The 93,020-nt window shown below is 62.3% G+C and carries 89 protein-coding genes; 35 read left to right on the top strand and 54 right to left on the bottom strand.

The annotated features are described in order from the left end of the window. Nucleotides 1-4,335, top strand: a 4,335-nt coding sequence (locus ACP7D4_RS21600; protein ID WP_426211236.1) for a beta strand repeat-containing protein, incomplete at its 5' end; no start/stop codon positions are given. A 125-nt stretch (nucleotides 4,336-4,460) separates the two neighbouring features. Here ACP7D4_RS21600 and ACP7D4_RS21595 read toward each other — a convergent pair. After that, a complete protein-coding gene (locus tag ACP7D4_RS21595) occupies nucleotides 4,461-6,374 on the bottom strand; it encodes a bifunctional diguanylate cyclase/phosphodiesterase (RefSeq protein ID WP_426211234.1) in 1,914 nt (637 codons plus the stop codon). A gap of 32 nt (nucleotides 6,375-6,406) precedes the next feature. Beyond that, on the bottom strand, nucleotides 6,407-7,060 hold the full coding sequence (locus tag ACP7D4_RS21590; RefSeq protein WP_426211232.1) for a transglutaminase-like cysteine peptidase: 654 nt from the start codon (nucleotides 7,058-7,060) through the stop codon (nucleotides 6,407-6,409). A gap of 334 nt (nucleotides 7,061-7,394) precedes the next feature. On the opposite strand from ACP7D4_RS21590, the gene ACP7D4_RS21585 reads away from it, so the two are divergent. Continuing rightward, the gene (locus ACP7D4_RS21585; protein WP_426211231.1) at nucleotides 7,395-9,068 is read left to right on the top strand and encodes a TolC family outer membrane protein; all 1,674 of its coding nucleotides are present in this window, start codon (nucleotides 7,395-7,397) and stop codon (nucleotides 9,066-9,068) included. Between the two features lie 153 nt (nucleotides 9,069-9,221). Here ACP7D4_RS21585 and ACP7D4_RS21580 read toward each other — a convergent pair whose 3' ends face one another. The 6 genes from ACP7D4_RS21580 to ACP7D4_RS21555 all read right to left on the bottom strand — a co-directional run bounded on the left by ACP7D4_RS21580 (nucleotide 9,222) and on the right by ACP7D4_RS21555 (nucleotide 15,289). Next, a complete protein-coding gene (locus ACP7D4_RS21580; RefSeq protein WP_426211229.1) occupies nucleotides 9,222-10,055 on the bottom strand; it encodes a metallophosphoesterase in 834 nt (277 codons plus the stop codon). Between the two features lie 1,222 nt (nucleotides 10,056-11,277). Continuing rightward, complete coding sequence (locus ACP7D4_RS21575) at nucleotides 11,278-11,817, bottom strand: TIGR00730 family Rossman fold protein (protein ID WP_426107864.1); 540 nt, start codon at nucleotides 11,815-11,817, stop codon at nucleotides 11,278-11,280. Further along, nucleotides 11,814-12,590, bottom strand: coding sequence for a hypothetical protein (locus tag ACP7D4_RS21570; RefSeq protein WP_426107863.1), 777 nt, complete (start codon nucleotides 12,588-12,590; stop codon nucleotides 11,814-11,816). The genes ACP7D4_RS21575 and ACP7D4_RS21570 overlap by 4 nt, the downstream gene beginning before the upstream one ends. 10 nt (nucleotides 12,591-12,600) lie before the next feature. Continuing rightward, nucleotides 12,601-13,266 (bottom strand): TetR/AcrR family transcriptional regulator, encoded by a 666-nt coding sequence (locus ACP7D4_RS21565; RefSeq protein ID WP_426107862.1) that lies wholly within the window; start codon nucleotides 13,264-13,266, stop codon nucleotides 12,601-12,603. Between the two features lie 64 nt (nucleotides 13,267-13,330). Then, nucleotides 13,331-14,539, bottom strand: coding sequence for a patatin-like phospholipase family protein (locus ACP7D4_RS21560; RefSeq protein ID WP_426107861.1), 1,209 nt, complete (start codon nucleotides 14,537-14,539; stop codon nucleotides 13,331-13,333). A 75-nt stretch (nucleotides 14,540-14,614) separates the two neighbouring features. Next, entirely contained in the window at nucleotides 14,615-15,289 is a 675-nt protein-coding gene (locus ACP7D4_RS21555; RefSeq protein ID WP_426107860.1) for a phasin family protein, read from the bottom strand. Between the two features lie 229 nt (nucleotides 15,290-15,518). Here ACP7D4_RS21555 and ACP7D4_RS21550 point away from each other — a divergent pair, with 229 nt between their 5' ends. Next, nucleotides 15,519-17,504, top strand: a complete 1,986-nt coding sequence (locus ACP7D4_RS21550; protein WP_426107859.1) for an SDR family oxidoreductase — start codon at nucleotides 15,519-15,521, stop codon at nucleotides 17,502-17,504. 319 nt (nucleotides 17,505-17,823) lie between these two features. On the opposite strand, the gene ACP7D4_RS21545 is transcribed toward ACP7D4_RS21550, so the two are convergent. From ACP7D4_RS21545 to ACP7D4_RS21515, 7 genes are all read right to left on the bottom strand, one after another. Beyond that, nucleotides 17,824-18,258: a hypothetical protein gene (locus ACP7D4_RS21545; RefSeq protein ID WP_426107858.1), complete on the bottom strand. Its 435-nt coding sequence runs from the start codon at nucleotides 18,256-18,258 to the stop codon at nucleotides 17,824-17,826. Between the two features lie 162 nt (nucleotides 18,259-18,420). Next, on the bottom strand, nucleotides 18,421-18,669 hold the full coding sequence (locus ACP7D4_RS21540; RefSeq protein ID WP_426211228.1) for a hypothetical protein: 249 nt from the start codon (nucleotides 18,667-18,669) through the stop codon (nucleotides 18,421-18,423). Between the two features lie 127 nt (nucleotides 18,670-18,796). Continuing rightward, the gene (locus ACP7D4_RS21535; protein WP_426107655.1) at nucleotides 18,797-19,495 is read right to left on the bottom strand and encodes a hypothetical protein; all 699 of its coding nucleotides are present in this window, start codon (nucleotides 19,493-19,495) and stop codon (nucleotides 18,797-18,799) included. A 20-nt stretch (nucleotides 19,496-19,515) separates the two neighbouring features. Next, nucleotides 19,516-23,172 carry an EAL domain-containing protein gene (locus ACP7D4_RS21530; RefSeq protein WP_426211226.1) on the bottom strand — a complete coding sequence of 1,219 codons (3,657 nt, stop codon included), beginning with the start codon at nucleotides 23,170-23,172 and terminating at the stop codon, nucleotides 19,516-19,518. A 132-nt stretch (nucleotides 23,173-23,304) separates the two neighbouring features. After that, on the bottom strand, nucleotides 23,305-24,246 hold the full coding sequence (locus ACP7D4_RS21525) for an esterase/lipase family protein (protein WP_426211224.1): 942 nt from the start codon (nucleotides 24,244-24,246) through the stop codon (nucleotides 23,305-23,307). A gap of 14 nt (nucleotides 24,247-24,260) precedes the next feature. Then, nucleotides 24,261-25,889, bottom strand: coding sequence for a GMC family oxidoreductase N-terminal domain-containing protein (locus ACP7D4_RS21520; RefSeq protein ID WP_426107658.1), 1,629 nt, complete (start codon nucleotides 25,887-25,889; stop codon nucleotides 24,261-24,263). Next, complete coding sequence (locus ACP7D4_RS21515; protein ID WP_426107659.1) at nucleotides 25,886-26,410, bottom strand: hypothetical protein; 525 nt, start codon at nucleotides 26,408-26,410, stop codon at nucleotides 25,886-25,888. The genes ACP7D4_RS21520 and ACP7D4_RS21515 overlap by 4 nt, the downstream gene beginning before the upstream one ends. Nucleotides 26,411-26,514: 104 nt before the next feature. On the opposite strand from ACP7D4_RS21515, the gene ACP7D4_RS21510 reads away from it, so the two are divergent. After that, the gene (locus ACP7D4_RS21510; RefSeq protein WP_426211223.1) at nucleotides 26,515-27,213 is read left to right on the top strand and encodes an FFLEELY motif protein; all 699 of its coding nucleotides are present in this window, start codon (nucleotides 26,515-26,517) and stop codon (nucleotides 27,211-27,213) included. Nucleotides 27,214-27,227: 14 nt separating this feature from the next. Here ACP7D4_RS21510 and ACP7D4_RS21505 read toward each other — a convergent pair whose 3' ends face one another. After that, on the bottom strand, nucleotides 27,228-27,977 hold the full coding sequence (locus ACP7D4_RS21505; protein ID WP_426107661.1) for an RNA methyltransferase: 750 nt from the start codon (nucleotides 27,975-27,977) through the stop codon (nucleotides 27,228-27,230). Nucleotides 27,978-28,178: 201 nt separating this feature from the next. On the opposite strand from ACP7D4_RS21505, the gene ACP7D4_RS21500 reads away from it, so the two are divergent. The 7 genes from ACP7D4_RS21500 (at nucleotide 28,179) to ACP7D4_RS21470 (ending at nucleotide 33,885) form a co-directional block, all read left to right on the top strand. After that, complete coding sequence (locus tag ACP7D4_RS21500; RefSeq protein WP_426107683.1) at nucleotides 28,179-28,958, top strand: inositol monophosphatase family protein; 780 nt, start codon at nucleotides 28,179-28,181, stop codon at nucleotides 28,956-28,958. Nucleotides 28,959-29,182: 224 nt separating this feature from the next. Continuing rightward, nucleotides 29,183-30,565, top strand: coding sequence for a DEAD/DEAH box helicase (locus tag ACP7D4_RS21495; protein WP_426107662.1), 1,383 nt, complete (start codon nucleotides 29,183-29,185; stop codon nucleotides 30,563-30,565). Nucleotides 30,566-30,698: 133 nt separating this feature from the next. Then, entirely contained in the window at nucleotides 30,699-31,148 is a 450-nt protein-coding gene (locus tag ACP7D4_RS21490) for a MarR family winged helix-turn-helix transcriptional regulator (RefSeq protein WP_426107663.1), read from the top strand. Between the two features lie 41 nt (nucleotides 31,149-31,189). Next, nucleotides 31,190-31,978, top strand: a complete 789-nt coding sequence (gene hyi, locus ACP7D4_RS21485) for a hydroxypyruvate isomerase (protein WP_426211221.1) — start codon at nucleotides 31,190-31,192, stop codon at nucleotides 31,976-31,978. Between the two features lie 82 nt (nucleotides 31,979-32,060). After that, the gene (locus tag ACP7D4_RS21480) at nucleotides 32,061-32,918 is read left to right on the top strand and encodes a hypothetical protein (RefSeq protein WP_426107665.1); all 858 of its coding nucleotides are present in this window, start codon (nucleotides 32,061-32,063) and stop codon (nucleotides 32,916-32,918) included. Between the two features lie 19 nt (nucleotides 32,919-32,937). Then, nucleotides 32,938-33,399, top strand: coding sequence for a hypothetical protein (locus tag ACP7D4_RS21475; protein ID WP_426211219.1), 462 nt, complete (start codon nucleotides 32,938-32,940; stop codon nucleotides 33,397-33,399). A gap of 123 nt (nucleotides 33,400-33,522) precedes the next feature. After that, complete coding sequence (locus ACP7D4_RS21470) at nucleotides 33,523-33,885, top strand: TraR/DksA family transcriptional regulator (protein ID WP_426211217.1); 363 nt, start codon at nucleotides 33,523-33,525, stop codon at nucleotides 33,883-33,885. 118 nt (nucleotides 33,886-34,003) lie between these two features. Here ACP7D4_RS21470 and phbB read toward each other — a convergent pair whose 3' ends face one another. Then, a complete protein-coding gene (phbB, locus tag ACP7D4_RS21465; RefSeq protein ID WP_426107668.1) occupies nucleotides 34,004-34,750 on the bottom strand; it encodes an acetoacetyl-CoA reductase in 747 nt (248 codons plus the stop codon). Nucleotides 34,751-34,883: 133 nt separating this feature from the next. On the opposite strand from phbB, the gene ACP7D4_RS21460 reads away from it, so the two are divergent. Then, entirely contained in the window at nucleotides 34,884-35,741 is an 858-nt protein-coding gene (locus ACP7D4_RS21460) for a universal stress protein (protein ID WP_426107669.1), read from the top strand. A 66-nt stretch (nucleotides 35,742-35,807) separates the two neighbouring features. On the opposite strand, the gene ACP7D4_RS21455 is transcribed toward ACP7D4_RS21460, so the two are convergent. The 6 genes from ACP7D4_RS21455 to ACP7D4_RS21430 form a co-directional block, all read right to left on the bottom strand. Then, on the bottom strand, nucleotides 35,808-36,167 hold the full coding sequence (locus ACP7D4_RS21455) for a hypothetical protein (RefSeq protein ID WP_426211216.1): 360 nt from the start codon (nucleotides 36,165-36,167) through the stop codon (nucleotides 35,808-35,810). A 142-nt stretch (nucleotides 36,168-36,309) separates the two neighbouring features. Then, a complete protein-coding gene (locus tag ACP7D4_RS21450; protein ID WP_426107671.1) occupies nucleotides 36,310-36,870 on the bottom strand; it encodes a hypothetical protein in 561 nt (186 codons plus the stop codon). An 86-nt stretch (nucleotides 36,871-36,956) separates the two neighbouring features. Next, nucleotides 36,957-37,820, bottom strand: coding sequence for a zinc-dependent peptidase (locus tag ACP7D4_RS21445; protein ID WP_426211214.1), 864 nt, complete (start codon nucleotides 37,818-37,820; stop codon nucleotides 36,957-36,959). Continuing rightward, nucleotides 37,820-38,833 (bottom strand): LLM class flavin-dependent oxidoreductase, encoded by a 1,014-nt coding sequence (locus ACP7D4_RS21440; protein WP_426107673.1) that lies wholly within the window; start codon nucleotides 38,831-38,833, stop codon nucleotides 37,820-37,822. The genes ACP7D4_RS21445 and ACP7D4_RS21440 overlap by 1 nt, the downstream gene beginning before the upstream one ends. Before the next feature lie 17 nt (nucleotides 38,834-38,850). Then, nucleotides 38,851-39,603 (bottom strand): glutathione peroxidase, encoded by a 753-nt coding sequence (locus ACP7D4_RS21435; RefSeq protein ID WP_426107674.1) that lies wholly within the window; start codon nucleotides 39,601-39,603, stop codon nucleotides 38,851-38,853. Nucleotides 39,604-39,889: 286 nt separating this feature from the next. Beyond that, nucleotides 39,890-40,504, bottom strand: coding sequence for a winged helix-turn-helix domain-containing protein (locus ACP7D4_RS21430; RefSeq protein WP_426107675.1), 615 nt, complete (start codon nucleotides 40,502-40,504; stop codon nucleotides 39,890-39,892). Nucleotides 40,505-40,832: 328 nt separating this feature from the next. Here ACP7D4_RS21430 and ACP7D4_RS21425 point away from each other — a divergent pair, with 328 nt between their 5' ends. The 3 genes from ACP7D4_RS21425 to ACP7D4_RS21415 all read left to right on the top strand — a co-directional run bounded on the left by ACP7D4_RS21425 (nucleotide 40,833) and on the right by ACP7D4_RS21415 (nucleotide 43,308). Beyond that, nucleotides 40,833-41,105 carry a collagen-like protein gene (locus ACP7D4_RS21425; protein ID WP_426211212.1) on the top strand — a complete coding sequence of 91 codons (273 nt, stop codon included), beginning with the start codon at nucleotides 40,833-40,835 and terminating at the stop codon, nucleotides 41,103-41,105. Nucleotides 41,106-41,293: 188 nt separating this feature from the next. Further along, a complete protein-coding gene (locus ACP7D4_RS21420) occupies nucleotides 41,294-42,331 on the top strand; it encodes an OmpA family protein (RefSeq protein ID WP_426107677.1) in 1,038 nt (345 codons plus the stop codon). A gap of 62 nt (nucleotides 42,332-42,393) precedes the next feature. After that, on the top strand, nucleotides 42,394-43,308 hold the full coding sequence (locus ACP7D4_RS21415) for a YihY/virulence factor BrkB family protein (RefSeq protein ID WP_426107684.1): 915 nt from the start codon (nucleotides 42,394-42,396) through the stop codon (nucleotides 43,306-43,308). A gap of 289 nt (nucleotides 43,309-43,597) precedes the next feature. On the opposite strand, the gene ACP7D4_RS21410 is transcribed toward ACP7D4_RS21415, so the two are convergent. The 3 genes from ACP7D4_RS21410 to ACP7D4_RS21400 all read right to left on the bottom strand — a co-directional run bounded on the left by ACP7D4_RS21410 (nucleotide 43,598) and on the right by ACP7D4_RS21400 (nucleotide 45,845). Beyond that, entirely contained in the window at nucleotides 43,598-44,848 is a 1,251-nt protein-coding gene (locus tag ACP7D4_RS21410) for an AI-2E family transporter (protein WP_426211210.1), read from the bottom strand. A gap of 88 nt (nucleotides 44,849-44,936) precedes the next feature. After that, on the bottom strand, nucleotides 44,937-45,248 hold the full coding sequence (locus ACP7D4_RS21405) for a BON domain-containing protein (RefSeq protein ID WP_426107679.1): 312 nt from the start codon (nucleotides 45,246-45,248) through the stop codon (nucleotides 44,937-44,939). Nucleotides 45,249-45,296: 48 nt separating this feature from the next. Continuing rightward, nucleotides 45,297-45,845, bottom strand: coding sequence for a hypothetical protein (locus tag ACP7D4_RS21400; protein WP_426107680.1), 549 nt, complete (start codon nucleotides 45,843-45,845; stop codon nucleotides 45,297-45,299). Nucleotides 45,846-46,062: 217 nt separating this feature from the next. Between ACP7D4_RS21400 and ACP7D4_RS21395 the strand changes: the two genes are divergently transcribed. Both ACP7D4_RS21395 and ACP7D4_RS21390 read left to right on the top strand, forming a co-directional pair. Then, nucleotides 46,063-46,542, top strand: a complete 480-nt coding sequence (locus ACP7D4_RS21395) for a glycine zipper 2TM domain-containing protein (protein WP_426107681.1) — start codon at nucleotides 46,063-46,065, stop codon at nucleotides 46,540-46,542. 91 nt (nucleotides 46,543-46,633) lie between these two features. Beyond that, nucleotides 46,634-46,786, top strand: coding sequence for a DUF3309 family protein (locus ACP7D4_RS21390; RefSeq protein ID WP_426107682.1), 153 nt, complete (start codon nucleotides 46,634-46,636; stop codon nucleotides 46,784-46,786). 446 nt (nucleotides 46,787-47,232) lie between these two features. On the opposite strand, the gene ACP7D4_RS21385 is transcribed toward ACP7D4_RS21390, so the two are convergent. From ACP7D4_RS21385 to ACP7D4_RS21355, 7 genes are all read right to left on the bottom strand, one after another. Continuing rightward, nucleotides 47,233-48,360, bottom strand: coding sequence for a patatin-like phospholipase family protein (locus tag ACP7D4_RS21385; RefSeq protein WP_426211208.1), 1,128 nt, complete (start codon nucleotides 48,358-48,360; stop codon nucleotides 47,233-47,235). A 158-nt stretch (nucleotides 48,361-48,518) separates the two neighbouring features. Beyond that, complete coding sequence (locus ACP7D4_RS21380) at nucleotides 48,519-48,905, bottom strand: hypothetical protein (RefSeq protein ID WP_426107372.1); 387 nt, start codon at nucleotides 48,903-48,905, stop codon at nucleotides 48,519-48,521. Nucleotides 48,906-48,925: 20 nt separating this feature from the next. Beyond that, nucleotides 48,926-49,312 carry a phage holin family protein gene (locus ACP7D4_RS21375; RefSeq protein WP_426211206.1) on the bottom strand — a complete coding sequence of 129 codons (387 nt, stop codon included), beginning with the start codon at nucleotides 49,310-49,312 and terminating at the stop codon, nucleotides 48,926-48,928. A gap of 18 nt (nucleotides 49,313-49,330) precedes the next feature. Beyond that, nucleotides 49,331-49,669 (bottom strand): DUF883 family protein, encoded by a 339-nt coding sequence (locus ACP7D4_RS21370; protein WP_426107375.1) that lies wholly within the window; start codon nucleotides 49,667-49,669, stop codon nucleotides 49,331-49,333. 56 nt (nucleotides 49,670-49,725) lie between these two features. Further along, nucleotides 49,726-50,262 (bottom strand): ferritin-like domain-containing protein, encoded by a 537-nt coding sequence (locus ACP7D4_RS21365; RefSeq protein ID WP_426107377.1) that lies wholly within the window; start codon nucleotides 50,260-50,262, stop codon nucleotides 49,726-49,728. A gap of 33 nt (nucleotides 50,263-50,295) precedes the next feature. Next, nucleotides 50,296-51,216 carry an OmpA family protein gene (locus ACP7D4_RS21360; protein WP_426107379.1) on the bottom strand — a complete coding sequence of 307 codons (921 nt, stop codon included), beginning with the start codon at nucleotides 51,214-51,216 and terminating at the stop codon, nucleotides 50,296-50,298. 77 nt (nucleotides 51,217-51,293) lie between these two features. After that, nucleotides 51,294-51,674 (bottom strand): DUF4398 domain-containing protein, encoded by a 381-nt coding sequence (locus ACP7D4_RS21355; RefSeq protein WP_426107381.1) that lies wholly within the window; start codon nucleotides 51,672-51,674, stop codon nucleotides 51,294-51,296. Between the two features lie 184 nt (nucleotides 51,675-51,858). Here ACP7D4_RS21355 and ACP7D4_RS21350 point away from each other — a divergent pair, with 184 nt between their 5' ends. The 3 genes from ACP7D4_RS21350 (at nucleotide 51,859) to ACP7D4_RS21340 (ending at nucleotide 54,698) form a co-directional block, all read left to right on the top strand. After that, nucleotides 51,859-53,946 carry an AsmA family protein gene (locus ACP7D4_RS21350; RefSeq protein ID WP_426107382.1) on the top strand — a complete coding sequence of 696 codons (2,088 nt, stop codon included), beginning with the start codon at nucleotides 51,859-51,861 and terminating at the stop codon, nucleotides 53,944-53,946. A gap of 173 nt (nucleotides 53,947-54,119) precedes the next feature. Then, entirely contained in the window at nucleotides 54,120-54,431 is a 312-nt protein-coding gene (locus ACP7D4_RS21345; RefSeq protein WP_426107383.1) for a BON domain-containing protein, read from the top strand. Between the two features lie 45 nt (nucleotides 54,432-54,476). Further along, entirely contained in the window at nucleotides 54,477-54,698 is a 222-nt protein-coding gene (locus ACP7D4_RS21340; protein ID WP_426107385.1) for a glycine zipper 2TM domain-containing protein, read from the top strand. A 293-nt stretch (nucleotides 54,699-54,991) separates the two neighbouring features. On the opposite strand, the gene ACP7D4_RS21335 is transcribed toward ACP7D4_RS21340, so the two are convergent. Continuing rightward, nucleotides 54,992-55,723 (bottom strand): Crp/Fnr family transcriptional regulator, encoded by a 732-nt coding sequence (locus tag ACP7D4_RS21335; protein ID WP_426107386.1) that lies wholly within the window; start codon nucleotides 55,721-55,723, stop codon nucleotides 54,992-54,994. 250 nt (nucleotides 55,724-55,973) lie between these two features. Here ACP7D4_RS21335 and ACP7D4_RS21330 point away from each other — a divergent pair, with 250 nt between their 5' ends. The 3 genes from ACP7D4_RS21330 (at nucleotide 55,974) to ACP7D4_RS21320 (ending at nucleotide 57,838) form a co-directional block, all read left to right on the top strand. Continuing rightward, the gene (locus ACP7D4_RS21330) at nucleotides 55,974-56,720 is read left to right on the top strand and encodes a glycine zipper 2TM domain-containing protein (RefSeq protein ID WP_426211204.1); all 747 of its coding nucleotides are present in this window, start codon (nucleotides 55,974-55,976) and stop codon (nucleotides 56,718-56,720) included. Between the two features lie 204 nt (nucleotides 56,721-56,924). Further along, the gene (locus ACP7D4_RS21325) at nucleotides 56,925-57,071 is read left to right on the top strand and encodes a lmo0937 family membrane protein (RefSeq protein ID WP_426107389.1); all 147 of its coding nucleotides are present in this window, start codon (nucleotides 56,925-56,927) and stop codon (nucleotides 57,069-57,071) included. Between the two features lie 104 nt (nucleotides 57,072-57,175). Next, a complete protein-coding gene (locus ACP7D4_RS21320; RefSeq protein ID WP_426107390.1) occupies nucleotides 57,176-57,838 on the top strand; it encodes an OmpA family protein in 663 nt (220 codons plus the stop codon). Nucleotides 57,839-58,038: 200 nt separating this feature from the next. Here the strand turns inward: ACP7D4_RS21320 and ACP7D4_RS21315 are convergent, their stop codons facing one another. Further along, a complete protein-coding gene (locus ACP7D4_RS21315; RefSeq protein ID WP_426107392.1) occupies nucleotides 58,039-58,875 on the bottom strand; it encodes a branched-chain amino acid aminotransferase in 837 nt (278 codons plus the stop codon). Between the two features lie 316 nt (nucleotides 58,876-59,191). On the opposite strand from ACP7D4_RS21315, the gene ACP7D4_RS21310 reads away from it, so the two are divergent. Continuing rightward, nucleotides 59,192-61,300, top strand: coding sequence for a site-specific recombinase (locus tag ACP7D4_RS21310; protein ID WP_426211202.1), 2,109 nt, complete (start codon nucleotides 59,192-59,194; stop codon nucleotides 61,298-61,300). Further along, the gene (gene cls / locus ACP7D4_RS21305) at nucleotides 61,297-62,688 is read left to right on the top strand and encodes a cardiolipin synthase (RefSeq protein WP_426107394.1); all 1,392 of its coding nucleotides are present in this window, start codon (nucleotides 61,297-61,299) and stop codon (nucleotides 62,686-62,688) included. The genes ACP7D4_RS21310 and cls overlap by 4 nt, the downstream gene beginning before the upstream one ends. A 143-nt stretch (nucleotides 62,689-62,831) precedes the next feature. Here cls and ACP7D4_RS21300 read toward each other — a convergent pair whose 3' ends face one another. From ACP7D4_RS21300 to ACP7D4_RS21290, 3 genes are all read right to left on the bottom strand, one after another. Continuing rightward, nucleotides 62,832-63,668 (bottom strand): metallophosphoesterase family protein, encoded by an 837-nt coding sequence (locus tag ACP7D4_RS21300; RefSeq protein WP_426107395.1) that lies wholly within the window; start codon nucleotides 63,666-63,668, stop codon nucleotides 62,832-62,834. Between the two features lie 10 nt (nucleotides 63,669-63,678). Beyond that, complete coding sequence (locus ACP7D4_RS21295) at nucleotides 63,679-64,503, bottom strand: diacylglycerol/lipid kinase family protein (protein ID WP_426211237.1); 825 nt, start codon at nucleotides 64,501-64,503, stop codon at nucleotides 63,679-63,681. Nucleotides 64,504-64,573: 70 nt separating this feature from the next. After that, complete coding sequence (locus ACP7D4_RS21290; protein ID WP_426107396.1) at nucleotides 64,574-65,296, bottom strand: phosphatase PAP2 family protein; 723 nt, start codon at nucleotides 65,294-65,296, stop codon at nucleotides 64,574-64,576. 224 nt (nucleotides 65,297-65,520) lie between these two features. Here ACP7D4_RS21290 and ACP7D4_RS21285 point away from each other — a divergent pair, with 224 nt between their 5' ends. The 3 genes from ACP7D4_RS21285 (at nucleotide 65,521) to ACP7D4_RS21275 (ending at nucleotide 68,057) form a co-directional block, all read left to right on the top strand. Beyond that, a complete protein-coding gene (locus ACP7D4_RS21285) occupies nucleotides 65,521-65,733 on the top strand; it encodes a hypothetical protein (protein WP_426107397.1) in 213 nt (70 codons plus the stop codon). Between the two features lie 93 nt (nucleotides 65,734-65,826). Then, nucleotides 65,827-66,831, top strand: coding sequence for a sulfate ABC transporter substrate-binding protein (locus ACP7D4_RS21280; protein ID WP_426107398.1), 1,005 nt, complete (start codon nucleotides 65,827-65,829; stop codon nucleotides 66,829-66,831). A gap of 338 nt (nucleotides 66,832-67,169) precedes the next feature. Continuing rightward, a complete protein-coding gene (locus ACP7D4_RS21275; protein WP_426211199.1) occupies nucleotides 67,170-68,057 on the top strand; it encodes a dienelactone hydrolase family protein in 888 nt (295 codons plus the stop codon). Nucleotides 68,058-68,178: 121 nt separating this feature from the next. Here ACP7D4_RS21275 and ACP7D4_RS21270 read toward each other — a convergent pair whose 3' ends face one another. From ACP7D4_RS21270 to ACP7D4_RS21255, 4 genes are read right to left on the bottom strand one after another with little or no spacing between them, the layout of a single operon-like run. Next, on the bottom strand, nucleotides 68,179-68,601 hold the full coding sequence (locus ACP7D4_RS21270; protein ID WP_426107400.1) for a hypothetical protein: 423 nt from the start codon (nucleotides 68,599-68,601) through the stop codon (nucleotides 68,179-68,181). A 60-nt stretch (nucleotides 68,602-68,661) separates the two neighbouring features. Beyond that, nucleotides 68,662-69,498 carry a response regulator gene (locus ACP7D4_RS21265; protein ID WP_426211197.1) on the bottom strand — a complete coding sequence of 279 codons (837 nt, stop codon included), beginning with the start codon at nucleotides 69,496-69,498 and terminating at the stop codon, nucleotides 68,662-68,664. Between the two features lie 22 nt (nucleotides 69,499-69,520). Beyond that, nucleotides 69,521-71,785, bottom strand: coding sequence for a PAS domain-containing hybrid sensor histidine kinase/response regulator (locus ACP7D4_RS21260; RefSeq protein ID WP_426107403.1), 2,265 nt, complete (start codon nucleotides 71,783-71,785; stop codon nucleotides 69,521-69,523). Continuing rightward, nucleotides 71,785-72,519 carry a Crp/Fnr family transcriptional regulator gene (locus ACP7D4_RS21255; protein ID WP_426211195.1) on the bottom strand — a complete coding sequence of 245 codons (735 nt, stop codon included), beginning with the start codon at nucleotides 72,517-72,519 and terminating at the stop codon, nucleotides 71,785-71,787. The genes ACP7D4_RS21260 and ACP7D4_RS21255 overlap by 1 nt, the downstream gene beginning before the upstream one ends. 197 nt (nucleotides 72,520-72,716) lie before the next feature. Here ACP7D4_RS21255 and ACP7D4_RS21250 point away from each other — a divergent pair, with 197 nt between their 5' ends. Then, entirely contained in the window at nucleotides 72,717-75,590 is a 2,874-nt protein-coding gene (locus tag ACP7D4_RS21250; RefSeq protein ID WP_426211194.1) for a bifunctional diguanylate cyclase/phosphodiesterase, read from the top strand. Here the strand turns inward: ACP7D4_RS21250 and ACP7D4_RS21245 are convergent. The 4 genes from ACP7D4_RS21245 to ACP7D4_RS21230 all read right to left on the bottom strand — a co-directional run bounded on the left by ACP7D4_RS21245 (nucleotide 75,567) and on the right by ACP7D4_RS21230 (nucleotide 79,235). Next, entirely contained in the window at nucleotides 75,567-76,403 is an 837-nt protein-coding gene (locus tag ACP7D4_RS21245; protein WP_426211192.1) for a porin, read from the bottom strand. The two genes, ACP7D4_RS21250 and ACP7D4_RS21245, sit on opposite strands and share 24 nt — an antisense overlap. A 131-nt stretch (nucleotides 76,404-76,534) precedes the next feature. Next, nucleotides 76,535-78,367 carry a M2 family metallopeptidase gene (locus ACP7D4_RS21240; RefSeq protein WP_426211190.1) on the bottom strand — a complete coding sequence of 611 codons (1,833 nt, stop codon included), beginning with the start codon at nucleotides 78,365-78,367 and terminating at the stop codon, nucleotides 76,535-76,537. Between the two features lie 24 nt (nucleotides 78,368-78,391). After that, on the bottom strand, nucleotides 78,392-78,784 hold the full coding sequence (locus ACP7D4_RS21235; RefSeq protein ID WP_426107410.1) for a diacylglycerol kinase family protein: 393 nt from the start codon (nucleotides 78,782-78,784) through the stop codon (nucleotides 78,392-78,394). An 88-nt stretch (nucleotides 78,785-78,872) separates the two neighbouring features. Beyond that, nucleotides 78,873-79,235 (bottom strand): translation initiation factor Sui1, encoded by a 363-nt coding sequence (locus ACP7D4_RS21230; RefSeq protein WP_426211188.1) that lies wholly within the window; start codon nucleotides 79,233-79,235, stop codon nucleotides 78,873-78,875. Nucleotides 79,236-79,356: 121 nt separating this feature from the next. Between ACP7D4_RS21230 and ACP7D4_RS21225 the strand changes: the two genes are divergently transcribed. Beyond that, complete coding sequence (locus ACP7D4_RS21225) at nucleotides 79,357-81,003, top strand: DUF4394 domain-containing protein (protein WP_426211187.1); 1,647 nt, start codon at nucleotides 79,357-79,359, stop codon at nucleotides 81,001-81,003. Between the two features lie 88 nt (nucleotides 81,004-81,091). On the opposite strand, the gene ACP7D4_RS21220 is transcribed toward ACP7D4_RS21225, so the two are convergent. Beyond that, nucleotides 81,092-81,499: a GFA family protein gene (locus ACP7D4_RS21220; protein WP_426211185.1), complete on the bottom strand. Its 408-nt coding sequence runs from the start codon at nucleotides 81,497-81,499 to the stop codon at nucleotides 81,092-81,094. Nucleotides 81,500-81,645: 146 nt separating this feature from the next. On the opposite strand from ACP7D4_RS21220, the gene ACP7D4_RS21215 reads away from it, so the two are divergent. After that, nucleotides 81,646-82,656 (top strand): DUF4349 domain-containing protein, encoded by a 1,011-nt coding sequence (locus ACP7D4_RS21215; protein ID WP_426211184.1) that lies wholly within the window; start codon nucleotides 81,646-81,648, stop codon nucleotides 82,654-82,656. A gap of 47 nt (nucleotides 82,657-82,703) precedes the next feature. Here ACP7D4_RS21215 and ACP7D4_RS21210 read toward each other — a convergent pair whose 3' ends face one another. From ACP7D4_RS21210 to ACP7D4_RS21195, 4 genes are all read right to left on the bottom strand, one after another. Further along, complete coding sequence (locus ACP7D4_RS21210) at nucleotides 82,704-83,627, bottom strand: hypothetical protein (protein ID WP_426211182.1); 924 nt, start codon at nucleotides 83,625-83,627, stop codon at nucleotides 82,704-82,706. Nucleotides 83,628-83,641: 14 nt separating this feature from the next. Further along, a complete protein-coding gene (locus ACP7D4_RS21205) occupies nucleotides 83,642-84,136 on the bottom strand; it encodes a hypothetical protein (RefSeq protein ID WP_426211180.1) in 495 nt (164 codons plus the stop codon). Between the two features lie 27 nt (nucleotides 84,137-84,163). Continuing rightward, the gene (locus ACP7D4_RS21200) at nucleotides 84,164-84,493 is read right to left on the bottom strand and encodes a hypothetical protein (protein WP_426107417.1); all 330 of its coding nucleotides are present in this window, start codon (nucleotides 84,491-84,493) and stop codon (nucleotides 84,164-84,166) included. A gap of 78 nt (nucleotides 84,494-84,571) precedes the next feature. After that, nucleotides 84,572-85,600 carry an AI-2E family transporter gene (locus ACP7D4_RS21195; RefSeq protein ID WP_426107418.1) on the bottom strand — a complete coding sequence of 343 codons (1,029 nt, stop codon included), beginning with the start codon at nucleotides 85,598-85,600 and terminating at the stop codon, nucleotides 84,572-84,574. A 328-nt stretch (nucleotides 85,601-85,928) separates the two neighbouring features. Between ACP7D4_RS21195 and ACP7D4_RS21190 the strand changes: the two genes are divergently transcribed. Genes ACP7D4_RS21190 through lpdA form a run of 4 tightly spaced genes read left to right on the top strand, consistent with a single transcriptional unit; the run spans nucleotide 85,929 to nucleotide 90,915 of the window. Next, nucleotides 85,929-87,161, top strand: a complete 1,233-nt coding sequence (locus tag ACP7D4_RS21190; RefSeq protein ID WP_426211178.1) for a 3-methyl-2-oxobutanoate dehydrogenase (2-methylpropanoyl-transferring) subunit alpha — start codon at nucleotides 85,929-85,931, stop codon at nucleotides 87,159-87,161. A 2-nt stretch (nucleotides 87,162-87,163) separates the two neighbouring features. Further along, nucleotides 87,164-88,198, top strand: coding sequence for an alpha-ketoacid dehydrogenase subunit beta (locus ACP7D4_RS21185; protein ID WP_426211176.1), 1,035 nt, complete (start codon nucleotides 87,164-87,166; stop codon nucleotides 88,196-88,198). A gap of 2 nt (nucleotides 88,199-88,200) precedes the next feature. Next, nucleotides 88,201-89,514 carry a dihydrolipoamide acetyltransferase family protein gene (locus ACP7D4_RS21180; protein WP_426211174.1) on the top strand — a complete coding sequence of 438 codons (1,314 nt, stop codon included), beginning with the start codon at nucleotides 88,201-88,203 and terminating at the stop codon, nucleotides 89,512-89,514. Nucleotides 89,515-89,517: 3 nt separating this feature from the next. Further along, complete coding sequence (gene lpdA, locus ACP7D4_RS21175) at nucleotides 89,518-90,915, top strand: dihydrolipoyl dehydrogenase (RefSeq protein ID WP_426211173.1); 1,398 nt, start codon at nucleotides 89,518-89,520, stop codon at nucleotides 90,913-90,915. A gap of 180 nt (nucleotides 90,916-91,095) precedes the next feature. Here lpdA and ACP7D4_RS21170 read toward each other — a convergent pair whose 3' ends face one another. The 3 genes from ACP7D4_RS21170 to ACP7D4_RS21160 all read right to left on the bottom strand — a co-directional run bounded on the left by ACP7D4_RS21170 (nucleotide 91,096) and on the right by ACP7D4_RS21160 (nucleotide 92,837). After that, a complete protein-coding gene (locus ACP7D4_RS21170) occupies nucleotides 91,096-91,779 on the bottom strand; it encodes a prolyl oligopeptidase family serine peptidase (RefSeq protein WP_426107426.1) in 684 nt (227 codons plus the stop codon). A gap of 187 nt (nucleotides 91,780-91,966) precedes the next feature. Beyond that, nucleotides 91,967-92,419 carry an acyl-CoA thioesterase gene (locus tag ACP7D4_RS21165; protein ID WP_426211171.1) on the bottom strand — a complete coding sequence of 151 codons (453 nt, stop codon included), beginning with the start codon at nucleotides 92,417-92,419 and terminating at the stop codon, nucleotides 91,967-91,969. Nucleotides 92,420-92,429: 10 nt separating this feature from the next. After that, nucleotides 92,430-92,837 (bottom strand): SGNH/GDSL hydrolase family protein, encoded by a 408-nt coding sequence (locus ACP7D4_RS21160; protein WP_426107429.1) that lies wholly within the window; start codon nucleotides 92,835-92,837, stop codon nucleotides 92,430-92,432. Nucleotides 92,838-93,020: the final 183 nt, after the last annotated feature.

The raw sequence follows: 93,020 nt of genomic DNA, 5'->3' as shown, positions 1-93,020 counted from the left end.
AATGTCAAGAGCGCTGACGGCACGGCTACCACGATCACCGTCAACATCTTGGGCACGAATGACGCAGCAGTACTTAGCGCCGCAACAGTCCCGCTGACCGAATCCGACGTCGTCCTGACCGCGTCCGGCACCCTGACCGTTACCGATATCGACAGCGCCGCAAGCTATGTCGGGGGCACCTTTACCGGTGCACACGGCACTGTAGTACTGCAGGCGAACGGCCAGTGGACTTACAACGCCAGTTCGGCGCACAACGAGTTTGTGGGTGGTACGACCTATACCGATGTCTTTAATGTCAAGAGCGCGGACGGCACGGCGACCACGATTACCGTCAACATCCTTGGCACCAACGATGCTGCGATGCTCAGCACGGCCGTTGTACCGTTGACTGAATCGGACGCCATCCTGACCGCATCGGGCACCCTGACCGCCAGCGATATCGACAGTTCCGCAAGCTATGTCGGGGGCACCTTTACCGGCACCCACGGCACTGTGATACTGCAGACGAACGGCCAGTGGACTTACAACGCCAGTTCGGCGCACAACGAGTTTGTCGGTGGTACAACCTATACCGATGTCTTTAATGTCAAGAGTGCGGACGGCACGGCGACCACGATTACCGTCAACATCCTTGGCACCAACGATGCTGCGATGCTCAGCACGGCCGTCGTACCGCTGACCGAATCGGACGCCATCCTGACCGCATCGGGCACCTTGACCGTCAGCGATATCGACAGCGCCGCAAGCTATGTCGGGGGCACCTTTACCGGCATCCACGGCACGGTAGTACTGCAGACGAACGGCCAGTGGACTTACTCCGCCAGTTCGGCGCACAACGAGTTTGTCGGTGGTACGACCTATACCGATGTCTTCAATGTCAAGAGCGCGGACGGCACGGCGACCACGATTACCGTCAACATCCTTGGCACCAACGATGCTGCGGTGCTCAGCACGGCCGTGGTACCGCTGACCGAATCGGATACCATCCTGACCGCATCGGGCACTCTGACCATCAGCGATATCGACAGCGCCGCAACCTACGTGGGGGGCACCTTTACCGGTACCCACGGCAAGGTGGTGCTTCAGTCTAACGGCCAGTGGACCTATACCGCCAGTTCGCCACACAACGAGTTCGTCGGAGGGGCCACTTACACCGATGTCTTCAACGTCAAGAGCGCCGATGGCACGGCAACAACAATCACCGTCAATATCCTCGGAACGAATGATGCAGCAGTTCTCAGCACTGCCGTAGTGCCGCTGACCGAATCGGACGCCATCCTGACCGCATCAGGCACCCTGACCATCAGCGATATCGACAGCGCCGCAACTTATGTCGCTGGCACCTTCACCGGCACCCACGGCAAGGTGGTGCTGCAGACTAACGGCCAGTGGACCTATACCGCCAGTTCGGCGCACAACGAATTTGTCGGCGGTACCACCTACACCGATGTCTTCAACGTCACGAGCGCGGACGGCACGGCCACATCGATCACCGTCAACATCCTGGGCACGAATGACGCAGCAGTACTGAGCACCGCAACAGTTCCGCTGACCGAGTCCGACGCCATCCTGACCGCCTCGGGCACCTTGACGGTCAGCGACATCGACAGCTCCGCCACCTATGCGGCGCTCACTTATACGGGCCAGTACGGTAGCGTCGCGCTGCAAACCAACGGCCAGTGGGTCTACACCGCCACGACCGCTCACAATGAATTTGTCGCAAACACCACCTACAGCGACGTGTTCATCGTAAAAAGCGCCGACGGCACCGCCACCACGATCAGCGTCAACATCCTGGGCACCAACGACGCGGCCATCATTACCCCGACCACGGTCAACCTCATCGAGAGCAACGTCGCGCTCGTGCAATCGGGCACAATCAGCATCACCGATGCCGACAGCGCTGCGACCTTCGTCGCCGGCACTCTGCCCGGCACCTACGGCAGCCTGGCCATCAGCGCCGCCGGCAGCTGGACCTACACCGCCAGCACGGCGCACAACGAATTCCAGGTCAACAAGACCTACACCGACACCTTCACCGTCACCTCGGCCGACGGCACCAAGGGCACAGTGGTGGTCAATATCGCCGGCACCAACGACGCACCCATCGCCGCCAACGATACCAATTCCATCACCGAGGATGGCGCATCGAGCACGCTTACCGTTGTGGCCGCAAATGGCCTGATCCTGAGCACGGCGACTCCGGCCGGCAAAGACACGGACCCGGAAAGCGACGCGCTGAGCATCAGCGCCCTGCGCACCGGCACTAACGGCGCCGGCGCCACCGGCACCGCCGGCGCGATCGGCGCGCCGCTAAGCGGCGCGTACGGCGCACTGACCGTCAATGCCGACGGCAGCTACTCGTACCAGCTGCGCAACAACAGCGCCGAGGTACAGAATCTGATGGCCGGCGAAACAGCCTACGACACGTTCACCTATACCGTCAGTGACGGCAACGGCGGCTTTAGCAGCGCCATGCTGACCATCGCGGTCAATGGCTCGATGGATCTGACTTCCGCCCCTGCCACGCTAACCGCACTGCCCAACGCGGCCAACGGCCTGACCGGCGCCTACTATGGCTACAACGAGACGGTCACGACCACCGGGCGCACCCACAGCGACGACGGCAAGGCCTTCTTCGGCAATCACCAGGCAGCGGGCAACCTCAATTCGGTGGAAGACATGGCCTTTATCATGGACGGGCGCAACGCGCTCGCCGGCGGGGGCAGCGTGGTGGGCACCGCCAATTCGGCCATCTACAGCAGTGCCGACGTGACGTTCCAGGCGCGTATGCTCAGCTATGGCGTCGGCCAGACCGTCACCACCGCGCTCGGCTCGAACGGGAACCTGGCCGCCGGCAGCACCCTGCCCGCCGTCAACGGCGGCTCGAGCACGCTGGGTCTGACCAACTTCCTGTACCAGGACAAGTCGACCGGTCTGGTGCAAACCGGCGCGGGCAACACCAACGGTACCTCCGGGCTGGGCAGCACCACCGACGCGGCAGTACGCCTGAGCGGACAGTTTTACGTGCAGCCGGGCTTTTACGACTTCCGCGTGTATGCCGACGATGGCTTCCGCCTGAACGTGGCCGGCCAGACGCTGATTGAATTCGACGGCAACCAGGCGCCGACCACGCGCGTGTTTTCCAACGTCCAGCTGAGCAATATCGAAGGCGGCCTGCAGGATATCGAACTGCTGTACTGGGAACAGGGCGGCAATGCCGTGCTGCGCATCGAGTACAAGGCCAGCAACGACGCGACGAACACCTATCAGACGCTGTCGCTGCAAAACACGGCCATGTTCTCGGCTGAAGCTGCGCCGACGCTGAGCGACCCGCAGATCCAGGACCTGGTCTACGACGGCACCAGCGCCACCTGGCAGATGCGCACCGGCAGCCGGCTTGACGGCGACGCCAGCGGCAATACCCTGACCGGCGGCGCCGGACGAGATCTGCTCTCAGGCAATGGCGGCGCCGACATCCTCAACGGCGGCGGCGGCGCCGACCGCCTTGACGGCGGGGCCGGTGACGACAAGTTGTACGGCGAAGCCGGCAACGACGTACTGATCGGCGGCGCCGGTGCCGACCGCCTCGAAGGCGGCGCGGGCGACGATATCTATGTCCTGTCCGATACGTTCGACACACTCGTCGAGGCCGCCAGCGGGGGCGTTGACACGGTCCAGCTCGACTCCACGTATTCCGCTGCATCGTACGCGCTGCTCGCCAATTTCGAGAACGCGACGGCCTTGGGTTCGAGCAACATCAACCTGACCGGCAACGCGGCCGATAATCGGCTTGAAGGCAACAGCGGTAACAATACGCTGGTGGGCAATGCCGGCAACGACTACCTCGTGGGCGGTGCGGGCAATGACATCCTGAGCGGTGGCGCCGGCGCCGACGTGTTTGCATGGGGTCTGGCCGACAAGGGCGTGGCTGGCGCGCCGGCGCTTGACACGATCACCGACTTTAGCTACGGCACCGGGTTTAGCACGGTGGAGTCGAGCACCGCCGGCGTGGCGGTGGGCGGCGGCGACGTGCTCGACCTGCGCGACCTGCTGGTGGGTGAACACACCAGTTCGGGCGTGACCGCGCAGACGACGTCGCTGGTTGAAATTTCGAACCTGAGAAATTACATTCACGTGGAGATCAGCGGCACCACCACCATTTTGCACATCAACAGCACGGGCGGTTTTACAGGAGCCGTCACCAACAATGTGGGCGAAAACCAGACTATCACGCTCAACCAGAACCTGTACACCGCCACCGGGATCGCCGCCGGCGACGACACGAACCTGCTCAAGATGCTGATCAAGATGGGAACGCTGCGGGTGGATTGACGCAAGGGTCGGAAAATCGGGGAAATTGTAGGTCGGAAAAGCGCGAGCGCATTCCGACATTGCATGCGTCACCGTGACGCGTGCGATGTCGGAATGCGCTCGCGCTTTTCTGACCTACGAGGTAACTATTGGGCCAAATCCTGCACCGCCGGCCCGGTGGCGCCGTCGAACCCGAGAGCGTCGAGCGCATTTAACTCGGCCACGTCGCTCACGCCTTCGGCATACACCTGCAGCCCCAATTTGTGCGCAATGCTGTTCAAGCCGCGCAGAAAATTCTGGTTGCCGCCATTGATATTGATATCGCGGATAAAGCTGCCGTCGACCTTCACGTAATCGAGCGCCATGTCATGCAGCAGGGCGATCTGCTTGAAATGCCGGCCAAAATGTTCAATCCCCAGCCGGCAGCCACTCGCGCGCAGCGCTTCGCAAAACACCCGGAACGCGTCGAGCTGCGCGAACACGCCGCTCTCGGGCACTTCCAGCCACAAGCGCCTGGCCACGGCCGCTCGCGCGCCAATCAGCTCGAGCACCTGCTGGCGAAACTGCGGATCCTGCACCGAACGCGCCGACAAGTTGACCGCCAGGCCAGGCAGCGTAGCGTCGCCCGCCAGCTCGTCCAGGCCAAGCGTGACGGCCACCAGATCGAGCCGCGTGGTCAACCCCAAGCGCTCGGCAATCGGCAAAAAGCGCGCCGCCGGAAACCATTCGCCACCGAACATCAGGCGCAGCGCCGATTCGCGGTGCACCACGTTGCCGGCCATGTCGACTACGGGAAACGAGGCCATGCGCACCCAGCGCTGTTCGAGGCTGCGTTCGATCAGTCTGGCCCATTCGCCGGCGCTGCGCGGCGCTTCGGCGATATTAAGCGGCAGCTCTTCGCGCACGGCGCTCACGCCCTGCGCTTCGGCCGCCGCCAGCGCGGTATCGACCTGCGAGAGCAGCGCACCGAGATTGAGCCCGTACTGGATCTTGCCGATGCCAACATACACGGGCGCCTCGCTGCCGCCGCGATTGACCACTTCGCCGGCCACGCCAGCCAGCAGCGCCTGCGCCACCGCGTGCGGCTCGGCGCCGCGCAGCACCAGCGCAAAGTCGCTGCCGTTCAGGCGCGCGGCAAAGCCGTCCGCGTGCAGCTGGGCCTGGGCATCGAAGCGCTCGCCGATCGCGGCCAGCATGGCGTCGGTGGCCTTGTGGCCCAGTTGCCGGTTCAAGTCGGCCAGGTGCGACAGGCGCAGCAAAATCAGGCTGCCGTGCGCGCCATCCTCGACCGCCAGCACTTCGCCCATTTGCTGCATGAAATGGTGGCGGTTGGCCAGCCCGGTCAGCGCGTCGGTATTGGCTTCGCGCCGGATCGCCTCGAGCCGCTCGGCTTCATCGGCGAACAATGACTTGAGCAGCACCACGGTCGAATTCATCGCCACGCTGAGCTGGCGCAGTTCCGGCACGTTCGATACCGGCGTGGTGACGAAGCGGCGCTCGGCGATCGCGCGCGCCTGTTCGACCACGGCGTCCAGGGGGCGCTTCAAGCGGCGCAAAATCAGCGTGGCCAGGTAGCCTGCCACCAGGCCCGAAAAGGCCAGCACCGCAATCATCTGCAGCGTCGAATTCCACAGCGTGTGATAGGCGAACTGGCTGCGGCTGACGATGGTCAGCGTGCCGACCTGCTTCCAGCCGCTGGCGATATGGGCCACGCCGGGGGCCGGGCGAATCGGCAGCAGGGCCATGAACCACCCTGGCACGCCGCTGTGCCCGGGCGCGCCGCGCCGCTCGACCAGCATCTTGCCGCGCGGATCGACCAGCGTGATGGCGTCATAGTGGCCGCTGTCGAACAGCGCCGCGATCGACAATTCGAGTTCCACCGGTTCGACCGCCCGCAGCGACAGCGCCTGCGCCAACACGGTGGCGTTGTCGATGTTCTTCAGTTCGAGCTGGGTTTGCAGGTAGGAGCGCGCGCTGAGCGTCGTGGCCAGCAGGCCGCCGGCCAGCGCAAGCAGGGTTCCGATGATCAGGGCGATCCAGAGTTGGCGGTACATCGACATGGGACGTCCTCAGAAAGATAAAAAAAATAACATCAGTCAAAACCTTCGCGCCGCGCCCGCAACAGCAGGTCCTGCCACGCCGACAGGCGTTCCGTGCCGCCCGCGGCCGGCGCGCCCGCGGCCGCGCCGGCGAACACGCCCAGCCGGTTGAAACTGAACACAGGCGTCAGGTCGGCGCGGCGCGCGGCCGGGCGAATGTCGGTGATCAGGTTATCCAGGATCATCGGGTCCGCGTCCGGCGTCGGGTAATACGCCAGCACCATGTGCGCCTGCTGCAGCGAACTGGACGGGCCGCCAAGGCGCGCGCGCACGTAAATTAGGCGCAATTGAACATCCGGCACATTCATGTCCAGCAAAGAAAAGTATTTTGCGATAACAAAGTCTTCGCAATCTCCTTTTCCTTTCGTCATCGTTTCAAAAGGCGTGGCCCAAAAGTCCGACTTGCCCCACACGGCCAGGTCATCGGCAAAGGCAATGCGGCGATTGAAGAATTCATTGACCTTGATCAATTTTATGTCAGTTGTCTGTTGACGATTGTCGTCCAACATTTTTGCCCAGTCACGCAAGGCGTTGCTGCCCGCCGCTGCCGCCTGCACCCGCGCCGGCAAGCGCGCCCCATCGATCGCCGCCGCGAGCAGCATGGTAAAGCACAGCAGCGCGCACAGCAGCGAGCGGGCCGGCGTCAAGCCGGACCGGCGCTGCTTTGCACTAGGCGAAAGAGAGGGAAATTGCACGGTCCGGGATCAGGCGCAGGACCCGACTTTGTTATCAAATATCAAAATATCCTTACATCCAAGCAAATACTTGAAAACAAGATTACACTAAGGGCTATCGGAGGCGTGGCAAAACATGCGTTTAACATAGTTGCGTGAGAACATCCAATTACCGCTGTGAAACGTATAATATTTGCAGCAGTACTGTAGAGGCGTTAGTCACGCTCTATTTTATTGCCATTATGCATTAATTTAACGCGAAAAATACACTTTACAGTCTTCTGGACTGCCAAGGAAAACATTCCAAATGAAGTTGAAAAATACCTGCGCCCTTGCCACCCTTGTCGCCCTTGCCGTTGGCTCGCTGGCCAGCCACGCGCAAACCCAGACGCTCAAGGAAGTCACCCAGCAAGCCGTGCTGTCGAACCCGGAAGTGCAGGCGCGCTGGCATGCGTTCGAAGCGGCCGGCCATGAGCGCGCCGCCGGCGCCGGCGCCTATCTGCCGCGCCTGGACCTGGCCGCCGGTATTGGCCGCGACAACCAGGACGACCCGCTCAGGACCAGCAAGCTGTCGCGCAGCTCCACCTCGCTCACCCTGACCCAGATGCTGTTCGACGGCTTTCTGACCAAAAACGACGTGGCCCGGCTGGATCACGCCCGCCTGGCGCGACTGTATGAATTGCGCGACACGACCGAGACGGTGGTGCTGGACGTGGTGCGCAGTTACGCCGACGTGCTGCGCTATCGGCGCCTGGTGGAACTGGCCGAAGACAATTACGTGCGCCACCAGGCGGTGTTCATCCAGATCCAGAAAAAGACTCAGGCTGGCGTGAGCCGCCGGGTCGACCTCGAGCAGATTGCGGGCCGCCTGGCGCTGGCCGAATCGAACCTGCTGCAGGAAACGGCCAACCTGCACGATGTCAGCGCGCGCTTTCAGCGCCTGGTGGGCGTCGTCCCCGCCGCGACGCTCGAACCGATGAAGCCGCTGACGGGCGGCCTGCCGCTCACCATCGGCGCCGCCCTCGGCACCGCCCTCAAAACGCACCCGGCGCTGCAGGCGGCCGTTGAAAACGTGCGGGCCAACGACAAGGCCGGCGCCGCGCGCCGCGCCGCCTACGCGCCGCGCCTGGATTTGGTGATGCGCAATGACCGCGGCAACAACTTGAACGGCATCAGCGGGCGCACCAACAACGGCGCCGTGGAATTGCAGATGTCGTGGAACCTGTTCAACGGCTTGTCGGACCTGTCGCGCGTGCGCCAGCAGGCGGACCTGATCAATGTGGCGCGCGACCAGCGCGACAAGGCCTGCCGCGACGTGCGCCAGACGCTGCTCATCGCCTACAACGACACGGTCAAGCTGACCGAGCAGCTGAGCTACCTCGACCAGCACCAGCTGTCGATTGAAAAGGCGCGCGACGCCTACCGCAACCAGTTCGACATTGGCCAGCGCTCGCTGCTGGACCTGCTCGATTCCGAAAACGAACTGTTCCAGTCGAAGCGCTCGTACGCCAACGCGCAGTACGACCAGTTTTATGCCTACGCGCGCACCCACGCCGGCATGGGCCTGCTGCACCAGGCGCTGGGACTGTCGCGCCAGGAGCCGGGCGCGCTGCCCGAGTCGGGCCGCCAGGACGACCGCGCCGACGCAGTGCAGAACTGCCCGAACGAGCTGCCGCAAACCTACGTGATCGACAAGGCCAAACTCAACGAGCGGGCCAGGGAGTATGTGTTCAATACGCCGACCGGGCCTTTGCCTGCCGCGCCGGCGATTACCGCACCTGCGGCGCCGGCCCCGGTCGCGCCACCGGTGCTGGCCCCGATCGTCAAGCCTGCGCCGCCGGTTCCGGCGTGCGTGGCACCGGCCATGCCTGCCTCCGACGCCCTGGCGCCGGTCACGCGTCCATCCGCGCGCAAGTACAAGCGCAAGGCACCCGCCCGGCGCAAGGCGGCCGACCCGACCTTTGGCTGCAAGCCGGTGTAATGGCCTAGTGTCCTGAGTTGGAAGTTCGTTGCTTATAAATGTTCCGAAATCGCCGAGAGACAAGGAACAAAAGCGGAGCAAGGCCGAGGCCTTGCGAGCATTTTTGACGCAGTATCGCGGGGATTCTCGGGATATTTATTCCAACTCGAGACACTAGACTTCGATGACCAGATCTTCCCGAAAGGCCGCCTGCTCGCCCTTGTTCAGGTACCCGAGGGGATTGGCGAGAACGCGGCAGGCCCACGCGCGCGCACCGTCGCTGCCGCGCACGATGTAGTCATTGGCGCAGTGCAGGTGGCCGTGCAGCCACACATCGACCAGCGGAAACAGGTCGTCCATCGCATTGCAAAAGCCGGCCGTGCCGGGTGTGAGGCCGTAGCGCGGGTCGGCGCTTTGCAGGCTTGGCGCGAAATGCGTCACCGCGACTGTCTTTCCGCCCCAGGGGACGGCCAGCGCGGCGCGCAGCCAGCTCTGGCACGCCAGCGACATGGTGCAGATGCCTTCTGCCAGCACCGGCTCGCCGGCCTTCAAGGTGGTGTTTTTGCTCAGATAGTAATTGGCGGCGCGGTGCGCCTTGGTGCGCTGCTGGATCTGGCGCGCCAGCGTCGACTCGCGCGCGGCCAGCGCCTCGAAATCGCTCCACAAGGTAGTGCCGACAAACCTGACGTCCCCAATGGTGACGACTTCGCGTTCGAGCCAGGTGATGCCGAGCCGTTCGCAGGTGCGGCGCAACCGCGCATAGGTGTCGTCGAAGTCAAGCGCGTCGAATTCATGGTTGCCCGGCACGTACAGCACGCGCGCGCACCCAAAACCGCTCTGCAGCGGCGAAAACCGGCCCAGGCCGAAGTCGTCGTCCTCGAGGCGCGAGCCGGTTTGATACGAGCCCACGTCGCCCGCCACGATGACGACGTCGGTGGCCGGATGGATGAGGGGACGAAAGTGCGGGGCACGCTCGAGATGCAGGTCGGAGAAAAGCTGTAGGCGCATAGTTAGCGCAGTATAGCCGCCTCTGGCAGGGCGCGCTTTGCGCCCTCAATCAATGGACCTATCCGGTCAGCAAGCTCGTCGAATAGGTCCACCGTGCTGTCGGACATGCGGTTCCATCTAGGCGTCGCATGCTCTACACCCTTCTCTATAATCACCGTAACCTGGCTCGCCAAGGGACATCGTACCGAGCAATCGCAAATCAAGCAGATGCCTTGCGGTCTGCCAGCCAGCCACATTGGCTTGACTTGCAGACCAACCGAGAGGCGTCGTTCGCACGTGTCCCGTAGCAATATCGATTGCGTACCCATGACTGTTCATTATCCTTTGCACCGCACCTAAATGCGCAGCAAGGCTCGCTTCTACAAGGTCGCCAATTGCTGGAGCGTCGCCAGTGATGACATGGCAGGTGACGATGGCTCCGTAAAAGCGTGCGAATCTGTCGGCAGCCCATCTCGCCCAATTGCCGGGGGTGCGTGCACCGGCGCCGATGTGACAGGTGAATGTGGCCTGTGCATTTCTAAATATGACTTGGGCGCAGCCGATTAGCGAGTCGGTGAATAGAGTGGCAACGTGCGCTTGCGCATTCCGAACGCCTAAGCCCTCGTTAATCCCGCACCGGATGCGGTAAGGAGGGGCGCTTCCGTGAGTGTGGCCGTGAGTACGCGGTCTTGAATACTCCCAGGAGGGCGGCCCCGAAACAGAAGTATGAGCAAATTCGCCCATGCCGTGCTGGCTGCAGCTCGCGCAGGGTTTGGGTGTGCCGTGGTACGGACAGGTAGCCATGATCGTGCCCTCATCGTCGGAATTTTTCGATAGGTCGTGCTTCTTCGCTTGTCTGGATTAATTACTATTTTTATAATGTTACTACGAAGACGCGCAGCGTTGTAGATTTTTGTCGGGATGTCGCCCGGGGCCTTGAAAGAGGAGAGTGGGCGAGCGCCCAGCGCTGACGGCGAGGCGCCGCCGAGTGGAATCACATGCAAGGATGGCGTGCGCACGCGTTGCCATGGCTTGCCACAACGTCGCGCTGGATCGGTAGCGAATGCAAGCGAGAGCGCTTCAAGCGCGAGCCGCTACCCACCCTGGCAAAAAAGCGCAGAGCTGCGTCAGCTTGAGAACGCAACACGATAGCTGCGAGTTGTCGCGGCCCCGGAAGCGCATGGAACGAAAAAAAACGGCCATCCAGCCGCCTTTTCGTGGAAAACGTGCTGCCCTCTGGCGGTCAGAAACGCATCAGCCGCTCGATCAACGCTTCCGGGTCGGATTCGACCATCATCAACCCCGCATGCTGCGGCTTGATGAACGCTTCGCCGCGCGCGTGGTCCAGGAAACCGACCAGCTGGTCGTAAAAGCCGCTGACATTGAGCACGCCCACCGGTTTGGCATGGATGCCAAGCTGCGACCAGGTGAGCATCTCGAACAGCTCTTCGAGCGTGCCCATCCCGCCCGGCATGGCAATGAAGCCGTCGGACAGCTGCGCCATCATGGCTTTGCGCTCGTGCATGTCCTTGACGACGAACAGGCGCGTCAGGCCCGAATGGGCCAGCTCGCGGTCCACCAGCTGCTGAGGAATGACGCCGCTCACTTCGCCCCCGAGGCGCAGCACTTCGTCGGCGATGATGCCCATCAGGCCCACGTGGCCGCCGCCATACACCAGCGCCACGTTGCGCCCGACCAGCGCGCGCGCCAGGGCCCGCGCGCCATCCGCATACACGCTCGAGGCGCCCGGGTTGGCGCCGCAATAGACGGCAATCGACTTCATTCGTCTTCCAGCTCTTCTTTCGCCGCCTCGACATCGAGGCGCTCCATCGCATCTTGCGGATCAATCGCCGCCGCTTCTTCGTACAGCGCGACGGCCTCCTTCATTTTCTTCTCGCCATCGAGGGAAACGAGCGCGTTGGCGTATTCGATGCGCCCGATGGCCGTGTCGGGATTGAGTTCGATCGCCTTCTTGAACGCCTTGTAGCCCTCTTCCTTCTTGACCTTGTAGGTCAGCGCGCCGATCATCGCGCCCACGCTGCCGATGATCTCGGCGTGAAAAGCGCCCAGCGCGATGTGCGCATCGGCGTGCTTGGGCGCGAGCGCAATGGTTTTGTCGAGGCTGGCGCGCACCTTGGGGGCGATGCCCTGGGCCAGCGCCTTGACGATCGAGATGCCTTGCGCGTAGCGGCCCAGCGCGTATGCGTGCCAGTAGTAGCCGGCGGCGTTGGACGGTTGCTCGAGCTGCTGGCGCTCGCAGCGCTCGGCCACTTCCTCGAACAAGGCGATTTTTTTCTTGTCGTTCTTTTCCAGGTAAGTGGCGTACATGCAGGACGCCTTGTGCGCCACGGCGTAGCCTTCGACACCCGCATCCAGGCCGATCCTGGTGGCCTTTTCAAACTCGCCCGCATGAAAGGCAATCCACGCATCGACCAGCGCCGCTTTTTTCGGAAACGCTTCGGCGTCGCCCGCGTGCAGCCGAGGCCAGGCTTTTTTCAGCGTGGCGGCGGTGTAGACGTAAGCGTCGTCGGGGTGCGGGAATGTGGTCCATGCCATGGGTGGCTCCTTACTTGAGTTGTTTGAGATATTCTTCGGACAGTTTCTGGAACAGCAGGTGGGTGTCGCCGCGCAGGTAGGGTCCGATCAGCGAGAGCACCTGGTAGCAGCCGCGCGCGAGCGCGTCCGACATGGCTTGCTGCTCGGTGTATTTGCGCGGATTGCGCACGTATTCGTAGGACAGCCAGTAGGTGGCGACCACCACCATATTGGTGGCCATGGCGCTGATTTCGGCGTCCGACGCTTCCAGCGACTTTTCGGTGCGCAGGTCTTCGCACAGCTGCTTGGCGACCTTGATCTTGTGCGCCAGGATTTGCTTGAAATGCAGTTCGAGCTTGCGGTTGCGCGACAAAAGGTCATTCAGGTCGCGGTAAAAAAACCGGTAGCGCCAGACCAGCTCGAACATCAGGTGCAAGTACAGCCACACGTCTTCGATGTTGGAGCGGCGCCCTTCGGGCACGGTGAGGATGCGCTCGATCTCGGCTTCAAACTGCACGAAGATCGAGTTGACGATGTCATCCTTGTTGCGGAAGTGGTAGTACAGGTTGCCCGGCGAGATATTCATCTCTTCGGCGATCACCGTGGTGGTGATGTTCGGCTCGCCGAACTCGTTGAACAGCCGCAGGGACAACTCGAGGATGCGTTCGCGGGTACGGCGTGGAGCTTTCTGTAGCATGGCGGGAGGTCACTGTTTTTCTTACACAAGCATAACACTGAAACCGGCCGCAAGAACAGGGCAGTTACTGCGAATCGGCCACCTTCAGGTAGCGTTCAAGGTCGTCGAGCGCCTGGCGCAAGCGCGCCAGCGCCTGACGCGAAGGCGCCTGCTGCACCAGCGACAGACTGGTATCGCGCAGCACGTTCAGTTTGAGCTTGAGGCCATGCCGTTCCAGCTTGGGCCCGATCTCGGCGCGCCGCTCGAGCAGCTCGAGGCGCGTGTTCTGGTACGCCTTTTCGCACATCTCGCGCCGGTTCGAATAGCTGAAGATATTGGTAAAGAAGAGCTGGGCGTCGTCCTGGCTGGGCTGGAACAGCAAGATGTCCACGTCAGGATGGCTTTTTTCGTAACTGGCCATGCCGGAGGCGATGCGCGAATGCAGGATCGAACGCAGCGTCTGCGAGAGCACGTCGAGCAGCCCGCCCGAGGACAGCTTGCCAGGCGCGTTGCGCAGCTCGCGCCCGCGCGCATTGTAGGGGACGATGGCATTCACGCAAAACAGCATGTCGACCCCTGCTTCGAGCGCGATCGAGGCGTGCATGCTCTTGCGTACGGCGCCGTCGACAAAATGGTGGCCGTGGATTTCCACCGGCGGGAACAGCCCCGGCACGGCGGCGCTGGCCTGGACCGCTTTCGAGATCGGGATCGCGTCCCAGCCCTTCTGGCCAAAGCGCACCGCGTCGCCGGTATCGAGGTCGGTGGCCACGATCACCAGCTTGTTGCGCAGCTTGCGAAAGTCATTGGTGCGGCCCGCGCGCGCAAACGTCGCCTTCATGTAGCGATGAATGCCCTCGCCCGACAAGATCCCGGCAGGCAGCGCTTCTTTCAGGCGTTCGAAGGAGGCGAACACGCTCCTGCGGTTGCGCGCGTAATGGAACAGGCTGGACGCCAGCAGGCCCGGCAGCAGCGCCAGGCGCTTGCTGATTTCGGCTGTGGCCGGGCGCAGCAGCAGCTCCGGCTTGAACAGCGCCGCGCCGTCGGCGGCGTCGACGTCGCTCTCGATGAACAGGCGGCACATCTGATGCGGCGTGATGCCGTTGGCCAGCGCGGCGGCGATGATGCCGCCGGCGCTGATGCCCACGTAGATGTCGGCGTCGTTTACGTCCAAGCCTTCGATCGACTCTTCGAGCGCGGCCAGCACGCCGATCTCGTAGACCGCGGCCAGCGGTCCGCCGCCGGCCAGTGCCAGGCCGATTTTGCGCTGCGGGGGATTTTCTGTGCTCGAAGTCATGGTGTATTTGCTCTTTTTAAAACGTAAAAAGGGCCTGCGCAAAGCACAGGCCCTTTGTCAGGCTGGCGCGCGCAATTACGCTGCGCTGGTGCTCTCTACCGGCGTGTCGTTGACTTTTTCGGCGGCGGCTTTCTTAGGTGCTGTCTTTTTTGGGACGGCTGCATTTTTAGGCGCGGCTGGCTTGACGGCGATCTTCTTTGCGGCGGCTGGCTTGGCGGCTGGCTTCGCAACTGCCTTAACTGCTGGCTTCGCAACGGCCTTGACTGCGGCCTTTTTAGCGACCGGCTTCTTGGCAGCTGCCTTTGGCGCGGCCTTGGCCGCTGGCTTGGCGGCCGGGATCTTTTTGCCGGTAGCGGCAGCCACTGCGCGGCTGAGCTGCTCGACGCGGCGGGTCAATTCCTGGATGTCTTTCTGGGTCGGCACGCCAATGGTCGACAGGGCGCGAGCGACGCGGTCTTCGAAGACCTGCTCAAGCTTGTCCCACGAACCGGAAGCTTGCTTCGACACGCCATCGGCAACCTTGGTGACGGTGTCGGTCACGCCGGAGACTTTATCTTCGGCCATTGAACGGGTACGGCGCTGCAGGTTGGTGCCTTCTTCGACCAGCTTGCTAAATACACGGCCGCCTTCTTCCTGGGCCTTGGCGAAAGCGCCCAGGCCTGCCTGCCAGATCTGGTGAGCGGAGGTACGAACGGCGCTAGCCAATTGTTTGTCTTCGGCTTTTGCCAGTGTCTTCAGTTTCTTTACCATTGTGAGCTCCCGGTTTGTGTGTGATTCCGTCAGTGATTCGAAGTCGAACCCTTCTTTGATGAGAGCATTTTAGTGAGCAATTCTAGAGATCGGATACTAAACGCATAGAGAGCAGCTTCTAAAAGGGAGAACAGCGCAACAAGATCGACCAAGACTCCTTGCCAACCGGGCATTCCCCTGTAATGATTAGTGTATCTATTCAAATAACCAGCACAAGGGAGACACCACGATGCAGTATTTTGTCACAGGAGCGACCGGGTTTATCGGCAAGCGTTTGGTCAAGAAGTTATTGGCACGAAAAGGCAGCGTGGTGTACTTCCTGATGCGCGAAGCGAGCAAGGACAAGCTGGGCGAACTGCTCGAATTCTGGGGCACCACCAAGGCGCGCGCGATTCCGGTTTTTGGCGACCTGCGCGAAGCGAAGCTGGGCGTCTCCAAGGACGATACCAAAAAGCTGTCCAAGAACATCGACCATTTCTTCCACCTGGCCGCTATCTATGACATGACCGCCGACGCCGACGACCAGGCCGCGGTCAATGTCGACGGCACCCGCAATACGGTGGACTTTGCCAACGTCATCCACGCCGGCTGCCTGCATCATGTATCGTCGATTGCCGCCGCCGGCATGTACGAAGGGATCTTCCGCGAAGACATGTTCGACGAAGCTGAAGGACTCGACCACCCCTACTTCGCCACCAAGCACGACTCCGAAAAAATCGTCCGCAACGAGACCAAAGGTGCGTTTCGCGTCTACCGTCCGGGCATGGTCGTGGGCGACTCGGTCACCGGGGAAATGGACAAGATCGACGGTCCCTACTATTTCTTCAAACTGATTCAGCGCATCCGCCAGTTGCTGCCGCCTTGGATGCCGACCATCGGCCTTGAAGGTGGGCGCATCAACATCGTGCCGGTCGACTTTGTGGTCGACGCCATGGACAATATCGCCCACCAGAGCAAGCTCGACGGCCAGTGCTTCCACCTGACCGATCCGGAACCGATGCGGGTGGGCGAAGTGCTCAACGTGTTCTGCCGCGCCGCGCATGCGCCGACCATGAGCATCCGCATCAACGCCGCGCTGCTCGGCTTCATTCCGAAGTCGGTCAAGAAGGGCATCATGGCGCTCTCGCCGGTGCGCCGCGTGCGCGACGCGCTGATGAAGGACCTGGGCCTGCCGTCCGACCTGATGGGCTTTATCAACTACCCTACCCGCTTCGACAGCCGCGAGACGCAGCGCGCGCTTAAGGGCACGGGCATCGCCTGCCCGCCGCTCGAGTCCTACGCCGCCCCGATCTGGGATTACTGGGAGCGCAAACTCGACCCGTCGCTGTTCATCGACCACACGCTGCGCGGCACCGTGGCCGGCAAGGTGGTGCTGATCACCGGCGGCTCGTCGGGCATCGGCCTGGCGGCGGCCCACAAGATGGCTGAGGCGGGCGCCATTACCATCATTTGCGGGCGCGACGAAGACAAGCTGGCCGAAGCGCGCAAGGAAATTACAGATCGCGGTTTCGACTGCGTGACCTATTCTGCCGACGTGGCCGACATGGCCGACTGCGACCGCTTCGTGCAGGTGCTGCTGGAGAACCATGGCGGCGTCGACGTGCTGGTCAATAACGCGGGCCGCTCGATCCGGCGCGCGATCGAAGGCAGCTTTGACCGCTTCCACGATTTCGAGCGCACCATGCAGCTCAACTATTTTGGCTGCCTGCGCCTGACCATGGGACTGCTGCCCAAGATGATCGCGCAAAAGAAGGGGCACATCATCAATATCTCGTCGATCGGCGTATTGACAAATGCGCCGCGCTTTTCGGCGTATGTGGCCTCCAAGGCGGCGCTGGAAGCGTGGACGCGCTGCGCGTCGTCGGAGTTGTCGGACGTGGGCATTAAGTTCACGACGATTAACATGCCGCTGGTGAGAACGCCGATGATCGCGCCGACAAAAATCTACCAGAACGTGCCGACGCTGGCACCTGAAGAAGCGGCCGACATGATCGCCGAGGCGATCGTCTACAAGCCGGTGCGCATTGCGACCCGCGTGGGCGTGTTCGGACAGGTGCTGCATGCCTTGATGCCGCGCGTGGCGCAGATCGTGCTCAACACGACGTTCCGCATGTTCCCCGATTCGGATGCGGCCAAGGGCGGCGACAAGAAGGCGCCGCAGATGAGCTCGGAACAGATCGCGATGCAGCAGTTGCTGCGCGGGGTGCACTTCTGATGCTGGTCTGTGCGTAAAAAAAAGGAGCTTCGGCTCCTTTTTTTTGCTATTGATCAGAGCGGATGAAGTTGGTGAGGCGGGCGATTTGCGCCGCGCGCCGTACGTTCGACGCGCCAGGGATCACAATCCACTTGTCATGCTGGTAGATGCCGAATATCAATATGAAACTCTATTAACCATGCCCTCTTTTCAGCAAACCCTGACCGATGTTCGGCATAATCCCTGGCACGTTTCTCGAGGAATTCAGCCAGGGTTCGAGAGCGATTTCATTCATCCGAACTTCCGATCATGTATTAGAGTGCGAAACTGAGAGGCTGCTTCAGCCCGGCCTGATTGAATCGATCGTTATCCCATAGTCGTTCTCAAGCGTCGCAGCAATCTGAGGTCCGCTCAAACCGCCCCGAAACCAGAAAGCCAGGAATATTGCGACCCTGTCGTGCATCTCAGATGGATTGGGTGGATATAGAACGCAGATTGTCGCTCTTATGCGCAACACGTCGTCATCGTCAGAACAGTCACGACCGGCGATCAATTCCCACAGCTTGACTCGCTCAGCTTCCACCTCCCTCAGACCAATTACACCAGTCGAGTATCGATTGGCAATCGCTGCCGCCTCACGGGCCGGAAGTGGCAAGCTATCAGTTGCTCGATACAAGGCGTCGATCATGAACTTCTGCGCCAGGCAAGTCTCACGAGGATCATCCAGATCCACCTGACTTGTTAATGCTCTAAAAAATTCGTCGGCACTGTTCATGGAGGCTAATAAATATCTGGCGTGGCTGAGTGAATCCCTCCCGACTACAAAGATGGCGCGTCCGAGGCCGTCATATTCTTCGACATTTGAATGTTAAGGCCCCTCAGCGACATCAACCGTCAATTCGCATCTATTACGGCATAGTCGCCGGGACAATGCTCCTCAGACGGGAAATGAGGAAGGTAAAAAGAAAAGCACTGAGCCAAAAAAGCCTATGCTGATACCGATCCACAGAGCGCGCACCTTCGTGCCGGCATCGCCTGGCGGGAGGAACACCCCTCCTAAAAAATACAGTCCCATCAGAAACACCGCATACAGGAATCTGTAGTTCAACAGATAGGTCGCACCAGCAAACGACATAGCTGTTGAACATAAAAGAATCGTTCCAATCAGTGTCAGGTCTTTTCCCATATATTTCTCGGCAACTCGGCGCCGCTACGGGCCGAAATCGATTCGTGCAAAAGCTGCGAAGTTACTGGCGCTGCAAAATTCCATCACCAATCCCCTTGCGCGTTAATTAAAAATTTGAAGACACCCGTTACGGACAGCTGACGTTCCACGGGTCGTAAGCCAGCGCCGTGCGGCGCGCCCATACCCGCGCTGTCGGCCCCCGGTCACTCTGGTAAGTCAGCGTGGCCATCTCTTCACTGCCGTTGACGAAAATACTGACATCGATGGCGCTCAAGCGGTAGTTGTAGGCGCGCTGGGCGGCGCACGCGGTATTCCCGGCAAACAGCAAGCGGGCGCGCGTCAGCAGTATTGCCTGCTGCTCGATGAGCGCCAGGATGTCGGTGTCGGGCATGCGTTGACCCAGGGCGATTCGGTTGGCCGGCGCGCTGCAGCCAGCCGACGCGTGCCACGCGAATTGCTGCACCTGGCCGGGACGCCACGCGCCGTCATAGGCAAAGGTGCTGCGGTCCATGCGGCACAGGGCGCGCAGCGCGCGGCGTGGCGGCGCGTCGACATACGCTTCGATGCGCCAGGCGGCGGTGGCGCTATCGCGGCTGATTTGATAGATGGGCGGCGTGGCGGGCGATGCCTTCGCCTGCTGTCGGTAGTAGGCTTCGAAGGCGGCGCGTTCCTGATCGGTCGGGGAGCGATTTTCGGTGGCGTGCGCCATGACCGACATCAGCATCAAGGCGCACAGCAGTAGCGGTTTGGGCCGCAGGCGGTTCATGGCGGCATGCGCTTCGCTTTTCCGCCCTACCTTCATCATCCAGCGCGCTGTCGTTGTCATGTCGCGTAACGATATCACACTCAATTGAGCATGCTCTGGCCGCTGGCGCCGCTGGCACCGCCGCCGCCACCGTGCAGCTGGCTGTGCAGCCGGAAGCCTTCGCGTATATTCTCGCGCAGCACCGCGCCCTTCCAAGGCTTGGTGTAAAAGCGGTCGATCGCGCCACGGTTGATGGCGGCCATGATCGGGGTCAGGTCGGCATACGCCGAGAGCATGATGCGGAAGGTATCCGGGCACAGGTTCTTGACCCGCTCCATGAATTCCGTCCCGCTCATCAAGGGCATGCACTGGTCGCACAGGATCACGTGCACTTTGTTGCGCGCCAAAATATCAAAGCCTTCGGCCGCCGTCTGCGCCGTCAGGATGCGGTAGCCGTCCTGCGCCAGAAAGTCCGACAGCACGTCGAGCATGAAGGCGTCGTCGTCGACGATGAGCAGCGTTTGCTGCCCGCCCAGCGTATCGTCGACCGGCGCGGCGAGCGACTTGCCTTCGGCGAGCATGGCCTCGAAATCGGCCTCCGACACCGGTTTGCTGAAGTAATACCCCTGCATCTCGTCGCAGCCGTGGCGCCGCAGGTAGGCCAGTTGCGCGTCGCGCTCCACCCCTTCGGCGATCACCTGCAGTTTCAGGCTGTGCGCCATGTTGATGATGGCCAGCACGATGGCCGCGTCGTCCGGATTGCTGGTCACTTCGCGCACGAACGCGATGTCGATTTTCAGCTTGTCGATCGGGAAGCGCTTCAGGTAAGCCAGGCTGGAATACCCGGTACCGAAGTCGTCGATCGATATCTGGATTCCCAGCGCCTTCAGGTTGCGCAGCACCGTGATGGTGTCTTCGGCGTTCGACATCAGCGAGCTTTCCGTCAGCTCGAGCTCAAGCAATTCGGGCGCGATCTCGTGCACCTTGAGCGCATTGAGCACTTCTTCTTCCAGCCCGCCCAGAAAGAACTGCACGCCAGAGACGTTGACCGACAAATGCACCGGCCCGGTCTTGGACTTGCCCCACTTGCTGATCATGCGGCAGGCTTCATTGAGCACCCAGGTCCCGACCGGCACAATCAGGCCGGTTTCTTCGAGCACCGGGATGAACAGCGCGGGCGAGACCATGCCGTGGCCGGGCCGCTTCCAGCGGATCAGCGCTTCGGCCCCGCTGATGCGGCCCGAACCGATGTGCACCTTGGGCTGCAGATAAACCACGAATTCCTGGTTGTCGATGGCGCGCCGCAGCGCGTTTTCCAGGTCCAGGCGCGCCAGCGACTGCGCGTTCATCTCCGCGGTAAAAAAGCGATAGGCATCACGCCCGGCTTCCTTGGCGCGGTACATGGCGGTGTCGGCATACTTGATCAGCGTGTCGGCGTCGAGCCCGTCGTCAGGATAGATGGTGATGCCGATGCTGGCGGTGACGGTCACTTCATGGCCGCCCAGGTCAAACGGACGGCGCAAACCGTCGCGGATCTTGTCGACCACGGCCAGCGCGCCCTGCGGGCCTTCGGGCAGCATCAGGATGGCGGCAAATTCGTCGCCCCCAAAGCGCCCGATAGTGTCGCGCACGCGCAGCGATTCGACCAGGCGCGTGGCAAACTGGCGCAGCAGCTCGTCGCCGCACGGGTGGCCCAGCGTGTCGTTGATGTTCTTGAAGCGGTCGACGTCCAGGAACAGCACCCCCACCGACCAGTGGTGCTCGGCCGCCTGCTCCAGCGCGCGCGTGAGCGCAGAATAAAACTGGCTGCGGTTGGGCAGGCCGGTCAGGGTGTCGAAGTGGGCCAGCTTGAGCAGGAGCAGTTCGGCTTCCTTGCGTTCGGTGATGTCACGCGCGACGGCCACCAGCACCCAGCTCGCGCCCGAGCGCAGCGTGCGCCGCTGCACCTCGACCGCCACCTGGGTGCCGTTCCTGCGGTTCACCTGCAGTTCGGCCATGGCGCCGGACTGGTCGCCGGCGAGCAGCTTGTCGTACAAATCCTGCAGGCTGGCGCGGTCCGAACCCTGCACGTTTTGCGTGCCCAGCGCGAGGAAGTCTTCGCGTTCGTAGCCGAGCATGCGGCAGGCGGTGGCGTTGACGTCCACAAAACAGGCGCCAGAACGGTCAATCAGGAAAATCGCGTCGGCGGTGGCGTCCATCGCCGTGCGAAAGCGGCGCAAGTCTTCGTCGAGCCGAATGCGCGCTGTCATGTCGGCCGTCAGCTGGGCGTGGTGGCGCTTGATTTCCTCGTACAGCAGCAAGTTTTCGTAGGCCACCGCGATCTGCGCGCTGACGGTCACGGCCACCCGTTCGTCAACTTCCGAAAAGCCGTCGGCGCCCAGCTTGTCGACCAGGTACAGCCAGCCGTGGGCGCGCTCGCGCGAGGCGATCGGCACGCCCAGAAACGAGTGCACCGGCGGATGCCCTTGCGGCAGGCCGATCGCGCGCGGGTCGCCGTTGATGCCGTCGATGCGCACCGGCTGGCGCTTTTCGAGCAGCGTATTAAGCACGCCCACGCGCGGCGTGCCGGCCACCACGCGCGCCTGCTTGTCGCCGCATGAAGAAAAATAACTCAGTTCGTCGGCGCCTTCGTCGAGCACGCCGATGCAGGCATATTTGGACACACAAATGTTTTGCGCCACGCGGCAGCCGATTTCAATCAGGGCGGCCGGGTCGCGCTCGGCGCCCAGTTCAATGCCAAGCTCAATGAGCGAGGTCAGGCGCAGGCTCACCGCCTGCAGGCTGGAGAGCGAATTGGACAGGCGGTCCGTCATCAGCGCCAGCTCGTGCGACGGCGACGGCGCCGGCGCATTGGCGTCGCTGGCCAGGCGCGAGAGGACCTGGGTGCTCGACTCGACCTGCTCAAGGTACTCGGCCATCTGGCTGTCGATCAGGTCCATGCGGCCGGCGTCGGTGTCGACGTTGGTAAAGGGGCTTGCCGCTTCCGGTTCGGTCAGGCCGAGCGCTTCGTGCACGGCGCGCAAAATGACGTCGGGGTCGGACGGCTTGGGCAGCACCCAGCGCACGCCGCACGATTCGGCGATCTGGTTAGCCTCGCGCTCGCGGTAGGTGGCTGTGTAAAAAATCACGGGCACGTTGGCGGTGGCCGGGTCGCCGTGCAGGCGCGTGACGAATTCGTAGCCGTCCATCTCGGGCATCAGGATGTCGGAGATGATCAGGTCGGGCAGTTCGCGCTGCACCATGGCCAGGCCATCGACGCCGTTGGCCGCTTCAATCAAACGGTGCCCGTCGTAGCCAAGCAGCGTGCGCAAAAATTCGCGGTTCAGGACATGGTCATCAACGATCAGGATGGTGGCGCGCTTGGCTGGCGGCGCAGGTTCAGCTGCGGCGCGGCTGCGCAGGAAGGTTTCGAGTTCGGCAACAAAGGTATCGGGCTCGATCGGCTTGCCGACGTAGCCGTCAAAGCCGGCGGCGAGCAGGCGCTCGCGGTCGCCCACCATGGCCAGCGCGGTCACGGCCAGCACCGGAATATGGCACATGGCCGGATCGGCCTTGAGCGCGGCAACCACGCCGTAGCCGTCGAGTTTGGGCAGGTGCACGTCGCAGATGATCAGGTCCGGCTTGGTCTCGCGCGCAGTCTCCACGCCACTGGTGCCGTCGATGGCCATGAACGGCGTGTAGCCGAAGGCCGTCAACAGGTACACCATCAACTCCATGTTGGTGGGATTGTCTTCAATGATGAGGATCCGTGCAGACACGCTTTGCGCTCCCGTCCTGTGCTTGCAGCCAGGGCCATATCGCCCATTACCACAAATTAATACGTAAAAACAATGTCCACGACAGTGGTTTCTGACTGTATCACGCCTGCCAGACCCCATGCCATACAATATTTATTGAGCGAACATCTCGGCAATCTCCTGCATCAGGCGCTGCAGGACGCGCACGTTGCGACCCAGCGCCACGTGGCCGATGCCGCCGAAGGCAATGCAGCGCGCACCAGGCAGCACGCTGGACGTTTGCGGCGCGACAATGTTGTCATGGTGCGTATAGAACGACGTGATCAAGGAACGCGTGGCAGCGTCTTCGGAGCGGGCAAGTTCACGCAGCCAAGCGCTTTCCGGGGCGTCGGCAACGCCGGGCGTGCGCCGCATCTGGGCGGCATTGCGCCCGATCCCCATGTTGGCAAGGCTGGTGCCGTGGTGCGGCGTACCCATCGTAAATATATGCGCGATGTTGGCGGCACCGTGTTCGCGTACGTATGCGCGGGCAACCAAGCCGCCCATGCTGTGCGCCACGATGATTACTTTTGCTATGTTGGATTTTGAACACAGGGAGGCGACCGCGCGTTCCACCAGCGGGACGTAATCGTCGATGGCGCCAAGAATCGGCTCCAGGTCGAGCGACGCGTGGCTGATGCGCGACGCGTCCAGCAAGGGGGTCAGCTGCGACCAGTAACCACTGTTGCATCCATAACCATGTATCAATAATACGGGCGGCAGCGTGGCATCATCGTAGATGCGCTCCCCGGCGCAGGCGATCGGCATGAACCAGGACGACTGCAGCAGCGTGGCCATGAACTCTTCGCCGAACAGGCGCAGCTGGGCGCCGCGCCCGAGCAAAAAGTCGTCCGGCGTGATGCTGGAAAAACGCGCCGTCATGGCGAAATTATTCGCCGTGATGAGCACGCGCACCAGCAGCACCAGGCCGGCGCCGGCCGCCAGCGCCAGCGGCCAGTAACTCACGGCGCCCGTGCCCATCAGCGCGTATGCGAACGCAAGAGCGCACGCAGCCTGCACCAGCAGCAGCCACCGCAGCAGCACGCGCGTGCTCATCGCGTACTCCTCATTCAAGCAACCAGGCGCGCCGCAGGTTTGCCGGTCAGCTCCTGCGCCAGCGCGCTGGCCAGGCGCGCGGTAATGCCGTAGATCGACAGTTGCGGATTGGCGCCGATGGAGGTGGGGAACAGCGAGCCGTCGTGCACCGACAGGTTGGCCACGCCGTGATAGCGCCCGTTCGCGCCCACCACCCCGCGTTTGACATCATCGGACAGCGCGCAGCCGCCCATTACGTGGGCCGACACCACGCGCGTGATGTGCGCCTTGTACGGCAGCGCCGCGATGCCTTTTTTGGCCTGCGCCCAGCTGGTGTAGCGTTCGGCCAGTTCGTGCACCGGCTGCACCGTTTTGGCGCCGGCGGCAAACTGGATTTCGGCCATCGTCAAGTGCGCGCGGCGCACGCCGTTCCAGACGAATTCGGTCATCGGGTAATCCAGCACGGGCGAACCGTCGCTGGCCAGGCCCACGCTGCCGCCGGGCGAATCGTCGTGAAAGCCGTCGCGCAGCAGCGCCAGCAAGCCGTGCACGTGCGGGAACATGGCCATGGTGTCGGCATGCGCCTTGCCAAAGCCTGCCATCGTGGTCGACAGCAGCAGCGGATGCAGCGGCGGGGCTTCGAGCTTGTAGCCGATGGCGCCGTCGATCGGCTGGGTGTCCATGAAATGGTCGGAATAAATCGTTTGCGGCGCGCCGGCGTAGCCGTCCACGCGCTGCTCAAAAACGCCGGCCGAGATCACGGTCGGGTGCAAAAAAGTGCGCTTGCCCAGCAAGCCATACGGGTCGGGTGCGTGCGAGCGCAGCAGCAGCGCCGGCGAATTGATCGCGCCGCCGGCCACCACGAAATGCTTTGCGCGCAGCGTCAGCTTGCGCCCGGTGGGCATGACGCCGGTGGCGTCGAGCGCGGTAATTTCAAGCGCCTCGACCCGGTCGCCCTTGAACAGCAGGCGCTCGGCGCGCGCGCGGGTGACGAGCGTGGCGTTGTGGTTGAGCGCCGACGGGATGGTAGTGACCAGCATCGACTGCTTGGCGTTGGTGGGGCAGCCCATGCCGCAGTAACCCAGGTTCCAGCACCCTTTCACATTGCGCATGATGGCGGCGGCGGGAATGCCCAGCTGGGCGGCGCCGCGCTTGAGCAGGTCGTTGTTTTCGTTGGGCGGCGTCATCCAGGTGGAAACGTTGAGGCGCTCTTCCATCATCAGGAACCAGGGCGCGAGCGCCTCGGGCGTATAGCTGGACAGGCCGAAGTGCTTGCCCCAGTACTCGAGCGTGGGCGTGGGCGTGCGAAAGCTCGACGTCCAGTTGACGGTGGTCGAGCCGCCCACGGTGCGGCCCTGCAAAATGTTGATCGCCTTGTCGGCCGTTTTGCGCGCGGCCGATTCCTGGTACAGGGCGGGATAGGCGTCGGCCTCGCGCATCTTGAAGTCTTTTGACGACTTGAGCGCGCCTTCTTCGACGATGATGACGAACAGGCCGGACTTGGCGAGGATTTCGGCCGTGACGCCGCCGCCGGCGCCGCTGCCGATGATCACCACGTCCGCTTCCATGCTGCGGTCGGACGCGATGGTGGAGGCGTCGAGCACTTTCCAGCCGGCGGCCAGGCCCGCCTGGATCGGGTCGGGAATCATTGCGCTGTTGCTCATGCGAGTTCTTTCATGGGGCCGGGGTAACCGATGGCGGCCCAACTGGCCGGGTCGGCATACCAGGAGCCGATGATCAGGTCGTGCAGCGCGTGGTATGCCGTTTGCAGCATGGCCAGGCTGTGGAAGCGCCATTCCTGCAAAAAGCTGCCGACCTGGGCGTCAGTGGCGTGGGCCCAGCCGCCGGACACGCCGGTCAGCGCGCGGCGCGCCGGCGCCAGCGCGAGCAGGCCGAACAAATCCTGGACTTCCTTTTGCGCTGTCAGTGGCAAGCCCAGGATGGCCTGGTGCACGCGGCCCGTGGTGGCCGACACGGCGGCGGCACGCTGCGCGGGGTCGGCGGGCAAGGAGCCGGCCAGCATCGCGGGTACGATGGCGTCAAGCGCCGCTTTGGCCTCGCCGTCCAGCACGAAGCGCTGCAAGGGGCCGGCCGGATGCAGATAGCGCCAGAACCCGCCGCCGGCTGCGAGCGTCAGCGCCCCGAGCGCGCCCACTTTTAGAAACGTCCTTCGAGTTGCAGCCATGTCCCTGATTCCATGTTGTTTTTTCCTAGTGTACGCCAAAGCGCCAGGGGAAAATCAGCGAAGAGTAGAGTGATCCATCTACTCGTTTCTGGTACAACATCGACATGAAGAAAGTAAAACTTGCCCAAAGGCTAGAACAACAGTTGCGCATGGTGGCCGCCGAGCGGCAAGCGGCCAAGCGCGATCCGGCGCTCTTGGCCGCGCGCGTGGCGCTCAAGCGTTACCAGTCGGCGCGCCTGACCGGCACCCACGCCGACTTGCTGGCCAATCCCAACACGCGCGACGCGGCCGCGTTTTTCCTCGACGAGCTGTACGGCTCGCACGACCTGAGCCAGCGCGACATGGACCTGGAGCGCATCATCCCGACGCTGCAAAAAATGCTGTCGTACGAGTCGCTGCATACGATCACCGAGGCGATCGTGCTTGACGCCTTGTCCGAGCGGCTCGACACGGCGATGGCGCGCGTGCTGGGGACCGATTTCACCGAGGGCATGTATGTGGCGGCGTACCGCACCGCGACCACGCGTGAAGAGCGCGAAGAGCAGCTGGTCCTGGTGCAGCAACTGGGCGCCTCGCTGTGCGAACTGGTGACGATACCGCTGCTGGCGGTGACGCTGTCGATCATGAAGGCGCCGGCCAAGCTGGCGGGGCTGGGCCAGTTGCACAAGTTCCTCGATCGCGGCTTCACCACCTTTAAAAAGATGGGGCAGCCGGCGCAGTTCGTCGACACCATTGTCAGTCGCGAACGACAAGTCATGACCAACATCTACAACGGCCGCATGGACCCGTTTGACGTGATCTAGGCAACAGCGCAGCGCTAGTGTTTCTTGAGGATGTGGCGGGCGATGCCGCGCAGGATGTTGACTTCTTCCGTCTCGAGCTGGGTGCGGGAAAACAACCGTTTTAATCTGGGCATCAGCTTTTTGGGATTATCCGCATCCAGGAAATCAATGGCCACCAGCGCTTGCTCGAGGTGCGCGAACATGCCGTCGATCTGCTCCAGGCTGGCCGCGTCGCCATGAAAGCCCACCTCGCTCGCGGGCGCCGCCACCCCGTCGGCCACCCGGCACTCGTACGCCAGCACCTGCAGCGCCTGCGCCAGGTTGAGCGAGGAATAGGCCGGGTTGGCGGGAATGTTGATCAAGACATTGCACTGTTCGACGATGTGATTGGGCAACCCGAAGCGCTCGTTGCCAAAAATGAGCGCCGCATTGAGCTCGCCCTGCCCCGCCACATGCTGGGCAAATGCGCGCGGCATCCACACCGGGGGCGAAAATTCGCGCAGCCTGGCCGACACCGCCGCGGCAAAATTGCATCCTTCCAGCGCCTCGGCCATGCTGCCGACGATGCGCGCACCTTCCAGCACATCCTGCGCGCCGCTGGCAAAGGCCACCGCTTCCGGGTCCTGCAAGGCATCGGCAAAGCGCGGATTGACCAGCACCAGCTGGCCAAAACCCATGGTTTTCATGGCCCGTGCGGCAGCGCCGATATTGCCGGCGCGGCTGGTTTCAACCAGCACAAAACGCAGGCGCGGAAAAACAGAAGTGGGTGTTTCGGGCAGGTTCATTTAAAATAGCGCTATCGCGCGGGTTCGATTCGGTTACAGGCAGCTTTGCAACGTTGTTGCAAGTTCGTTGCTGATGCTGCGATTTTAACCATTTCAACCCCGCACCGCTCTTTAATTCATTCTTGTTCTCGACCGTTCGCTGCGCCTATGGAGGCGCCGTGGGCATTCGCGTTCTTTTACCGGAAGCTCATCATGCACCCAATGCTCAATACGGCGATCAAGGCAGCTCGCCGCGCCGCCACCGTGATCCAACGCGCCTCGTTCGACGTCGATCGCGTTGTTGTTACTGAAAAACAACACAACGACTTCGTCACCGATGTCGACCAGGCGGCCGAACAAGCCATCATCGAGACGCTGCTCAAGGCTTACCCCGAGCACGCCATCCTGGCCGAAGAGTCCGGTGCATCGCGCAACCTGAACGACGAGAGTGAATTCGTGTGGATCATCGACCCGATCGATGGCACCACCAACTTCATGCACGGCTACGCCAACTATTGCGTCTCGATCGCCCTGGCGCACCGCGGCATCATCACCAACGCCGTGGTCTACGATCCGGTGCGCAATGACTTGTTTACCGCCACCAAGGGCGCCGGCGCCTACCTCAACGACAAGCGCATCCGCGTCACCAAGCACGACCGCGTCGCCAATACCCTGCTCGCTTCCGGTCACGGCGCCGGCCCGCGCGCGCTCGACGAGTACATGAAGATGTACCAGGTCATGGCCGAACGCTGCCAGGCCATCCGCACCGCCGGCTCGGCCGCGCTCGATTTGGCCAACGTGGCCGCCGGGCGCTGCGACGGCTTCTACGAAAAAGGCTTGAAGGCTTGGGATATCGCCGCCGGCTCGCTGCTGGTGACGGAAGCGGGCGGCATCGTCGGCGAATTTTCCGGCGAGTCCGACTACCTGTACAAAGGCGACATCATCGCCGCCAGCCCCAAGGTGTTCGGCCAGATGGTCACGCTGTTGTCGCCTTTCGCCTGAACTAGCGTAAAATGCGGCACTAAGCAGTATCGGGAACCACCAAAGGTTCCCGCTCCCCTCTTAAAATTTCCACGGCGTAACTGGTTTCGATTAGACTCCCTGTTGTTATGCTGCAATGTCCGGTGGCCCTGATCCAGTGCCGTGCCACCACGGATTTTCTAATATTGATTGCCTGCGACTGGCGCCTTTACCGGCGACGGGCCGATCTTCACCATAAAGTTAACATGTCATTCTCAAAACTCGGCCTGTCCGATGCCATCGTTCGCGCAGTCACCGAACACGGTTACACCGTCCCTACCCCGATCCAGACCCAGGCGATTCCCGCCGTTCTGGCTGGCGGCGACCTGCTCGCCGGTGCGCAAACAGGTACCGGCAAGACCGCCGGCTTTACGCTGCCCATCTTGAATCGCCTCTCGACCGACGCCGTCGGCGCGGCCTTGACGAGCAAAAATACCCCACGCGCCGTGCGCTGCCTGATCCTGACCCCGACGCGTGAACTGGCCGCCCAGGTCGAGGAAAGCGTGCGTGTCTACGGTAAATATACCAACCTCAATTCGACCGTGATTTTCGGCGGCGTCGGCATCAACCCCCAAATCAAGCAGCTCAAGCATGGCGTCGACATCCTGGTCGCCACGCCCGGCCGTTTGCTCGATCACATGGAACAGCGCACCGTCGACCTGTCCAAGATTGAAATCCTGATCCTGGACGAAGCGGACCGCATGCTGGACATGGGCTTCATCCGCGACATCAAGAAAGTGCTGGCCGTGCTGCCGAAGAAGCGCCAGAACCTGTTGTTCTCGGCCACCTTCTCCGAAGAAATCAAGGCCCTGGCCGATGGCTTGCTCGACAAGCCGGCAATGATCGAAGTGGCGCGCCGCAATTCGACAGTGGAAGTCATTTCCCAGAAAATCCACCCGGTCGACCGCGACAAAAAGCACGCCATGCTGGCGCACCTGATCAAGACCAACAAGTGGACGCAGGTGCTGGTATTCATGCGCACCAAGCACGGCGCCAACAAGCTGGTCGAGCAACTGAATGGCGACGGCATCGGCGCCATGGCCATTCACGGCAACAAGAGCCAGACCGCGCGCACCAAGGCGCTGGCCGAGTTCAAGACCGGCCAGTTGCAAGTGCTGGTGGCGACCGACATCGCCGCGCGCGGTATCGACATCGACCAGTTGCCGCACGTGGTCAACTACGATTTGCCGAACATTCCTGAAGACTATGTGCACCGCATCGGCCGCACGGGCCGCGCCGGCGCGACCGGCGAAGCGGTTTCGCTGGTGTGCGTGGACGAGCATGAAATGTTGAAAGACATTGAAAAGCTGATCAAGCAAACGCTGCCGCGCGAAATTATCGCCGGTTTCGAGCCGGATCCGAATGCACGCGCGCAAGCAATCCAGCTGCGCAGCGGCGCGCCAGGACATGGCGGTCGCGGCGGTCGCTCCGGTGGTGGCGGCGGCGGCCAGGTAGTCAAGGTCGGCGCCACCAACCGCAATACGTCAAAGCCACGCAGCGCCGCCGGCCCTGCCGGTGCCGGCGGTGGTGCAGCGAGCCGTGGCCCGCGTCCGGCCCCGGCGCATCGCTCGGGTGGCCGCGGACGCTAAGTCCCGCTGCTTCCGACACAGGCCGTGCCCTTGCAGAAAAGCAAGCGCACGGTTTTTTTATGTCAGCACGCCTGGAAAAATGGTATATACTTGCTAACTCAAGGACCGATACAACATAACGAAAGGAACTATCATGGATGACATGCTCACCACCAGTACCGACTTTTGCCTGCGCCTTGCCCGCGCCAATGCCGTGCTGGTGCGCCGCTTCGACAACGCCCTGGGCAGCCAGCACGGCATCAGCTTCAGCGACTTTCAACTGCTCAACCACCTGGCGCGCGCGCCAGGCGGCAAGCTGCGCCGGGTCGATCTGGCCGAGCGGGTCGGCCTGACCGCTTCGGGCGTCACGCGTACCTTGCTGCCGCTGGAAAAAATCGGCCTGGTCACACGCGAGTCGGATCCGCGCGACGCGCGCGTCGGCTTTGCCGTTGTCACGCCGGCCGGCCACGAGCTGGTGGTCAACGCCACCGCCGTGGTCGACCTGGTCAGCCGGGAAGCGGCGCGCAGCATTGGTCCCGAACAAACGGCAGCGATGGCAGCGGTGCTGGGCAATATCGCCGGCATGAATTCCACCAACAGCTAAGGTCGGCCTCCGACGTTCCGCAGATCGGCTAACATGGCGGCATGCCCCACTTTGCCGCCAACCTCAGCCTGATGTTTACCGAAGTCGATTTCCTCGACCGTTTCGCCGCCGCGCGCGCGCACGGTTTCGAGGCGGTCGAATGCCTGTTTCCGTACGACTGGCCAGCAGAACAGATCGCCGAACGCTTAGCCGCCAGTAACTTGCAACTGGTGCTGCACAATCTGCCCGCCGGCAACTGGTCTGCCGGCGAGCGCGGCATGGCATGCGACCCGGCCCGATTGGCCGAGTTCCAGGACAGCGTAGGGCGCGCGCTCGACTACGCGCGCGTGCTGGGCGTGCCCCGGCTGCACTGCCTGGCCGGCTTGCTGCCCGCAGGCGTCAGTACGCAGCGCGCGCAAGCGGCTTACATCGACAACTTGCGCTTTGCCGCGAAGCAGCTGCGCGCTCACGGCATCGACTTGATGATCGAGCCGATCAATACCTACGACATGCCCGGCTATTTCCTCACTAGCAGCGCGCAAGCGGCCGACATCATCGCCGCCACGGGGGCCGACAATCTGTTCCTGCAATACGACATCTACCACATGCAGCGCATGCAGCGCATCGAAGGCGCGCTGGCCGACGGCATCGGCAAGTACTTGCCGCTGATTGGCCACATGCAGCTGGCCGATGTCCCGGGCCGCCACGAACCGGGTACCGGCGTCATCGACTTCCGCGCGCTGTTCGCCTTGGTCGATGAACTGGGCTACAAGGGCTGGATCGGCTGCGAATACCATCCCGTGGGCGAAACGGCCGCCGGGCTCGGCTGGCGAAGCGCACTGCAGGCTTGAGTTCGAGCAAACTGCGCTCAGCTTTGTAGGGCAAGAATGGGAACTTCCTGCACGCCACTTGAGCGCGTGCCCGAAAGGACCCATGAAATCCTGCCGCTCCTTTGCCGCCCTCGCCCTGATCGCCTTGTCCATGCTGGTGGGCGGTTGCGCCTCCACCGGCAATGTCAGCCTGGTCGAAGTGCGCGAGTTCGCCGACGCCTCCGCCAAGCTGGGCGCTTACTCGGAACTATCGAAACGCTATCGCGACACCTATGCGCGCGAACAGCCCTATCTGTCGGCAATTGCCGACCGCATGGCCAAGGAAACCGACGCCAAGCGCCGCGCCAGCGCCGACGATTTCCTCGCCGTGCAGCGGGCAATGGTGCTGTACATGCAGACGCTGAGCATGCTGGCCGGCGACGCCCGCTACGACCTCACGCCCCAGCTCGACCAGATGGGTACGGGTCTGCAGGCGCTGGCCGGCAGCGGCCTGGAGCAACGCCACGTGATCGCCTACACGGGCCTCACGCGCCTGCTTACCCGAGTGATTGCTTCCAATTACCAGAACCGCAGCGTGGAAACAATGGTGCGCGATGGCGACGCCCATGTGCGCGTCCTGCTCGACGGCATGATGACGCTCACCCGGCTGTACGCCAAGACCCATGACAACGAAAAGAAAACCGTGCTCGGCATGTTCGATGTTGAAATTCCTTTTTCCGGCAAGCCGCAAGACCGCATGCTGGTAACCATGGCCAAAGTGCATTACCAGGACAAGGCGCACGAATACAAGGCGCTCGACAAGCGCTATGAGCTGGCCCAGCAAGGTCTGTCGAAGGTCGCGCTGGGACACCAGAAAATGCGCGAGCGGCTGGACAACCTGAAAAGCGACGAGGCGCGCCACATACTGGGCGACTACGCCAAAGACTTACGCTTGATCTACAGCGCCCTGGGCGCCAACTAATTACTAAGGAGAGAGCGCCATGGCAAACGAACCGAACGGCTTGAGCACGGTTGCGCAAATCGAGGCGCTGGCCGACCAGCTCTCGGCGATCGCCGACGACATCCACGTGCGTGTGATGAAAGACATTAACGGCCACAAGGGCGCGCCGTTTACCGAGGCCGAACAGGCCATCGCGCGCGGCTTGCTGGAAGACGAGGTCGTCTTGCGCCAGCGCGCCAACGGCTTGTACGCTGACGCTGCCACCTACGTGGTGCAGTCGCTCGGTCAGTCGCAGCAAAAGATCAACCAACTGACCGCAGACGCGGCTGAAAAGATCCGCAAGATTTCCAGGATCGCCGACATTACCGGCCTCGTTGGTGGCTTGCTGGTGCTCGCCGGCGCGGCCGCGACGGGCCAGCCGGCGCCGATCGTGGCAGCCATCGAGCGCGTGAGCAAGCAGGTCAAGCGGGTTGCCGCGAGCACGCCACACAAGGCCGTCTGAAGCAGGTCAACAAGCATGCACGCCAACGCGTGCGTGCGCCCCTGTCACGGCCGCGGAACGCGCTACACTGGCATCAGCCAGCACACGCCGGCGTTTCCCGTATAACAATCCACGGAGCAAGGAATGAACGCACTCGATGCGGCGCAACTTGCGCTGCTCAGCGACCTGTTGGAGCGGCGCCGCGCCGCACTGGCCGGCCCGCCAGGCCTGCGGGCAACAGCGGGCGGACGCGACCGGGCGGTGGAAGAAATCGAAACCTCGCCCGCCGACAAGGCAACCGTGCGCCTGCTCAACGACCTGGCGCTGGAAGCGGCCGGGCACAATGCATCGCAACTGCACATGATCAAGCACGCGCTGGCCAAGTTCAACGATGGCAATTATGGGGAATGTGAAGAGTGCGGCAATCCGATCGGCTTTTCGCGCTTGCAGGCGCGACCGGAGGCCAGGTTGTGCATTACGTGCCAGACGCGCGCCGAGAAGCGCTAGGTCCGGCGGGTAGGGGTAGAGGTAATTCCCGCCCCGAAGAAATCCGTGCCTGCATTGTCCTGGCGCACGCGCGAGGACAATGCAGTATTCGTAGTAGTAGTAGTAGTACTAGAATTGCTTAGCTCATGTGTTGCCCGCCATTGATCGCAATATTTGCCCCCGTCACAAAAGCGGCTTCCTCCGACACCAGATAGGCAATCAGCGCCGCCACTTCGGCCGGCTCGCCCAGCCGCCCCATCGGGATCTGCGGCAAAATCTTGTTCTGCATGATCTCTTCAGGCACTTGCATCACCATCTTGGTCCGCAAATAGCCGGGCGAGACGGTGTTGACGGTGATGCCATGGCGCGCCATTTCCAGCGCTACCGCCTTGGTAAAGCCATGCATGCCCGCCTTGGCGGCGGCGTAATTGGCTTGCCCGAAGGCCCCCTTCTGACCGTTGACCGACGAAATATTAATAATGCGCCCCCACTTTTGCGCCATCATGGGCTCGATCGCCTGCTTGCTCACATTAAACACACTGTCTAGATTGGTGCGCATGACTTCTGCCCATTCCTCCAGCGCCATCTTGGACAGGCTGCGGTCGCGCGTGATGCCGGCGTTATTGACCAGTACATCCAGGCGACCCATATCGGCCAGCAAGCTTTGCATCATCCATTCGGTGGCCGCGTAGTCGCCCACGTCCACCTTGTACGCCTTGAAGCGGTAGCCGTCGTCGCGCTGTGCACCGAGCCAGCCTTCGGGCGACTGGTTGGACGGCGAATACGTGGTTGCCACCTTGAAGCCCGCGTCGTGCAGCCTGCGGCAAATGGCTGTTCCCAGCCCCCCCATGCCGCCGGTAACCAGGGCAACTTTCTGATCATTCATGACACATCCTCGTTTTTGTATTTGTCCCGACGTAAGTCTAGGGGCGCCTACAACACGGAACATTGAGCAATGTCAAAGCCAGCCAAGAACTGGTTTAACATGATGGTGGTCAACTTAGTTCAGAGGTGTCCCCATGGCTTTTCCCACCATTCTCGTTCACGTCGACAACGGCGCCCGCGCTGGCGAAAGGATTCGGCTGGCAAGCGAGCTTGCAGCGCGCGCCGATGGCCATCTGATCGGCGCGGCCGCGACCGGCGTCTCGCGCTTTTTGTATCACAGCATGCCGGCGGAACAGAACGACCCGACGCTGGCCTTGCATCTCGATTTCCTGCGCGAGCAGGCCCGCACTGCGCTGGCGGCGTTCAGCGCGCAATGCGCCGACCTGCGCCACGGCGCGTATGAAGCGCGGGTGATTGACGATGAGGCAGGCGCTGGCATCAGCCTGCTGGCGCGCGCGGCCGACTTGATCGTGCTCGGGCAGGCCGAGCCGCAGGCGAAGGCGAATCTGGCGGACTTGCCGGTACACGTGGTCACCAATTCCGGGCGGCCCGTGTTGATCGTGCCGTTCGCCGGCCACCATGCCACGGTCGGGCGGCGCATTCTAGTGTCGTGGGACGGCGGGCGCGAGGCGGCGCGCGCGCTGCAGCTGGCGCTGCCGCTGTGCAAGGATGCAGATAGCATCACGATCGCCGTGTTTGAAGTGGCTGCGGACGAGCACAAGGCAGCCGATGCGCTGGTCGCCGATCCGCGCCCGTGGCTGGCGCGCCACGGCGTCAAGGCGGCGCTGGCGGTGCACGCGCTCGACCACCAGCGGCGGCTGAACCGGCGCCACGAAGTGGGTGAGCGACTGCTCTCGCTCGCTGCCGACACGGGCGCCGATTTGCTCGTGATGGGCGCGTACGGGCACTCGCGCTTCCGGGAATCGATCCTCGGCGGGGTGACCAAAACGGTGATGGAGGCAATGACATTGCCGGTGCTGATGGCGCACTAATAGGGATCAAGCAGGGGGATCAAGCAGGCGCATCAGGCAGGCGCATCAGGCCGGCGCATCAGCCCATCAATTGCCGCCTTGCCAGTCCAGATCGCGGATCCGGGACACTTGCCGACGCCGCATCATGGACCACAACTCCTGCGCCTGCGCCTCGCTGCCCACCATGCGCCGCGGCGTGGCCAAGGCCAGTTCGCAATCGCTGTCGGACCATTCTTCAAAGCGCAGCTCGCCCGTGCTGCTCACTTCGGCGACGTACATCAAGCCGTCGTCGTATCCAAAGCGCAAGACAGCGCTGGCGGCATCCACCGCGGCGCCGCCCTTCACGCGCTGGTACAGTTCGGCCAATGCGGCGGCCAACTGCTGCTCGGACGGCGAAGCAATGTCGCGCCCATCCGCACGCGTGAGGGTGACCCAGGCTTGTGTCATGTGACGCGTCCTCCTGTCGGTACTCGATTGCCATGCGCGGTTGCGGTCCGCTGGTAGCGGCGACCGCCTATGCTACAAGCATAATACCGAAAAACGCTTCCATGGGAAGCGTTTTTCTGGGGAGGTGGAGGCAGTGAACGGCTTAATGCACCAGCACAGGCAAGCTGAGCGGATCGAAATCGGTCCAGTCGCCGCCTACAATGGTGCCACTGGCGCGTTCGATATGGTCCGAACCCAGGCGGCGCATGACCTCCAGAACGCGCTGCTCGTCGTCGGCCTGCTCGAGCGCCACGGCGACCAGCATGCCGGCCTTGCGCGGCTCGAAACGGTTTTCGCCGGTGCCGCCCTGTTCGCCCTCGCCCGCTTCTTTCATCTTGGTCAGGCTGAACAGGGAGCCGACATGGGCGCCCACCAGACCGCCCACGATGGGTCCGGCCGGGCCCGTCACGACCGAGGTCGCCAAGCCGATGGCCGCACCCACCGCACCGCCCGTCGCGGCGCCCTGGAGTACGCCTTCGGGCGTTTCCGCCGCGCCCGGGGACTGAACGCGGTCGCCACCGATGGCCGTCATGTCATGCTGGCCCGGCTGGTTGACGTAAAAGCTGCTGATGCGATCCTCGGCGAACCCTGCGCGCTGAAGCTCGTTTCTAGCCTGCTCGACGTGGTCCTGAAGTTGAAAATGTCCTGCAACGATGGTCGACATGCTGAAATCCTCCTGCGTAAGTGAGCTGCCAGCATGCGCCTGTTGGGCCGCGGCTTCCGTACGCCAGCACACTGATGCGCCTTGCATCATTGCCAATGCCCGAAGCCGCCCTCCGATTCGCTCTCGCGACGCGGCTGCGGCAGCCAGGCGCGCGGGTCCACGCGGTAATACTTGAACAATTCTGCGAACAGCGCGGCGTGGCGCTCCGACATTTGCCACGGCTTTTCGAAAAAAGTTTCAGTGGCGACGGCGAAAAACTCGGCCGGGCTGGTCGCCCCATAGTGGTCCATCACGCTTTGCTGGCGATACATGGCGTCGGTCTGCAAGCTGGCAAAGTCGCGCGACAGGACGTCGGACCAGTTGCGGTAATTGTCGGCACTGCCGAGGTAAGGGGCGCCATTGTTGCTGCCGGACTCGCTATCGAGCTGGTGCGCGAACTCGTGCAGCACCACGTTCTGGCCGTCGTTCCAGTCGGCCGCGCCGCGCTGCACGTGGTCCCACGACAGGATCACGCGGCCATCGCCCCATGATTCGCCAAGCAAGTCCTGGCGCGCCTCGGTCACCACGCCGGCCGCGTCCACCTGGTTGCGAGGCACCAGGAAAGCGCTGGGATAGACCAGGATGGTATGCAGGTCGGGATAGACGCGGCTGGGACGGTTGAGCAGCAGCAGGCAAGCCTGGCCGGCAATGGTCAGGCGCATCTCGTCGTTCACCTCGAGCCCGGCGCAGCCGACGAACTTTTTCTGATACAAAAATTGCTGCACCAGCTTGTGCAACTGATGCTGCAGGTCGCCGGACATGCGCGCATAGATGGGAATATTGCGCATCAAAATGGCTTGCCACGCGGGCGCGATTTCGCGCGCCAGCACCCGCTTCAGGCGCCAGCCGGGCAAGCCGTAGGCGAGCGCCAAGCCCGCGGCCACAGCGCCAATCAATATCAGCACTTCCATCAGTTTTCCTGTTGCAGAGGCATTGCCTGGGCCAGCAAGGTGTAAGAATCTTGCCGCACCTGGGGATCGAAGGCCCAGGTGTTGACTACGATATGGTCCAGCCCCAGCCGGTCGGCCAAGGCGGCGATGCGCGCGGCCACTTGCGCGCCTGTGCCCACCAGCGCATTGCTGCGCAGGGCAGCGGCGCGCGCCGCTTCAGCCTCCGAGAACGGATAGGCGGCAGCCTCTTCGGGCGACACCAGCGGGCCCAGCAAACCCTGTTCGAAGCGCACGCGCCAGTGCTTGCGCGTGATCAGTTGGCGCTGCGCTTCGGCCTCGGTTGCCGCGGCCAGCGCCCACACGCAAATGGTGGGCTGCGGCGTCGGGAAACGCGCGCTGGGCCGGTAATGTTGGCGGTACAGCGCCAGTGCCTGCTCAACGCCCTGCCCATCGCTGAAAAAATACGCGAAGGCATACGGCAAGCCCAAGTGGGCGGCGAGCTGGGCGCCATATGCCGAACTGCCCAGTATCCACATTTCAGGGCTGGTGGGCCCCGCCGGCTGGGCGCTGATGGCCCGGTACGGATGACCCTCCGGCAAACGCTTGCCTTCGAGCCAGTGCTGCAGGTCGATGATTTGTTCGGGAAAATCGTCAGCACTTTGGCTGGCATGGGGATTGAGCGCGCGCGCCGTCAGGCGGTCCGAACCCGGTGCGCGGCCCAGGCCAAGATCGATCCGGCCCGGCGCAATGGCTTCGAGCACGCGAAACTGCTCAGCGACCTTGAGGGCCGAATAATGCGGCAGCATCACGCCAGCGCTGCCGACCCGGATCGTCCTGGTGGTGGCGGCAATGGCGGCCATCAACACTTCGGGTGCGCTGCCGACAATGCTGCTGCTGTTGTGATGCTCGGAAAGCCAGTAGCGTGCATAGCCAAGCGATTCGCAGTGCCGCGCCAGTGCCAGCGATTCGGTGATCGCATCGGCCGGGACGCGCCCTTTCACGGCAGGCGACTGGTCGAGTACGGACAGTTTCACTGGCGTTCCCCTGCCGCTTAGGCGGCTTTGGCGGTGGCGAAGTACGCGTCCACCGCGTCGGCATTGCCAATGAGCTTGCCTCCGATGAATACTTGCGGCCAGGTCGACTGGCCGGACACGGCGCGCAACACGCTCGAGTTGACCTTCTGGTCTTGCGTGATTTCGGTGAACGTGAGGCCCTGGGCTGTCAAGGTCGCCTTGGCGCGCGCGCAATGGGGGCAGCCCGCCTTGGCGAACACGACCACCGGCTCGGGCACCTGCGCGTTCGGATTGATGTGGCGAAGCATGGTTTCCGCGTCGGACACCTCGAACGGATCGCCTTCCTTGTCCGGCTCGATGAAAGCCTTTTGGATGATGCCATCCTTGACCAGCATCGAATAACGCCACGAACGCATGCCAAAACCAATGTTGCGCTTGTCGACCAGCATGCCCATGCCCTGGCTGAAGTCGCCATTGCCGTCGGGGATGACGGTGATGTTGTCGGCGTCCTGGCCAAGCTTCCACTCGTTCATGACGAAGGCATCGTTGACGGAAATACAGACAATCTCGTCTACGCCATTTTGCTTGAACACGGGCGCCAATTCGTTATAGCGCGGCAAATGGGTCGAGGAACAGGTCGGCGTGTAGGCGCCCGGCAGCGAGAACACGACCACGGTCTTGCCTTTGAAGAGATCATCGCTGCTGATATCTTGCCACTGGTCATTCGGACGGGCTTTGAATACCACCTTCGGTACGGCTTTGCCTTCAAGGGATTCTGGAGTCGGGAGCATGGCGTTTCCTTTCGGTGAGTGGAATTGGCTGTTGCGCGCCACTAAAGACAAGTGGGGCTGTTTGATGACTTTTCAATCAGGAGTTGACACAGAATGATGAAGATAGCACGGTAGCGTAAACGGCACAGGCCCGGACGGTGCCGGGCCTGTAGATTAAAGAAAACACAGCGAGAGTGTCGCAGCGAAGGTGTCGCGACGAAGCCGTCGGAGCGAAGCCGTTACCGGCGCGGCGAGCGCCCGTAACAAGTTGCAGCCAGAGATCAAGCCGCAGGTTGCAGCCCGGGGTTTAAGCCTGCTCCTTGCTCGCCGATGGCGCCGCCCCGAACAATGCCGCCACCAGCGGATCGCGCGCAACCGGGCTGCGGTTGACGCGGATGGCGTAATGGGTGTCGTCCGCGAGGATGTGGAAGTGACGGCCGGTACCTGCCATGCTTTGCTCGCGCAGGCCTGGACGCTCCTTGCGCGGGGCCGCACCTTCGCGTTTTGGCTGAACAATAGCAGCCAAAAATGCCTTGACCCGTTCCGGATCAGGCGAGATTTGGTAGACGGCCTTGCCCAAGTAGGTAGCGGTGCCTTCGATATAGCGCGCCAGTTCGATCACGCCCGCTTCGCGCAGGTCGCGGATATACTTGCGGGCGCCGGAAGGCGAAAACTTGAGGAACCAGGCGATTTCGTCGGCCAGCATTTCATGGGTCGACAGCTCGCCAATCAGCTTTTGCATGTTTTCAATGCGGCGCTGGGTGGCGGACGTCGAACGCACGCGCTCGATCGGCGCCATGGAAATTGGCGGACGCTCGGTCGGCTGCGGCGCGACGCGTTCAATCAGGGATGAATTCGCCGAACTGTGAACTGCGGTCATGTCGCCTTGCGCCGCGTTGCGCTGGTTGGTAGTTGCTTGCATGTTGAGTACTCCATGAGAGAGATAGTCATTTGGACCGGACCCGGCTTGTATCGTTTGACAGCCTGACAACAGTTCGGTTCCGTCCATCTGGGGCACATATTGCCTGCGCTAGATCAACTCTTCTGTGCGCCATCGAACGTTCAGGAATATTTCTGTTCCTTACGCCATCTTTTTTCTGTAAGCATTACTGTGTGCGTTGGCGTACAGATCAAAGGAAATCCTTTGTTTATGCTGGTGTCGTTCGCGCGATTGTGCGTGTGCATCGAACTAAATTGATGTTTAGTCTGCCTGCCCCCGGCACGCGACACTTTATAAAAGGAAACTCACCATGAAAATCACAACCTTGATGGCAGCAATGCTGGCTGTAGCCGCTCTGACCGCTTGCGAAAAAACCACCGTCAACCCTGCACCAACCGTCGTCACCCCGACCGTTGAAGTACCGGTTGCAGTTCCAGGCCCTGCAGTCGCAGTGCCGGTTCCAGGTCCTGCAGGTGCCGCTGGCGCAGACGGTGCCAACGGCATGAATGGCGCCAACGGTGCCAAGGGCGAGCAAGGCAAGACCGGCGACACCGTGATCGTCGTGCCAGAGAAAACAAACTAAGATTACACCGGTAACAAGCTAGTCGCGCCCCGGCGTCCCCCCAAGGACGCCCCGGCGCGATTTTTCATTGCGGCCCGCTTTCCCCCTTCCACCGCTTCTCCCGCTGAACTCATCCCCGTCGCGCCTAGTCGAACAAAGCAGCCTCGCGTTTGCGATGTCACCTACTTTCGACCATCTGGGAGCTTTTTGTGAAAAAAACCAAAAAAATCATCATGGCAACTGCCATCTTGACGTGCACCGGGCCGGCCCTGGCGCAGCAAATCAATCCATCCTGGTACATCCAGCCCAGCATTATTGCGTTCGAACCCGATGACGACTTCGGCCTCGACGAGCGCGACTATGGCGTCGGCCTCAAATTCGGCAAGCCGCTCTCGAAAAACTGGGATGTGCAGCTCGGCGCCACCCATGCGCGCACCGAGAGCGGGCCGGCCAAATACCGCCAAAGCCTGGTTGGCGCCGACGCGCTGCTGATGATCTCGCGCAGCCGGATCCGGCCGTTCCTGCTGTTCGGGCTCGGCGCCCAGCGCGACGACGTCGCCAATACCCAGCGCAGCGTGCGCAAGACCTCGCCCTACGCCAGTGCCGGCCTTGGTTTTCAGATGAGCCTGACCGATCGCCTCTCGCTGCAGGCCGACCTGCGCACCGTGCGCGGCCACTTGCGCGATCACGCCGCGTTCGGCACCACCGTGAGCAACAACAAATATTTCACGGTCGGCCTTAATTACGCGCTCAATCCTCCTCCTGGCCAGAGCCCTGTTGAGCAGCCACCGCCAGCGCCACCGCCGCCAGCGCAGCCGCCAGCCGTTCTTGCTCCGCCGCCACCGCCACCGCCACCGCCGGCGCGTTTTGAAAAGGTCACGCTCTCGAGTACGGAATTGTTCGCCTTCAACAGCGCCACGCTGACCATGCCGCAACCGCGCCTGGACGAGATCGCCGCGGCACTGGCCGCCGATCCGGCCATTACCGATATCGATGTCACCGGCTACGCGGACCGGCTCGGTTCCCCCCAATACAACCAGAAGCTGTCGCAGCGGCGCGCCAACGCGGTGCGCGACTACCTGGTCGGCAGGGGCATCGGTGGCGAGCGCCTGAAAGCTTACGGCAAGGGCGAGGCCAATCCGGTGCTCGAATGCACCAACAAGAACCGGGCAGAGTTGATTAAATGTTTGGAACCGAACCGACGCGTGGAAGTCGAGCGGATTACCATTGAGCGTCGCGTGCAATAAGGCCCGGCCGCAACCGGCGACACGGTTTTGTGATTTTTTCGTAATCCAGGAGAACACCGATGATGGTTGTAAAGGAATGGCTCCCGTTTTCCAAGCAGTTGGCCCAGGTCTGTCGCTGCGCGCTCGATCAATGGTTCGCCCACCGCGCATCGAGCAAGGGCGCCGCGCTGGCCTTTTACACGGCCTTTTCCATCGCCCCCATTCTGGTGCTGGTCATTGCCGTGGCCGGGTTTTTCTGGGGCGCGGCGGCGGCGCAGGGACAGTTGCTGTCGGAATTGCGCGGCTTGATGGGGCCGCAAGGCGCCGAAGCTATCCAGCTGGTGCTGGCCGGCGCGCGCGACAAGGAAAGCGGCGTGCTGGCGACCATCATCGCCACCGTCTTGCTGCTGGTGGGCGCCACCACCGTCTTTGCCGAACTCAAGGATAGTCTCGATGAAATCTGGCAAGTGCCGCCTACCAAGGACAAGACCTGGTGGGTTATTTTGCGCACTCGCCTGCTCTCGTTCGGACTGATCCTGGTGCTCGCTTTCCTGCTGATGGTGTCGCTGGTGGTCAGCGCGGGCCTGACGGTGGCCGAGGATTACGTGGGCGGCTTGTGGAAGGATGCGACCGTGCTGCTCAAGTGGCTGTCGTGGGTGATCAGCTTTCTCGTCATTGCCGTCCTGTTCGGCGTGATTTACAAGCTGCTGCCGCGCATCAAACTGTCATGGCGCGACGTCGTCATCGGGGCGGTGGGGACTGCGGCCCTGTTTACATTTGGAAAATTCTTGATCGGCCTGTATATCGGCAACAGTGGCGTGGCAAGCAGCTTTGGCGCGGCCGGCTCGATGATCGCTTTGCTACTCTGGGTCTACTACTCGGCGCAAATCTTTTTCCTCGGTGCCGAGTTCGCGCGGCAATATGCGCTGCAGCTGGGAAGCTTGCGCGACAAGCCGGATGAAGTGACCGGCGTGGCGAAAGTGTCCAACATCCGGTAGGCCTGCCCCCTCCACATCGTTCTCGTAAACGCGGCGGTGCGACGACTCGCGACCCAAGGAACAGTTGCTCATCTCAACCGTTCTATGGGTCCCCGCGTCGTCGCACCGCCGCGTTGGCGAGAATGTGGTGGTGCCAGCGTGCCGACCCCGCGCCGCCCCTACATCGTTCTCGCGGCGACCCAAAGACCTGCTTAACTGAGCAACCGTTCCATGGCCCGCCGCGTTCGCGAGCCACGTGCAGTTCATTCATCAGCCACCCGATCTCCAGCCCCATACCGGTCATCGCGACTTACTCGCCAAGCAACTCCGCCAGCACTTCCATCCCTTCGACGCGCTCGGCAACGACCTTGATCATCACCACGATCGGCACGCCCAGCAACAAGCCCCACATGCCCCACAGCCAGCCCCAAAACAGCAAGCTGACGAACACGGCCGCAGGATTCATCTTGGCGATGCGCCCCGTCATCCAGGTGGCAATCACCGTGCCAACCAGCGTAGCGATGGCGAGTGACGAACCGGTGACCAGCAAGACCTTGCCGATCGTGTCGAACTGCATGAACGCCGCCAGGCCGGTCGCCGCGGTGATCAGCAAGGGCCCGAAATACGGCATAATGTGCAACAGCCCGGCCACGATGGCCCAGGCGCCGGCATTTTGCAGGCCAATCGCGGTCAACGCACCCCACATCATCAGCGCCAGCAAGGTATTGGTGACCAGCAGCATGAACATGTAATTCTGGATCGAACTGTTGATGTCGTCCAGGATGTGCACCGTCACTTTCTTGCGGCTCAATGAGGGCCCGGTCAGCTTGACGAGCTTGCGCTTGAAGGTGTCGCCCGCAAGCAGCAAAAAGAACACCAGGAACACCACCATCGTCGCTTGCGCGATAAACCCGATCAAGCTCTTCGAACCGGCCAGTACCCAGTCCATGACTTTGAAGCTGCCGCCGGCGGCCGCGCCAGCCATAACCATTTTTTTCGGCGCGATCTTTCTATCTTCGACGCTCGGATTGGCAGTCGCTTGCTCGATCTGATTGGCAGCGGCCTGAATCTGCGTGATCGTGCCCGGGGTGCCGTCATTGGTATCGCGCAGCACCTTGGTGACCTTTTGCGTAATGCGCGGCAAGTCGTCGATAATATTGAAAAACTCGCCCTGCACGCGGTTGAGCGTGACGGCCAACAGCGCCAGCATGGCGACAGTGACGAGCGTGGCGCCGACCGCGCGCGGGATCTTGCAGCGTTCCAGCCACATGACAACCGGGTTGAGCGTGTAGGCAATAAAAATACCCAGCATCAACGGCACCAGGAAGTCTTGCGACCACTGCAGTGCATAAACGAAGGCGATCGTGGCGATTATGCCCAGCGCCAAGCCGCGCGCATTCACATGGATGGGAAAGCGCAGCGTGGTGCTGCCATCCGAACCGACAATATCGTCGACCGATGTCGAGGTCTTGGCCGCCGGCACGGGCGCGGGGGTGGCGCCACCGTCGGCAACGGTCGGCGCTGCGGCGGAAGTGGACTGGGAAGTGTCGGCTAGCTGCATGGTCTTTTTTAGTACGGTAGAGGCGCATCGGGCGATGCAAAAAAGCCGGCCACACAGGCCGGCCAACGTCGGTCGCGACCGCTATGGATTACTTGACGCGAACGTCGTTCTTGACTGATGTTACACCCTTGACGCCGCGCGCGATTTCCACTGCCTTGGCCGCGTCGCCCGGGTCGGCCACAAAGCCGGAGAGCTGGACGTCGCCCTTGTAGGTTTCGACGTTGATTTCGGACGCCTTGATGGTCGGTTCATTGAAGATTGACGCTTTTACTTTGGCCGTGATCACGGTGTCGTCGATGTACTGCCCGGTGCCTTCGCTCTTGCTGGTCGAGGCGCAGCCGGTCACGGCGAGCAGCGAGGCGGCAAACAGCATGGTGGCGAGGCGTTGTGCGATTTTCATGGTGGACTCCTTGGTGGTTGATGTTGCCGACCGCTTCAGCGGCCTGGATTATTTTCCGTAATGCCCTTTGGCGGCCGTCACGCAGCTATCCTTGGCGGCGCCGGCAAAGGCATCGCATTTCTGCATGGCGACCTTGTACTCGGCATCACGCTTGTCGTCGCGCGCATCGGTGCGCGCTTCAATGGCTTTCTTGTCGGCCTTGGCGTCGGACTCGGCGGCAACCCGCGCCGCCTTGGCCTGCGACACGCAGACATCCTTGTCGTTGCCGGTCAGCGCATTGCACTTGACCTTGTCCAGGTCGTAATTGGCCGATGCAATTTTCAGGCGCGACTGGGTGAACGCTTTGAGGGTGTTCTTGTACAGCGCGCTCGCCTCTTGCTCGGTCTTGACGCGGGCCGCCTTGGCCTCCGCGATGCAGACATCCTTGGGGTTGCCGGTCACGATATCGCAGCGCGCCTTGGCCGCCTTGTAGTCCGCTTCGGCCCGGTCTTTCGCTTGCGTATAAGCGGCCTTGGCTTCCGGCGACGGGCCGGCAACGGCGGCGCCGCTGCCCAGGACGGCGATGCCGATCAGGGTGCTGATAAGGATCAGTTTCATATTCTTTTTCTCCGGTTGCACTGCTTCGTTCACGACCATATTACCGATGTTTTACGTGAGTTGCCCATGCTCTTCTGTACGCTGCCGAACACAATGCGCGTTTCCCTGGCAGTTGCGCATTAGCCACATTTCAAGCGCCACCGGCATGGTGCGGCACCGCACAGACCCCGATAGTGTTGGTGACTATCCTGACTCTACACTTTGTCAGGAGAACAACATGAAATCAACTCACACCATTGCAGCAATCGCCTTGGCTACGACTGCCTTGCTGAGCGGTTGCGGCACTACCTCCAGCGATCCCTACAACAACAATAACGGCAACTACAACAACGGCGCCTACAACAATTCAGCGTCGAGCTCGGCCGGCTACGGCACCATCGATTCGATTCAGGTCACGCGCGGCCAGGGCCAGACCAACGGTAGTGGCGCCGTCGTGGGCGGCCTGATCGGTGCCGTGGTCGGCAACCAGGTCGGCAGCGGTTCCGGCCGGGCCGCGGCCACGGTTGCCGGTGCCGTAGGCGGTGCTGCCATTGGCAACAGCGTGGAAGCCGGCAACCGCGCCAATGGACGCGAAATGTACCAGATCGGGGTACGCCTCGACAATGGTGATTATCGCACCTTAATGCAGGACAGCGTCTACGACCTGCGCGTGGGCAACCGCGTGCGCGTGGTCGACGGTCGCGCCTACCGCTACTAAGCGGCGGTGCAACGGCATGAGCCCACGCATCACTAATTAAACATTAAAACAAGCTGTTTCCCCCACCTGTAATACTTTAAAGGAGCCCGCCATGGGTACCATTCTGCTCGTTATTCTTATTCTTGCCCTCGTCGGCGTCCTCCCTTCGTGGGGCCACAGCAAAAGCTGGGGCTATGGTCCTTCAGGTATCGTTGGCCTCCTGGTCATCGTACTGATCGTGATGCTAATTACTGGGCGACTTTAATCGGCAATGCAAACCGGCGCCCCGTGCGCCGGTTTTTTTTGGCCCGCACTTCTGTTATCCACGCATTTCTGCTATTCAGATCAAGGAACTCCATGCGTAACACACCGTTTGTACAGTGCACCGTGCTTGCCTGCGGCGCGCTGGCAGCGGGACGACACGAGCAGCGCAGTGCGCCTGCGCGCGATCCGCAAGGATATTACAGCGGGACTGCAAGAAAACCTGGGCATGTGCAAGGCGGAAAGCGCAGCGCAGCGGCCCGCTTGCGTCAAGCAGGCACGCGCTACCTAGCAGCTTGAGATGGCAGGCGCAAAGGCCCAGGCCGCCGACGGTCAGTAGCCGACAGTAGCAGAGAGCAGCCGATAGCAGCAGAGAGCAGCCGATAGCAGCAGAGAGCAGCCGATAGCAGCAGAGAGCATCCGACAGCAGCCGATAGCAGCAGCGCCGCCCTACTCCGGCGGCAGCTCGTGCACCACCACGGCCGTCTCTTCGGACACATGCTGCAGCCAGCCTGCGTGCTTGAGCGCGCGCAAAGCGTCGCGATAGCCTTGGTCCCAGCGCCACTCAATCGAGCCCTTGGAGAAATTGACATCTTTGGACGCCATGTGCCAGTCGCGTCCGGCGTACGGCAAGCGCACAATGTGCAAGGTAGCGTCGCATCCCAATGCCAGCAAGTCCGATTCGTCTTCGGCCGTACGGCTGCCCGGCGGCAAACGGGCGTACATCTCGCGCAGCTTGCGCTGCATGGTGTGGGTGACGACGTAATCCTCGATATGGCGCCGCGAGCGCGAGGCAAACGTCACATCCTTCTGACGCGTGCTGACCTGGTCCATCGTCACCGGCTCCGGTCCTTCGGCGTTCCACAAGTCGACCATGAAGCAGATGGTGTCGGTCCCGGGCATTTCGTTGAGCACCGATTCGAGCGGGGTATTTGAATACAAGCCGCCATCCCAATACAATTCGCCCGCCACGCGCGTGGGTGCGAAGGCAGGCGGCAGGCTGGTGCTGGCCCGCACGTGCGCCGCGCACAGCTGACCGGTACGGCTGTCGAAATGGGCCAGTTCGCCGCTGCGCACATTGACCGCGTTGACGGTCAGGCGGATGCCGCCCGGCGCGTTCAGATAGTCGAAATCAACCAGTTCCTGGAGCGTGTCGCCCAGTTCGCTCGTATCATAAAAAGATGCCTCGTCGGCCGGCACTTGCATGCCGAACGGGAAGCCGCTCAACAAGCGTGGCCTGAAAAACCCGGGCGCGCCGCGCATTACCGTGTCCAGCGTATTGAACCAAATGTTCGACTGGCGCAAGCTGTCGCTGACCTGGCCCATGTCCATCGCGTCAGGATGCGAGACGCGGTCCCAGAAAGCCTTCACCTTATTGAGCCGGTCCGCCTGCGGGTTGCCGGCAATCAGCGCCGCATTGATGGCGCCGATCGAGGTGCCGACAATCCAGTCGGGCACCAGGTCATGTTCGTGCAGTGCCTGGTAGACGCCGGCCTGGTAGGCGCCAAGCGCACCGCCACCTTGCAGCACCAGCACGATGGGAAGTTTGTCGGGATTGAGCGGATTGGCTGTTGTCATGGCGTCGTGAATGTTCAAAAATAAAAAGACGGCGTCGAACCCGAAAGTTACGACGCCGCTCAAGCCCCACCATATCCTGCATTTGTTGTTGCTAGGCCGGGTACGTGTGCCCGGCAGGGTAAATCGGTGACGACGGCTTACTACATTACCACGGTGCGTCAGTAGGCTGCCTTGGCACGCCGCTGCTGCACATACCATGCAACGGCGCCAGCGGCGGCCAGCACGCCGAGCGCCGGCTTGACCAGTCGGCGCCGCGTGATGAAGCCGATAATACTGACCGCATACGGCATGATGGCGGCTACACTGATGCCCGTGGGCCGCAGCAGGCTGTCCATCCGCGAGCGCAGCGCCCAGCCTGCATGGTCCAGGACATTGTGCAGCAGCGCTTCAGGGCGCGCCCCTTGCCGGATGCCCGCTTTGGCATGCACGATGCCGACCCGGTAAAAGTCAGCCTGACGCTTGAGGCGCGCCTTGCGCGTGGCCAGCGACTGCGCGCCGCCGTCCTCGGGCGACAGTCCAACGATGTTCTTTTCTTCCATGATCATTCCCCCGTCCTCTGGTTGGCTTACAGAAGCATCTCGCGGTCGTTTTTGAGCTCGCTCATCGTCTCTGGAAAAGCAAGTTTTCCTTCCTTGAGCATTGCGCGGGCTTTCAGGCCCAGCAATACCGTGGCGGCGATAAACACCAGGAACATGACCAGCAAAATTTTCCAGCCCATGGCTTCCCATGCCAGCGCGACGATCATCGCGGTGCCATAGGCAATCGCGAACCAGCTGCAGATAACGGCCAGCGCAAACACCGCCAGCAGCGCCAATACCTGGTTGCGCACTTCGGACAGTTCGAGCGCGGCCAGTTCGACGCGCGCCACGAGCAGTCCAAAAACATTTTTTGCCAGGCCGGTCAAGCCACCCATCAGGCCGGGGCCATGTACTGTTGCGGTAGAGGTGTCCATGGCTGCTCCCGGCTAGAATTATTTGCGGCCCAGGATCACACCGACCAGCAAGCCGACGCTGGCAGCGGCGGCGATGGTGCGCCATGGGTTGTCCTTAACATAGACATCGGCAGTGGCGGCCAGTTCCTTGCCTTTGACGATAGCTTGGCCCTGCACCTGCGAAGCCTTGCCCAGCGCCACGTCAAGCATGGCCATGCCGCGCCCGCGCATCTCTTCGGCTTTCTCGCCAGTCAGAGCCGCAGCGGCCGTCAGCAGCGTCTGTGCATCCTTGACCAGCGTCTTGACGTCTGTCTGCACCGTGCTCATGTTGCCGTTGAGGGTGCCGTTGCCGGTGCGCGGGGTGGTGTTATCTAACATGGTGGACTCCATTTTCGTGGTGGTTTGTAAGTGAGGTGCTGTATAGTGGCATGCAATTACTTGGCCAGAAGGTCGCGCATGTCGTCCGCGTGCTCTTCTTCAACGGCCATGATGCCGACCAGCAGATGCTTGGTGGTCGGATCCTTGTCGCCTATGGCGGCAATCATTTGCCTGTACGACTCGATTGCCACGCGTTCGGCAATCAGGTTGGCGCGAATCATCGACTGCACGTCTTCCGATTCATCGTACTCGGCGTGGCTGCGCTGGACCAGCGAAGCCGGGTTGAAATTCGGCGAACCGTTGAGCTGGACAATGCGCTCGGCGAGCGAGTCGGCGTGATCTTGCTCTTGTTGCGCGTGTTCGAGGAACTCGGCCTTGATGGGGCCGTTGCCCACGCCGCTGACGGTGTAATAGTGGCGCTTGTAGCGCAGCACGCAGACCAGTTCAGTGGCCAGCGCGTCATTGAGCATGCGGATCACCGCTTCGCGGTCGGCCTGGTAGCCGTCGGTGACGGCGCCGTCATCGAGGTTGGCGGCTGCGGCGCGGATTGCCTTGACGTCAAAGCCGTGCGCCAGTGTGTTGATGTCTTCCATGGTGTTTTCCTTGTTCAGATCCGGTAATAAAAATTAACGCGGGGCGATCGGCGAGCCCGAATTCGACAGCACGATCTCGACCCGGCGATTGAGCTGGCGGTTGCCTGGCGTATCGTTGTTGGCCACTGGATAAGCCTTGCCGTAACCCTTCATGGCTACGCGCTCGGGCGCCACGCCCATGCCCAGCAGTGCTGTGCGCACGGCAGCCGCACGGCGCTCCGACAGGTCCTGGTTGTAGGCGGCGGCGCCGACGCTGTCGGTGAACCCTTCAACGAGCACGGTGCGCTCCGGATTTTGCGCCAGCACGTCGGCCAGCTTGCGCAGGTTGGCCATGCCGGCCTGCGTCAGCGTGGCTTGGCCGCTGGCAAAGAGCACGTCGCCGATGGTGATGATCATGCCGCGTTCGGTCTTTTTGGCTTGCAGGTCAACCATCATGGCTTCGAGCGCGGCGGCGCGCGCCTGCGCTTCGCGGGTGCGCGCTTCAGCGCCGGCCACCTGGCTGACGGCGGCCGCCGCCTGATTTTGGGCCAGTGCAGCTTGCGCCTGCGCCGCGGCGGCGTCAGCTTTGGCGCGGTCGGCTTCGGCCGTGCGCGCTTCCAGGCGCACCTGGTCGCGTACCTTGCCCGAATTGGCAATGTCGGCTTCGGCACCCTTGGTGCGGGCCACTTCGCGCGCCGTAGCGATTTTTTGCTTGGCGATGTAGGCCAGCTTGTCAATGTCGTTCATGCTGTCGCGGCGGGCGGCGGCAGCGTTGGCTTGCTCGAGCGCGTCGCTTGCTTGTTTGAATTCAAGCGGCGCGTAGCTGGAAATGTTGGGATTGTTGTTGGCAGCGACGAAGTCGCCGCGCGCCTGGTCCAGCATCGGGGTCGTGGTCGGGGTCGACGAGCAGGCGCCGAGCAGAATGGCGCAAGCCAGCGCGGCCGATTTGAGCATCATTGGGGTAGTCGATTTCATGGTGATTCCTTATTCTTGTGTTCTGGCGCCTCACAGGCGCGACGGATCGGGACGGCCCGGCATACCGGGACCTTGAATTATTTAGCGCGGTCAACTTCCTGGCGCAGCACGCGCAGGTCGGCGTCGAGCGCGTTGGCCGCTGCAGTTGCCTTGGCAGAATTGGCCTTGCTTTGCGCCAGTTTTGCGTCCGCCTGCGCCTGGGTGGCCAGGTCGCGCGCCAGCGTGTAATCTTTGGCGGCCAGCGCGGCATTGGCGCGCATCATTTTTTCGCGCGCCAGATTGATTTCTGCGGGAGCAAGGTCGGCGGCGCCGGCGCTCACGGCGTTTTCGACAGCATTTTTCGATACCGCCACGTCAGCCGTTGCCGGCGCTTTCTGCGAACTGGCGCAAGCGGCCAGCGTCAGGACAACTGCAGCGCAAAAGACCTTGGTCAGCTGAATACGGGTTTGGTTCGTCATCGTTGTTTCTCCAGAGATGTTTAGTAATGTCGTGATAACGTTATATGCTGATTCTTTGGCAAGATCGGTACGCTGACGCACATAGCTGCCATTTGCAGGAGGCGCGCCCCCCCTTGGGTGCGTCAGCGCACGAAAAACCGCCGCACTTTAGGCTAAGCTGGCCTTACTAACTAGAGGATTTGCCATGACCCAAGCCGAAGCGACCGCCGGCGCCGCCCAACCCGAGCAACCGGCCGCGCCCCCTTCCTCCCCTAAAAAAACCACGCGTACCACCAAGATCGTGCTCGGCGTGCTCGCCGTGCTGGTCGTCATTCCCGCCATCGCGCTGGTCATTCTGCTCACGTATGACTGGAACAAGGCGCGTCCGTGGCTCAACGCCAAGACCAGCGAAGCCATCGGGCGCCCGTTCAACATTGGCGGCGACCTGTCGCTGACCTGGGAAAAGGCGGCCTTGGCCGAACGCGACCGCAGCTGGCACGACTGGATTCCCTGGCCGCACCTGGTCGCCAAGGATGTCCACGTGGGCAACCCGACCGGCGTGACGGGCGACATGGCCAGCGTCAGCCAGTTCTCGTTCTCGCTCAATCCGCTGGCCCTGCTCGACAAGCGCATCAATATTCCCACCCTGCAGTTCCAGCAACCCAAGGTCGATCTGTTGCGGGGCGCCGACGGCAAGAACAACTGGACCTTTCGCCACGAAGACAAGCCATCGTCGTGGAAAATGGATGTCGAGCGCATCGTCTTCACCAAGGGCGTGATTCATTACAAGGATGCGATTGAAAAAGCCGACATCACGGCCGACGTCGATGTGCTTGAAAACAACGCCAATTACGGCGTGGGCTGGCAGGCGCGCGGCACCTTCAATGGTGCGCCCGTCACCGGCACCGGCAAGGCCGGCGCCGTGCTCTCGCTCAAGGAGCAGATCGCCCCCTTCCCGCTGCAGGCCGACATGCGCATCGGCGCCGTGCATATCGCGCTGGAAGGCACGCTGACCAAGCCGACCCGGCTAGCCGCGCTCGATGTGCGCCTCAAGCTTGCCGCCCCGAGCATGGCGCGCCTGTACGCGGTCAGCGGGCTGGTGCTGCCCGAAACGCCCGCGTTTCGCACCGAAGGGCGCCTGACCGCCGCCATTGGCGCCGACGGCAGCCACTTTACCTACGATCAGTTCAGCGGCAAGGTCGGCAGCAGCGACATCGGCGGCAAGCTCGAATACCAGACCGGCAAGCCGCGCGGCAAGTTGAGCGGCACGGTCGTGTCCAAGCTGCTGCAGTTTGCCGACCTGGGCCCGCTGATCGGCGCCGACTCGAACGCCAGCAAGACGGCGCGCGGCGTGGCAGCGGTCCAGCCGGCCGGCAAAGTGCTGCCGGTGGAAACGTTCCGCACCGAACGCTGGACCGCCATCGATGCCGACGTGCACTACTCCGCCCAGCGCATCATTCGCGACAAACAATTGCCTATCTCCAAACTGAGCACCCATCTGGTGCTCAGCAATGGCGTGCTCAATCTGGCGCCGCTCAATTTCGTCATGGCCGGGGGCGCGCTCAATTCCACCATCAAGCTCGACGGCAGCGGGCGCGAAGGCAAGAACGCGATCCGCGCCACCGCCAAGGTCAGCGCGCGCCATATCCGGATCAAGGAATTGTTTCCCACCATTCCCGACATGCAGGCAACGGTGGGCGAAATCAACGGCGACGCCCAGTTGTCGGCCGTGGGCAATTCGGTGGCAACGCTGCTGGCCGCCTCCAACGGCGAGCTCAAGACAATGATCAACCAGGGTCAAGTGAGCAAGCTGCTACTGGAAAAGATGGGCCTGAATATTGGCAACATCATTCTGGCCCAGCTATTTGGCGACAAGCAGGTCAAGCTCAACTGCATGGCGTCCGACTTCGCCGTCACCCGCGGCGTCATGCAAACGCGTGTGTTTGTCGTCGACACCGACGAAGCGGTGATTAACGCCAGCGGCACGGTCAACCTGGCCAACGAGCAGATGGACTTGACGCTCAAGCCCGAGACCAAGGGTTTGCGCATCTTTTCGCTGCGCGCACCGCTGTACGTCCGGGGCAGCTTCAGCGAGCCGCATGTCAGTGTCGACAAGGGGGTGCTGGCGCTCAAGGCTGGCGCCGCCATTGCGCTGGGCCTGGCGGCGCCCGTGGCAGCCCTGATTCCGCTGATCAACGCCGGCCCCGGCATGGACAGCGGGTGTGCCCAATTACTGCAGGCCGCCAACGTCAAACCCAAGGCCCCGCCCCCCGGGCAGACCAAGGTGCGTTAGTCGTAGCGTTGCCGAGCTTTCACGACTTGGCTGGTGCTATTTCGCAACGCCAGGAGCCTATGTGCGTTGCCGAACAGACTTGCCGGGCAGACAGGCTCTACTCTACGTCTATCGGTGAAGCAAATGCCTTACCGGAAGCTTTAAAACGCTTACCACCATTAAAGGAAAATAACATGAAAAACCTGCGAATCGTATCGAGCCTGTTGGCTGCCATGATGCTGACCACTGTTGTCGGCTGCGCCCCTACCGCGAAAACCGAAAGCGTTGGCGAGTACGTGGACGACAGCGTCATTACCGCCAGCGTGAAATCGGCATTTGCCATCGACCCAACACTGAAGGCAACTGAAATCAACGTCGAAACCTACAAGGGCGTGGTTCAGTTGAGCGGCTTTGTCGCACAAGGCGGCGACATCGCCAATGCAGCGCGCGTCGCTGGCGGCGTTAAAGGTGTGAAGTCGGTTAAAAACGACATCCGCATGAAGTAATACGTACTTAATTAATCGACTTAATATCTGTTCAAGAGGCTCAAAATGAAATCATTCAAACAAATCGTCGTTAGTGCATCGCTCGTTGCAGTCGCACTGGGCCTGACCGGTTGCGCCGGCATGTCCAACCAGGACAAGAACACCGCCATCGGCGCTGGCGCTGGTGCAGTCATCGGCGGCGTACTGACCGGCGGCAGCCCGGTCGGCGTCGTCGGCGGCGCGGCAGTTGGCGGCGTTGTCGGCAACCAGGTCAAGACCACGCGTTAATTCGCCGGCTTGCACGATCAAAAGCGCCCCGCCTTGCGGGGCGTTTTTTTGTCCGCGTTGTTTGCGCCGGGCGCCGCCAGGCAGGCACGGGGCGTGCGGGCACAGCCCAGGATCGGCCGTGCACAGAAGATGCGGCCGATGCAGGCTGAGAAGCAAGCGCGGCGAAAAGTGAAGAGAGAAGCGAAGTCGAGCGAAAAGACGAGCAAAAAGACGAGTAAAGAGACGAGCGAGGGGCGAACGATTGGCATCAACACCGGTTTGGCGACCCGCGCAATGACGCTTTACACCGACGCTCAGACGAAGGCGGTGGACAGCGCGGTCACGCCGGCATCCTTGACAATCTCGTAGCATTTGCAGGAAGCCGCTGCAAGGCCCTGCACGTCGAGGATCTCAATATTGCCGCGACTGTAAATGATCAGCCCCTGCTGCTGCAGCGCGCTGGCCGCCTTGGTCACGCCGACCCGGCGCACCCCGAGCGCATGGGCCAAAAACTCATGCGTGAGATGGAATTTATCGGACTTGAGTCGGTCGCGCGTGATGAGCAGCGATCGCGCCAGGCGCGCCTCGAGCACGTGAAAGCGGCTACACACGGCAATCTGAATGGCCTGCGCCAGCAAGGTGTCGGTATAGCGGTACAGCACGCGCTGCAGCGACGGGTTGCGCGCGAACTCGGTGCGAAACTTGGCGCTGTCCATGCGGCTGGCGCTGCCGGCGCGCTGCACGATGGCGCGCACCTGCGACACGTCATGCCCCAGCGCCACGGTGGCGCCCAGCATGCCTTCGCGCCCGACCAGGCCCACTTCAAGTGTCATGCGTCCTTCGGCCACGCCCAGCAGCGAAATCAGGCTGTCGTTGGGAAAATAGATATGGCGAATCGGCGCCGCCGGCTCGGACAGCACTTCGCCAACGTCAATCTGCACCGGCTCAAGCATCGGCGCCAGGCGCGCGAAGTCATGCGCAGGCAAGGCTGCAAGCAGTTCGTTGCCGTTTGGATGAGCGACTTCTTGGGGCGACACGATACTCATGGCGCGCCCCTGCAAGCGCTGCGCAGTATGATACATCGGACGAAAAGGGGAGAAACCATCGGGGAACTTTGCTGATTGAGTAGTGCGGATACATTTGCAAACAATTTCGATCAGCGTAGCGATAATAATAATGAAAGTATGTACGGTGACGCACGGAAGCGCCCGTCTCTAAAACGGACAATGAGCGGTATCGAACAAAGCGCCGCGCATGCTCGCGCCATTCGACCCTGACAATAAAAGGAAAAAAACCATGAACACTCCCCTCAACGCGCCGGTCAAACCGGCAAGCCATCATCCAATGATGATCCTGGCTGCGGTCGCCATCATCCTGTTCTGTTTGGCCGGCACCGCCGCCATCATGGGCTGGATTCCATCTAGCTTCGGCGGCAAGACCAGCAGCGGCGAGCTGACCGCGAGCGACCGCGCGGCCCTCGCTTCCAGCCTGACTGACAGTAACGGCAACGGCATGAACGTGGGCAACACCGGCGTGGAAGCCCAGCGCGAACGCGACCGTCTCGCCCAGCTCGACCGCGACACCGTGTCCCAGCGCGAACGCAACGGCCTTGCCGCGCGCGCACCGGCGCAGCCGGCCTACCGCGAAGCGTCGTACCAGGAGCCGATGCGCCTGGCGCAAGCGGACACCAGGCCCGTACACAAGGTCTGCAGCAATTGCGGCCGCGTCGACTCGGTGCGCGCCATCAAGACGCGCGCCCAGGGCAGCGGCGTGGGCGCCGCCGGCGGCGCCATCCTTGGCGGCTTGCTCGGCCACCAGATTGGCGGCGGCAACGGCAAAAAACTGGCCACCGTGGCGGGCGCCGTGGGCGGCGCAGTGGTCGGCAACCAGGTCGAGGGCAACATGAAAGCGACCACTAGCTATGAAGTCCATGTGCGCATGGACAATGGCGCTTCGCGCACCTTCCACCTGCAAAATCTGAACGGCTACAACTCGGGCGACCGCATCAAGGTCGTCAACGGCGCGCTGCACCACGCTGGTTGAACCCGGGGCGGCAGGCGCCGCCCAGGCACCAGATACGCCCGGTCGGCAAGCTGCGACCGGGCGTTTTTAATTGTAAGGATTTATTGCGAATAGGACAGAATTTTGTCAATCAATGTACGCTAACGTACGGAATCGGAGAAGGGTTTTTGGGATACTTGTGTCAACGACCTTAGTCGCCCCACACAACCCTACCGAGGACCCATCATGCTCTATACAATTGCCGTCGTACTGTTAATCCTGTGGCTGCTCGGCCTGGTCACCTCCTACACCCTGGGTGGCTTCGTCCACATTTTGCTGGTCGTGGCTGTTATCATGATCCTGATTCGCTTGATTAGCGGACGCGGCATATAGCACTTGCTGTAGCTGGCCATCATTTGATGACCGATCCGTTTCGCAGTTACGCCTGGATTACTGGCGTGACCGCGAAACGGATTTAATCTTTCAAGGAGAAGTTTATGAATAAGAATATTGCTAAATCATTGGTTGCAGTGACCGTCCTCGCCATGGCCACCGGTTGCGCCGACATGTCCACCACCCAGCGCGGCACGGCAACGGGCGCTGGCGTCGGCGCCGGCCTGGGCGCCATCATCGGTGGCAGCACCAGCGGCGGCGGCGGCGGCCGTGCCACCCGTGGGGCGATCTTGGGCGGCGCAGCAGGCGCGCTGATCGGCAACATCTGGTCGAACCGGATGGAAAAGCAAAAGCAGGAAATGGAAGCGGCAACGCGCGGCACCGGCATCCAGGTCAGCCAGACGTCCGACAACCGCCTCAAGCTCGACATTCCGGCCGACGTCTCGTTCGACACGGGCCGTTCCGACATCAAGTCGAACTTCCGTCCCGTGCTCGAGCGCTTTGCGCAGACCCTCAACGACAACCCGGCCGCCACCGTGTCGATCATCGGCCACACCGACAGCACCGGCAGCGCGAGCGTCAACGATCCGCTGTCCGTGGACCGTGCCGCGCGCACCCGCGACTACCTGTCGCAGCGCGGCGTGTCGCCCAACCGCATCATGATCGACGGCCGCGGCGAGCGCGAGCCGGTCGCATCGAATGACAGCGATTCGGGCCGCGCGCGCAACCGCCGCGTCGAGATCTACGTGGCGGAGCGCCAGGGCTGATCATCGCGCTCCGGCGCTGCCAAAGGCCAGACGAAGCGAAAAAAACCGGCACCAGGCGTCAACCGCAAGTTGACGCCGGTGCCGGTTTTTTCACGTCGCCTACATCCCGGTTGCTGGCGATCTACTGCTTCCCTACCTAGAGCGGCGCCGAGAGCGCAGCCGCGCAGGCCGTGGCGGGCGCATAAACGGTGCCGCCCAGCTCAGGTGCTTTCGATATACGCGCCATAGCGCTCGCGCGCCAGCGTGGCGACCGGTCCTGCGGCCAGCACGCGCGCCTCGTAGCGCACGCAAGGCGTGACCTTGCCGTAGTTGCCGGTACTGAAAATCTCCAGCGCCGCCGCTAACTCTTGCGGCGCCACGCTGCGCTCCTCGACCGCCACGCCGGCCTCGGCCAGCAAGGCAATCACACGCGCGCGGGTGATGCCAGCCAAAAACGTGCCATTCGGGACAGGCGTGACCACCTTGCCCTCGGGCGTGACCAGGAACAGATTGGACGTCGCAAATTCAGCCACCGCACCCTTACTGTCGAGCACGACGGCATTATCGTAGCCGCGCTCCTTCGCTTCGCGCATGACGCGCGTCGAGTTGGCATACAACGCTGACGCCTTGGCGTCGGTGGGCGCCATGTCCGCGTCCGGGCGGCGCAGCGGCGACAAGCAGGCCGAAAACCCGGTGAATGCGGGCATGGGGGAATCGAACAGCGTGAGGGCAAAACCGCTGTGCTGGGGCTCGGGAATCAGAAAGCCTTCGCAACCGAACACGAGGGGCCGGATATACAGCTCGGCCTCGGCCGGGAACTTGGCCACGCCTTCGCGCGTGAGCGCTTCCATCTCATCGACCGTCAGCGGGCACTGCAGGCCAAGCCGCGTGGCCGAATGGATGACGCGCTGCAAGTGCGGTCGCAAATCGGGCAAATGGCCGCGAATGGCGCGCGCACCGTCGAACACGGACGAGCCCAGCCAGACGCTGTGGTCCATGGCGCCGAACAGGGGAACATTTCCCTCTGCCCATTGACCCTTGAAATAAGTCAGGTACATATGCGGTCCTCTATAAAAAATACCGGAATAAGTGTACCCGAAGAAAGCTCCCCAGCAACAAACCGGGGTCCGACCTCTGCGGGGAGATTATTTCCGCCCAGTCACTAGGCAATGGCCCTCGCCTCAAGGATCACGTTTTTTATCAGAACAATTGGTCGCCGGTACAAAAATGAGATTTTGGAGGTCTGCCCCCAAAAAAAAATGTTTCAGTGCATAAATATATTTTCGATTGGCGACGCATGCGTACGCTAGCGTACACAAGTCCTTGCGGTAAGCCAAGTACACTAGCCTTTTAGTATCTGCAGCAATAATTGCCATGTTAAGCATCTTAGAACGCATCAATCCCCACAGCGACCGTATCGACATGCTGGTCGAACTGGTGCAGCAGCTGCGTCCCGAAAAAGCCGGCGACGCAGCGCTGGCGAGCGCACGCATCCGCACGCTGACCCATCTGCTCCGCGGCACGCCGCAGCTCGCCTCGGCGCTGCGCAGCTATCTGACGCGCCTGCTTGAAAGCCGCCGGCACGCCAGCTTGTATACCGATATCGGAGTGCTATCGAACGATGGCTTTTTTACTGAGCTGAAACGGCGCATCTCCTACCGCTGCCTGCCGCCCGCCTTGGGCGACGTCTACCTGAACGACGCGATCGACCAGGTTTTGTACGTGAATACCGACTATGCCTGGATCAATGGCGTGCCGATCGCAGACTGGCTGGCGCTGTACGACGTGCTCGTCGCCGCCGCGCCGGCCGCTGCGCTTGCCACTGATAAGCCGCCCGCCGACCCGGGGCGCACGACGCTGCTGGGCATGCTGGAAGCGATCCGCACCCTCTCCTGCCGCGTCTGCTCACTGGGCCTGGAGCCGCGCCTGATTCGTAGCCACGCCGATATCGAAAACTTCGATTCGCCGTTCCTGATGCAAAACATTGAAGTGAATCACTATCTGGACGGCTACCAGCGCCTGCTCGCCGAACGCGATGCGCCACTGGAAGACGCGCGCCCCATCCTGGTCATGCTCGACCAGTGCAGCAGCGTCATCGACAAGGTGCGCAGGAACGCCACCACGCAGGGCACCAGCGTGGCACTCACTTATGTACTCGTCGCGCTGACCCAGAGCATCGACCGCCTGCGCAAGCTGCTGTTCCTGGTCGACGTCAGCGGCGAGCTGCCCGCCGCGCCCACGGTCGACCTGGCACTGGTCGCCGACCAGGCAACGCCGGCCGACAAGCCGCCCACCTCGCTGCGCCGCGCCGGCGCCATTGCCCTGGCCCAGGAACTGGTCGAAGCGCACAACCACAAGTACACGGTGCGCGACCTGTTTGCCGACAATATCGACCTGCTGGCGCGCAACGTTACCGAAAACGCCAGCCGCACTGGCGAGCACTACATTGCGGACAACCGCAGCGAGCTGCGCGGCATGTTCCTGTCCTCGGCCGGCGCCGGCGTCATTGTCGGTTTCATGGCGCTCATTAAGATTTTGATGGGTACGCTGCGCACGGCGCCGCTGGTCGAGGCCTTCCTGTTCAGCCTGAACTATTCATTCGGCTTTGTGCTGATCCACATGCTGCATTTCACCATCGCCACCAAGCAACCGGCAATGACGGCCTCGCGCATTGCCAGCGGCTTGTCGAGCAAGGATGGACGCAACATCGACCTCGACAGCATGGCCGACTTGCTCAGCAAGGTGTTTCGCACCCAGTGCATCGCCGTGCTCGGCAACCTGGCCACCGTGCTGCCGATTGCCTGGCTGATCGCCGTTTGCTGGCCGCTCATCACCGGCACCCACCTGGCGTCGCCGCAAAAGGCGGCCCACCTGCTGCACGACATCGATCCCTTCCACAGCCTGGCGCTGTTCTACGCCGCCATCGCAGGCGTGTGCCTGTTCCTGGCCGGCCTCATTTCGGGCTACTACGACAACAAGGCGCTGTACACCCAGATGGCGCAGCGCGTGGCGCAACTGCGCGCTCTGCGCCGCCTGCTGGGACCGGACCGGCTGGCGCGCCTGGCCCTCTACGTCGAAAACAATCTTGGCGGCCTGATGGGCAACCTGGTATTTGGGGTCATGCTGGGCACCATTGGCAAGCTCGGTGACGGCCTCGGCCTGCCGCTCGACATCCGCCACGTGACGTTTTCGGCTGCCAACTTCTCCACGGCGCTGGTCGCCCTCGATCATCACATGAGCTGGCAGCTGGCCGCCACCTCGATCGCCGGCTTCCTCGCCATCGGCAGCGTCAACTTGCTGGTCAGCTTTTCGCTGGCGCTGTGGGTGGCGCTGCGCGCGCGCAAGGTGCATTTCACCCAGGGCATGTCCCTGGTCCAGACCATGGGTCGCCGCTTCCTGGGCGCGCCCATTGATTTTTTTATCGGGCCAAAGAACTTTTGTTCATATCGGCCCGGCACCGAACCTTTTGGGGAAACCAAATGAGCACCATGCGCGCTGCGGCGCTGTCCACCTTTTTGGCGTGCGCGCTTGCGCTGACCTCCTGCGTTTCGCTGCCGCAGGTCAATTCGGACGCGCAGCCGGTGGCTGCCCGCGAGAACCCCATTGTCGCCACCGCCAAAGGACGCCTTGCCCGCAAGCAGGCCGCTGACTTATTGGCCAAACGCTGGGCCAAGGCCACGCCCGACATGAAGGCGCTGGCCTTGCTCGAAGAAGCGGCCACCGGTGTGCCCCTCATCGCCGGCAACAAGGTGACGCTGCTGTTCGATGGCCCGATCACCATGAAGGAAATGATGGCGGCGGCGAGCGCGGCAAAAAGCTCGATCAACCTGGAAACCTATATCTTCGACCAGGACCCGGTCGGCCTGCAATTTGCCGACCTGCTGATCGAAAAGCGCAGGCAGGGCTTGACGGTCAATGTGCTGTATGACAGCGTGGGCGCGATGGCAACGCCGCCGGAGTTCTTCGCGCGTATGAAAGCGGCGGGCGTCAACGTCCTGGCATTTAACCCGGTCAACCCGACCAAGCGCATCGGCAAATGGGAATTGAACAACCGCGACCACCGCAAGCTGATGGTGGTTGACGGCAAAGCGGCATTTACCGGCGGCATCAACATCAGCAGCACCTACGCCAACAGTTCCTTTTTCCGCTCGAGCCGCAAGCCGGAGACGGTCGACAAGAAAAAGGTCGGCTGGCGCGACACGCATATCAAGATCGAAGGTCCGGCAGTCGCTTCGCTGCAGTGGAATTTCATTAACGCCTGGGTCGACCAGGATGCGGGCGACTTGGCCGAGGCCGACTATTTCCCGTCGCTGCCGCCGATGGGCGACAAGATTGTGCGCGTCCTCGCGACCGATCCGGACCGGGAATCGGAGATCTACAAGGCCTTCATCATCGCCATCCAGGAAGCAAAAACCTCGGTACACATCACGTCCGCCTATTTTGTGCCGGACCAGCAATTTGTCGATGCGCTGGTGGCCGCTGCCAAGCGCGGCGTAGACGTCAAGCTGGTGTTGCCGGGCGTATCAGACCACGGCCTGGTGATGCATGCCGGACGCGCGTTCTATGAAACATTGCTGAGCAATGGCGTGAGGATTTTTCAGTTGCAGGTAGCGGTGCTGCATGCCAAGACAGCTGTCATTGACGGCACTTGGTCGACGGTGGGCTCGGCTAATATCGACCGCCGCAGCTTTCTGCACAACTATGAATTGAACGTGGTGATACTCGACCCGGCGTTTGGGCGCGACATGGAAAGCGCTTACGCGGAAGACTTGCGCGATTCCAAGGAAGTAACGTTGCAAGAATGGCGCAGAAGGCCCATTTCGGACCGGATCAAAGAATTTGCGTCGCGCCTGACGGAGTACTGGATCTGATCGGGTCCGTTAAGCGCATCGCCCTCGCGCAGCCTGTTGAAAAAGCTTTGCCTGCCCCGTAAATACCGTCGGAAGAGGCCGAAGGTGCCTGGGCGGCCCCCTTTTCCGACCAGCGCCGTCGAGACGCACACGCTCGCCCACCCTCACAGCCCCGTTGCGTACAAGCCCTCCGTATGCGCCGACCACACATTCCCTCTGCGCAAAAACGGCTCCGTTTTCATCAGCGAAAATGCCTTGCCGACGTCATCCCAGCCATAGCGGTCCACTTCGATGCGCTCATGCTCCACCCGCACCACATTGAACGAATTGACCTCGCCCCGCCCCCGCGTTGACGTTGCCGTGCCCGCCTGCACCACCAGCGCCGCGTACTCGCTCATTTGATACCGCTCCGACGTACTGCCCGCATGGCTGGTATGCAAGTGCCCTGCCAACAGCAAATCGACGCCGCAGTCGGCAAAGGCTTGCATCGCCATGGGCGCGCGGTTTACCAGGTCATCTTCGTCGTAGGTCTTGGGCAAGTCGAACGGATGGTGGGTGACGATGATCCGCGTCACCGTGTCACCCAAGCCCGATAGTTGCTGCTTGATCGTTTCCACCTGCTCCTTGTTGACCCGGCCATCCTTGAACGTCAGCGAACGCGCCGTATTCACGCCCAGCACCGCGATCTCGTCGTCAACATAGATCGGATCGAGATCGTCGGTGATGTAGCGCTTGTAGCGCGTGAGCGGCTGCAGAAAGCGGCGAAACACGTTGTACAGGGAAATGTCATGGTTGCCCGGAACGATAATCTGCGGCCCGGGCAAAGTGTCGAGCCAAGCCTTGGCTTCCTCGAACTGCTCGCTCTTGGCGCGCTGGGTCAGGTCGCCCGATACCACCACCACGTCCGGCCCGATTGCGTGGATCAGGTCCCGCAACGGGTCGAGCAAGGTGGCGTCGACCTTGCCAAAATGCAGATCGGACAAATGAACCAGGGTACGCATGATTAACTCCTCAAGAAGGCACGATGACGGACAATGCGCCCGGACGGATCCGGTAGCGCAGCGGCGTCAGCATGACTGTGACTTCACCATCGGTCGCCACGCGGATGCGCTTGTGGCGGGTGTCGATTTCCATTTTTTCGGTACTGAGCACGTCGAAATCGCGCTCCTGGGCCAGGCGCCCGCACAGCGCACTCCAGCCAAGGCGCAGCAAGGCCAGGCGGCCCGGCCGCTGCGCCACATACAGGCTCAGCTTGCCCCCGTCGAGGGCGGCGCGCGCGCCGATACTGAACCCCTGCATGATGTAAGCGTTGTTGCCAATAAAAACGAACGGCGTGCGCCGCGCATGGTCGGTGCCGTCGTCAAGCGACAACCGCACGCTAATGAAAGGATAGCGCCGCAAAGCGCCCAGGGTCGCCCACAAGGCCGCCAGCCACTTGCCCCGCCCAAGCCTGTTCTGCTGCTTTTCGCGGTCGCGCACGATGTCGGGATACAGGCCCAGGCTTGAGTTGTTGAGAAAAATTTTGTCATTGACCTCGCCCACGTCGACCTGCTTGCGCGCGCCGCTGGCAATCGTGGCAATGGCCTCGTCAAGCAGCAGGGGAATGCCGACGTCTTTCGCAAAATGATTCAAGGTTCCCATTGGCAGCACGCCAAACGCCACCCCGGTACCGGCAATCACGGAGGCCACCGCGTTGATGGTGCCGTCGCCGCCGCCCGCCACCACGATCTGCAAGCCTTCGTCGAGCGCGGCCCTGGCGGCCGCGATCATTTCGTCGCCGCTGGAGGCGAGCGTGACGCGCGCCTGCATCCCGTGGGCGGCGAATTTTTCGCGCAGAGAAGTGGCCTGTTCGTCGTCGTGGCCGCTGCCGGCGCTGCCGTTGATAATGACTGCAATGATGGTCAGGCTAGTCTCCGGTTAAAAGGAGGCGCGCCGCGCGGCGCCTCCGGAATGTCGATACGGCGGTAATGCACACTGCCAGCCAGGCCAGCGCAAAGGCGACTCCGGCCAGTACATCGCTCAGGTAATGCGCGCCCAGGTAGACCCGGCTAAGAGCAACCAGCGCCACCATGGCCGCCGCGGCGCACAGCACCGCGGCGCGCAAAATCGGGCGCCCCACCGTGCACACCAGGTAAGCTGCCAGCAAGCCATAGAACAACGCTGCGCCGGACGCATGCCCGCTCGGAAAACTGTACGTCGACAAGGTCACCAATGGATCATCAAAACCGGGGCGCGCACGATGGAATATGTACTTTAACAAAACATTGACCAACATGCCGCCCGGTACCGCGAATACCAGCGCCAGCAGCCAGTAAAAAGCCTTTTCCGCCCGCAGGTAAAGCGCCAGCACCAGCGCCATGACCAGGATCCCGGCTTGCTGGTGCCAGGTAGTAATGAACAGCATCAGCGGGGTCCAGCCGCTGTGCGCGTACCGGTGAAACCAGTTGGCAAGGCGAACATCGAGCAGCGTCAGCGGCGCACCGGCCACCACGTCGCTGGCGACGATGCCAAACGCCCACGCCGCCATCAGCATCGCAAGCGCCCCTAGCGTCAGATGCAGCCCGAACGTTCCGGTTGGACTGAAACGCGCGGCAAGCTGCCGATGGAGACGGGGGAAACGCTGTTTCATGGCTTGCTTTAATGACGACAATGCGCCATTTACGCACGAAGCGCGGTTTGCCGCCCGCGAGGACCGTGCGGGCGAACGAACTGTTGCATGAATGCATCCAATTTGCGTAAACGCCACAAAACAGAAAAATACTGGGATTTTGTACAGTACCTGTGGATTTATACAGTGGTTGTGATATTCTGGACTCTCTTGATCGACGCAAAACCAACAAAAAGGAATTTGTCATGACCACCTTGAACAGCAACTTTGGTATGGAATACGCACCTACCCCTTTCATGCTGCGCATCGGCCGCCGTGAAGTGCTGGTCACGCGTGACTTCCGTAAACGCTTCTATCCAGTCAACCCGGTCATCGAGTGCGACACCGGCGTCGAACCCGGCCATGTCGAGGTGCTGCTGCTGCGCCGCTGGCTGCTTATTCTGTCCAAGGCGCATTAAAAACCGCATATGCAAAACTGATTTAATTCGTGTCCTTTCGTTAGCGCGGGATTTATTCTAGTCCTACCCGAACTAACTTTGAAAGTGCCCGCCATGCTGTTAAAAAAAATAAGCCAGTCACTGATCGCGCTAGCCCTGCTGTCGCAGGCAGCCGTCGCGGCAGACATCAGCCTGCTCAACGTGTCGTATGACCCGACACGCGAGCTGTATCAGGATTTTAACGCGGCTTTCGCCAAGCAGTGGAAAGCCAAGACTGGCGACACCGTCACTGTCAAGCAGTCGCACGGCGGTTCGGGCAAGCAGGCGCGTACGGTGATTGACGGTCTTGAGGCCGATGTCGTCACGCTCGGTCTGGCCTACGATATCGACGCCATCGCCGAGCGCGGCCTCGTAAGCCCGCAATGGCAAAAGCGTCTTGCGCACAACAGTTCGCCGTACACATCGACGATCGTGTTTCTGGTCCGTAAAGGCAATCCGAAGGGCATCAAGGATTGGGGCGACCTGGTCAAGCCGGGCGTGTCGGTGATCACCCCGAATCCAAAAACGTCCGGCGGTGCGCGCTGGAATTACCTGGCGGCTTGGGGCTATGCCATCAAGCAACCGGGCGGCACGGAGGCCAGCGCCAGGGAATTCGTCGGCAAGCTTTACAAGAACGTGCCTGTGCTCGATTCGGGCGCGCGCGGTGCGACAACCACGTTTGTCGAGCGCGGCATTGGCGACGTTTTGCTGGCATGGGAAAACGAAGCCCTGCTGGCCATCAAGGAACTGGGCCCGGACAAGGTAGAAATCCTCGCGCCGTCCGTCAGCATTCTGGCCGAGCCGCCCGTTGCCCTGGTCGACAAGGTGGCTGACCGTCACGGTACGCGCAAGGTCGCCGAAGCGTATCTGCAATACCTGTACAGCGATGAAGGCCAGGAAATCGCTGCGAAAAACTACTATCGCCCGACCGCGCCAAAAACGCTGGCCAAGTACGCGTCGCAGTATCCCAAGGTGAAGCTGTTTACGATCGATGAAGTATCGGGCAACTGGGCCAAGTCGCAAAAGGCGCACTTCGCCGATGGCGGTCTGTTCGACCAGATCTACCAGCCGAAGCGCTAGCAGCGCTGTCGGACTTGACGAGGCGAGCCGGAATTTTAGCTGTCCGAGGACAGATTTCGACGATTTTGAAGGTCAGTGGTTCTATTGACCAAAAAAGCGGTGAAATAGGGACCGGTAAGGTGGATTTCTCGGCCGCCTCCGTTTAGTCCGACAGGCTGGCCAGTAAGGGGGCTGGCGCGACGCTTGCCTGCGCTAGTTGGCAAAGTCCGCGTCGACATGGCCCTGCGCCTGGTCCTGGTACGTTTGCAGCGTGCCCGCAGTGACGTGGCAACCGGGTTATGATTGTTTTTTCGCGCTCGTTTTTCGAGCCACACTGTCAAAACCAGGAGACGCAAACGATGCCACGCATGACCCAACATGACTTCGATCCCGAGGTTCTCGCACTGTTCGACCGGTACGTTCACGGCGCCATCGATCGCCGCAGTTTCCTGTCGCAGGCGGGCAAGTACGCGGTCGGTGGCGCCACCGCCGCCAGCCTGCTGGCGGCACTCTCGCCAAGCTTTGCGGCCACCATGGTCGCGCCCGCCGATCCGCGCATCAAGGCACAGTACGTCGAGTACCCGTCGCCCAACGGCTACGGCACGCTGCGCGGTTACCTGGTCAAGCCGGCCAATGCAAAAGGCAAGATGCCAACCGTGCTGGTGGTGCACGAAAACCGCGGCCTCAATCCCCACATCGAAGACATTGCGCGCCGACTCGCGCTTGACGACCTCATCGCCTTTGCACCCGACGCGCTGTTCCCGCTGGGCGGCTATCCCGGCGACGAAGACAAGGCGCGCGAACTGTTCGGCAAACTCGACCAGGTCAAGACGCGCGCCGATTTCGTGGCTGCGTTCGAGGTACTGAAAAAGCTTCCGGAAGGCAGCGGCAAGGTCGGCGTGGTAGGCTTTTGCTACGGTGGCGGCATCGCCAACTATTTACCTACCGTGGCCAAGGGATTGGATGCGGCGGTACCGTTCTACGGTGCGCAGCCGCCGGCGACCGAGGTTTCCAAGATCAAGACGCCCTTGCTCATTCACGACGCCGGCATGGATGAACGGGTGCTCGCCGGTTGGCCCGCCTACGAGGCAGCGCTGAGCGCGAACAAGGCCAACTATCTGCACTTTGTCTATGCGGGCGCACAGCACGGCTTCAACAACGACACCACGCCCCGTTATGATGAAGCAGCGGCCAAGCTGGCCTGGTCGCGCACGGTGGCGTTCTTGCGTGAGCACCTGAAAAGCTAAGAATTGCGTCATTGGCGCAGCATTGGCGTATTGCATGACGCTCCTGTGCACCGGCCCTACACATCGGTGCGATGCACAGGGCGCATCCTGGACAAACGCCAAGCGGCCCGTAGCGACTGGTCTACTGCGGTTTCTCGCCCGGCACCCTGCTGTGCAGGAATGCCAGGTCGTCATCATCGAGCAGCGCGTCGGGAATCGTCTCGATATGATCGACATCGATATCGGCCCCATCCCTGACCACGCTGTCGCGCCCTGCGGCGGCCCGCTCACCGGTGCCGCCGGAATCGCTGTCGCTGTCCAGGTCGGCGTCGCCCACATCGGGCCCGGCGGTGCCGCCGGCGCTGCCCGCTTCCAGGTCGGACGTGGTGCCGCTGCCAAGGTCAAGGATGTCTTCCTCCCCCGCCAGGCCGCGCGCGCCCATCATGTCGCTGCCGCTGTCGGACGAGTCGCTCGGGCCGAGCGCCCCCGTGCCGTGCCCGATGCCCAGCCTACGGTCTGGTGGATCCGGAAAGTTATCGGGATCGAGTGTGCTGTTGCCTGTCATTATGGCCTCCGCAACGTGGGTTGAAAGATACTCAGTCAGTTCCGACAGGCTACCGAATTTTCATTCGTCGCGGCGCACGGCCTCCCGCGGGCGCCACTGCATGCGCTCGGTAATGTCCATGCCGACCCCCCGATACCCCGTAAAGCGGCTGGACGAATCGAACATCGGCTCGCCGCTCACCTGCAAATACTGGATCTGGCCATTGGTGCGCGTGCGCGTGTACACAAAGTCGAGGAACGGGGCGCGGCTGGCGATGTTCGCGTCGAGTCGCGCGCGTTCATCCGCGTTCCAGCCGCCGTCGGCCCCTTCACTCGAGCCGATGCCCAGCATCTCGGCCACCGGACCCGAAAAGCGCGTCATATTGCCTTCGGCATCTTGTTCCCAGTACCAGTCGGACGACAATTCGGTAAAGCGCTGAAAGCGTGCTTCGCTTTCCTTCAGTTCGGCGGTGCGCTCGGCAACAGTTTGCTCGAGCTGGCGATTGTAGTTCGCCAGTCGCCGGTACAGCAGGCGCACTTCGAGCATGTTGTGAATGCGCGTTTGCACTTCCACCAGGTCAAACGGCTTGCTGACGAAATCCTTGGCGCCGGCCTTGAGCGCCTGCAACTTGTGCCCGGGCTGGGCCGTGATGACCAGCACCGGCAGATAGCCACCCGGCTCGATATCCTTGATCGCCTCCATCACCTCAAAACCGTCCATGACCGGCATCTGCAAGTCGAGCAGGATCAGGTCGTAGCGATGTCCCTTGTGCAGGGGATAGACATCGGTGGGCGTCTGCGTGGTGGTGATATTGGTATATCCGCCATTGCGCAGCATCTGTTCGAGCAGCATGACATTGGCTTCCTGGTCGTCCACGATCAGGATGCTGGCGTTCAGGATTTCGGAGGCTTCTAACATAAAATCTTTCGATGGAACTTCATTACAGGCTGTGTTCGGCTGCATGCTCGAGTGCGACATCAAGCGCTTCCATGAATTCGCGCACCCGGATTGGTTTGGTCAGATAGCGGAAGAAACCCGCCTCCAAGCCTTTTTCTATATCGCGCGGCATGGCGTTGGCCGACAGCGCCAGCACTGGGATGTTGCGCGTGGCGGGGTCTTCCAGCAGGCTGCGCAACGCTTCGTAGCCGCTGATGCCGGGCAGATTGATGTCCATCAGGATCACGTCGGGCAGGTAGGCGCGCGCCAGCTCCAGGCCCAGCGCCCCGGTGACGGCGGTCAACAGGCGCAGGTCGCCGCGGCGGCCGATCAATTCTTCCACCAGCGCCAGATTGGCGGGGTTGTCTTCCACGTACAGCAGCGTCGGCTGAGCGGTGCCGGCCCGTTGCCCGCCGCGCCGTTCCAACGCGTTGTCGCTCATATTGTCGAGCATGAGTTCGGGCGGGTCGGAGGCGGCAAATTCAACCCAGAACTCGGAACCGACGCCCACGCTGCTTTCCACGCCGATGATGCCGCCCATCAGTTCGACCAATTGCTTGGTCACCACCAGGCCGATGCCGGTGCCCTCTTCCAGCTTGTTTTCCTGGCCGAGCCGGTTAAACGGCTGGAACAGGTGCGCTACTTGCTCGGGCGCCAAGCCAATGCCGGTGTCGCGCACGCTGATGCGGATCCGGTCCTTGCCCGATACCACGCACTTGACCACGACCGAGCCGCCCGTCGAGTTGTACTTGATGGCGTTCGACAGCAGGTTGATCATCACCTGCTTGACGCGGGTACGGTCGGCATGCACGTAATACAGCTTGTCGAAGGTGGGAAACTCGAGGCTGATGCCGCGCTTTTCCGCCTGCGGTTCAATCATGCCCTGGCAGTCGGCCAGCACGTCGGGCAGCGACATCGATTCCTGCGACATCGTGACCTTGCCCGATTCAATCATGGCCAGGTCGAGGATTTCGTTAATCAAGCGCAGCAAATACCAGCCGCCCTTGAGGATCTGGTCGATCGAGCGCTGCTGGTGCGGCGGGGGCGGCGGCACTTCCGACGACATCAGCTGCGCAAAACCGAGTACGGCATTAAGAGGCGTGCGCAGCTCGTGGCTCATCGAGGACAAAAATTCGGACTTGGCGCGGTTCGCCTTTTCGGCCGCCTTGCGCGCCGTGATCAGTTCGGCGTTCGATTCCTGCAGCGCCAGCTCGAACAGTTTATGTTCCGTCACGTCGCGCGCGGCGGCAAACACGCCGCGCAGCTTGCGGTCGCGGTCGTAGAAAGTGGTGGCGTTGTACGACACCACGGTTTGCTTGCCGTCACGCGAGATCGCGGTCAGCTCTTCATTTTTGACCTTGCCTTCGCGCAGCACGCGCGCCACCGTTTCTTCCGCCCGCTCCGGCTCCGTAAAATAATTTTTGAACGGCGCGCCGATCAATTCATCGCGGGTGCAGCCGGTCAGCAATTCCATTTGCGAATTGACGTCGCTGATGATGCCGCGCGGATCGGTCGCGATCAGCGCATCGATATTCGATTCGATCAGCGAACGGGTGTAAAAGTGCTGGTCGCGCAAGCGCTGGTCGAGCAAGGCTTGCTCCGCCTCGGCCTGCTTGCGCGACGTATTGTCGGTGCTGATGAGCAGGTAACCGATGACCTTGCCCACCGCGTCGCGCAGCGCCGTGACCGACACCAGGGCCGGAATGCGCGAGCCATCCTTGCGGATATAGGTGGTCTCGTAAATGTCTTCCATGCCGCGCAGCGCCTTGTAGACGAGCGACTCGAAGCCGGGCGCGATGGTCTCGTTCAGTTCGCGCGAGAGCGCGGCGGCGCGCGCGTTCATTTCCTGGCGGTCAGAAATCTTGGCCGGCGTGAGCTGGTCGACCACTTCGGCCGCCTTGTAGCCGAGCATGCGTTCGGCGCCCACATTGAAAATCTGGATCACGCCCTGCGCATCGGTGGCAATGCTGGAAAAATTGGCGCTGTTGAAAATGGCATCTTGCAAGGCGCCAGCCTTGAGCATCGGTCCCTCGTGCAAGGCGCGCTCGCGCGCGTTGCGGGCACTGATCGCGCCTTGCACCCGCACGAACAGCAGCGCCAGGAAAATGAGCAGCAAGATCACGCTAATCTTGATCAGATTGACGGCGCCCGGGGACTCGACCGCATAGCTCAGCGCAATGCCGCTCACCAAGAGCAGCACCGCCAGCGTGGCGGCAAAGCCGACCAGGATGAGCCGTTCGACCGATGCGGTCTTGAGCATGGTGACCATTAGCCCGCGCTCTCCTGGCGGTGGCGCACGTCCGACAGCAGGCGCACGAATTCCTTTTTTACAACGGCGTAGCATTCGCACACGTCGGCCTCCAAACCTTTACGGTCGAGCACGGTGATGTGGCCGCGCCGGTAACTGATGTAGCCATAGCCTTGCAGGCGTCCGGCCGCTTCGGTCACGCCCTCGCGCCGCACGCCGAGCATGTTGGCGATCAATTCCTGGGTCATGGTCAAGTCATTGCTGGGCAAGCGGTCGAGCGTGAGCAGCAGCCAGCGGCACAGCTGCTGCTCGACCGAATGGTGGCGGTTGCACACGGCGGTCTGGGCCATTTGGGTCAGCAGCGCCTGGGTGTAGCGCAGCAGCAAGCGCATGACGGGGCCGGCGCGGTTGAATTCTTCCATCAGGACCGCGATCGGCAAGCGGTAGCCGAAGCCGCCCGTCTGAACAATAGCGCGGCTGGGTGTCGTGTTGCCGCCCATGAACAACGACACCCCCAGGATGCCTTCATTGCCGACGCCGGCAATTTCGGACGAGCCGCCGTTTTCCAGCAAATAGTGCATCGACACGATCGACGTCGTCGGAAAATAGAAATGCTGCAGCTTGCCGCCGGATTCATACAGGACGTCGCCCAGCTTCATCGGCACCAGTTCCAGGTGCGGCAAAATGCGGTCGGATTGCACGTCGAGCAAGGCCGCGAGCAGGTGATTCTGGTTAGGATCGTTCTTACTGGACATGTGAGGCTACCCCTGCTTCCAGTGGCATCTTGTGAGTATTGTTAAAGTGTAGCAGGCGCATAATTTCATACCAGAATGTATTTCATAAGGGTAGTATTCGTATGTGCGGAACCGAACATACATCCTCAATATAGATGTTTTATATTGAAAAATAGCCAGCGCCGTGCTCCAGCGCCAGCCGCCATTTGAGGGGTCACATGCAAAATCTGTTTCGGCGGGTGCGCCTGTCGGTCTCCGTCTCGGCGGCCTTGACGCTGTGCGTCGGTTTGTCGTTGACTGCGCTCCTGTTCGCCTCCGTCAGGCGCGCCGAGACGCAGGTCCGCACGGCCCGCTTCGAACAGGAAGCGTCGCTGCGCATCAGTGCAGTGTCTTCCGGCCTGTCCGACGCGGTGCAACAAGTGATGGTCGTCAACGGTTTGTTCCGGACCTTCGGCAACGTCACCGCTGAACAATTCGCCTCTTTTACTGCGCCCTTACTGGCGCGCTACCCTGAAATTCAAGCGCTCAGCTACCAGCACGTGATCATGGACAGCGAGCGCAAGCGCTATGAAGCGCAGATGCGCCGGCGCTTTCCCAACTTCACTATTTCAGAATTTGTGGGTGGCACGCAACGCCCGGCTGCGCAGCGCGACAATTATAACGTCGTCGAATATATCCAGCCAGTCGAAGGCAACGAACTGGCCCTCGGCTTGGACACCTCACGCACGCCGGAACACGCCGCCGCGCGCCTGCGCTCGCGCACGAGCGGGCAGTCAGCCGCGACCAGCCTGCTCACGCTGGTCCAGGTCAAAGGTTTTCACACGGGTTTCCTGGTGCTCGCCCCGGTCTACCTGCGTGGCGCCCCGATCGACACCGAAGCGCTGCGCCAGCGCGCGGTGGTGGGCGAAACGGCCGCCGTGTTCCGGGTCGACCACCTGATCGCCACCCTGCTCAACCGCGCCGGCCTGCGAGGCACGCCTGGCATGGCGGTCAATATTTACGCCGCCGCATCGGCCCAGCAGTCGCAACTGGCCTTTCGCGATGGCCAGGCGGCGCGGCCCTTGCCCGCCGACAGCCTGATTCCCGCCTGGTTGCTGTACGACCATGCCACGCCGAAAAGCGCCAGCTTCACCGTTGCCGGCACGCCCTGGTTCATGCAAGTGGCGCAAGCCCCGGCGCCGTTCACGGCCACGCCCGGCGGCTCGCTGTACGCGCTGCTGGGCGGCATTTTGTCGAGCCTGCTCGCTGCGGGCGCCGTCTACAGCGTGGTGTCGCGCAAGTCGGTCATCGAACGGGTGACCACGGAACGCACCAGAACGCTGCGCGACGACAATCTGCGCCTGGCCGAAGACCTGGCGCTGCGCATGCGCACCGAAAAGTCGCTGCGCCTGCGCGAAAAGGTGATCGAGGTCTCGTCCAACGCCATCATCATTTGCAGCGCGGTGGCGCCCGACTACGCCATCGAATACGTCAATCCGGCCTTTGAATCGATTACCGGCTTTAGCGCCGCCGACGTGATCGGCAAGAGCTTGCGCACGATGGCCGGCGCCAGCCAGGATCACCAGAACATCGAGGAAATCAGCGCCGCGCTGCGCGAACAGCGCGAAGGCCACGCGGTGCTGCGCAATTACCGCAAGGACGGCACCGGCTACTGGAACGACCTGTACATCACGCCGGTGCGCACCGACGAGGGCGAGATCATCAACTTCGTGGTGGCCCAGTACGATATTTCGGCGGTGATGCGCTATGAAGCCGAGCTTGAATTCCAGGCCCGCCACGACGCCCTCACCGGCCTGGCCAACCGCAACCTGCTCAACGAACGGCTCGAACGCGCCATTTCCAACGCGCGCCACGGCGGCACCGAACTGTGGGTGGTGTTCGTCGACCTCGACCGCTTCAAGTTTATCAACGATACGCTGGGCCATGAAGCGGGCGACATCTTGCTCAAGACGCTGGCCGAAAGGCTCAAGCTGGCCGTGCGCGAGGCCGACACCGTAGCGCGCATGGGCGGCGATGAATTCGTGCTGGTGCTGCCCGAAGGCACGGGCCGCGACGCCGGCATGCAAGTGATCCAGAACATCATGGATGCAGTGGCCGAGCCGCTCTTGATCCAGTCGCATGAATTTTTTCTCACCTGCAGCATCGGTATTGCCGCCTACCCGAGCGACGGCGGCACCGCTGAAACGCTGACCAAGCACGCCGACATCGCCATGTACCGGGCCAAGGAAATGGGCCGCAACACGTGGCAGTTCTATGCGCCGGCCATGAGCGAGCGCACCCGCGAACGCCTCGAAATCGAAGCCGACCTGCGCCACGCGCTCGAGCGCGGCCAACTTGTGCTGCATTACCAGCCCCAGCTCGACCTCATCAGCGGCAATATCGTCGGCATGGAAGTACTGCTGCGCTGGAACCATCCGCAGCACGGCACGATCGCGCCGTCGCGCTTTATTGCACTGGCCGAGGAAATGGGCTTGATCATGCCGATTGGCGCTTGGGTGCTGCGCGCGGCGTGCGTGCAAACCAGGGCCTGGCAGCTGGCCGGCCTGGGCCAACTGCGCGTGGCGGTCAATCTGTCGCCGCGCCAGTTTACGCAAAAAGGCTTGGTGCAGTCGATTGCCGCCATCCTGGAGGAATGCGGACTGGACGCGCGCCACCTGGAGCTGGAAGTGACGGAAAGCATGGTCATGAGCGACGTCGACCATGCCATCACCATCCTGCGCGACCTCAAGCAGCTTGGCGTGCAAATTGCAATCGACGATTTTGGCACCGGCTACTCGAGCCTGTCGTACCTGCGCCGCTTTCCCATCGACGTACTCAAGATCGACCAGTCGTTCGTGAGCGACATTGCGTTAAAAGAAGATGACGCCGCCATTGTGCACGCCATCATTTCGCTGGCGCATGGCTTGCGCTTGAAAGTCATTGCCGAGGGCGTGGAGACGAACGAGCAGTTGGAGTTTCTGCGCGAACATGGCTGCGACCAGGTGCAAGGTTTCCTGTTCAGCCGGCCGGTGCCCGCCACCGAGTTCGCCGCGTTGGCCGCAGGCGGCCTGTGCGTTGCCGCGCCGGTATCAAAAAGCGTGGCGCATGCCTAGGTTCAAGGCCGACGAGCCGCCCACGGCGACCAGGTCGCCCGCCATCTCGCTGCCGCCATGGCGCATCTGGGTGTGCGTGTAAGCGGCGTAAAAGTCGGTGCGGCGCGATTGCGCGTAGGTGGCGCCAAAAGCGAACTGGTCGGCATCGCGGTTGGCGAGGTCGCGGTCGTCTTTTCGGCTAAACGAGGTGAGCAAGGTGGTCTGGCGGCTGACCGGCATGGCCAGGCCGACCAGCACATCGCGGCTGTCGGTCGAGGACGTGGACGAGAGCGCCGCGCCGTAGGGATTGTCCGGGTTCCACAATGGTGACGTGCCCCGCCCGCGGCTGGCGCTATAGGCGGTGTAGGCTTTCATCGGCCCCAGGTCGACATGGGCGGCGATGATGGAATTCTTGGCATCCATGCGGTTACCCAAAGGCATCGTCGGGACGGCGCGGGCGACATTCTTGTTTTGGTGGGCAATCCGAAAGGTGACCGGGCCGCCGCGCAGGCCGACCGAAATACCCCAGGCGCGGTTGTTGCGGTCGCTGCGGTCGATATTGTCGAGCGGACGCGCGGCCGGCGCATCGGCCAGGCCCATGCGCTTGCCAGGGTAGCCAAAAACCCGCGTTTCGGTGTCCGGCGTGCCTGCATCGGTCAAATCGCTGACATCGATAATGGCAACGGCGCGCTTGCTGCCGTACATGGGGACGCTGGCCCGGAACACCCGGCTGTTCTGGGCCTGGGCCTGGGCCTGGGCCTGGGCCTGGGCCTGGGCCTGAAAGCTGGCAGCGCAGGCGCCCACGGCAAGAACGAGCAAACAAGATGATTTCATTACAGACTCCGGCATAAAGGATTTCGCCGGGATCAGTATCGCTCCCATATGTACACCTGATCTGTCCGTTACCCCACACAGTCATGCATTTATATCAAGGGTGATGCGCCTGCCGCCATGCAGCGGGTCTATTATTTGCTGGACATTAACTTGTTCTGTTCATCCAGCCACACTTTCAATGGTGCGAAATACTCGATCAGCGCCCCGCCGTCAATGTTGTCCTCGCCGCTGATCGCCTGTAGCGCTTCCTGCCACGGTTTGCTGGCGCCCATGGCCAGCATGGCCTGCAGCTTGGCGCCCGCCTTTTTGTTGCCGTACACCGAGCAGCGGCTCAGCGGCCCCACGTAGCCGGCCTCGCGGCACAGCGCGCGGTGGAACTGGAACTGCAGCATGGTGGCCAGGAAATAGCGCGCATACGGCGTATCGGCCGCCACGTGATACTTGGCGCCCGCGTCAAAGCCGCCGGCCGCCAGCGGCGCCGGGCGCGCCACGCCCTGGTATTGCTCGCGCAGCGCCCACCACGCGGTGTCGTAGTCGGCCGGCTTGGTCTTGCCCGAATACACGTCCCAGCGCCATTTATCGACCAGGTAGGCGAACGGCAGGAATGCCACCTTGCCCAGCGCGCGTTCGAGCAGCAAGGGCACGTCGTCGCTGCCGGCCGGCGCGTCAGTACGCAAACCGATTTGTTTCAGGTAATCGGGCGTGATCGACAGCGCCACGGTGTCGCCGATGGCTTCATGGAAGCCGTCGTTGGCGCCGTTCCTGAACAGTTCGGACTGCTTGCGGTAAGCGAGCTGGTAATACGTATGGCCAAGCTCATGGTGGATGGTCTTGAAATCCTCGTCCGTCGGGGTAATGCACATCTTGATGCGCACGTCGCCCTTGCCGTCCATGTCCCAGGCTGACGCGTGGCACACCACTTCGCGGTCCTGCGGCTTGGTCAGCAGCGAGCGCGACCAGAACGTGGGCGGCAGCGCTTCCATGCCCAGCGACGTGTAAAAACGCTCGGCGTAGCGCGTCATCTCGACCGGGCCGGTCTTGTTGGCGACCAGCGCGCGGCCCAGGTCATCGTCGTCCTTGTTGCTGGCCGGTTTCAGGATCGGATACAGATTGTCCCAGCTCTGGCTCCACATATTGCCAAACAAATGGGCCGGCACCGGGCCGTCGGCCGGCACCACCGCCGGGCCATAGGTCTGGCGCAACTTGTGGCGCGTGTAGGTGTGCAGCGCAACATACAGCGGCTTGACCTGTTGCCACAGCCGTTCCATCTCGGCGGCAAAAGCTTCAGGGGGCATATCGTAGCCGGAGCGCCACAAGGCGCCCGTGTCGGCAAAACCCATCTCGCGCGCGCCCTTGTTCGACAGCGCCACGTAGTCGGCGTAGTGCTGCTTGTAGGCTGGCGACACCGCATGCCAGCCGAGCCAGACTTCCTTCAGGCGCGCCGGGTCGCGGTTTTCGGCCAGCACTTTTTCCAGTTCGCCCAGCGCCATGCACGGGAGCGTCGATCCGTCGGCCAGCTTGGGACAGTATTTACCTTTGCCGTAGGCGCCGCTCATGCCGGCGGCCAGGCGCGTGTAGCTGGCGCGCTCGCCGGCGTCCGACAGCATTAGCGACAACTGCAGCAGCTTGAGCTTGCGCGCGGTTGCCTGCGGCAGCTTGAGCGCATTGAAGCGGCGCGCTTTCAAGGCCAGTTCGCCGGCGGCCGACAGGCGCTGCTCGTCGGCCTGGGCCACCGACGCCTCGGTGTCGTCGGTAATGAAGGTGTTGTACACCCAGCCGTTGCGCGCGCTGTCGAGATCGAGCTTGGTGAGCAAGGCTTCGGCCTCGGCCACGAATTTCTCAGCTTCGGCAACGGTTGGCGGCGCCATGCGCTTGGCCGCGATGGCGCCATGCGCCGCGCCGGCGCCGGCCAGGCTGGCGAGCAAGGCCGCCACGGTGGTGATGTGTGTTGTCAGGCGCTTCATGTGGCGTCTCTCCGGCGGGTGGTTTTAGCGTGAAAAATACGGCAAAAAGGTCAGGATGCCGATGACCAGCGCGGCGATGGCGGCAATCAGTACGCCGCCGGCGGCAATGTCCTTGGCGTGTTTGACGGCGTGATTATAATCAGGCGAGACCACGTCGCACACGTATTCGACGGCCGTATTGATGGTTTCGCCAACCCACACCATGCCCATGGCCACGATCAGCCAGCGCCAGTCGCTCGCGCTCACGCCGCAATACAGCGCCAGCGCGATCACGCCGATGGTGGCCACGCCGTGCAGCCAGGCGTTGTGCTGCGTCTTGAGCATGAAGGCGATGCCCTGCAGCGCATAGCCGAAGCTTTTCAGGCGCGCCGCCAGCGTCAGGCGCTGGGGCGTCACGGCACTTTTTACGTCGTTCATGGCAGCAAGCCTTTGTTCACGGAAAAACAATCTAAAAAACCATTTTACGTGATCGCCGACTGAATGTGCCGGAAAGCAATTCGCACTGTCAGCCGCCGGACTGCCGCGGGTTGTAGCCGTGCTTCTTGAGCGCGGCCATGACCGCTTCGCAATGGTCGCCCTGCACTTCGATGGCCCCATCCTTGACGGTACCGCCGGCGCCGCAGGCAGTGCGCAATTGTTTGCCCAGCGCTGCCAGCGCGGCGGCATCGAGCGCGAGCCCCAAGACCCGGGTTACCGCCTTGCCGCCCCGCCCCTTGGTCTGGCGCGACACGCGCACCACCCCGTCGCCGGCGATGGAGCCTTTGCTGTTGGCGCCGCAAGCGCATTGGGAGACGCCTTTGGCGCAGATCGGGCATATCCGCCCCACTTCCGTGGAATACACCAGCGTACCGCTTGAACTGTTTTTCATCATGGCCGTAGTTTATTCAAAAAAGTCATTTTTATCGCATCCAATGTGCGCTTTGCTGCGTATGAACGGTAGCGCTCCCGGCAAAGGGGATCTTTACATCGACAACCAAGAGGCCTGAAAAATGCACACTCCCCCTTTACCAAAATTGTTGCTCGCTGCAGCCATTACGCTGACTTTGTCCGCCTGTGGCGGCAGCGACGACTACCAGGCACCCGCCACGCCGGTGCCCCCTGCCCCGCCAGTGCTCGACGTCGGCGACGCCGTGGTCTTGAGCGCGTCGGGCAAGCTGGCCTCGTTCAATCTCGACGCGCCCGCCACGCTGCGCACCAATGTTGCCATCACTGGCCTGCAAGCCGGTGAAGTCTTGCTCGGCATCGATTTCCGCCCCGCTGACGGCAACCTGTACGGCGTGGGCAGCACGGGCCGCATCTACACGCTCAACCCGGCCACCGGCGCGGCCACGGTCAAGTCGACCATGGCAGCCGACGCGGCCGACACCAGCGCGCCCTTCGCCAGCCTGGAGGGCACCGAATTTGGCGTCGACTTCAATCCTGCCGCGGACCGCCTGCGCGTGATCGGCAGCTTGGGCCAAAGCCTGCGCATCAACGTCGACACCGGCGCCACCACCACCGACGGCGCCATCAACGGCGGCGCTGCCGGCACGGCCATCAATGCCGCAGCCTACACCAACGCCTTTGCCGGCACGGCCAACACCACGCTATTCGTCATTGACGCGCGCAATGGCACGCTGTACACGCAAAACCCGCCGAACAACGGCACCCTCACCACGCCGGTGTCGCTGGGCGTGAGCGCCTCGATCATCGGCGGCTTTGATATCGACGCGCGCAACAACCAGGGCTACGCCGTCATGACGGTGGGCGGCGCGCGCAATTTGTACGCGGTCAATCTGGCTGCCAGCGCCGCCGCGGCCACGCTGGTCAGCGCGCTCGGCGTGACCGAGGACATCAAGGGCTTTGCCCTGCGCACGCCCAAATCGCCCGTGGTCTACGGCCTGACCGACGGCGCGCGCCTGATCGGCTTCAAGCCGCTCACGCCATCGACGCTGGACACCGATGTCGCCATCACCGGTCTGGCAAGCGGCGAAAAACTGCTGGGCATCGACATCCGTCCAAAAGATGGCTTGATGTACGCCATCTCGTCCACCGGGCGCATCCACACCATCGACCCGGTCACGGGCGTGGCCAGCTTCAAGGTGGCGCTGGCCGCCGACGCGGCCGACCTGACGCTGCCGTATGCCATGCTGGCGGGGTCGGACTTTGCCGTCGACTTCAATCCCGTGGCCGACCGCCTGCGCGTGATCAGCAATGCCGGCCAGAGTCTGCGCATCAACGTCGACACGGGCGCTGCCACCACCGACGGCAGCATCAACCGTAGCGGCGCCACGCCCGTGGTGACGGCCGGCGCCTACACCAACAGCTTTGCCGGGACCGGCGCCACCATGCTGATGGTGCTCGACAGCGACAGCGACAGCCTGGCCCTGCAAAACCCGCCCAACGACGGCACGCTGACCAATATCGGCGCGCTCGGCCTGGACCTGGCCGGCGACGGCGGCATGGATATCGCCGGTGGCGCCAACGGCCTGGTGCTGGCATCGCTGCGCACCGCCGGGGCCGGCCCGAGCCGCCTGTACCGCGTGGACCTCGCCAGCGGCGCGGCGCTGCCGGTCAACGGCGCGGCCAATGCGGCGCTGTCGGTCATCGGCGCCGGCACCATGAACGTGCTCGACATCGCCGTCTCGCTCAAGTAAGCCTGCCGGCGCAAAAAAAGCCCCGTGCGCGGGGCTTTTGGCGTTTACTTTTTCTGCTAAACCTGCTTGTGACATTCCCTCATGCGCATCAGGTCCGCCTTGCCTGATCGGCAGGATGATTCACACCGTCATTGGTGGGGACACCCTTGATATCGAAAGGGTTGACGCCTTCCAGGCAACCGACGTTGTAGCCGTACTCGTCCGGGTTGGAGCGGCGTTGATGGTGGGTGTAGATGCCGCACACGGAGCAAAAGTAGTGCTTGGCGGTGTTGGTATTAAATTCATACAGCGTGAGCTGGTCGTGGCCCTGCACGATCTCGATTGACGACAGGGGCACCGATGCCACGATGGCGCCCTTCCTGCGGCAGATCGAACAGTCGCAGCGGCGTGGATTGACGACGCCGTCGGGCAGGTGCAACCGGAGCACGACTGCCCCGCAATGGCACGACGCGAGGTGCTTCTCATGGATCGTGGTGGGACCGACCTGCTTGATCATGCCATCGCTCCTTAAGATGATTAGTAAATTTCAACATTGTCTGGATGTTGCTGATTTTATATTGTAAGGTTTAACCCCGCTGGCGGGCGCGTCCCGTTTAATGAATACCGGCACAACATTCGCCCCACTTACCAAGGAATAATATGATGGACCTGAAAACGCTGGCCCGCACTGCCGGCTGCCTCACGCTGATCGTCGCCATCGGGGCGTGCGCCAAGAAGGAGGAGCCGGGCGCGGCGACTGCGCGGCTGGCAGAGGAAATTTCCGCCACCAGGACAGCACCGGCGCCGGTAGCCAAGCCGTCGGCCAGGGCGGCCGCCGCCGACGCCGGCGCCGACAAAGAGGTGACCACGGCGAGCCAGACCCAGCAAATGGGTTCGAGCGCGGCCACGTACGTCGATGGCGAGCGCAAGTTCATTCGCAAGGCGAGCGCGCAATTTAACGTCAAGGACGTGTACGTCGCCGCGCTGGGGATCGAGGACACCGTCGCCGCGCATGGCGGCTTTGTGGTGCTGAATCACATCACCACGGAAAGCATCAGAAAAGAGAGCCGCCCGATCGGCGACGGCAAGCTGCTTGAACTGAACGAATACAAGGTGCAGGGGCAGTTGGTGGTGCGCGTGCCGAGCGCCAGGACGCAGGAATTTCTGCGCGCGATCGTGGGGCACATCGTGTTCCTCGACCAGCGCAGCTTCAGCGCGCACGACGCCCAGTTCGACCTGCTGCGCCGCCAGCTCGACGCGATTCGCAACCAGGAAACGCAGGGAGAACTGGGGCAAGCCATCCAGGATGGCGGCAAGCTGGGGCAGAAGGCGGACGCGATCACCGCGCGCGGTGAAGTCAAGGGCGCGCGCGACGCCGCCCTGCTCGAGAAGAAGGAGTTCGAAGACCAGGTGGCGTTCAGCACCATCGAGCTGTCGATGTACCAGCAGTCCAAGCTTGTGCAGAGCGAGCGCGCGGACATCGATGCGGCATTTCGCAAGGCGGGGCCGGGCTTTTTTAGCCAGCTGGGTGAAAAATTGAAAGGGGGCTGGGAAGGCTTGCTCAGTTTCGTACTGGTGCTGGTGGGGATCTGGCCGGTGCTGCTGATTGGCGCGTTTGCGACAGTCGCGGTGATGCGCGTGCGAAGATCGCGCCGCTTGAAACGGGCCGCCTGAGCCGCGCCCGCCTCGCGCACGAGCCGCAGCAAGCCCGAAGCAAACAGTCAACGCTGGCGCCGCTCTGCCTGCTGCGCCAGGTCTTCCCAGCCATGCGCGCGTAAATGGGGGGCAAGCGGTGGTGCGGCGGCCAGCTGGGCGTCGCTCAGGTCTGCCAGCAGCGCCGAAACTTCTGCGCGCGTGATCAATGGCCACAGCCCGACGGTGGCGTAATCGATCCGCTCGCCAAACACCGCCCACACGCGCCGATGCATTGCCGCAGGGCGCGCAATGGTCCAGTTCTCCTGCTGCCGGATCGTCTTGCCGGAGGCGTTGCGGGTGCTCATGGTCACCGGCGCATTGATGTCAACGCCGCTGGACAAGGCCAGCAATGCACGCTCGAATGCAGGGCCCGGCTCGGCGCCGCCCGGATACCAGTTCGCCAGCGTCATGTAGGGCAGCACACCGTCTTTGCCAGGCGCATGCGGGTCCATTCCATGCGCGAGCAAGACTTCGATCAGTCCGAGATACCCCTTGCTGGCGGCGAAATGCAGCACGCCATCGGCTTTCTTGTACCGGCTCTTGAGTTGCAGCCCGGACGCGCCCCCATCGGGCACCACCTTTTCCCAGGCAGCAACACTATCGTCGGCAGGCGCCGCGGCCGTCAGGTATTCGTAGATGGCAACCTGTCCGGCATCGGAATATCCGTCCTGCACGGCGCCGCCGTCGATCAGGATTTTCATCAACGGCAAATCGCGATTCGTTGCCGCCATGCCGAGCTCCTTGCTGTAGCCCTCGTAGCGGTCGGCCGCCGCGCCGCGCGCCGCAAGCAGCCGCACCATCGCCATATTCCGGGCTACGACGGCGAAGCCAAAAGCGGGAAACGTGCTCGCGCCGTTATCGAGCAAGTACGTCGCCGTCGCAGCGTCAGAGCGTGCTACCGCGCAGTTCAAGGCCATGCTCAGGGTTTCCGACGTTGGCCGCAAGTCCATGCCTGTCAGCTTTTTCAGGAACGCGAGGTCGCCCTTGCAGGCGCTGTAATGGCCTTGCGCCGGCCGCGCTGCGCGTGCGTTGCAGGCACAACAGGCAGGCGGGGTAACGGCGCATTTCCAGCCTGGCCGCTCTGCAGCGAGCGCAGTGTTTGGAGCGACAAGGCGGCCCACAGCACCAGGATGAGGATCGTTAGCGCCAGCAACAACGTCCAGCCCAGCGCAGAACTGATCAAGCCGCCCGCCCCTGACCTGGCGACGCCATCCCACCAAGCCTGCGACCTTAGCAGCCGGAGGCCGAAGGCGAACAAGAAAAACGGCACCAGGCTCACCGGAATCCAGACCAGGGTCCGCCGAACAACGGTTATCCTCAGCACTTTCCTGTAGCGGCCGGGGTCGGCATGCACGCACAACATGCAGCCCACCAGGAACGCGCTGAAGACCAGTGCCGCGAGCGGAACCACAATCCACAGGGTCCAATCCGGCAGCAACACTGGTACTTTATTGATCACGGCGAGGACAAGCGCCGTCAGCGCGCACTAGGCGGAAAAGCGCCGGAGCGAAGGCAGCGGCAGCTCCGGGAGCCTGATGCCCAGAACGCCCATCGCAAAGCGTGCAAGCAGCGGGCACCAGGCGCGCAACATGATTGCCGCGCACAGCACCATGGCGAAGACCGCGACGACGGCTCTGGCGCCTTGCCACGGCACCATCGCGGTGAGCGCGATGGTCATCAGGGACGCCGGAACCGCCAGCGCGGCCAGCACGGGCCAGCTGAACAATGAGCGCGCGCGTGCCACCCAAAACCGGCGTTGCTGCGCCACGATCACGGTGACATGTAATGCTGTTACCAGCTCTTGCACAAAATTCATTGGGACTGCCTACGATGTTTGCGTCCTGCATTATGTATTGACGGCAAGAATTCCGATAGGGCATCCCATGCCCTTACCTCAAATCAGGCCGCGCGCCGTCAGCTCCTTTTTCGCATACGCATAAAACACGGGCGCCGCAATCACCCCCGTCATCCCGAACAGCGACTCGCCCACCAGCATCGCAATGAGCAGCTCCCACGACCTGGCATTGATCTTGGAGCCGATAATGCGCGCGTTCAAAAAGTACTCCAGCTTGTGCAGCACGACCATGAACGCCAGGCAGGCAAGCGCCGTCTCGAGCGAATGCGACAGCGCCACCACCACCAGCACCGTGTTCGATACCAGGTTGCCCACCACCGGCAACAGCCCGGCCACGAAGGTGAGCGCAATGAGCGACTTGGAAAACGGCAGCGACACGTCCGCCATCGGCAGCACCACCAGGATGAAAACCCCGCTCAGGATGGTGTTGATCCCGGAAATCCACACCTGGGCAAAGACGATGTTGCGAAACGCGTCGGCCAGAATCTGCACCCGCTCCAGCAGCGCGGCGGCAAACGGGCGGTGATATTGCGGCGTGAGCGTGTCATGCAGCGACACCATGACGCCGATGATCATGCCGATCAGGATGCGGGTGAGCGTCTTGCCCGCCGCCGCGCCCATCGCCTGGGCGTCGGATGCGTGCTCGCGCAGCCAGCTGGTGATCATGTTGCGCACCGAATCGGCGTCGACCGGCATGTGCGCGCTCAACCACACCGGCATCTGGCCGCGCGAGGCGTCGATGATGTCGGCCATTTTCTGGAACAGGTGGCTCATGCTGGTGGCGTCGGTCTTGAGCAGCACCGTCAGCCCCCACACCGCCATCGAGATGCCCGTGATCAGGATCAGGCCGATCGCCGCCGCGACGATCATGCGCGCCCGCACGTCGCTGATCTTGCGGCCCAAAAACGGCGCCATCAGCCGGATCAGGCTAAACATCAGCAAGCCGGCGAACAAGGCGCCCAGCAAGCCATCGAGCAGTACCATGAGCAAGAACAATACAGCGAAAATATAAGACGCGATGCTGCTGGCATCGAGTGTCTCGACGGCGAGGGTCGGGCGGCTTGCCATAGGGTGTACTCCGGATGTGAAACGGGTTCGTCCAGGCGAACTGTGGACTGGCTGAACCGAAGTGTAACGACTAAGATACAAAGGAAAAACATGCTATTTCTGGAGCGTTACTTCCAGAAAACAGAAGGATACGCTTTTATCGTACGACTTTCCAGTGTTCCCGGGGGACCACGGGAAGGCGTGTAGCGATTTCCCAGCGACCATAAATATGGTACGCTGCGCTGCCTGAAAAACAACCTCATGCAATATCAGTTTGGCAGCGGCTACCCGCCGTGCGCCATCTTAGCCACCGTCACAGACGCGTCACCCACGCGCAAGAAGGAAGCGAATGAGCAAGGACGAACCACTACGCCTGCACGTACCGGAACCCACCGGCCGTCCAGGATGCGCCACCGATTTTTCTTATCTGCGCCTGTCCCCGGCGGGCAGCGTGCGCAGGCCCGAAGTCGATGTGCTGCCAATGGATACGCGCGACATGGCCTATTCGCTGGTGCGCGTACTCGACGAACAAGGCCAGGCCGTCGGCCCCTGGGTGCCCGAAATCGACATTGAAGTGGTGCGCACCGGTTTGCGCGCCATGATGAAGACCCGCATTTTCGACGCCCGCATGCTGCTGGCCCAGCGCCAGAAAAAAATGTCGTTCTACATGCAGAGCCTTGGCGAAGAAGCCATCGGCGCGGCCCAGGCGCTCGCGCTGCGCCTGGACGACATGTGCTTTCCCACCTACCGCCAGCAAAGCATCCTGATGGTGCGCGACTATCCGATGGTCGACATGATCTGCCAGCTGATGTCGAACGAAGGCGACCCGCTCAAGGGCCGCCAGTTGCCGGTCATGTATTCGGTCAAAAAGGCGGGCTTTTTCTCCATCTCCGGCAACCTGGCCACGCAGTACATCCAGGCGGTCGGCTGGGCCATGGCGTCGGCCATCAAGGGTGACACCAAAATCGCCTCGGCCTGGATTGGCGATGGCGCCACCGCCGAAGCGGACTTCGACACCGCCCTCACCTTCGCCCACGTGTACCGGGCGCCGGTGATCCTCAACGTGGTCAACAACCAGTGGGCCATCTCGACCTTCCAGGCGATCGCCGGTGGCGAAGACACCACGTTTGCCGCGCGCGGCGTGGGCTGCGGCATCGCTTCGCTGCGGGTAGATGGCAACGACTTTTTAGCCGTGTATTCCGCTTCGTGCTGGGCCGCCCAGCGCGCCCGCCGCAACCTGGGGCCAACTCTGATCGAATGGGTGACCTACCGCGCCGGCCCGCACTCGACCTCGGACGACCCGTCCAAGTACCGTCCCAACGACGACCCCGCGCACTTCCCGCTGGGCGACCCGATCGCGCGCCTGAAGCAGTATCTGATCGGCGCCGGCGCCTGGTCGGAACAGGAGCACGAAGAGACCCAGAAAGCGCTTGAAGCCGAAGTATTGGCCGCGCAAAAGGAAGCGGAAAAGTTCGGCAGCATGGCCAGCGGCAGCGTTTTCAGCCCGGCCGAAATGTTCGAAGGGATCTACAAGGACATGCCTGAACACCTGCGCGCGCAGCGCCAACAGCTGGGAATCTGACAATGGCAACTGACCAAGGCAAGACAACACCAATGACCATGATCCAGGCGCTGCGTTCGGCCATGGATGTGATGCTCGAACAAAACGACGACGTCGTCGTCTTCGGGCAGGACGTGGGCTACTTCGGCGGCGTGTTCCGCTGCACCGAAGGCCTGCAGAAAAAGTACGGCAAGTCGCGCGTGTTCGACACGCCGATTTCCGAAGGCGGCATCGTGGGCGTGGGCATCGGCATGGCCGCCTACGGCCTGCGCCCGTGCATCGAGATCCAGTTCGCCGATTATATCTACCCGGCCTACGACCAGATCGTGTCGGAAGCGGCGCGCCTGCGCTACCGCTCGGCCGGCGACTTTACCGCGCCGCTCACGATCCGCACGCCCTGCGGCGGCGGCATCTACGGCGGCCAGACCCACAGCCAGAGCCCGGAAGCGGTGTTCGGCCACGTGTGCGGCCTGCGCACGGTGATGCCATCGAACCCGTACGACGCCAAGGGCCTGCTCATTTCGGCCATTGAATGCGACGATCCGGTCATCTTCCTGGAACCCAAGCGGCTGTACAACGGCCCGTTCGACGGCCACCACGACAAGCCTGTGGTGCCATGGTCGCAAAACCCGATGGGCGAAGTCCCGGAAGGCTATTACACGGTGCCGCTGGACGTGGCGACCGTGTTCCGCCCGGGCGAACAGTTGACGGTGCTGGCCTACGGCACCATGGTCTGGGTGTGCGAAGCGGCGGCGCGCGAAAGCGGCATCGACGCCGAAATCATCGACCTGCGCAGCATCTGGCCGCTGGACCTGGAAACCATCGTCAAGTCGGTCAAGAAGACCGGCCGCTGCGTGGTGGTGCACGAGGCGACCCGTACCTGCGGCTTTGGCGCCGAACTGGTCTCGCTGGTGCAGGAACACTGCTTCTACCACCTGGAAGCGCCCATCGAGCGCGTGACCGGCTGGGACACTCCTTATCCGCACGCGCAGGAATGGGCCTATTTCCCAGGCCCGGACCGCGTCGCTGCGGCATTCAAACGTACGGTGGAGGCATAAAAATGGGTGTTCATGTCATCAAGATGCCAGACATCGGTGAAGGTATTGCAGAAGTCGAATTGGTCATGTGGTACGTAAAGGTGGGCGACAGCGTGACCGAGGACATGATCCTGGCCGACGTCATGACCGAAAAGGCGACCATTGAAATTCCGTCGCCGGTGCACGGCAAGGTGCTGTCGCTGGGCGGCGTGGCCGGCCAGGTAATGGCGGTCCATTCGGACCTGATTCACATTGAAGTGGAAGGCGCGGGCAACCTCAAGGCTGGCGCGCCAGCAACAGTGCCTGCGGTGGCTACCGCGCCCGTGATGGTCACGCCGAGCATGCCGGCGCCGACCACGGTTGCAGCTTCACCGGCGCCGGTGGCCGTGCCATCGGCTGTGACCCCAGCAGCGCCAGCCAAGGCAACGGTGGCTGCGCGCAGCGGCCCGGCGCGCGACGCCGGCGAAAAGCCGATCGCTTCGCCGGCGGTGCGCCGCCGCGCGTGGGACCTGGGCATCGAACTGCAGTTCGTGGCGGGCAGCGGCCCGGCCGGACGCATCATGCAGGAAGACCTCGATGCCTTTGCCGCGCGTGGCGCAGCATCGGGCGGCGAGCGCAGTGCGCGCTACGCAGAACGCAACGACGAGCAAAACGTGCCGCTGATTGGCCTGCGCCGCAAGATCGCCCAGAAAATGGCCGACTCCAAACGCCGCATTCCGCACTTTTCGTACGTGGAAGAGATCGACGTCACCGAACTGGAAGCGCTGCGCGCGCGCCTGAACGAGCAATGGGGCAAGGAGCGCGGCAAGCTGACCGTGCTGCCGCTGTTAATGCGCGCCGTGGTGCTGGCGCTGCGCCAGTTCCCGCAGATGAACGCCCGCTTTGACGATGACGCTGGCGTCGTCACCCAGTTCGGCGCCGTGCACATGGGTGTGGCCACCCAGACCGACGCCGGCCTGATGGTCACCGTCATGCGCCACGCCGAAGCGCGCGACATGTGGTCGAGCGCATCTGAAGTGGCGCGCCTGGCCGCAGCTGCCCGCGACGGCAAGGCCACGCGCGAGGAGCTGTCCGGCTCGACCATCACCATTTCGAGCCTGGGGCCGTTGGGCGGCATTGTCACCACGCCGGTCATCAACCACCCGGAAGTGGCCATCATTGGCGTGAACAAGATCGTCGAGCGGCCCATGATCCGCAGCGGCGCCATGGTCGCACGCAAGATGATGAACCTGTCGTCGTCGTTCGACCATCGTGTCGTTGACGGCATCCACGCCGCCGAATTCATCCAGGCTATCCGCGTGCTCCTGGAATGCCCAGCCATGCTTTTTGTCGAGTAATCCATGAACGCACACACAACAACCCTGCTCGTTATCGGCGGCGGACCTGGCGGCTATGTCGCTGCCATCCGCGCCGGCCAACTGGGCATCGCCACCACGCTGGTCGAGAGCGGCAATCTGGGCGGTACCTGCCTGAACGTCGGCTGCATCCCGTCCAAGGCGCTGATCCACGCCGCAGACGAATTTGAAAAGACCACGCATTTTGCGGACGGCTCGGCGCTGGGCATCTCGGTGCCGTCGGCCAGCATCGATCTGGCGCAGACCACGCGCTGGAAAGACGGCATCGTTACCCGCATGACCGGCGGCGTCGCATCCCTGCTCAAGAAAAGCGGCGTGCAAGTGATCAAGGGCCACGCCCGCATCATCGACGGCAAGACGGTCGAGATCACGGGCGACGGTGAATCGGTGCAGCGCATCGGCTGCCAGCACCTGCTGCTGGCAACCGGTTCGTACACGACCGAGCTGCCTTTCATGCCGTTTGGTGGTCGCGTGATCAGCGCCACCGAAGCGCTTTCGCCGACCGTTGCGCCACAGCGAATGGTGGTCGTTGGCGCCGGCTACATCGGCCTGGAACTCGGCATCGCCTACCGCAAGCTGGGTGCGCACGTGTCCGTGGTTGAAGCGAAGGACAGCGTGCTGCCGGCCTACGACGTCGACCTGACCAAGGCCGTGGCGACCTCGCTCAAGGGCCTGGGCGTTGAGCTGCACCTGGGCTGCTCGGTGCTGGGCATGAATGCCGGCCAAGATGCCGTGCGAGTGCGCGGCGCCAATGGCGACGAGTTTGAACTAGCGGCCGACCAGGTGCTGGTGGCCGTCGGGCGCCGTCCGCGCACGCAAGGCTTTGGCCTGGAAGGCTTGATGCTTGACATGGCGGGCCAGTTCATCAAGGTGGACGACCAGTGCCGCACCTCGATGCGCGACGTGTGGGCCATCGGCGACGTCACGGGCGAGCCAATGCTGGCCCACCGCGCCATGGCGCAAGGCGAGATGATAGCCGAGATCATCGCCGGCAAGAAGCGGCACTTCATGCCGGCGGCGATTCCCGCGGTGTGCTTTACCGATCCGGAGCTGGTGGTGGTGGGCTTGACGCCGCAGGAAGCCAAGGCGGCGGGCATGGACTGCATCGATGCGCTGTTTCCGTTTTCGGCCAATGGCCGCTCCATGACGCTCGAATCGAAAGATGGTTTCGTGCGCGTGGTGGCGCGGCGCGACAATCACTTGATTGTCGGCTGGCAGGCTGTGGGCAAGAGCGTATCGGAACTCTCGGCCGCGTTTTCGCAGTCGCTGGAAATGGGCGCGCGGCTGGAGGACATCGGCAGCACCATCCATGCGCACCCGACCTTGGGGGAAGCGATCCAGGAAGCGGCGTTGCGCGCGCTGGGGCATGCGCTGCATATTTAAGGTGGCTTGAACCGGCCAAGTTGGCAATTTCCACATCGCCCTCGCGCGGGCGATGTGGAAGTAGGCTCGCAGGGCGCAAAAGCGTCAGCGCATTGCGCCATGCATGCGCCCCGTTGACGCCGGCATGGCGGAATGCGCATTTGTTTTTCCGCCCTACCCCGTTCACGGCGCAAAGTAAGTCTACTTTCGGCTCTGCTTCAAGAGCCACTCGAACAGCCCCGCCTTCCCGTAGGCATGCACCCATGCATCCACGTGACCACCTTCCGGCAACACGGTGTATCTCACGTCGCCTCCAGCAGCCTGCAAGGCGGCAACCATGCGCGCCGATTCCTCTTCCGGCACTGCATCATCCATTTTTCCGTGAAACACCCAGGTCGGTATGGCGCGCATGCTTGCCACCCCGCGCGCAATGCCGCCGCCGCAAATTGGCGCCACCGCCGCAAAATAATCCGGGTAACGGCTGGCCAGGTCCCACGCTCCGTAGCCACCGAGGCTCAGGCCCGTCAGATACACGCGCGTGCGGTCGACGTTGTACTTCCTGAGCACCTGGTCAAGCAAGCCCTTTAACGCAAGCGCGTGCCAGGCTTCGCCTTCGGCCAGTTGGGGAGATAAAACGATAAACGGAAAGTCTTCATCCTTCTCGGCAATTGCCGGCGGCCCCCACGCCTTGACCTTTTCCAGGTCCGTGCCGCGTTCCCCCGAACCGTGCAAGAACAGGATCAGCGGCACGCCCGGCCCTTTGGCCGAGTACCCTTTAGGCAGAAAGCGCAGATAGGGAAGTGTCGACGTCACGGTGGACACCAGTTTGGTGGCGCGGCTTTTCGCCATGGCGGGAAGTGCCATCGCGAGCGCGAGTGCGGCCATTACAGTTCGTCTGTCCATGTTCATTAGGAATGATTGCGATGTAGCATACTACCAGCACCGCCCGCTTTGCCCATGAAAAAACGCCTGGGTCAGGATGCCACCAGTCCAGCTCCACAGGCACGCGCCACTATCAGCGCCCGCCCCGGCTAGCTGCCCGACTAAACGCTGTGGCCAATTTTTTTGCTGGCTATATAACTTCGCATGACGTCAGCGCATTTTTAGCACTCACGTAAGCGGCGATAAATTCGGACGGCATGCGGCGCGCGCGCCCGCTGCTCATTTCAATGCAGACCAGGTCCCAGTGGCCGCGAAGCACGGTTGCCTGGTCGCTGTTTCTGACCAGCTGGAACCTGCGCTCCATCGTCAGCTTGCCATCGCCACCCATCAGCCAGGTGGCCAGCGTAAGCTGTTCGCCTTCGACGGTGGGCAGCAGATAGTCGTAGAGGCCGCGCCGGATTGCCATGGCGCGGTCCAGGCGTCGATAGTCGGCAATACCCAGGCCCAGTGCTTCGGAGTGCGCCCAGCCGGTTTGCTCGCACCAGCGCACGTACACCGCGTTGTTGGCGTGATTGAGCCCGTCAATATCCTCCGCGCGCGGCGCCAGCGCATGAATGAAGGGATCCGGATAGTCCCAGTTCAAGTTTGCCCCTTTACGAAACGACATTGGCGCCACGCGCAGCATGGTTCGGCTCCGTGATAGCCTGCACAATGGCGCCGGCGATTTTGCCACCGCCAGTGACGGACGGCTCGATCGGATTGGCGTAGTCGTCGGAAGACGTACAGACCAGGCGCAGGTCGATGACCTTCAGGCCGTGTTCGACGGCAACACGCAAGATGACGTCGTTAAACACCGTCAATGCTACCGTGGCGCGCTGCTGGTAGTGCGTGTCGGGAAAATTGCCGTTGTAAATAGTGCAGACGACCAGCGGCAGCGCGAGGGCAAGGCATGCCTGCAGCACCTTGCGGTATGCCAGTTCAAAGTCGCGCGCAATGTTGGCCAGCAAGATCAGTGTCTCTGCCGTGGAAGTGACGGGCGTGTCCAGAAGTGGCAAGCACATCAGTGCATTATTGCCTCCTACACTCAGCAGCAGGTGCGAAGCGTCCGGCGGCAGATGCTGCAGTTTAAAGTGGACCCACGAGTCAAGACAAGAATGTATTTAGTTTAGGCTGCGCTTATTTCACATGCAGCTGCCCGGCGCTGCCCCGCGTTTTCTACCGTCGATGATGTGTCCTCCGTTGGC

This window comes from Massilia sp. TWP1-3-3 (assembly GCF_049897805.1).
Classification (GTDB): Bacteria; Pseudomonadota; Gammaproteobacteria; order Burkholderiales; family Burkholderiaceae_D; genus Telluria_A.
Note: the sequence above shows the minus strand (reverse complement) of the source record. Positions and strands in the feature narration are given on the sequence as shown.

Excerpts from the sequence above, each read along its gene's own strand:
- ACP7D4_RS21380 (WP_426107372.1), bottom strand. The coding sequence starts at position 48,905 with ATGATCATGGAAGAAAAGAACATCGTTGGACTGTCGCCCGAGGACGGC.
- ACP7D4_RS21200 (WP_426107417.1), bottom strand. The coding sequence starts at position 84,493 with ATGAATTTTGTGCAAGAGCTGGTAACAGCATTACATGTCACCGTGATC.
- ACP7D4_RS21340 (WP_426107385.1), top strand. The coding sequence starts at position 54,477 with ATGAAATCATTCAAACAAATCGTCGTTAGTGCATCGCTCGTTGCAGTC.
- ACP7D4_RS21435 (WP_426107674.1), bottom strand. The coding sequence starts at position 39,603 with ATGCTCCCGACTCCAGAATCCCTTGAAGGCAAAGCCGTACCGAAGGTG.
- ACP7D4_RS21510 (WP_426211223.1), top strand. The coding sequence starts at position 26,515 with ATGAAGAAAGTAAAACTTGCCCAAAGGCTAGAACAACAGTTGCGCATG.
- ACP7D4_RS21580 (WP_426211229.1), bottom strand. The coding sequence starts at position 10,055 with ATGCGCCTACAGCTTTTCTCCGACCTGCATCTCGAGCGTGCCCCGCAC.
- phbB (WP_426107668.1), bottom strand. The coding sequence starts at position 34,750 with ATGAATGATCAGAAAGTTGCCCTGGTTACCGGCGGCATGGGGGGGCTG.
- ACP7D4_RS21275 (WP_426211199.1), top strand. The coding sequence starts at position 67,170 with ATGCCACGCATGACCCAACATGACTTCGATCCCGAGGTTCTCGCACTG.
- ACP7D4_RS21160 (WP_426107429.1), bottom strand. The coding sequence starts at position 92,837 with ATGTGCTTGCCACTTCTGGACACGCCCGTCACTTCCACGGCAGAGACA.
- ACP7D4_RS21235 (WP_426107410.1), bottom strand. The coding sequence starts at position 78,784 with ATGAACGACGTAAAAAGTGCCGTGACGCCCCAGCGCCTGACGCTGGCG.
- ACP7D4_RS21595 (WP_426211234.1), bottom strand. The coding sequence starts at position 6,374 with ATGTCGATGTACCGCCAACTCTGGATCGCCCTGATCATCGGAACCCTG.
- ACP7D4_RS21190 (WP_426211178.1), top strand. The coding sequence starts at position 85,929 with ATGAGCAAGGACGAACCACTACGCCTGCACGTACCGGAACCCACCGGC.
- ACP7D4_RS21395 (WP_426107681.1), top strand. The coding sequence starts at position 46,063 with ATGAAATCAACTCACACCATTGCAGCAATCGCCTTGGCTACGACTGCC.
- ACP7D4_RS21270 (WP_426107400.1), bottom strand. The coding sequence starts at position 68,601 with ATGACAGGCAACAGCACACTCGATCCCGATAACTTTCCGGATCCACCA.
- ACP7D4_RS21540 (WP_426211228.1), bottom strand. The coding sequence starts at position 18,669 with ATGGGAAAAGACCTGACACTGATTGGAACGATTCTTTTATGTTCAACA.
- lpdA (WP_426211173.1), top strand. The coding sequence starts at position 89,518 with ATGAACGCACACACAACAACCCTGCTCGTTATCGGCGGCGGACCTGGC.
- ACP7D4_RS21390 (WP_426107682.1), top strand. The coding sequence starts at position 46,634 with ATGGGTACCATTCTGCTCGTTATTCTTATTCTTGCCCTCGTCGGCGTC.
- ACP7D4_RS21230 (WP_426211188.1), bottom strand. The coding sequence starts at position 79,235 with ATGAAAAACAGTTCAAGCGGTACGCTGGTGTATTCCACGGAAGTGGGG.
- ACP7D4_RS21450 (WP_426107671.1), bottom strand. The coding sequence starts at position 36,870 with ATGTCGACCATCGTTGCAGGACATTTTCAACTTCAGGACCACGTCGAG.
- ACP7D4_RS21445 (WP_426211214.1), bottom strand. The coding sequence starts at position 37,820 with ATGGAAGTGCTGATATTGATTGGCGCTGTGGCCGCGGGCTTGGCGCTC.
- ACP7D4_RS21195 (WP_426107418.1), bottom strand. The coding sequence starts at position 85,600 with ATGGCAAGCCGCCCGACCCTCGCCGTCGAGACACTCGATGCCAGCAGC.
- ACP7D4_RS21505 (WP_426107661.1), bottom strand. The coding sequence starts at position 27,977 with ATGAACCTGCCCGAAACACCCACTTCTGTTTTTCCGCGCCTGCGTTTT.
- ACP7D4_RS21495 (WP_426107662.1), top strand. The coding sequence starts at position 29,183 with ATGTCATTCTCAAAACTCGGCCTGTCCGATGCCATCGTTCGCGCAGTC.
- ACP7D4_RS21210 (WP_426211182.1), bottom strand. The coding sequence starts at position 83,627 with ATGGACTTGCGGCCAACGTCGGAAACCCTGAGCATGGCCTTGAACTGC.
- ACP7D4_RS21250 (WP_426211194.1), top strand. The coding sequence starts at position 72,717 with ATGCAAAATCTGTTTCGGCGGGTGCGCCTGTCGGTCTCCGTCTCGGCG.
- ACP7D4_RS21575 (WP_426107864.1), bottom strand. The coding sequence starts at position 11,817 with ATGAAGTCGATTGCCGTCTATTGCGGCGCCAACCCGGGCGCCTCGAGC.
- ACP7D4_RS21410 (WP_426211210.1), bottom strand. The coding sequence starts at position 44,848 with ATGCAGCTAGCCGACACTTCCCAGTCCACTTCCGCCGCAGCGCCGACC.
- ACP7D4_RS21405 (WP_426107679.1), bottom strand. The coding sequence starts at position 45,248 with ATGAAAATCGCACAACGCCTCGCCACCATGCTGTTTGCCGCCTCGCTG.
- ACP7D4_RS21430 (WP_426107675.1), bottom strand. The coding sequence starts at position 40,504 with ATGCAAGCAACTACCAACCAGCGCAACGCGGCGCAAGGCGACATGACC.
- ACP7D4_RS21220 (WP_426211185.1), bottom strand. The coding sequence starts at position 81,499 with ATGATCAAGCAGGTCGGTCCCACCACGATCCATGAGAAGCACCTCGCG.
- ACP7D4_RS21310 (WP_426211202.1), top strand. The coding sequence starts at position 59,192 with ATGTTAAGCATCTTAGAACGCATCAATCCCCACAGCGACCGTATCGAC.
- ACP7D4_RS21455 (WP_426211216.1), bottom strand. The coding sequence starts at position 36,167 with ATGACACAAGCCTGGGTCACCCTCACGCGTGCGGATGGGCGCGACATT.
- ACP7D4_RS21180 (WP_426211174.1), top strand. The coding sequence starts at position 88,201 with ATGGGTGTTCATGTCATCAAGATGCCAGACATCGGTGAAGGTATTGCA.
- ACP7D4_RS21320 (WP_426107390.1), top strand. The coding sequence starts at position 57,176 with ATGAATAAGAATATTGCTAAATCATTGGTTGCAGTGACCGTCCTCGCC.
- ACP7D4_RS21375 (WP_426211206.1), bottom strand. The coding sequence starts at position 49,312 with ATGGACACCTCTACCGCAACAGTACATGGCCCCGGCCTGATGGGTGGC.
- ACP7D4_RS21400 (WP_426107680.1), bottom strand. The coding sequence starts at position 45,845 with ATGAAACTGATCCTTATCAGCACCCTGATCGGCATCGCCGTCCTGGGC.
- ACP7D4_RS21285 (WP_426107397.1), top strand. The coding sequence starts at position 65,521 with ATGACCACCTTGAACAGCAACTTTGGTATGGAATACGCACCTACCCCT.
- ACP7D4_RS21560 (WP_426107861.1), bottom strand. The coding sequence starts at position 14,539 with ATGACTTCGAGCACAGAAAATCCCCCGCAGCGCAAAATCGGCCTGGCA.
- ACP7D4_RS21385 (WP_426211208.1), bottom strand. The coding sequence starts at position 48,360 with ATGACAACAGCCAATCCGCTCAATCCCGACAAACTTCCCATCGTGCTG.
- ACP7D4_RS21520 (WP_426107658.1), bottom strand. The coding sequence starts at position 25,889 with ATGAGCAACAGCGCAATGATTCCCGACCCGATCCAGGCGGGCCTGGCC.
- ACP7D4_RS21490 (WP_426107663.1), top strand. The coding sequence starts at position 30,699 with ATGGATGACATGCTCACCACCAGTACCGACTTTTGCCTGCGCCTTGCC.
- ACP7D4_RS21255 (WP_426211195.1), bottom strand. The coding sequence starts at position 72,519 with ATGTCCAGTAAGAACGATCCTAACCAGAATCACCTGCTCGCGGCCTTG.
- ACP7D4_RS21415 (WP_426107684.1), top strand. The coding sequence starts at position 42,394 with ATGGTTGTAAAGGAATGGCTCCCGTTTTCCAAGCAGTTGGCCCAGGTC.
- ACP7D4_RS21370 (WP_426107375.1), bottom strand. The coding sequence starts at position 49,669 with ATGTTAGATAACACCACCCCGCGCACCGGCAACGGCACCCTCAACGGC.
- ACP7D4_RS21355 (WP_426107381.1), bottom strand. The coding sequence starts at position 51,674 with ATGACGAACCAAACCCGTATTCAGCTGACCAAGGTCTTTTGCGCTGCA.
- ACP7D4_RS21325 (WP_426107389.1), top strand. The coding sequence starts at position 56,925 with ATGCTCTATACAATTGCCGTCGTACTGTTAATCCTGTGGCTGCTCGGC.
- ACP7D4_RS21470 (WP_426211217.1), top strand. The coding sequence starts at position 33,523 with ATGAACGCACTCGATGCGGCGCAACTTGCGCTGCTCAGCGACCTGTTG.
- ACP7D4_RS21570 (WP_426107863.1), bottom strand. The coding sequence starts at position 12,590 with ATGGCATGGACCACATTCCCGCACCCCGACGACGCTTACGTCTACACC.
- ACP7D4_RS21350 (WP_426107382.1), top strand. The coding sequence starts at position 51,859 with ATGACCCAAGCCGAAGCGACCGCCGGCGCCGCCCAACCCGAGCAACCG.
- ACP7D4_RS21265 (WP_426211197.1), bottom strand. The coding sequence starts at position 69,498 with ATGTTAGAAGCCTCCGAAATCCTGAACGCCAGCATCCTGATCGTGGAC.
- ACP7D4_RS21185 (WP_426211176.1), top strand. The coding sequence starts at position 87,164 with ATGGCAACTGACCAAGGCAAGACAACACCAATGACCATGATCCAGGCG.
- ACP7D4_RS21515 (WP_426107659.1), bottom strand. The coding sequence starts at position 26,410 with ATGGCTGCAACTCGAAGGACGTTTCTAAAAGTGGGCGCGCTCGGGGCG.
- ACP7D4_RS21500 (WP_426107683.1), top strand. The coding sequence starts at position 28,179 with ATGCTCAATACGGCGATCAAGGCAGCTCGCCGCGCCGCCACCGTGATC.
- ACP7D4_RS21525 (WP_426211224.1), bottom strand. The coding sequence starts at position 24,246 with ATGAGCACGCGCGTGCTGCTGCGGTGGCTGCTGCTGGTGCAGGCTGCG.
- ACP7D4_RS21345 (WP_426107383.1), top strand. The coding sequence starts at position 54,120 with ATGAAAAACCTGCGAATCGTATCGAGCCTGTTGGCTGCCATGATGCTG.
- ACP7D4_RS21225 (WP_426211187.1), top strand. The coding sequence starts at position 79,357 with ATGCACACTCCCCCTTTACCAAAATTGTTGCTCGCTGCAGCCATTACG.
- ACP7D4_RS21330 (WP_426211204.1), top strand. The coding sequence starts at position 55,974 with ATGAACACTCCCCTCAACGCGCCGGTCAAACCGGCAAGCCATCATCCA.
- ACP7D4_RS21315 (WP_426107392.1), bottom strand. The coding sequence starts at position 58,875 with ATGTACCTGACTTATTTCAAGGGTCAATGGGCAGAGGGAAATGTTCCC.
- ACP7D4_RS21460 (WP_426107669.1), top strand. The coding sequence starts at position 34,884 with ATGGCTTTTCCCACCATTCTCGTTCACGTCGACAACGGCGCCCGCGCT.
- cls (WP_426107394.1), top strand. The coding sequence starts at position 61,297 with ATGAGCACCATGCGCGCTGCGGCGCTGTCCACCTTTTTGGCGTGCGCG.
- ACP7D4_RS21535 (WP_426107655.1), bottom strand. The coding sequence starts at position 19,495 with ATGACAACGACAGCGCGCTGGATGATGAAGGTAGGGCGGAAAAGCGAA.
- ACP7D4_RS21290 (WP_426107396.1), bottom strand. The coding sequence starts at position 65,296 with ATGAAACAGCGTTTCCCCCGTCTCCATCGGCAGCTTGCCGCGCGTTTC.
- ACP7D4_RS21550 (WP_426107859.1), top strand. The coding sequence starts at position 15,519 with ATGCAGTATTTTGTCACAGGAGCGACCGGGTTTATCGGCAAGCGTTTG.
- ACP7D4_RS21245 (WP_426211192.1), bottom strand. The coding sequence starts at position 76,403 with ATGAAATCATCTTGTTTGCTCGTTCTTGCCGTGGGCGCCTGCGCTGCC.
- ACP7D4_RS21215 (WP_426211184.1), top strand. The coding sequence starts at position 81,646 with ATGGACCTGAAAACGCTGGCCCGCACTGCCGGCTGCCTCACGCTGATC.
- ACP7D4_RS21360 (WP_426107379.1), bottom strand. The coding sequence starts at position 51,216 with ATGAAATCGACTACCCCAATGATGCTCAAATCGGCCGCGCTGGCTTGC.
- ACP7D4_RS21365 (WP_426107377.1), bottom strand. The coding sequence starts at position 50,262 with ATGGAAGACATCAACACACTGGCGCACGGCTTTGACGTCAAGGCAATC.
- ACP7D4_RS21170 (WP_426107426.1), bottom strand. The coding sequence starts at position 91,779 with ATGGCCGCACTCGCGCTCGCGATGGCACTTCCCGCCATGGCGAAAAGC.
- ACP7D4_RS21260 (WP_426107403.1), bottom strand. The coding sequence starts at position 71,785 with ATGGTCACCATGCTCAAGACCGCATCGGTCGAACGGCTCATCCTGGTC.
- ACP7D4_RS21475 (WP_426211219.1), top strand. The coding sequence starts at position 32,938 with ATGGCAAACGAACCGAACGGCTTGAGCACGGTTGCGCAAATCGAGGCG.
- ACP7D4_RS21585 (WP_426211231.1), top strand. The coding sequence starts at position 7,395 with ATGAAGTTGAAAAATACCTGCGCCCTTGCCACCCTTGTCGCCCTTGCC.
- hyi (WP_426211221.1), top strand. The coding sequence starts at position 31,190 with ATGCCCCACTTTGCCGCCAACCTCAGCCTGATGTTTACCGAAGTCGAT.
- ACP7D4_RS21480 (WP_426107665.1), top strand. The coding sequence starts at position 32,061 with ATGAAATCCTGCCGCTCCTTTGCCGCCCTCGCCCTGATCGCCTTGTCC.
- ACP7D4_RS21335 (WP_426107386.1), bottom strand. The coding sequence starts at position 55,723 with ATGAGTATCGTGTCGCCCCAAGAAGTCGCTCATCCAAACGGCAACGAA.
- ACP7D4_RS21280 (WP_426107398.1), top strand. The coding sequence starts at position 65,827 with ATGCTGTTAAAAAAAATAAGCCAGTCACTGATCGCGCTAGCCCTGCTG.
- ACP7D4_RS21545 (WP_426107858.1), bottom strand. The coding sequence starts at position 18,258 with ATGAACAGTGCCGACGAATTTTTTAGAGCATTAACAAGTCAGGTGGAT.
- ACP7D4_RS21555 (WP_426107860.1), bottom strand. The coding sequence starts at position 15,289 with ATGGTAAAGAAACTGAAGACACTGGCAAAAGCCGAAGACAAACAATTG.
- ACP7D4_RS21425 (WP_426211212.1), top strand. The coding sequence starts at position 40,833 with ATGAAAATCACAACCTTGATGGCAGCAATGCTGGCTGTAGCCGCTCTG.
- ACP7D4_RS21240 (WP_426211190.1), bottom strand. The coding sequence starts at position 78,367 with ATGAAGCGCCTGACAACACACATCACCACCGTGGCGGCCTTGCTCGCC.
- ACP7D4_RS21300 (WP_426107395.1), bottom strand. The coding sequence starts at position 63,668 with ATGCGTACCCTGGTTCATTTGTCCGATCTGCATTTTGGCAAGGTCGAC.
- ACP7D4_RS21565 (WP_426107862.1), bottom strand. The coding sequence starts at position 13,266 with ATGCTACAGAAAGCTCCACGCCGTACCCGCGAACGCATCCTCGAGTTG.